This is a genomic window from Kitasatospora sp. NPDC101183, assembly GCF_044767945.1.
In the GTDB taxonomy this organism is placed as follows: Bacteria; Actinomycetota; Actinomycetes; order Streptomycetales; family Streptomycetaceae; genus Kitasatospora.
The window spans coordinates 110020-222820 of record NZ_JBIWOW010000009.1; the positions used below are offsets into that span (position 1 = coordinate 110020).

Below are 112801 nucleotides of genomic sequence, written 5' to 3' on the forward strand. Positions count from 1 at the left end.
AGACGAAGACCCGCGCCCGGGTGGCGTCGAAGGCGTCGGCGAGCAGGTCGGTGCGGACCCCGTCCGCGTCGACGGGGACGGGTACGGGCCGCAGCCCGGCGGCCCGGATCACGGCGAGGATGCCCGCGTACGTCGGCGACTCCACGAGGACGGCGGAGCCGGGCGCGGCCAGGGAGCGCAGGGCGACGGTGAGGCCGCTCTGCCCGCCGGAGGTGATCAGGACGTCCCCGGTGCCGACCGGCCCGCCGTGCCCGCCGATGTCGCGGGCGAACCAGCCGCGCAGCTCCGTCAGGCCGTCGGTGGGCGGCCGGTCCCAGGCGCCGGGGCGGCGGCCGGCGCGGGCGAGGGCGGCGGCGAGGAGGCGTTCGGGCAGCAGGGAGGCGTGCGGGTAGCCGCTGTTGAGGTCGACGACGTCCGGCGGCGGGACCCGGAGGGTGGCGAACACGGGGGCGGCGAGCAGGTCGCGGGGGTCGGCGCCGGTGCTGAGCGCGACCTCCTGCCAGGAGAGGTCGCCGCTGCGGGCCGGGGGAGCGGCGGTGCGGGCGGAGCCGCCCGCGAAGGGCGCGGCCCGGAAGACCCCGGCGCCCGGGCGGGAGACGACGAGCCCCTCGGCGACGAGCACCGCGATCGCCCGGGAGACGGTGACGGGGCTGACCTGGTGGCGTTCGACCAGCGCCCGGCTCGCGGGCAGCTTGCGCCCCTCCGGATAGCGCTCCACCTCGCGGCGCAGGATGTCGGCGAGTTCGGCCACGCTGCTACGCTCGTTCATGACGGCACAAGATAGCGCTACCCTCCCCGCGGCGATAGCACCGCGGCCCCGACCGACCTCCGGCCTCGCCTTCGCGGCCCTCGGGGTGGCCCTCTTCTCGCTCAGCTTCCCGGCCACCGCCTGGTCCCTGACCGGCTTCGGCCCCTGGACGTCCACCGGGCTGCGCGGCGTCCTGGCCGGACTGCTCGCCGCCCTCTACCTGGCGGCCGTCCGCGCCCCGCTCCCGAGGAGGGAGCACCGCGCCGGACTGCTGACGGTCTCGGCCGGCTGCGTGCTGGGCTTCCCGCTGCTGACGACGCTGGCCCTGCGGATCTCCTCCTCGGCCCACTCGGCGGTGGTGATCGGCGTGCTGCCGCTGGCCACGGCGGTGGTGGCGGCGCTGCGCACGGGCCGCAGGCCGTCCCGGGGGTTCTGGGCGGCGGCGCTGGCGGGGGCGGGGGCCGTCCTGGTCTTCACCCTGCTGCAGAGCCACGGCCGCCCGGGCCTGGCCGACCTCTACCTGTTCGTCGGGCTGCTGGTCTGCGCCGCCGGGTACGCGGAGGGCGGGCGGCTGTCGCGGGAGATCCCGGGGGCGCGGGTGATCGCCTGGGCGGTGGTGGCGGCGCTGCCGGTGATGGTGCCGGTCGCGGCGCTGGGGCTGGCGACGGAGCCCGTGCACCCGGGGGCGAAGGCGCTGGCCGGGCTGGCGTACGTCGCGGCGGTCTCCCAGTTCGGCGGCTTCGTGCTCTGGTACCGGGGGATGGCCGGGATCGGGGTGCCGAGGGCGAGCCAACTCCAGCTCGCACAGCCGCTGTTGACGCTGGTCGCGTCGGTGCTGCTGCTGGGCGAGACGCTGCCGGCGGCGGCGCCGGTGACGGCGGTGGTGGTGCTGCTCTGCATCGCGGCCACCCAACGGGCCCGGTCCTGAGGGCAGTCGGACCGGCGAGGTACCGCCTAGGATGAACGCGCGCCCGGTCGGTCCGGGGGCGGCATCCGGAGGGAGTGGGCCGTCATGGCAGACGAGAGGCACGCCCCGGCGGCCGGGGACGCGCCCGCACGTCGGCGTGGCCAGGGCGAGCTGGAGGCGCAGGTCCTGGCGGTGCTCCAACGGGCGCCGGGCCCGGCCACCGCGGGCTGGGTGCAGGAGCGCCTGGAGGGCGACCTCGCCTACACCACGGTGATGACGATCCTCTCCCGCCTGCACGCCAAGAGCGCCGTCTCCCGCACCCGCTCCGGCCGCTCCTACCTCTGGCAGGCCTCCTCCGACGCCGCCGGGCTGGCCGCGCTGCGGATGCGCCGGATGCTCGACGGCGAGGCGGACCGGGACGCCGTCCTGGCGAGCTTCGTCAGCGCCCTGCTCCCGCACGACGAGGACCTGCTCCGGGCGCTGCTCGACTCCGCCTCCGCCGAGCCGGCAGCGTCCGACCCCGAGAGCTGACCGGCGTGGGCTTCTTCGTCTTCCTCCCGCTCATCCTGCCGCTGACGGCCGTGCCGATCGCGCGGCTGACCGAGCAGCACCTGCACCCGCGCGGCGCGGCCCGGCTGCTGACGGTGATCAGCGCGGTGATGGCGGTGTGCAGCGTGCTCTGCCTGGGCCTGATCGGCGTGGTGGGCACCGCCCAGATCCCCGGCAACCCGCTGCCGGACAGCTGGTCGGACCCGGAGGTGCGGCGCGCGCTGCCGTACCACGAGACCGTCGGCACGGCCGCGATGTGGCTGCTCGTCCTGGTCGGCTCCGCCTGCACCCGTACGCTCGTGCGGCACCTGCGGGTGCGCTCCCGGGCCCGGCGGGCGCTGGCCGGGCTGCTGGCCGGTCCCGCCGGGGCCGGGGACCTCGCGGTGCTGCCCGACAGCAGCCCGTACGCGTACGCCCTGCCGGGGTCGCCGGGGCGGGTGGTGGTCTCCACCGGGATGCTGGCCGGGCTGGCCGAGGACGAGCGGGAGGCGCTGCTCGCCCACGAGCGGGCGCACCTGCGCCACCGGCACCACCGGTACCTGCTGACGACCCAACTCGCCGCCTGCGTCAACCCGTTCCTGCGGCCGTTGCAGTACGCGGTGGCGTACAGCGCGGAGCGGTGGGCGGACGAGGACTCGGCCCAGACGGTGGGGGACCGCCGGCTCACCGCGCGGGCCGTCGCCCGGGCCGCCCTGGTGTCGCACGCGGCCCCGGCGCCCGGCTTCGCGGCCTTCGCCGCGCCCGCGCCGACTCCCGGGCCGGTGCCGCGCCGGGTCGCCGCGCTGCTGGGCCCGGTGCCGACCTCCCGCAACTGGCCGCCGGCGAAGACCCCGGCGGGCCTGGCGGCGATGGTCGCGGCGGCCGGTACGGCGGCGTCGGCGCTGTGCGCGCTCAACGCCGCCGTGGCCCTGCTGGTGGTGCTGAAGGCCGTGACGCCCCTCTAGGCCTGGAGCGAGGTCTAGAGCGAGGCCGCCAGCGCGTCGAGCGTCGCCTCGGCCCTCGCCAGGGACTCGACGGCGATGTGCCGCAGGCCGTGCAGCGCCGGGATGTCCTCGGAGCGGGTGAGCTCGGCCGTGACCACGTGCAGGTTCTCCGGCGCGACGCCGGAGCGCTCGAAGTACGCCTTCAGGTACGGGACCTGGAAGTCCCAGTGCTCCAGCGGGGTGCCCGGCCCGTAGCCGCCGCCGCGCACCGCGACCAGGACGACCCGGGTGTTCCGCAGCAGCGCCTCGCCGGTGGCCGCGTCCCGGTACACGCCGGGGAAGGAGACGCGGTCGATCCACGCCTTGAGGCCGGTGGGGATGGTGAGGTTGTACATCGGGGAGCCGATCAACAGGACGTCGGCGGCCCGCAGTTGCTCGATCAGCGGGCGGGAGAGCGCCCACTCCGCCTCCTCCTCCGGGGTCTCGGTCAGGTCGCCGATCTCGTCCAGGGTGAGCACGCCCTTGCGCTCCGTCCGGCGGCCGAGCAGGTCGAAGGCGGAGCGCAGCGGCGGGACGGGCTCGGCGGCCAGGTCCAGGTGGCCGGTACGGGCGGCGGCGCCGTGCCGGGCGCGCCAGGCGGCGGCGAAGCGGGCGGTCAGAGTGCGGCTGACCGAGCCGTCCGGGCTGATGCTGGAGTCCAGATGGAGCAGGGTGGTGGGCAGGGCGGACGTCATGGCGATCTCCTCGTCACCTCGGGGCAGGACGGAACGTCATGGTGGTGACGGACGGGCCCGAGGAAAGGTGACCGATGGACGCGATGGACGGGGACGGTACGGAGACGGTGGAACGCTTCGAGGCGGAGCGCGGTCGGCTGCGGGCGATCGCCCAGCGGATGCTCGGCTCCACCGGCGAGGCCGAGGACGCCGTGCAGGAGGCCTGGCTGCGGCTGGAGCGCGCGGGCACGGCGGAGATCGACAACCTGCCCGGGTGGCTGACCACCGTCGTCTCCCGGATCTGCCTGGACGTGCTGCGCACCCGCGCCGCCCGCCGGGAGGAGCCCACCGACGAGCCCCTGCCCACCGGGGACGGCGAGGACCCGGAGCAGGAGGCCCTGCTGGTCGAGTCCGTCGGCCGGGCGCTGTTGGTGGTGCTGGACCGGCTGGGCCCGGCCGAGCGGGTCGCCTTCGTGCTGCACGACGGCTTCGCGGTGCCCTTCGAGCAGATCGCGCCGATCGTGGACCGCACCCCGGCGGCCGCCAAGAAGCTGGCCAGCCGCGCCCGGCAGCGGGTGCGGGGCACCGCCGCGCTGCCGCCCGGGCCGCTGGCCGGGCACCGGCGGGTGGTGGAGGCCTTCCTCGCGGCCGCCCGGGGCGGGGACCTCGCCGAGCTGCTGGCCGTCCTCGCGCCGGACGTGGTGCGCCGGGCCGATCCGGCCGCCCTGCCGCCGGGCCGCTCGGCGGTGGCGCGCGGCGCGCAGGCCGTCGCCCGGGAGACGACGGTCTTCGGCCGCCGGGCCCGGTACGGCGCGGTGGCGCTGGTGGACGGGCTGCCCGGCCTGCTGATCGCCCCGGGAGGGCGGCTGCGGCTGGTGCTGCGGGTGGCGGTCGAGGACGGCCTGGTGGCGGGCTACGAGGTGGTCGCGGACCCGGCCCGGCTGGCGGCGCTGGAGCTGGCGGCGCTGGAGCCGGCGGTGCTGCCCTCGACGGCCTCCCTCAGCACCCGGAACTCCTCGGCCAGCGCGTCCAGCGTGTAGTGGGCGTTGAGCCCGCTGGGGTTGGGCAGCACCCACACCTCGGTGTCGCCGATGCCCTCCGGCTGGCGCCCGACGACGGCCTTGCGCTTGCCGAAGGCCGTCCGGTACGCGCCGATGCCGAGCACGGCCAGCACGCGCGGGCGCAGCCGCAGGACCCGGGCGGTGAGCGCGGCGCCGCCCTCGCGCAGCTCCTCGGCGGTGAGCTCGTCCGCCTTGGCGGTGGTGCGCGGGGCGACGTTGGTGATGCCGAGGCCGAGGGCGGGCAGCTCGCCCTGCTCGTCCGGGCGGAAGAGGCGCGGGGTGAAGCCCGAGCGGTGCAGGGCGGGCCAGAAGCGGTTGCCGGGGCGGGCGAAGTGGTGGCCGGTGGCGCCGGACCACAGGCCCGGGTTGATGCCGCAGAACAGCACCTTCAGGCCCGGGCCGGTGACGTCCGCGATGGTGGTGTCCTGGGCGGCCTGCAACTGTTCGGGGGTCGGTTTCACCCGGCCAAGTCTGCCGTCGCGTCGCGCGGTTCCGTACGGAGGGTGTGCTCCGTGCTGTCGGCGCGTCGGGTGCTCCGGGCGCGCCGGGTGTGCTCGTCGCTCAGGGTGTGCCGGGTGCGCCGGGTGCGCCGGTTTCGCAGCCACCGCAGGCCGAAGACGACCACGGCCGCGTACGCCCAGCCGACGAAGACGTCCACGATGAAGTGCTCGGCGCCGTACACCAGGGTGAAGGTCATCGCGAGCGGATAGGCGACCAGCAGGGCCCGCAGCCAGGGGCGGGCCGTCGGCCAGAAGAAGAACAGCAGCATCGCCGGGTAGGCGGAGTGCAGCGAGGGCATCGCGGCGACGTCGTTGGCGAACTGGCTGCCGTTCTCCAGCAGGGAGTCGGCCTGCGGGAGCCCGCTGATCGAGATGGTCTCCCAGACCACCCGGGTCAGGTGCGGCATGTTGCCCTCCTGGGCGACGAGCCACGGCGGGTCGGCCGGGTAGAGCAGGTAGGTGGCGAAGCCGGCGAAGGTCAACGTCAGGTAGCAGGCGAGGAGTTGGCGGAAGCGGTGGTGGGCGCGGCGCCACAGGACGGCGAGCAGGACGAAGACGACGAAGAAGTGCGACAGGTAGACGGTGACGGCCGCGTAGTCGTACCAGTGCGGCGAGCCGGGGGTCCAGAGCGCGTGCTGCAGCCGTACCGTCCAGGTCTCACCGAAGCCGAGCCACTCGTCCGCGCGCAGCTGCGGCAGCCAGTGCGGGGCCCAGGGGGTGTGCGCGCCGTAGCCGCGCAGCAGCGAGTACGCCCAGACGACGGCCATCACCGGCACCCAGTCGCGCAGCACCAGCAGGAAGCCGCGGGCGCGGTGGCCGCTGTGCACGGCGGCGGTGAGCAGGGCGCCGATCAGCCAGAGGAACAGCACGTCGTTGGCGGAGGGCAGGCCCTGGCGGCTGAGGAACCAGAAGAAGGCCGCCAGGTACGCCGGCCAGGCGAGCAGGCGCAGTCTCGACAGGCCGGTGCGGGGCCGGCGGATCCGGGTCACGGGTTGCAGTCGCCCGGCCCTCACCGGGGCGGGCGGGGCCGGGCCGAGCAGCTTGGTCATGCTCGGGGAAACTAGCAACGCAAACTTGGAGGACTCTGGGTGAAGCATGACCGGTTCGTAAGAAACCCCTGAACGGGCCAAGGGCGAAGGTCCCGAATCGGGCGCATCCGGTGCATCGGGGGGCTCAGGACACGACGGCCAGCTCGTGCGGGGTGTTGTTGAGGCGGCGCCCACCGGTCGCGGTGACGGTGACGATGTCCTCGATCCGGACGCCGAAGCGGCCGGGCAGGTAGATCCCGGGCTCGATCGAGAAGCACATGCCGGGGACGAGGGGCCGCTCCTCGCCCTCGACCAGGTACGGCGGCTCGTGGGTGGTGAGGCCGATGCCGTGGCCGGTGCGGTGGATGAAGTACTCGCCGTAGCCGGCCTCGGTGATGACGCGTCGGGCGATCCGGTCGATCTCCTGGCAGCTGACGCCGGGTCGGACGGCCTCGAAGGCGGTCTGCTGGGCCAGGCGGACGACGTCGTGCACCCGCTGCACCTCGGCCGGGACCTCCGGGCCGACGTGGACCGTACGGGTGGTGTCGGAGCCGTAGCCGTCCTTGAGGCCGCCGAAGTCGAGCACCACGGTGTCGCCCGGACGGATGACCCGCTCGTCGGCCTCGTGGTGCGGGTCGGCGCCGTTGGGGCCGGAGCCGACGACGGTGAAGTCGACCTGGCTGTGCCCGTACTGGATGAGCAGGGCGCCGAGGTCGGCGGCCACGTCCGTCTCCCGGCGGCCCGCGAACTCGACGTCCAGGATGCGCCGGTAGGCGGCGTCGGCCGCGCCCCCGGCGGCGGCCAGGCGCTCCAGCTCCTCGGTGTCCTTGACGGCGCGCAGCATCGGGAGGGTCTCGGTGAGGGAGGTGAAGCCGATGCCGGGCAGGGCGGCCTGGAGGCCGAGCAGGTGCATGGCCCAGGCGTTGTCGGAGACGCCGTAGCGCCCGGCCGGGTCGAGCAGCGGGGCGGCGGCCGCGTACTGGTCCTCGCCGTCCGTCCAGTCGAGCAGGCGCAGGGCCGGGGCGCCGACGGCCTTCTCGGCGTCGGGGCGCTCCAACTTCGGGACGACCAGGGCGGGTTGGCGTCCGGCGGTGAGGACGAGGGCGGTGAGGCGCTCGGTGACGGCGGTGGGGGTGTAGCCGCACAGGTAGGCGAGGTCCGGGCCGGGGGCGACGACGAGCCCGGCCAGTCCGGCGGCGGTGGCCTCGGCGGTCGCCCGGTCCAGCCGGGCGGTGTAGTCCTCGGTGGTGAAGGGGCGGGGCACTGGTCTTCCTCCTCGGTCGGGGCGCGTGGTCCTCCCCGGCACTCCATCACAGCCGGGCCGGGGCGGGCGGCGGTTCAGCCCCGGGCGGTGGCCGGGTCGGTGGCGGGCCAGGCGGCGCGGTGGAGGGTGCGGTTGAAGGTCACGGGCAGCAGGGCGGCGGTGAACAGGGCGGTGACCACGACCAGCGTGGCGGCGGGGGAGAAGCGGTCGAGCAGCAGGCCGCTGGCGAAGGACCCGGCGGGCATGCCGGCGGTCAGCAGCGCCACGGTCGCGGCGATCACCCGGCCGCGCAGCTCGTCCGGCACCTGGCGGAAGACCAGCAGGTCGAGCATCACCCGCAGCGCCGGGGTGCCCGCGCCGACCACGAACAGGGCGGCGAAGACGGTGAACGTCCCGCCGGGCAGCAGCGGCGCCAGCGAGGCCAGCGCCGAGATCCAGGCGACGGTGAGCAGCAGCCCGCCCGGGCCGGCCGCCCGGTGCAGCCGGGCGACCAGGGTCGTCCCGGCGAGCGCGCCGACGGCCTCCCCGGCCAGCGTCAGGCCGATCCCGGCGCTGCCGGTGCCCTGCTCGCGCAGCATCACGATGACGGGCAGCAGCAGCGCGGCGCCGCACAGGTTGATCAGGAGCAGGACGCCCAGGGCCACCCGCAGCAGCGGGGAGGCGGCGATGACGCGGAACCCGGCCAGGGCGCCGCCGGAGGCCTTCGCCCCCCGGGCGGGCGGGCTCGGGAAGCGGACCACGGCGGCGGAGGTGGCGGAGAGGGCGGTGGCGAGCGCGGCGCCGAGGAAGGGCACCGCGTGGCCCAGCCCGAACAGGAACCCGGCCAGCGGCGGCCCGGCCAGCGCGGCCCCGCTCATCCGGGCCTCGTCCTGGGCCAGGGCCTGGCGCATCTGCTCCGGCGGGACGACCGAGCGCAGGGCGAGCAGCCGGATCGGGCCGCCGTAGGCGGTGGTCGCGCCGACGGCGGCGGCGACGAGCAGCAGGTGGACGAGGGTGAGCCGGTCGAGCCACAGGGCCACGGGGACGCTGGCGAGGGCCGTCAGCCGGGCGAGGTCGGTGACGATCAGGACCGTACGGCGGTCGCGGCGGTCGGCGACCAGGCCGCCGTGGACGCTCAGCAGCAGGGCGACGGTCATCTGCACGGCGCCGAAGGACCCGGCGGCGGAGGGGGAGTCGGTGAGCGCGAGGACCAGCAGGGGGAAGGCGGTCTCGCCGACCATCATGCCGAGGGTGGCGGAGGCCTGGCCGATCCACAGGGCCTGGAACCGCAGGTTGCGGCGCAGGGGGACGGGGGCGGCCTGGGGTTGCTGCTCCGTCACCGTCGTGTGCTCGTTCATGGTCCACCCCGTCGTTTGCGTTTGCCAACACCATTCACGCTTCGATGAATGATGGCGTCTGTATGATTGATTGCGCAAGGGTGATTGCTCATCTGGGCGTGATCGCTCATCTCGACGTGATCGCTCATCCGGACGTCATTGCGATCGGTGTGTCCGATCTGGGAGGGTTGGCCCGTGGTCGAGGACGAACGTGAGCCCGTGGGCGGGGCCGACGGGGCCCCTGGTGCCCCCGGTGTCGCCGGGCAGCCCGAGGGCTGGGTGGACCAGCGGGACGTCACTGACGTCGCCGTGCTCAAGGCACTGGCCGACCCGCTGCGCCTGGCCATCCTCGACGCGCTGCGCCGGGCCGACGGCGGCCCGCTCACCGTCAAGGAACTGGCCGCCGCGCTCGGCGAACCCCAGACCAAGCTCTACCGGCACATCAAGCAGCTGGAGAAGGCCGGGCTGATCCTGGTCGCCGGCACCCGCCTCGTCTCCGGCATCGTCGAGAGCCGCTACAGCCTCGCCCAGCGCTCCATCCGCCTCGCCTCCGACGTGTTCAGCGAGGACTCCCCGGCCCGCGGCGACGCGTACGACGCGATGCTCGCCGGCATGGACCGCGTCCGCGACGAGTTCCGCGCCCGGATCGCCGAGGGGCGGCTCGACTTCAGCCGCCCGCGCGACGGCTCCGAGGGCACCCCCGCCCTGTTCGCGGACGTCCCGCTGCGCCTCTCCCCGGAGCGGCTGATCCGGCTGCGGAACCAACTCGGCGACATCTTCGACGAGTTGAACCGCGAAGGCCCGAGCGAGGCGGAGGACGCCGTCGAGGTCACGGCCTTCGCCCTGCTCTACGGTCTCCGGCCGGGCACGGATTCGTAAACCCGTTCGCGGCTGTCGGTGCCGTGGGCGACGATGTCCGGCATGTCCTACGAACTCCAGGCGCTGATGGGAACGTTGGAGCTGCTGAGGGTGGCGGCCGCCGAGGTCCCGGCCGCCCGGGTCGTCCCGCTGGCGCAGGGCCTCGCCCTGATCCCGCTGACCCCCGCCGTCCTCACCGCCCTCCACGGCGAGGCCGTCGGCCGGCTCGCGGGCGGCTTCGAACTCCGGCTCGCCGCCTGGTCCAAGGCGGGCCCGATCGCCCGCGTCGCGTACGTCGGGGGCGACGCCCGCAGCGCCGTCGTCTGGTCCGACGGCCGGATCCTCCCCGACGGCGGCCCCTCCACCCCGATCGCCCGGGCCCTGCGCCTGCTCGGCGCCCGCGTCGAGCCGGGCCGCGAGGGGGAGTCCGCCCTCGCCGGCCTCACCGCCTGGGCGGGGGCCGGCCGCGTGGGCACCGGCTGAGCGGGCGCCACCGTTCGGCGTACGTGCGGTGGCTGCGTCCGGGCGACGGCCCCACGGTTGTGAATCAGGCGAACACGCCTGAAACACAGTGAGAGGAAGCAGTACCCATGCGTTCCACCCGGATGGCCGTCGTGCTGACCGCAGCAGCGCTCGCGCTGACCCCGGTCGCCACGGCGTCCGCCACCACCACCGACCGTTCCACCGCCTCCACCGTCTCCACCCCGGCCGTGCCGTCGGTGCCCTCCGTCGCGGTGCCCTCGGCGCCGTCCCTCGACGACATCAACAAGCTGGTCACCGGCCTGGTCTCGACGATCGCCACCACGACCCCCGACCTCGGCGCGGTCCAGCAGCTCCTCGCCACCCTCCAGACCACCCTCCAGACCACCCTGCAGGGCATCCTCGGCCAACTCCCGGTCCAGGTCCCCACCGTGCCGACCCTGCCCAAGCCCCCCACCGTCGGCTGACCCGCCCTCCGACACGGCAGCGGCCCCGTCCCCCGGACTCCCCCGGGGAACGGGGCCGCTGCCGTCGCAGGGGCGAGCGCCGTCAGCGGTAGTTCACGTACTGGATGGCGAAGTCCAGGTCCTTGCCCTTGAGCAGCGCCTGCACGGCCTGGAGGTCGTCACGGCTCTTGGAGCTGACGCGCAGCTCGTCGCCCTGGACCTGGGCCTTGACGCCCTTCGGGCCCTCGTCACGGATGATCTTCGCGACCTTCTTGGCATCCTCCGTCGTGATGCCCTCCTTGATGTCCGCGAAGATCTTGTACTCCTTGCCGGAGAGCTGCGGCTCCGCGGCGTCCAGAGCCTTCAGCGACAGGCCGCGCTTCACGAACTTGGTCTGCAGCACGTCCAGGATCGCCCGGACCCGCTCCTCGCCGTTGGCCTTCATCTCGATCTTCTCGCCCGACCGGCTGATCTCGCCGCCCACGCCCTTGAAGTCGAACCGGGTGGCGATCTCACGGGAGGTCTGGTTGATCGCGTTGTCGACCTCCTGCCACTCGACCTTCGAGACGATGTCGAAACTGGAGTCGGCCATGGGTGTTGGTCTCCTTGATGCTCTGGCTTCACTGACACGGCCCGCCCCACCGGACGTCCGCCGCCACAGCCTATCCAGCGCCACCCCGCCCCCGCCTGCGACGACCGCACCCCACACCCCGACCCCCACCCCACCAATCGAGTGGCGAACCACCCCCCGGCATCGGGTATGGTTTACCAAGTCGAACGGGGCGAACACCCTGCAAGACACCAACCCTGGCTGGTTGCCCGAGCGGCCAAAGGGAGCAGACTGTAAATCTGCCGCGTAAGCTACGCAGGTTCGAACCCTGCACCAGCCACAGGATGGAAAAGAGCCCGTGACCTGCGGAAACGCAGGTCACGGGCTCTTTGCTTTGAGCATCCCAGGGAAGATCGAACATTGGTCGAAATGACCAGGTTGTCTCACCCTGTCTCGCCCCCTGACCAGCGCGTGTGGGATATCCGTGGGACGGGTCCAAGCCCATCCCACGGTCAGTCCCACTCGGTCAGGCCCTCGGCGATCCGCTGGTTCGCCGCCTCCATCGCACCGTCGAGGCACTTCGCGTAGACCCGCAGCAGCACCGCGATGCTGTGCCCCGCGCGCCGGGCGCACTCCGCCGGGTCCACGCCGGACCTCAGCCACAGAGAGATCCCCGCATGCCGTAGGTCATACGGGCGTTTGGCGAGCGGCGAAGTGGTCTGCTCGGACGTGAGGGCCTGTTCACGGGCCCGTTGCCAGACGACGCCGTAACCGCTCTCCTGCACCATGCCACCGCGAGAGGTGCGGAACAGTCGACCGTCCGGCGCCAAGCCGTGCGTGGCGATGTGGTCGCGGAGCATCTTCACGTAGACCGGGGGGATGGGGACGGGCCGAGTGTCCTTCTCGGGCCTCCACTTGAGTCCCCGGTCATCGTGGGGCTTGCCGCTGTCCGTCCAGGAGCTGCCGACCCGCGGTCGGGTCCTGCTGAGGGTCAGCATGCCCCACGCTCCGCCGGGCGGGAGGGAGCAGTTGGCGTCGCGCAGGAAGACGGCTTCGGCCGGCCGCATGCCCGCGTGGTAGAGGCCGCCGAAGAACGCTTCGAGGTGCTGGCCCCGGGCTCCCTGGCCACGAACGGCGGCCAGCAGCTCCCGGAGCTGCCGGGGGTTGGCCACGACCGCCGGGTCGACCTCCTCGGTGGTGCTGGGAGCGGACCACTGAACCAGCTTGAGGGGGTTATGGGGGAGACGACGGGACTCGACGGCGTACCCGAGGACGTTGTGGAAGATGTTCTTCTTGCGGACCACGCTCGACGGCGCGGCCTTCGAGCCGTCGAGGTTCTTGCCGAAAGCCGTGAGGACCCTGCGGATCACCATGGGGTCGTCGAGCTGGCTCATCGGCAGGGACTGGCGCTCGACCCACTCCAGGGCCTTCCGAACGTTCTCCGGCGGTTCCTCCGTCCAGCGGTTCATGTTGAAGGCCCAGCTATAGAGGGCCTTCCGCAGCTCCCGCGCGGGCGGCATGCCAACCCTGGACTTCACCAACTGCGGCGTAGCGACGGCCAGCATGTCCGCGTGCGTCGTCCGGGTGCTCCCCGGGGAGTCCGGCCACTTCATCTCGACGTAGTCACGGGCGTGGACGTACCAGCTCACGTCGTCCCGGGCGCGCACCACCGACATCGGCAGGCCCGTGATCTCGTCGAACGGCTCCCCGGCGTTGACGGCGGTCACCAGCTTCGACCGCTCGCCGTCCGCGAGCGTCCTGGTCTTGAAGGTGGCCGAGAACGGCTCATTGCCGACCTTCCACCGCAGCTCGAACGTGTTGGGGCCGGAACGCTGGTTCTCCCGGATGGACCAGATCCGGACCTTGAACGTGGGCTTGGGCAACTGAGATCTCCTCACGAGAGGTGGACGGGCCCCGGCGATCGCCGGGGCCCGGGAAGCGACATCAGGCGGCGGTCTCCTCCAAAGAGGTCAGCCACGCGTCCAAGTCGGCCCTGCGGCACCGGAGCTGACCGTTCGGCAGCTTGATCAGCCGGGGGCCGTAACCCCGGGTGCGCATCCGGTAGAAGGCCGGACGGGACATGCCCAGTTCCCGGAGCACGTCGGAGAGTTTGAGCGTCGCGGGCTCGGCCATGATCTGGCTCCTCGATTCAGTTCTCTGGCTGTTGGGTGGTGGGAACAGGACAGTTGGCGACGGGGTGTCCGGTTGGCTGTCCGGCCTGTTTTCGCTGCTCAGACGATGTGGCGGGACAGCCGGACAGGCCGGACAGATCAGGGGGTGGGCAGGGTGTCCGGTGAGACCGGCACGGCGTACGCGCCGCCGGGTGACCGATGGAGTTGTCCGTCCTTGGCCATCCGGGAGCAGGTCCGGCGGGTCAGCTCGACGTCGACGCCGACGGCGGCGGCGATGTCCATGGGCTTGCTGTCTGGGTGAGTACGGAGGTGGGTGAGGATTTTGGAGCGGGTGTCGCCGATGGTGTGGTCGCTGGCGGGGCCGTCGAGGAGGAGCCAGTTGCCGGTGTCGGGTTGGAATTCGAGGGCGTGTTCGTCTTCGTCGACGTCTCGTCCGGTGATGTGGAGGACGCCGTCGGCTTTGCCGCGTGAGCGTTTGAGGACGAGGGTGGCGTCGGCGGCGCCGGCGAGGCCGTTGGTGCCGGAGACTTCGGCGAGGAAGTCGTCGGAGCCCATCTTGCGGACGTGGTGGACGAGGATCGTCGCGACGGAGTGCCGGTCGGCGACCTGCTTGATGTGGCCGATGGCGGCGTAGTCGGCGTCGTAGGCGGCCACGCCGGGTGCGGAGTGGCCTCGGACCTTGGCGAAGACGTCGACGACGATGAGGCGGGCGCCGGGGTTCTGGGTGAGCCAGCGGTCGAGGGCGTCGGCGCCGCCTTGGGGCAGGGGCGGGAACTCGGTGACGAGGGTGAGGGCCTTGGGGGCGTCGCGTCCGGCGAGGAGTTTGCCCATGCGGGTCTTGAGCCGGCGCGGGGTGTCTTCGAGGGCGAGGTAGAGGACGGGGCCGGGTTCGACCTTGACGCTGCCGAAGGCGGGGCGGCCGGCGGCGACGTCGAGGCCGAGGCCGAGGGAGAGCCAGGACTTGCCGACTTTGGGTGGTCCGGCGAGGAGGCTGACGCCTTCGGCGAAGAATCCGGGGACGGCCCAGCGGGGTTCGGGGAAGTCGGCGGCCATGAGGTCGGCCGCCGTCCATACCGTGCGGGGTCTGGGCGGGGCCGTGGACGGCCCGGCCGGGGCGGGTTGGGGTGTGGGGCCGGGGGCAATCCAGGGGTCGCTGTGTGGGGCGGGTTCGTCGGGCCAGGGTGCTTCGTCGTCGTTGCCGACGATCCGCAGCCGGGGGGTGGGGGGTGTGTCGCGGGGGTCGGCGGGTCGGGTCACGCGGGGCTCCGGCGGGTGGTGGCCGGTGTGGGTCGGAGGGGGGAGCGTGCCACGCGTGTCCCTTTCCGGTCGGTGGGGTGGTTGGCGGGTAGATGGGTGGGGCCCTGTTGGTGTGGGGGCGGAAAAGCGCTTTTCCGCCCCCGCACGGCACGGGAGTCGGTCAGGTGGCGTGCGGTGTGGTTCCGGTGCCGCGGTCGAAGCCGCGCCGGATGGTGCGCTCGCACACGGTGTCGGTCAGTCCGCAGGCGAGGCCGGCGGCCGTCAGGACGTCGTGGGCGAGGGGTTCGGGGACGGTGCCGGTGGCGATGAGCTGGCCGAGGCGGGCGGCGGAGGCGAACAGCCGCTTCTTGCGGCCGGGCTGCTTCTGCGCGCGGACCTTGGCGTCCTCGCCGTCGAGGACGGCCCGCACGTAGGCGCTCTGCACCCGGATTCCGCGACGCAGGGTGTCGCTGTCCGGCACGGGCGTCACGGGCGCGGGTGGGGTGGTGAGGAGGGCGAGCAGGGCAGGGGGAGCGGGTGCGGTGAGGGCGGGGTCGGTGCCCGGGGCGAAGGCGTAGAGGCCGGCGGCGGTGCGGGAGCCGGGGCCGACGAGGTATCCGGCGGTGCCACGTACGTCGATGCCGGGGGCGAGGGTGCCGGCGGAGTTGGTGATCCGGGCGTCGGGCGGGGCGGTGAGCCACAGGTGCCGTCCGCCCGACGGGGTGGCCACGGTCGGGGTCGGCGGGATCCGGAAGCCGTGGTGGGCGGCGAGGGCCCGCAGGTTGTCGGGGCCGTCGGCGCCGTGCTTGACGTCGAGGTCGAGGCCGATGAGGTGGTGCGGGCCCCGGCCGCAGGCGATGCCGTAGGCGGTGGCCCACGGGGCGGCCTCGAACAGCTCGCGGAGCTTGTCGGGGTCGGTGGTGGCGTCGTGGACGCCGTGGCCGAGGTGTCCGCAGGCGCCCTTGCAGTGCGGGTCGTCGGGGTGGGGGCTGGGGACGGCGGGCCGCTTGCTGCGGGCAAGCGGGAAGACGTGCAGGCCGCGTGCGGCGGCGAACAGTGCGGCGCTCAGGGCCAGGTGCCAGTCGGGTGCGGGCATCGGGAGACCTCCCGGTCGAGGCGGGTGACGGGTGACGGGGGCGGGCTGGTGGCACGGCGGTCACGGGCCCGCCCCGGGGGACGGCCGGCTAGTCGTCGATCTCGGTGTACTGCTCGGCCAGGGCCAGCAGTTCGCCGAGACGGCGCCGGGTGATGCGGAACTCCTCGGCGCCCTCCGGCCACTCGATCTCGACGTCGATGACGTCGATGACGTCGTCGCCGTCGAGCCGGTCGGGGTCGAGGTCGGCGAGCAGTTCCCGCACATCGGCGGCCAGCAGCCGCGCGCCGCCCTGCGCGCTGACGACGGGGCAGTCGTCGCCGATCGCGTCGTGGGCGTCCAGGAAGGCGGTCACGGCGCGTTCCTGCGCCTTGGTGGCGCTGGCGTGCATGAGCGTGACCAGGTCGGCGACGGTGAGCGTGTGGTCGCCCTCGCAGGTGGCCAGGCGGCGGACGGTGACCATGAGCGGGTTGGCCGCCAGGAAGGCGCGGATGTTCTCGGCGGGCGTGGCGTTCGTCATCGGGGCTGTTCTCCTCGGTGCGCGGTGAGGTGGCGGGTGGTCAGGTGGTGGTGTCGAGGTCGAGGGGGAGCTGTCCGTCGACCTCGATGGGGGGTTCGGGCGGCATGAGGGCGGCATGAGGGCGTCGATAGCGGCGCGGTGGTGGTCGTCGGTGGCGGGGCAGATGACGTGCTGGTCGGTGGTGACGATCCAGCCGCACTGGCGGGCGTTGTCGGCGGCGATCTGCGGGGTCTCGTAGAGGGGGAGGACGCGGTCGTCGGTGTCCTCGTCGCCGCAGATGTCGCAGGTGACGATGTGGAAGGTGAGGGTGCGGATCGGCACGGCGGGGTCTCCTACGCGGCCTTGAGACGGCGGGTGGGGGCCGGGGCGAGGGTGTCGGCCCAGACGGTGCGCAGGGCGGCGCGGTCCTGGCGCTGGCGGGCGGGGGCGTCGGGCTTGTGGTCGCTGGCGCGTACGGGCATGTGGAGGCCGAGGAAGTCGGGGCCGGCGGCGATGAGCAGGGGCTTGCCGGGTCCGGCGGACCAGGTGGTGAGCGGCTGGTGGCGGTCGGCGGCCTTGGCCCAGCGGGCGAGGAAGTCGGCGTTGTACAGGGCCTCGGTGTCCTGGTGGGGTTCGGCGGCGAGGGCGGTGGCGAACAGGGGGCGCCACTTGGGGAAGCTCCGGGCGAGGGCCGCGTTGGCGGACAGGCTCAGGGAGCGGGTGCCGTCGCCGATGGTGAGCATGCCGTCGGGGGTGCGGGTGCAGCCGCGGTGGTGGGTGAGGGTGAGGTCGGCGGGGCGGCGGCGGGTGGGGAAGAGGGCGCGCAGGGCGGTGAGGTCGGGGCGGGTGACGAGGGCCGTCCACGGCTCGGTTTCGGCGGTCTCGCGGCGGGTGAGGGCGAAGGTGTAGCGGTCGGTGGCGGCGGCGTACAGGTGGGTGCCGTCGGCTTCCAGGTAGATGCCGCACAGGGACGGCAGGGTGTCGGCGGTGCTGATGTGCGGGGTGAGCTGGCGGACGATGCGCGGCAGGTCGGTGAGCGTGACGGACATCCGGGTCTTCCTTCCGGGCGGGTCAGAACAGGGCGTCGGGTTCGGCGGGCGGCGCCGCCACCTGGCGGGCCTTGCGGACGGCGCGGGTGGTGGCGTCGAGGCAGGCCGGGCACCAGGCGGCGAGCGCGCGTTTGGGCAGGGCGGCGGCCTGGTGCGCGGGCAGGAGCAGGCTGGTCGGGTCGGCGGGGGCGGCGAGGAGGCGGATGGGGCCGGTGCCGTGGCGGTGGCCGTAGCCGCCGTGGACGGCGGGGCAGCGCCCGCCGTCCTTGTCGTGGTTTTTGCCGCAGGTGCCCCGGCACTGGCAGCGGCCGGCAGCGGCCGCGAGGACGGCCTGCCACAGGCCCTGCTGGTCGCCGAGCGGCGCGGTGCGCTCGTTCACGTCATGCACCACCCGGAGTCGCACAGCCCGCCGTCGAGGTCGTCGAGGCTGAAGAGCGGGTCGACGCCGTCCGGGATCGCGTGGCGCAGGGGGCGGGCGAACCGGGTGAGGAAGACGTGGTCCTTGCCGAGTTCGTCCCTGCGGCGGTTGAGCAGTTCTTCGAGCCGGCATGCCTTCTCGAAGAGGTCCGGTTCGGCGCGGCGCATCTCGTGCCAGCTCTCCGGGCGCTTGAACGGGCAGAACCAGCACGACGACTTGGGCGGCACCGGCAGTCCCGCGTCGCGGATGACGCGCATGCAGTCCGTGCGGCGCAGGCCGAGGGTCAGCAGCGGGTAGTCGATGACCTCGTGCGCCTCGCAGCGGCGGTTGTTGGCGCGGGTGATCTCGTCGACGCTGATGCCGATGCCGACTGTCGCCGGGTTCTCGGCGGTGGCTCCGCGCCGCTTGAGTTCCCGGCCGATCACCTTGATCTTGTAGTCGGCGGTGCAGGAGCGGGTGCCCGGGGCCCCGTTGGACATCCGCACCGGGATTTTCAGGGACTTCGATCCCTCGCGGGTCAGCTCTCCGTAGAGGGTGCGGGTCTCCTTCGATCGGACCATGACCCGCTCAAGGGTCGTCAGCTCGATGCCGTGTCGGGCGGCGTACGGCCGGGCGACGGTGTCGACGTAGGTGATGGTGGCCGGGTTCTCGGAGTCGTCGCCGACGTTGGAGAACAGGAACGTGCGGTAGTCGATGCGGCCCTGTGCGGCGAGGACCAGGGCGGCCATCGACTGGACGCCGCCGCCGAACGAGAACGACCTCAGCGGCCCCGGGGCCGGGGTGGTCGGCGCGGTCACGCTCGGCCTCCGGGTTCGAGGTCGTGGCCGGTGATGGCCTCGACCAGGGCGGAGACGAGGAGTTCGGCGACGTTGGAGGTCACGGCGTTGCCGAACTGGCGGACCTTCTCCCGCTTGTTGCCGATGACCACGTAGTCGGGGGCGAAGGCCATGGCGGCGCCGATCTCGTGCGGCTCCAGCATCCGGAACAGCACCTCGTCCACGTCCGTCCCGCCGTGGCGGCCGCCCGCGGCGAGGCCGTAGCGGTCGCGGGTGGTCAGGGTGCCGACCGGTTCGCCGACGGGGCGGGCGGTGCCGTTGCCGTAGTACGGCGTCAGCAGCGCCGACCAGTCGACCGCGCCGGAGGCGGGCGGCAGGCTCAGGCCGTGGTGGTTGCCGGAGGCGGTGACGGTGGCGAGCGCGTCCAGGACCGGGCGGGCGTCGGAGCCGCCGCCGCGCAGTTCGGCGATGAACGGCAGCCAGGCAAGTCCGGTTTCGTTGCGGGCGGTCTGGGTGCGCATCGGTTCCCCGACCTGCCCGGCGGCCTTGCCGTCGCGGCCCTCGGTGGGCACGAGCAGCGGCGGGACGGCCAGGCCGTCGTTCTCGCGGGTGGTGCGGGTCGGCGCGGGGACGGTGACCGGGGTCGCCTCGGTGCGCCAGGTGCCGCCGGCCGGGGCGAGAAGCGGGGCGCCGTACTTGCGGATGCCGGCGCGGATGCGCTCGCGGGTCGCCGCCGCGTAGGGCGTGAACTTCCGTCCGGGCTTGCCGTCGCCGATCCGGCGGCCGGTCAGCGACCAGTCGATGATGCTGGCGGCCGGGACGACGGGGGGTTCGACGACGGCGTTGCGGCAGGTGACGTGCGGGCAGCGGTAGACGTACTGCTGGCGGTAGCGGCCCATGTCCGCGCCGGGCCGCTTGAACGCCTGTACCGCCCGCACCGCCCGGTCGCAGCCCCCGCACCAGGTGAGCGGGCGCAGCCACTTGTCCCAGTCGGGGTCGCGGCCCAAGTCGGCGCGCCAGTAGGCGAGGTAGAGGCGGTCGCGGGACTGCGGGGCGACGGCGATCGTCGACGGGCGGGCGTGCATGGAGTTGAGGGCGATCAGGCGGGTGCGGTAGCCGGGGCCGACCTGGCGGACCTCCTGGTTGAAGGCCGACCAGAGGTCCCAGGCGCGCACGTCGACGACGTTCTCGATGACGCCGGCGAGGACGGGCTTGCCGCGTGCGGCCATGGCCTCCAGGTAGCGGGGGACGTCCCACATGAGGGCGCGGGAGCGGTCGGTGGCCGCGTCGGGGAGGGTCTCGCCGAACAGGTCGGGCTGGCGGTCGAAGTCCCGCCGCACGCCTCGGGCGTTGGACCATTTCGGGCACTCGGGGGAGGCCCAGAACAGGTCGGCGGCGGGGAAGGTGGCGACGTCGGCGTCGTGGAGGTCGCCGAGGAAGTGGTCGGCGGCGGGGAAGTTCGCGGCGTGGGAGGCGATGGCCTTGTCCCAGTGGTTCGCGGCGAGGACTGGGGTGACGCCGGGGACGGCGGCGGCGCCGGTGCTGCTGCCGCCGGCGCCGCAGAAGAAGTCGATGTAGGTCAGGCCCACGATTCCTCCGTCCAGTCGGTGAGGTGGAACAGGGCGAGGACGTCGAGGGGCAGGGCCTCGACGGTGCCGTGCTCGTCCTGGGCGAGCAGGGCGGGGGGCTGGGCGGTGCGGGCGAGGATGCCGAGCGCGCACGCCGGGGCGTCGTCCTCGTCGACGTCCTCGCGAAGCGTCCAGATCTGGCCGGGGGCGGCGAGGGCGAGCGGGTCGCCCGCCTCGACGCGCTCGCGGGCCAGCCGCAGCGCGACCTCCGGGCCCAGGCGGTCCAACTTGCGGATCTGCTGGGCGAGTTGGATGACGTGGGCGGTGGCCCGGTCGGGGCCGACCACGCGCAGCAGCGCGGTCACCGGACGCCCTCGGTCAGGTCGTTGACGAGGTGGGCGTGGGCGTTGGCCCAGACGGTCAGTTCCTGGACCACCGACTTGGCCTCGATCGTCATGATCCGGCCGGGCTCGGCGCTGCCGGGTTCGATCAGCAGGTGGTCGGGCACGGGCAGGAGCAGGGTGGCGGTGGCCAGGAGCAGGGCCTTGTCCGTGTAGGGCTCGATGAGGCGCCGGAAGTCGTCGTCGTTGCTCCACGGGTCGGGCTGCCAGTCGCCGAGGCGGTGGTCGGGCCGGTGGGCGAGGGCGTGGTGGCGCAGGGGCACCTCGATGCGCAGGGCCACCTCGTTGTCCTCGGCGGGGACGACGGTGACGGCGTGCAGGTCGGGGCGGACGCGCACGTAGCCGGGGGACATGACGGGGCTGGTGGCGATCTGCCAGGCGGCGCGGGCGAACTCGGCGGCGGTCAGCGGCTGTCCGTCCTCGTGCAGCAGGCGGGCCTTGCGGGCGAGGTAGGCGCCGTAGCGGGAGCCGCCGTCGGAGGCGTACTCACGGTCGTACTTGTCGTCGACGACGGCGAGCGTGCCGAGGGTGAACTGGGGCATGCTGGGGTCCTCTGGTCTCTGGGAACGGGATCGGGCGGGCCCCGCGGCAACCGGCTCTTCTGCCAGGATTCGACGGTTGCTGCGGGGCTTTGTGCTGTGCGGGGCCGGTCCGGTCAGAACGGCGGCTCTTCGGTGTAGCCGGTCGGGGCGCCGCCCTGCTCGGCGGCGGGCGCGGCCGGGGCGGCGGTAGTCCACGGGTCGTCCTGCTGGGCGGCCGGTGCGCCGCCGGTGCGCTGGGTCTTGGTGACCTTGGCGGTGGCGAAGCGCAGGCTGGGGCCGACCTCGTCGACGTCGAGGCCGAGCATGGAGCGGTTCTCGCCCTCCTTGGTCTTCCAGTTGTGCTGGACGAGGCGGCCGGTGACCACGACGCGCATGCCACGGGTCAGGGACTCGGCGGCGTGCTCGGCCGTCTCGCGCCAGGCGGTGGCGCGCAGGAACAGCGCGGTGCCGTCGCGCCACTGGCCGGTGGCCTTGTCGTAGGTACGGGGGGTGGAGGCGACGGTGAAGCGGGCCATCGCCGCGCCGCCGGGCGTGAAGCGGAGTTCGGGGTCGTCGGTGAGGTTGCCGACGACGGTGATCGGGGTTTCTCCCACGGACACGGGTGCCTCCCAGGGCATCGGTGCGTCGGGATCGGGTCTGCCCGTCCCCCGCACCGTCCGGGCCCCGGCCGCCGGCTGCGGCGCGGGTCCGGGCGGCACGGCGGTCGGCACAGGCCGGTCAGAGCCCGTCGGGGTTCTGGGCGAACTCGCAGGTGCCGTCGCAGTCGTAGTAGCCGCAGCCCCCGCACTCGGGGCAGTGCTCGTAGTCGATGGGGACGTAGTCCTGAGCCTCGTCGTCCCACGCCTCGTCCTCGTAGCCGCCGCCGCTGCCTCGGCAGCCTTCGCACATCTCGATGTGGCCGGGGAGGGGGTTGGCCGCTTCCTCCTCGGCGTGGCGCTGCTCGTCAGCGATGTCGTGGGCGATCTCGGCGGCCTTCTCCTCCTCGCGGGTCGGGTGGTCGTAGTCGTCGTACACGGCGGTCCTTTCTGGTCCTCGTCGCGGACGGCCGGGATGTTGAGCAGGACCAGGACGTGGTGGTCGTGGGTGGGGACGGTGAGGCCGGTGGCGATGTGGGCGGTGCGGCGCAGGTGCTCGGTCTCGCGCAGGGAGCGCCACCAGGTGGGGTTGCCGCCGGTGGCCTGGATGACGGCGGGTCCGAACTGGCCGGGGTGGGCCAGGCGTACGAGGGTGGGCGGCATGGGCTCGCGCATGTGGGCGGTGACGAGGGCGGCGGCCTCGGGTAGCAGGCGGGCGGTCTTGCGGCGCAGGAAGTAGGGGCCGCTGATGTCGAGTTCGGCGGGGATGGTCATGGCTGGTCGGTCCTTCCTGGTCAGCGGCGGTGGGTGGCGTGGGAGTGGGCGATGTCGAGCTGGCGGTGGACCTGGGCCGGGGTGCGGCCGGGGGTGTCGTTCCACTGGTCGACGCAGCGCACGGTGTGGTCGAGGGCGGTGAACTGCTCCATGAGGTGGCGGCGGGCGTCCATGGCGGTGGCCTGGGTGCCGTATCCGGTGGCGAGGACGGCGAGTTGGGCGCCGAGGACGCAGGCGCGTCCGGCTTCGTCGAACAGGCGGCCCTGGCACCAGCCGTGGACGGTGAGGTAGCGGGAGACGAGGCGCAGGTGGGTGGCGGTGTCGATGGGGACGGGGGCGGGTGCGCGGCGGCGGGCGCGGTCGATCAGGGTGGGGCGGGGGCGACTCTGGCCGAGGTCCCAGGCGACGGGAGCTTGGCCGAGCGCGCAGATCTGCGGGACCGGGAAGCGCGCCGGGGCGGGGGCGGGGAGAGTGGCGAGGTAGCGCTCGATCTCGCGGACGAGTTCGCCGCCGTCGGCGACGAAGGACAGGTCCGGGAGCAGCGCGGCGAGGGCGGTGGTCATCGCGGGCCCCGGGTCAGTGCGCGCCGGGAAGGGCGTGGAGGAGGTTGGTGACGGCGTCGTTGACGGCGGGGGCGGCGCCGGTGCTGGCGAGGTAGAAGCCGAACAGCGCGGCGACGATCGCGCCGCCGAGGGGCACGGCCTTCTGGCGCAGCATCACGGCCAGGACGATGCCGAAGAAGACGGCGGCGGAGAAGGTGAACAGCACGGGCGGACTCCCTTCCCGGGAGGGTGGTTTGAGGTGGTTCGAGGGGCGCGTGGAGCCCTGACGGACCCCTGCCGGGCACGCGAAAGCGCAGGTCACGGGGGTGCCGGTTGGCGGCGCACCCCTGCCGGGACCCGCCCGCGAGGGCGTGCGGGTGGCGGGCGCGGGCAGGGGTTCGGCGAGGGTCTTGCGGGGCTGTGACCTGGGGTTTTCCCGGTGGCGGCAGGGGTGCGTCAGGGGTGTGAAGCGGGGCGAATCGGGCGCCGGGGTCAGGCGGCGGTGTCGAGGCCGGCGGCGGCCCTGCGCAGGGCGGCCAGTTCGAATCCGGAGGGGCGGGAGCCGTCCGGCAGGGTGATGCGGGAGGCTTCGACGGGGACGCCGAGGTCGGCGAGGTGGGCCTTGAGGGCCTTCCCTGCGCGGGAGAGGTAGGCGGCGTCGGCCTCGGCGGGGCCGCGTCCGTAGCGGGCGGGGTCGACGGCGGCGAGGTGGGCGAACAGGTCGGAGCTGGCGATCGAGCCGTGGCCGGTGGCCTCGGCGGCGGTGATCATGTGGTCGAGGACGGTGCGGCGGATCACGCTGCCGAGGCCGTCCTCGCTGCCGGCGGCGGCGCTGACGCCGGTGAGGACGGTCATGGCGGCTTCGACGGGGTCCTCGTAGTGGCCGGGCAGGCACCCGGCCTCCCGTCGTAGTTCGATCCCGCGCTCGATCAGGGGCAGGATCTCCCCGGCCTCCTCGTCGATGAACAGGGAGCGGGTCTCGATGACGCCGGTGTCGGGGGTGGTCAGCCAGGCGCGGCCCCGGCTGGTCTTCTCGATCGGGATCTTGGAGGCGTCGTAGCCCTGGCCGACCATGCCGTCGCCGAGGACGATGTTGGAGGCGCCGGGGGACTCCACGCGCATGGCCATGCGGGCGGCGAGGTTGCCGCGCAGGCGCGGGGTGACGATCTCGGCGTCCGGGTACTGGGTGGCGAGGGCCAGCACGATGCCGACGGAGGCGCCGATCGCGCCGAGCTGGGCGAGGAGTTCGGTGATCTCCTCGGCGTACTGGCCCGACGGGCCGCTCTTGGCGGTGTAGCGGGCGAGTTCGTCGATGATGATCAGCTCGATCCCGCCGAGCTTTTCGACCAGCTTCTCGTTGGCCTTGGACAGGCCAGCCTCGACGAGGATCTCGGTGCGGCGGTTCATCTCCTCGACCATGAGGCGCAGGAACTGCACGAGGCGCTTGGGGTTGCGGCGCACGAAGGTGGACAGCACGCGGGCGTGGGGGACGTACTCGCCTGCGCCTTTGCCGTCGAAGAGGCGGATCCGGACCCGGGGGTCGAGCAGGGCGGCGGCGAGGAGGTTGGCGATGCCCATGCCCTTGCCGGAGCGGGTGGCGCCAGCGAACAGGAACGAGTAGTCGGACAGGGTCGGCTTGATGATGGTGCCGCGCTTGTCGAAGGCGAGGGGGAAGCCGTCGCGCCAGATGTTCACCTGCTTGGCCTGCCCGGCCACGAGCGGGTTGCGGCGGGTGGCCAGGAACGGGTCCTGTCCGCACGCCCACACCGCCACGCGGCGCCCGTTGGATCCGACTTGGCGGATGTCGAGGTTGGTGCGGTCGATGCCCATCGCGGCGGCGATCTCGTCGACCTTGTCGCGGGCCTTCTTCACGGTGACGTCGGGCAGGTCGAACACGGCGTGCCAGGCGTTGGGCACGGCCGGGTCGATCGCGCACGGGGTGACCATGGACAGGCGCTGGTTCTCGCCGATCACGCGGGCGGCCTTGAACGCCCGATCCAGCATCGATTCGGTCATGGGGTCGCCGTCGGAGAGGGCGCGCACGTCGGCGTCCCATTCGGTCTCGCGGTCCGGGTGGCGGCCGAGGAACGCCTCGACGGTGAAGACGGTCAGCGCGCCGAGCGCGAGGCCGGTGGTGCCGAGGGCGATGTAGGCGGTCAGGACCGTGAGCAGCGGGAGGCCGTAGGCGACCAGGGAGCGCAGGAAGCGCACGCGGCGCCGGTTGGACTTGGCCTTCTTGTGGGCGGCGACCGCCGCGGCGGCGACCGCGAACGCGGCCTCGCTGTTCTTCTGCGCGAGCGCCCGGTCGCCGGGCAGCAGGGTGAAGCGGGCGCGGCGGGCAAGGTCGCGGGCCTCCCGGGTGGCGATGTGGGCCTGGTGGGCGGCGGCCTGGACGTGGGCGCCCTCGAACCCGGCCGTCCACTGGTGTGAGCGCCGGATGCCGCGACCGGCCTGGGCGAGGTGCCCGCGCGTGGTCGACTGCCGCCCCGTCCAGCGGCGGGCCGCGCGGCGCATTTGTGTGGCGCGGGCGCGGGCCATGGTGCGACGGCCCTCGGGGCTGCGGATCCACGCGGGGATCAGCGGCCGGTCCCCGGCCAGATCCGTACGGGCGGCGGCCGCGACCACCGCAGGGGTCTCGTCCGGGGCGTCCTCGGGCAGGTACACCGACTCGTCCGCCCCGTCTGCGGGCGGCGGGGGCGGCGCGTCGGCCGGGGCGGGGGTGGTCTTGGCGAGGCGGTCGAAGGGCAGGATCTTCGCCTCGGCGCCGCCCTGGTCGGCGGGGTCGGGCAGGGCGGTGGGGTCGTGTTCTGCGTGGTTCACTGAGGGACCTTCCTCGCGGCTTGGGCTGCGGGACGAGGGAGCCCGGGGCGGCCGGTCGGCTGCCAGGCGGAAGCGGCCGCCCCGGGGTTGCGCCGGGCGTCAGAGGCCGAGCAGGGCCTCGACGGGGAACTCGTAGACGAAGGCGACGTGGTCGACGGTGTGCCAGGGGCCCGGGGCGGTGCGGACGTAGGCGACGAGCACCTCGGCGCCGTCGCGGTCGGTGGTGCGGTAGGTGTGGACGCTCTCGCCGTTGCGGCGCTGTCCCCGCACGTCGTTGCGGGCCTGCCAGACGGACAGGCGACGGGGCGAGCAGGGCCGGCCGTCGAGGATGACGGTGCGGCGGCAGTCACGGACGACGGGCAGGCGCTTCGAGCGGGTGGCGATGCTCACTGCTCCTCCAAAGGGGCTGTGGTGTAGGCGAGTTGAGGTGACGGTTCAGGCGGTGTCGGCATCGAAGGCGGGGTGCGACACCAGGTCAGCCGGCGGCGCGCTGGCGAGCGGCGGCGGACATGGCGCGGCGGGCGATGGGTGAGTAGCCGATGGTGTCGCCGGCGCGGCGCAGGGGCGGGGTGCCGCCGTTGCTGCGGCGCCCGTCCGTGGTCCGCACACGCGTGCCCTTGTCGGGGGTGGGCACCTGGGATTCGACCTGCGGCTTTTCAGCCTTTTCGCCCTGGTTTGGCTGGTCTTTGGCGGCGTCCTTGACGGCGGCTTTGGCGGCCACGCGGGCGGCGATGACGTCGGCGGTGTCGCCGAGGGCGGCGCCCTGGACGTCGTCCCACGCGCGCTTCCACGTCGGGTCGCTCGGGTGGAGTTCGCCGAGGGCGGCGGCGAGGGCGACGGCGCGCTCCCACACCTGCGGCCACTGCTGCGAGCGGATGGTCTCGCGGGCGGCGAGGTCGTCGGCCTCGCGCTGCTCGGCGGCCGTCTTCTCGGCGGCCTCGGCGGCCAGGCGGCGGGCTTCCTCGCGGCGCTCGCGCCGGGACGTTCGGCCCTCGCGCTTGAGGATACGGCCGTGCTCGTGCAGATCCCACACCATTGGGCCGGCCAGCGAGCAGAACGCCCCGCCCAGCCCCGTGCCGAGGCCGAACTCGGCAGAGCCGTGCAGGTAGTTGACGGCGGCGGCGAACAGCGCGACCGCACCGGCGAGCGCCCGGTAGTGCCAGGATGGACGGGCCTCGTCGATCGCGGCCTCGGCGCCCTTGAGCAGCGCCCACGCGAGTCCTTCGAGAACGAGCGGGGCAGCCAGCAGGAACGGTGCACCGGGCGACCAGAACGCCATCATCTGCAAGGGCAGCGACACGATCACGCAGGTGATCGCGATGGCCTTCGCGGACTTGCGCCACTGGTCGGCCGAGCGGGCGGCCTTGTTCCGCGCGGCCTCGCTCTCGCCCCGCAGGCGGGCGGCCTCGGCCCGCCGGTCGGCGGACTGCTGGCGGATCTCGTCGGCCTTCGCCTCGCCCTCGGCGATCTCGGCGGCGGCCTTGGCGGCCTTGACCTGGTTGGCGATGTCGGCAGCGGCCCTGGCCGTTTCGGTCTTGGCCCGCAGAGCCTCGGCCTCGGCAACCTCCTTCGAGACGCCCTTGACCGGGGCGCGGGTGCGACCGGTGGGCCGCAACTCGGTGACGCTCACCGGGCACCCCCGATCCCGACCGGGGTGAACCCGGCGGCCTCGGCCGCCTGTTCGTGGGTGAGGCGGCCGTTTCGCTCCAGCGCTTCTGCCAGTGTCAGCACCCTGTCCCACACGGCGTCGACGGCCTCGTCGGCCCGCTGGTGCAGGGCGGCCAGGTCGCGCGTCCAGTCGGTGCTGGTGCCGTAGGTCAGTCCGGTGCCGTGGACCGTCCGCACGGCGGTATCAATCGCGCGACGGTCCCCGCAGGCCCCGATCTCGACGGCGAAGGCGCGCTGCGGCGACCACAGCCCAACTTCGCGCATCCATCGGTCCTCGGCGCGCTCGCCAGCGGCCAGCTCCACGATCACGTGCTCGAACGGCGCGGTGCCGGAGATAGCGACACGTCCGCCGGACCCGGAGCCCTTGCCGAGGTCGGCGGCGATCTCGACGAACTCGAAGGGGATTCCCCAGAAGAGCAGGAGCGTGGCGTGTCCGGCCTCATGGACGGCGATGTCACGTCGCAACTGGTCGTCATCCAGGCCGAGGATGCGGTAGCGGGTGGTCGGGCGGGCGACGTCCGGGAGCGGGTGGCGGGTGCGGATCCCGGTGTTGTACTCGAAGTGCCAGCCCGTACCGGGCTCGGTGGTGGCGGTGTTCATCGGGCCCCTCCTGCGAGGTCGAGGCGGATCGTGGACATCAGGCCGCGCATTTCACGGCGGCGGCGGGCGCGGACGGTGCGGCGGCGCAGGGCGGGCAGCATGCTCATCAGCAGCAGCCCGGCGCCCACGGCGCACGTGCCGGCCGGGTGGGCCAGCAGCAGCGTGACCAGCGCGGCGGTGAAGGCGAGGACGGTCTTGGCGGCGGTGGGGAAGGCCAGGGCGAGCAGCCCCGCCGCCCAGCCCAGGCGCTTGGCGTGGGCCATCACGCGGCCCTCCCGTCCCGGCCGGCCGCGCGGCGCTGCTGGCGGGTCAGGGCCCGGCGCTCGGTGGCATCGAGGCCGCCGAAGATGCCGTGCCCCTCGCCGCGCTTGATGGCCAGCGCCAGGCACATCTCCCGCACCGGGCATCCGGCGCAGATCCGCTTCGCGCGGCGCTCGCCGACCTCGTCCTCGTCGTCCGGGAAGAACCAGTCCGGGTCCACGTCGGGACGGGTGCAGGCGGCGCCGTGCAGGTCGCCGTCCTGCTGCGGGACGATCTCGACGAACGGCCTCGCGGGGCGTCCGGCCGGGTTCGGGACGGTGGTACCGCGAACGCTGCGGCGAATGATGCGTACGGTCATCACGCGGCCGCCTTCCAGTCCAGCGACTGGAAGCGCTCTGGGCGGCGCAGCGCCTTGGCGGTGCGGGCCGGGGCCGGGGCCAGGTCCCGCAGGCCCTCCCGGGCCACCGCGAGACGCACCGCCCGGTCGGCGGTCGACTCGCGGACGCCGTCGGCGGGCGGGTCCGTGTTCACGCCGAGCGCGAGCTCGGCGAACTCCGAGGCCGAATGGGCCTCCTGTCCTGCGACAATCAGTCGCACGGGATCACCTCTTTCTTGGTTGACGGTGGGCCCGAGGGCCGCCGCACGCTTCCTTGGCCGGAGCGCGGCGGCCCGACTTGTGGGGCCCGGCAACTCGATGGGTCACGAGCAGCCGCGGCACCCGACGCGCGCCAACCGCCGTGAGGGCGGCCGGGTCGCGCCGGGCACCGTGATCGCTGGTGAGCGACCGAAGCAGTGAGCCCCGCCCGCCGTCAGCGGCGGGGCCGGATATAGCTCTGGGGCATGCCCATGGGCGCGCCCTCCTTAGGTCAAGGCCCGTGGCGGGGCGGGTGGTTGGGGTTGCCCGTCCTACGGGCGTCAGGTCTTACGGGCCTGGGGTCGGCGCCTCGCTCTGCTCAACATCGGCAGGGCAAGGGCGCTGGGCTTCACCGGGCCGTCGTTGCCACTCCAGCCGGTCCCGAGCCCGTGAACGGGTGCGCCATGGTCACTGCTCTGGCGTCAGCAGGGCGACGCGCACCAGGTGGCACCTCGCGAACGAGGTGTTCTCCAGAGCCGGTGCGACGAGAAGTGGTCGCCGAAGGGGCGGACATCTCCCGGTCCGCAGCGGGGACAAGGGAAGACCCCTTGTCGCGATAGTCACTCTGTGGAGTTTTGAAGGAACTGCGCTTCCTTGGCAGGCCCTCGCGAGCCAACTTCCGGGCGCATTTGTCCAGCTCAGAGCAGCCCAAAGAAGGGCTCTCAGTTCGCCCGCCTCGCCATGCGAGACATGTTGAACATGTCTCTTACGATGCCGAGAAGCAGACGCTTCGTCAAGTCCTTCGCTTGTTTTGGTCGGTGAGCCCCGACCGCGCATCAATAGATTCGGCTCTCCGGCGCTGTCGGAACACGGCGCATCTGGACGACTACGATCCGACTTCGCTACGGTCGAGTCGTCCCAGATCGTCCAAGCGCCACAACTTCGTCCAGGGGAGGGCGAGATGGCCAATGAGAGGCTGCGAGGGGCGATCCTCGCAAGCAATCTGACCGTCGAGAAGATCGCGGAGCGGCTCGGCGTAAGCCCACGGACCGTCGAACGATGGGTGGAGGCCAAGGACGAGCGCCGGCCGTACCGTCGATTCCAGTACGCGCTCGCGAACCTGTTGCAGCGAGACCTGTCGGACCTATGGTCGGACGAGCAGACCAGCAGCGCGACCGCCGAGGCCGGACGGGCGGAGTTGGTCAAGCTGTACCCACACCGGGCGGTCGTGCCGAAGGATTTGTGGACGTCCCTCTACGCGAGCGCCGAGCAGCACTTCGACCTGGTGGTGTACGCCGGGTTTTGGCTCTCGGAGGACCCGCTGTTCTTCCGGCTCATCCGGGAGAAGGCCCAGGCTGGCGTGCCAGTACGGCTCATGCTGGGCGACCCCGACTGCGCGGGCGTGGCACAGCGCGGAGAGGACGAGGGGATCGGCCCTGCGATGGCGGGCAAGATCCGAAACGCACTCGCCAACTACGCGCCTCTGTTCGGCCTTCCTGGAGTCGAGTTTCGGTTGCACACGACGACGCTCTACAACTCGCTCTATCGCGCCGACGACGACATGCTCGTCAACGGGCACGTCTACGGCGTCGGCGCCTATCTGGCGCCGGTAATGCACCTCTCCCAGGTGCCCGGAGGGGAACTGTTCAGCACCTATGCGGCGAGCATCGAACGGATCTGGGAGGGCTCCCGGATCATCACCTCGCCCCAGCTCGAAAGCGAGGCAGCATGAGCCGCATCGACTACTTCCATGATCCAGCGGCCCCGCCAGCGAACTCGGTCGTGCCGTCCGTCACTGCCGTCGTGACGGACGCCGAGGGGCAGTTGCTGCTGATCCATAAGACGGACAACGACCTGTGGGCCCTCCCAGGTGGTGGGCACGACATCGGGGAGTCCGTGGCGGACACCGTCGTCCGCGAGGTGCGGGAGGAGACGGGGATCGACGTCGAGGTCTCGTCGGTCGTCGGCCTCTACACGGACCCGGCCCACGTCATGGCATACGACGACGGCGAGGTCCGGCAGCAGTTCAGCATCTGCTTCAAGGCGCGTCCTGTTGGCGGCATCCTGCGAACCAGCTCGGAGTCGAAGGAGGTTCGTTGGGTGAGCCCGGCAGACCTCGACGACCTCGACATCCACCCGTCGATGCGGCTGCGGATCGCGCACGGTTTGGAGCCGGGCCGCATCGAGCCGTACATCGGCTAGGCAGTGGTACCGATCCTGAGCAGCCGACTTTCTACTCGGCGTGCAGCCGCATCGATCTCAGGCTCGGCGCGGCGGATGAACCGGCCGACGATGCTGTCCGACCCGTACCGACCGACGATCTCCGAGATTCGGTCGGGCGTTGTCGTCGGCGTACCGTCCGGCGTGGTGGTCATGTCGCAGTAGATCAGTGCGTCGACCAGGTGAGGCTCCTCCAGCGGGAACTCAGCCTCCAACTCGTGCCGAAGCCCGCGCTCCTCCGCTTCAAGCAGCGCGCACGAGTGATGGGCGACCAGCCGTACGACCCGCTCGTCCACACCCTCCACCCGGAGGAACCGGGCGCCGTCAAGGGGGTGGAAGCCGGTCCCGATGCTGGCGATTCGAGGCGAGTACCCGACATCGTGAAGAACGGCGGCGGACTCCAGTAGCTTGGCATCCGGGCCGAGGGTGCTGGCCAGGGTCCGGGCCTTGCCAGCCACCCCAAGGGAGTGGGACCAGCGACGCGGCAGGTCGGACGACAGAAGGGACTCGGCAAGCTCGTAGGCCCACACGGGCATCTGCTCCTTGATTGCTGTGGTTAGGACGAACTCTTGGGCAAAGCGCGGACGTGTCGGCCCTTACCGTGGCGTACTTCGAGAACGCCGGCTCCCTCTAGCTTCGCCAACGCCCGGCGTACGGTGCCTCTTGAGGCGCCAGTGGACTCGGTCAGTTCGGCCTCTGATGGGAAGTTGGCCCCGATGCTGAGCGTCCGAACCAGCGCGGTGAGCTGGTCGAGCACTGGGAGCTTGGGCTCCGTGCCTACAACGACCCACCCAGCTCCGGGCTCTGATCGGACCAGTCCTTCGGCCGCAAGGACGCCGAGGGCGCGACGTACCGTGGTGCGACCCGCTCCATGGGTTTGCATGAGCTGGGCCTCGGATGGAAGGGACGTGGCGGTGAAGTCCCCGCTGATCTCGGCGCGGATGGCATCTGCGATCCGCAGGTAGGTACCTCGCGGGCTCCGCTCAGGCACTGGCCGTTCCCTTCTCTAGGTAGATGCCTAGTCAGGATGAACGATTGCGAGGGGTGGGTACCAGAGTCTCGGACGATCACCTATCGTCGAGAGCCAACCCGTGACGCCAGGCGGGCAAGTCGCCGTTCCTTGGTGCGTGTGGGCGAGAACACGAATAGGGCCGGGACCGGACAGCGATTCACTGTCCGGTCCCGGCCCTTGGGGTTGCGGGTGTGGGTTCTGTCAGGTGCTGTGGACCGACCGGACAGCCTCGACGGGGGAAGTGTCCGGGCTGTCCGGGTGTCCTGGGAGGTGCGTTGACCTGGGGTGATTGTCCGGACAGGGCCCGGACAGCGCAGCGTCCGCTGTCCGGAGCGGCTCGCTGCGGAGAAGAAGCTGAAACACCCGCGAGGCGGTGTTTCAGCTTCTTCTTCAACGACTGCGCTGTACTCGATTGAATGGTCTTCATGGGGGCCAGGGGCTGTGAGGCTCGGTGGGGCATGCGTGGGGTGGGTGACGTTGGCCACGGCTGCGCCGCAGGTCAGAAGCGGTCGTGCGCGTGGTCTGTAAATCTGCCGCGTAAGCTACGCAGGTTCGAACCCTGCACCAGCCACAGGGATACGAAAGAGCCCCTGATCAGCGGAAACGCTGATCAGGGGCTCTTTCGTCGTATTCGAACGCGCGGCTACGGCAGGTGGTCGTTATGGGTGGCTTGTCTCACTTCATTCCGCCCGAATACCGCCCCTGACCAGCAGTTCCGGACCAGGGGCGGACCAAAGATCACGGTTCTTGAACGCCGGCGGGGATGGCTCGCCCCCGCCGTATCAGCAGGTCGGAAGCATCCTGTGGGCCTCGAGTTGGTGAAGCACTTCGGCGTGGTGCGCGGAACGGTGGACAAGGCGCTCGACCTGCTCCGCACCGAGGGCCTGATGGTCACCCGCCAGGGGAGCGGCTCCTTCGTCCGCGACCGCACCTCCCGCCCGGTCGGGGCTCCGGCCGCACCTGGAGGCCGCCTTCGAGTAGCAGCACGTGCCGCTGGGCAAGGTCCGCTCCGGCCGCCGCGCGCCGGAGTCCATCACGGTCCGGCTGCTGCTGCCCGACACGACGGCACCGATGGCCGTGCCCGTCCTCGTCTACGGCCTCCAGGACGAAGCCGCCCTCCAGCAGCGCGCCCGCAACATCGCCCACTCGGTCGAGACGCTCCCCGAACTGGGCCTCGTCCAGAAGGCCAGCGTCCAGGTCAAGGTCCACCGGGCATCCAGCCTGTTCAAGCTGTACATCCTGAACGGGACGGAGGCGTTCTCCGGCTTCCACCCGCTCCGCGAGCGCACCGTCACGATCGACGACACCGCCCACACCTTCTTCGGCGTGACCGGCAAGGACACCACGTCGCTGGCCCGGACGACGCCTCGCTCGGCTCCCAATACGTCCAGCAGGCCCAGATGTGGTTCGACAGCGTGTGGAGCACCATCGCCTACGAGCGGCAGCCATGATCGCCACCCCCGAGCAACTCGCCGCCGTCCTGCGGCCGGTGAAGCACATCCTCCTCGACTTCGACGGCCCGGCCTGCTCGGTTTTCGCCGGCTGCCCCGCCTCAGAGGTCGCCCGCCGACTCCGCGAGGGCCTGCTCGCCACCGGCGGGCAGGACCCGGCCGGGGCGGCCGCCGGAGCCCCGACGATCGGCTACGCCAACAAGCTGGGGAAGGGCGCCAAGTTGGCTGCCGCCGGGGCGGTGGTGATCGTGGACTCGATGAAGCTCATGGCCGACGCCCTAGCCTGAATGTTTCGCACAGGTCGTGCGAAAGGGGCCTTGCGTGGATCGGTCCACAGGCCAGGGCTGGTGCGAACTGAGCGATGGGCTGGTGAACTTCCAAATTCTCTGGATGGAACCCTCGAGTCTCGGCATGCTCTACCTATGGCGATTGACACAGATTGGGCCCTCGGTGAGCTGAAACACTTCATCGGTCTGGCCTCGAGGCCCCGGGTGAAGACTGCTTTCCGAACCAAAGGTGACGATGCTGAGCTCATCGCCAGCGCTCAGGTTGTTGAGCAGATCCTTGATCGGGTGTTCCCCCGATGGCATCACAGGGTAGTAGGACTCGGGTCCCTCTCGGACTACTGGGCGCGTCACCGCGAGGCTGCTCAACGAGCTGTTGTGACCCTTGAGCGCGAAGCTGAGATCCGAGAGAAGCTCGGAGACAATGCGCCGCAGATCAGCGCCTCCACGTTCCACCCGTGGGCTTGGGAGGGGGCTAGTTCGCTGTGGCAGAGCGGCCATTTCCGGGAGGCTGTCACTGCAGCTGCCCGCAAGATCAATGCGGAGGCGCAGAACAAGCTCGAACGCCGAGACCTGTCCGAGATCAAGCTCTTCCAAGAGGCTCTCAGCGCTAATGCTCCAGCCGTGGGCAGGCCTCGGCTCCGGATCGTCCCAGATGATGGCTCTGACACGTATAAGAGCACTCAACGAGGAGTGATGGCCTTTGCTGAGGGTTGCTTTGCAGCCATCCGCAATCCCAACAGCCATGAGGACAGCCTGCCCGAGCTTCCCGAGGCGGAAGCCCTGGAGCAGCTTGCCGCGCTGAGCCTTCTGGCCCGGTGGATTGATAGCGCGGCAGTTGAGAGCACGTCGTGAGGGAGCAGGGTGCGGCTGCGAGGCCATCGGAGTGTCCGATGGCCTCGTGCTGGTCGACTGCTCAACGCCTACTCCTCGCAGGCCTGGCCCGACCTTGGCGTCGGCGGGGTATGAGCTGAAACACAGAAGGGCCGCGTGGGCAGCGGAGATCGCTGCCCGACGTGGCCCTTTGGGTGCTTGGGGGAGTGAGTCCAGGGGAGGTCGTCGAGACCATGATCCGGACCGGTGGCGGACCAGATCCAGTCCGCGTAGAAGAGTTGGCTGGTCAGGGCGGGTGCAGCCAGCGGCCTGTGGGTGTGCCGCGCAAGCTGCGCAGGTTCGAGCCCCGCAGCAGCCACCGGGTGGAGAAACGGCCCCCGATCTGCGGAAACGCGGAGCGGGGGCCGTTTCGTGTGCCCGGGGTGGGGTGGTGGCGTTATTGCGCATGGCTTGCAATTACGGGGGTGGGGCAGCAGAGTGGGGGCTGGGGGTGGGAGTCCTTCGATCGAGCTGGTCGTCTTCCCAACCGGCGTCCGCCGGGACAGCGGCTCGGCCCACCCCCACCATGGCTTCTGGGGCGGGGGCGTCAAGAGGGCGTCAAAGGGGTTCGTGGGGGCGTCAGGAACGCGTAGGGGCGGGGGAGCGGGCGGGGTGCGGGGACGCAGGATCTGAGCACCAGCTCACTGCGGAGGTCCCGTCCGATGTCCAGCGCCATCAGTACCCCGGCCGTGACGGCCGAGCCCGAAGAGCCGCCGGATACCGGCCACGGGGACGAGCGGCACCGGCTGTCCGCGGTGGGCGGCCTGGCGGCGCTGTCGCTGGACGCGATGGCCTCGGTGGCGTACGGCCCGGAGTCGATCGTGCTGGTGCTGGCAGCCGCCGGTGCGTACGGGCTCGGGTTCACGCTGCCGGTGACGGTGGCGATCGCCGTGCTGCTCGCCGTGCTGGTGGCCTCCTACCGGCAGGTGATCGCGGCGTTCCCGGACGGCGGCGGATCGTACGCGGTGGCCAAGGCGCACCTGGGCCGGCGGACGGCGCTGACGGCGGCGGCCTCGCTGGTGATCGACTACGTCCTGAACGTCGCGGTCTCGGTGACGGCCGGCGTGGCCGCGCTCACCTCCGCCTACCCCGGCCTGTACGGGGACCGTGTCTGGCTCTGCCTCGGCGTCCTCGCCCTGGTCACGGCCGTGAACCTGCGCGGCATAGCCGAGTCGGCCCGCTGGTTCATGGTGCCGACGGCGGTGTTCGTGCTGTCGATCCTGGCGATCGTCGTCGTCGGCCTGTTCAGGGACGCCCCCGCCAGCACGGCGGCCGCCGCCGGACACGCCTCGGTGCTCGCCGAGAACGCGACGAGCGTGGGCGCGCTGCTGCTGCTCAAGGCGTTCGCGGCCGGCTGCTCCGCCTTGACGGGCGTCGAAGCCGTGGCCAACGCCGTCCCCTCCTTCCGCACCCCGCGGGCCAAGCGCGCCCAGCGCACCGAGGTCATGCTCGGCGCCCTGCTCGGTGTGATGCTGATCGGACTGGCCGTGCTGATCGGCCGCTTCCACCTCCAGCCCGTCGAGGGCGTCACCGTGCTCGCCCAGCTCGCCGACGCCTCGCTCGGCCACGGGATCGGCTTCTACGTCGTCCAGTTCGCCACCGTGATCCTGCTCGGCCTCGCCGCGAACACCTCCTTCGGCGGCCTGCCGGTGCTGATGGACCTGCTCGCCCGGGACAACCACCTTCCGCACGTGTTCGCCCTGCGCGCCGACCGCCAGGTGTACCGCTACGGCGTGCTGTTCCTGGCCGCCGTCTCGGCGGCGCTGCTGGTCGGCTCCGGCGGCGACGTCAACGACCTGGTGCCGCTGTTCTCGATCGGCGTCTTCGTCGGCTTCACCATCTGCCAGGTCGGCATGGTCCGGCACTGGTACCTGCTGCGCCCGCCCGGCTGGCGGGGCAAGGCGGCGCTCAACGGCTTCGGGGCCGTCCTCACCGGCGTCGCGACCCTCGTGGTCACCGGCACCAAGTTCACCGAGGGCGCCTGGGGCATCGTCGTGGCCCTGCCGCTGCTGGTGGTGCTGTTCGAGGCCGTCCACCGCAGTTACGCCCGCATCGGCGAGCGGCTGGAGCTCGGCCGGGTGCCCGGTGCGGTGACCCGCCAGCGCAGCCTGGTCGTCGTCCCGGTGACGGCGATCACCAGGCTCACCCGGGACGGCCTCTCGGCGGCGCTCTCGCTCGGCGACGAGGTGATGGCGGTGACGGTCGTGTACGAGCCCGCGCAGGCCGAAGCGCTGCGCAGGGACTGGGAGTTGTGGCAGCCGGGGGTGCCCCTGGTGGAGATCCCGGACGGGCACCGCAGGCTCGGCCAGCCGATCGCGGAGTTCGTCAACGAGCTCGGGCGCGAGCACGCGTACGACCGGCTGACCGTCCTGATCCCCGAGGTGGAGCCCGCGCACTGGTGGCAGCGGGCGCTGCAGAACCGTCGCGGCGCGGTGATCGACCGCGCCCTGCGCCGGCACACCGACGCGGTGGTCTGCCGCCTGCGGATGCGGATGTAGCGGAGACGAGAGAAGGAAAGGGCCCGGGACGGCGAACGCGCTGTTCCGGGCCCTTCCGCGTCCTTCCGCGTCCACGGAACCGGCCAGGGGCCCCGGCCCGACGGTCTCGGCCGGATCACGGCGGTCTCGGCCCGGTGAAGGAGGCGTCAAAGTCGCGTCAACGCGGCGCTATCACCCGTATGGAGGGCGTCAGGGCCCCCTGACGCGCCCCGACTGGCTGGTTTGCTGCATCTGCCGGTCGTCCTCCGGCGCCGCGCGAGGCCCGAAACCCGCACGCGGCAGTCTCCCGAACCGCTCTGGTGGAGCCCATGTCCGATCTCATCTACGTCGGTGTCACGGTCGCCGTGTTCGCCGTCATCGCCCTGATCGCGCGGGGGGTGGAGAAGCTGTGAGCGCGGAAAACATCGCTGGTCTGATCGTGGCCGTCGCGCTCGTCGGCTATCTCGTCGTGGCGCTGATCTTCCCGGAGAAGTTCTGACATGGGAAACACTCTCGCGGGCTGGCTGCAGGCCCTCGCCCTCGTCGGCGCGCTGGCCCTGTGCTACCGCCCCCTCGGCGACTACATCGCCAGGATCCTCACCACCTCCAAGCACCTCAGAGTCGAGCGCGGCATCTACAAGGTGATCGGCGTCGACGGTGACGCCGATCAGCGCTGGCCGGTGTACCTGCGCTCGGTGATCGCCTTCTCGGCCGTCTCGGTGCTCTTCCTGTACGGCCTGATCCGCCTCCAGGGCTACCTGCTGCTGAGCCTGGGCGTCCCGCAGATGGACGGCCACCAGGCCTGGAACACCGCGATCTCGTTCGTCGCGAACACCAACTGGCAGTCCTACGCCGGTGAGTCGGCGATGGGCCACCTGGCGCAGATGGCCGGTCTGGCCGTCCAGAACTTCGTCTCCGCGGCCGTCGGCATCGCCGTCGTCGCCGCGCTGATCCGGGGCTTCACCCGCAACCGTACGGACCGCCTGGGCAACTTCTGGGTGGACCTGATCCGGATCAACCTGCGCCTGCTGCTGCCGATCTCGATCCTGTTCGCCCTGGTCCTGGCCGGCGCCGGCGTCGTCCAGAACTTCCACGGCTTCACCGACGTGACCACCCTCGGCAACGAGGTGCAGAGGATCCCGGGCGGCCCGGTGGCCTCCCAGGAGGTCATCAAGCTGCTGGGCACCAACGGCGGCGGCTTCTTCAACGCCAACTCGGCGCACCCGTTCGAGAACCCGACCGGCTTCTCCAACCTGGTCGAGATCTTCCTGATCCTGCTGATCCCGTTCGCCCTGCCGCGGACCTTCGGCCGGATGGTCGGCGACAACCGCCAGGGCTACGCCATCCTCTCCGTGATGGGCCTGTTCTGGATCGCCTCCACGGCCCTGCTCACCGTCGCCGAGCTCCAGCACCACGGCTCCGCCCTGCAGGCCGCGGGCGCCGCGATGGAGGGCAAGGAGCAGCGCTTCGGCATCGCCGCGAGCACCCTGTTCGCCTCCTCGACCACGCTGACCTCGACCGGTGCGGTGAACTCGTTCCACGACTCGTTCACCCCGTTCGGCGGCGGCCTGACGGTCTTCAACATGATGCTGGGCGAGATCGCGCCCGGCGGCGTCGGCTCCGGCCTGTACGGCATGCTCGTGCTCGCGGTGGTCGCGGTGTTCGTCGCCGGCCTGATGGTCGGCCGCACCCCCGAGTACCTGGGCAAGAAGCTCGGCGGCCGCGAGATGAAGTTCGCCTCGCTGTACATCCTCACCACCCCGACCCTCGTACTGGTCGGCACGGGCGTGGCGATGGCCCTGCCCGGTGAGCGGGCCGGGATGCTCAACTCGGGCGCCCACGGCTTCTCCGAGGTGCTGTACGCCTTCACCTCCGCCGCGAACAACAACGGCTCGGCCTTCGGCGGCCTGACCGTCAACACCGACTGGTACGACACGGCGCTCGGTCTGGCGATGATCTTCGGCCGTCTGCTGCCGATCGTCTTCGTCCTGGCGCTGGCCGGCTCGCTCGCCCAGCAGCAGCCGGTTCCGGCCACCCCGGGCACCCTGCCCACCCACAAGCCGCTGTTCGTGGGCCTGCTCTCGGGCGTGATCCTGATCGTCGTCGGCCTCACCTACTTCCCGGCCCTGGCTCTCGGGCCGATCGCGGAAGGTCTCTCCTGATGTCCACCCCTACGCTCAACCCCGCACCGGCCGACAAGGCCGAGCCCGCCGCGCCGCACAGAGTGCAGAGCGGCCTCCTCGACCCGAAGCTGATCCTCGCCTCCCTGCCGGACGCGGTGAAGAAGCTCGACCCCCGGGTGATGGTCAAGAACCCGGTGATGTTCGTGGTCGAGGTGGGCTCGGTGGTCACCACCGTCTCCGCGATCGCCGACCCGTCCGTCTTCGCCTGGGCGATCACCGTCTGGCTCTGGCTCACGACGGTCTTCGCCAACCTGGCGGAGGCCGTGGCCGAGGGCCGCGGCAAGGCCCAGGCCGACACCCTGCGCAAGACCAAGACCGAGTCCGTCGCCCGCCGCCTCACCAACTGGCCCGCGAGCCAGGCCGAGGAGGAGGTGCCCGGCACCGCGCTGCAGCTCGGCGACCACGTGGTGGTCGAGGCCGGCCAGGTCATCCCCGGCGACGGCGACGTCGTCGAGGGCGTCGCGAGCGTCGACGAGTCGGCGATCACCGGCGAGTCCGCGCCCGTCATCCGCGAGTCCGGCGGCGACCGCAGCGCCGTCACCGGCGGCACCAAGGTGCTGTCCGACCGGATCGTGGTGAAGATCGCCTCGGAGCCCGGCAAGTCCTTCATCGACCGGATGATCGCCCTGGTCGAGGGCGCCGCCCGGCAGAAGACGCCGAACGAGATCGCGCTCAACATCCTGCTGGCCTCGCTGACCATCGTCTTCCTGGTCGCGGTCGTCACGCTCCAGCCGATGGCCACCTTCGCGGGCGCCCCGCAGTCGATGATCGTCCTGGTCGCCCTGATCGTGGCGCTCATCCCGACCACCATCGGCGCGCTGCTCTCCGCGATCGGCATCGCCGGCATGGACCGCCTCGTCCAGCGCAACGTGCTGGCGATGTCCGGCCGCGCCGTCGAGGCCGCCGGCGACGTCAACACCCTGCTGCTCGACAAGACCGGCACCATCACCCTGGGCAACCGCCAGGCCGCCGAGTTCCTCTCCGCCCCGGGCGTCGGGACGGACGAACTGGCCGGCGCCGCCCAGCTCTCCTCCCTCGCGGACGAGACCCCCGAGGGCCGCTCGATCGTGGTGCTCGCCAAGACCGAGTACGGCCTGCGGGCCCGCGCCCAGGGCGAGCTGACCCACGCCACCTGGGTGCCGTTCACCGCCCAGACCCGCATGTCGGGCGTGGACCTGGACGAGCCCGAGGGCCTCCACCAGGTCCGCAAGGGCGCGGCCGGTTCCGTCTCCAACTGGGTGACGGAGAACGGTGGTTCGGTCGGCGCCGAGGTCGCCACGCTGGTCGACGGGATCTCCGCCGCCGGTGGCACCCCGCTGGTCGTCGCCTCGAAGCTCGGCAGCGAGCCCGCCCGCGTCCTCGGGGTCATCCACCTCAAGGACGTGGTCAAGGAGGGCATGCGGGAGCGCTTCGACGAGCTGCGCCGCATGGGCATCAAGACCATCATGATCACGGGCGACAACCCGCTGACCGCCAAGGCGATCGCGGAGGAGGCCGGCGTCGACGACTTCCTGGCCGAGGCCACGCCCGAGGACAAGATGGCCCTGATCAAGAAGGAGCAGGAGGGCGGCAAGCTGGTCGCGATGACCGGCGACGGCACCAACGACGCCCCCGCGCTCGCCCAGGCCGACGTCGGCGTCGCGATGAACACCGGGACCATGGCGGCCAAGGAGGCCGGCAACATGGTCGACCTGGACTCCAACCCGACCAAGCTCATCGAGATCGTGGAGATCGGCAAGCAGCTGCTGATCACCCGGGGCGCGCTGACCACCTTCTCGATCGCCAACGACGTGGCCAAGTACTTCGCGATCATCCCCGCGATGTTCGCCGGGGTCTACCCGGGCCTGAGCCACCTCAACATCATGGGCCTGCACAGCCCCCAGTCCGCGATCACCTCGGCGATCATCTTCAACGCCCTGGTCATCGTCGGCCTGATCCCGCTCGCCCTGCGCGGCGTGAAGTACCGCCCGTCCGACGCCAGCTCGCTGCTGCGCCGCAACATCGGGGTCTACGGTTTCGGCGGTCTGGTGGTGCCGTTCGTCGGCATCAAGCTGATCGACCTGATCGTCCAGTTCATTCCCGGCCTCAGCTGACGCGGGGAGAGGAGAAACCACCATGTCCAAGCCCCTGCCGACGACCGTCCGCACCCACTTCACCGCTCTGCGCGCCCTCCTGGTGCTCACGGTGATCCTGGGGATCGCGTACCCGCTGCTGATCACCGGCATCAGCCAGGTCGCGTTCAGCGACAAGGCCAACGGGTCGCTGGTCTCCGCCGACGGCAAGAACGTCGGCTCCAGCCTCCTCGGCCAGAACTACAACCTGCCGAAGAAGGACCCGAACGACAAGAACGAGGAGGCCCAGCCGGACCCGCAGTGGTTCCAGCCCCGGCCCTCCGCCAATAGCTACGCCGGCGACAACTCCGGTGCCAGCAACCTCGGCCCGAACAGCGAGGACCTGCTCAAGGCCGTCAACGACCGCCGCAAGGCCGTCGCCGAGTTCGACGGCGTCGACCCGGCGAGCGTCCCGGCCGACGCGCTGACCGCCTCCGGCTCCGGCCTCGACCCGCACATCTCGGTGGCCTACGCCCAGGAGCAGGTCAAGCGGGTCGCCGACAAGCGCGGCCTGTCCCAGGACACCGTCGCCAAGCTCGTCGGGAAGTACACCGAAGGGCGCTCGCTCGGCTTCCTCGGCAACGAGGGCGTCAACGTCGTCCTGCTCAACAAGGCGCTCAGCGAGCAGAAGTGACATCACGTCGGAGGATGTGGTGACGGACCGACCCGGGCCGGAGCATGGCTCCCGGCCCGGGTCGGTCGGCCGCATGTCCGGCCCGCTCCACCGAACACCCCGCCACATCCCGACCGCCCAGCGATGACGAAAGAGCAGCGCCCATGGCCCGCGACCTCACCCACGGCACCGGCACCCGCGGCGGCCGGCTGAGGGTGTACCTCGGATCCGCCCCGGGGGTCGGCAAGACCTACCGGATGCTGGACGAGGCCCGGCGCAGACAGGAGCGCGGGGCCGACGTCGTGGTCGGGTACATCGAGTGCCACGGCCGCCGCCACACCGAGGGCATGCTCGCCGGCCTGGAGGTCCTCCCGCGCGCCCACCGCTCGTACCGGGACGCCGAGTTCGACGAGATGGACCTCGACGGGCTCCTCGCGCGCCGCCCGTCCGTCGTGCTGGTGGACGAGCTGGCGCACACCAACATCCCCGGCGGCCGCCACGCCAAGCGCTGGCAGGACGTCGAGGAGATCCTCGCCGCCGGGATCGACGTCATCACCACCGTCAACATCCAGCACCTGGAATCGCTCAACGACGTCGTCCAGAAGATCACCGGCATCCCCCAGCGCGAGACCGTCCCGGACGAGGTGGTCCGCCGGGCCGACCAGATCGAACTCGTCGACATGGCCCCGCAGGCACTGCGCCGCCGGATGGCCCACGGCAACGTCTACAAGGCGGAGAAGGTGGACGCGGCGCTCTCCAACTACTTCCGGGTCGGCAACCTCACCGCCCTGCGCGAACTCGCCCTGCTCTGGGTCGCCGGACGCGTGGACGAGGGGCTGCGCGACTACCGCGCCAGCCACAACATCGACCGCGTCTGGGAGACCCGCGAACGGGTCGTCGTCGCCCTCACCGGCGGCCCCGAGGGCGAGACCCTGATCCGCCGCGCCGCCCGGATCGCCGACCGCACGGCCGGCGGGGACCTCATCGCCGTCCACGTCTCCCGCAGCGACGGCCTGGCCGGCGCCTCCTCCGGCGCCCTCGCCCAGCAGCGGCTGCTCGTCGAGACCCTCGGCGGCAGCTACCACGTGGTGGTCGGCGACGACATCCCCACCGCGCTGCTCGCCTTCGCCCGCGCCCACGACGCCACCCAGCTGGTGCTCGGCACCAGCCGCCGCGGCCGGATCAACCGCTTCCTCACCGGCCCCGGCATCGGCGAGACCACCGTGGACGCCTCCGAGGACATCGACGTCCACATGGTCACCCACGAGTTCACCGGCCGGGGCCGGCTGCCCTCCCTGGGCCGGCGCCACTCCCGGCGCCGCACGATCCTCGGCTACCTGTCCGGCCTGGCGGTGCCCTGGCTGCTCACCGTCGTGCTCTCCCAGGCGCACGACACCATCAACCTCACCACCGACGCCCTGATCTTCCAGCTCGGCGTGGTCATCGTCGCCCTGCTCGGCGGCGCCGTCTCCGCCCTGCTGGCCGCGCTGTTCGCCTCGGTGCTGCTGAACTACTACTTCATCCCGCCCGTCCACAGTCTGACCATCGGCGAGACCAACAACATCGTCGCCCTGGTGGTCTTCGCCGCCATCGCCCTCGCCGTCTCCACCGTCGTCGACCACGCCGGCCGCCTCACCAGCCGCGCCGCCCGCGCCACCGCCGAGGCCGAGACCCTCTCCACCCTGGCCGGCAGCGTGCTGCGCGGAGCCGACGCCCTGCCCGCCCTGCTGGAGAAGTCCCGGACGGCCTTCGGCATGCGGACCGTCGCCCTGCTCACCCGTACGGGCGAGGTGCTCGCCCACTCCGAGGCCGAGCTCCCGGACGACTCCGCCGGGCCGGTCGAGACCACCGAGGTCCCGGTCGGCGCCGACGCGGTGCTGGTGCTCACCGGCCGCCGGCTGCCCGCCGCCGACCAGCGGGTGCTCACCGCCTTCGCCGCCCACGTCGGCGCCGCGCTGGAGCGCGACCGCCTCGCCGTGGTCGCCGCCGAGGTCGAGCCGATCAAGGCCGCCGACCGGATGCGCACCGCCCTGCTCGCCGCCGTCAGCCACGACCTGCGCACCCCGCTGGCCGCCGCGCTCGCCTCCGTCGGCTCGCTGCGCAGCCCCGACGTCGAGTTCTCGCCCGAGGACCAGGCCGAACTCCTCGCCACCGCCGACGAGTCGCTGGTCAAACTCACCCGTCTGGTGGACAACCTGCTCGACATGAGCCGCCTCCAGGCCGGCGCCCTCACCCTGCACCTCACCGAGACCCACCTCGACGAGATCCTGCCCCGGGCGCTCGACAGCCTCCCCGACCCGTACGCGCCGATCCAGCCGCTCGACCTGGACACCGCCCCGCCCGTGCTCGCCGACCCGCCGCTGCTGGAGCGCGTCCTCGCCAACGTGATCACCAACGCGCTGCGCCACAACGCCCCCGGCGCGCCCGTCCTGGTCACCGCCAGCCACCACGCCGACCTGGTCGAGGTCCGGGTGATCGACCGGGGCCCCGGCATCGCCCCGGAGGACCGCGACAGCGTCTTCCTGCCCTTCCAGCGCCTCGGCGACACCGACAACACCACCGGCGTCGGCCTCGGGCTCGCCCTCTCCCGCGGCCTCGCCGAGGCCATGGGCGGCAGCCTGGAGGTCGAGGACACCCCCGGCGGCGGCACCACCATGCTGCTGACCCTGCCCGCCGCCGTCCCGCCCGCCACCACCAGCGATTTCGGGGAGGAGCTCCAAGCGTGAGTGAGATCCTGATCGTCGACGACGAACCCGCCCTACTGCGGACCCTGCGGATCAACCTGAGCGCCCGCCAGTACGCCGTCCGCACCGCCGCCACCGGCGGCGAGGCCCTGGACCGCGCCGCGCACGCGCTCCCCGACGCCGTCCTGCTCGACCTCGGCCTGCCCGACCTCGACGGCATGGACGTGCTGCGCGGCCTGCGCACCCGCAGCGCGATGCCGATCATCGTGCTCTCCGGCCGGTCCGGCTCCACCGACAAGATCGGCGCCCTCGACGCCGGCGCCGACGACTACCTCACCAAGCCCTTCCTGATGGACGAACTCCTCGCCCGGCTGCGGGCGGTGCTGCGCCGCCCGCTCGGCGGCCCCGCGCCCGGCCGGCCCGTCATCGGCGAGCACACCGTCGACCTCACGGCCACCACCGTCACCGGCCCCGACGGCCCGGTGCGGCTCACCCCGACGGAGTGGCGCATCCTCGCCCTGCTGCTCGCCAACCCCGGCCGCCTGGTGCCCGGGCGGCAGATCCTGCGCGAGGTGTGGGGCCCGGCGCAGGAGGCGCGCGGCAACTACCTGCGGGTCTACCTGGCGGGGCTGCGCCGCAAGCTGGAGCCGGACCCGGCCCGGCCGCGCCACCTGATCACCGAGCCCGGGATCGGCTACCGGTACGAGCCGTAGCGGGCCCCGAACGGACCCCGGGCGGGTCGCACGTCAACACCGCGTCAAGAGCGGCTCCCGGGGCGACAGGAGGACGTCAAGGCCGACCGGTGGCGGTGCCGCGCGGGCGTAACGTCAGTACCGGAACGAGCGGCCGCGGCGCGACCGTGGGGGAAGCCCGGGGCCGTTCCGAAGCCGCCGAATCAGGCGGCCAGCAGGTGGGGGAGGGGCGCGCGACATCGATCGCGCGCCCCTTTTTTCACACCCGAAAGACTCCCCGAACTAGCCGTCCGCCCCGCCCGACTGCCTCGGCAGCGCCAGCGCCACCGTGTCCGCGAACTCCCGTACGGCGCTGGTCCGGCTGACCACCCGGCCACTGTGCACCACCAGCCGGCTGTGCCCGCCCGCCAGCGCCCCGGCGAGGCTGTCCCCGCGCACCGCCAGCAGCTCCGCCGGGAACCCGGCGTCCACCCGCACCGGCGCCAGCCCGAGCACCGCCCGCGCCTGGTTCGCCACCGCGTCGTACGCCGCCTCGACGCCCAACTCCCCGCCCGCGGCGAGCAGATGGGCCGCCTCCAGCGGATCCGCCCGGCCGACGGGGTTGGACGGGTCGCGCAGCGCCCCGCTGCCCGCCGCCAGCGGCACCCGCGCCTCGGCCAACTCCCGTACCAAGCCCGGGCGCAGGCCCGGCACCGGCCCCTCCAGGCCGGTGCAGCAGCCGTTCTGCGGCAGGCAGACCACCCGCACCCCGCCGCTGGCCAGCACGGTGGAGGCACCCCGGGCGAGCAGTCCGCAGGGCCCGAGTGTCACCCTCGGCCGCAGCGGCGCCAACGCGCCCACCAGGCGCGCCAGTTGGGGGGCGTCGGCGGCGGTGGTGTGCAGGTCCACCGGGCAGTCCGCCTCCCGGGCGGCCTCCAGCAGCAGCTGCACGTACCCGGCCGGGTCCGGGTCCAGCTCCGGGCAGCCGCCGGCCGCCGTGGCGCCCAGCTTGAGCGCCTCGCGCAGCTGCGTCCGCCCGTCCGCCCCGGCGCGGCCGGTGAGCAGCCGGGGCATCGCCACCGCCTGGAGGTCGGCCAGCCCGCGCAGCGCCTGCCGGGCGGTGAGCACGGCCTCCAGCCGGCGCAGCCCGTGCACGTCGCCGATCCGGACGTGGGTGCGCTGGGCGGTGGCGCCGTAGCCGAGCGAGGTGAGCGCGGCCTCGGTGACCCTGCGGGTGAGGTCCTCCCGGGTCTCCGGCGGCGGGGCGGTCAGCGCGGCGGAGAAGGCGGCGTCGTAGTGGGCGTGCGGCTCGGCGGGGGCCGGCAGCAGCAGGTAGCCCTTGAGGTCGATCCGGGCGCCGGTGGTGACGGTGGGGGCGCCGGGCAGGGCGGGCAGCGGGCCGAGGCTGCCGACCGTGCCGACGGCCTGGATGCGGTCGCCGCTGATCCGGACGTCCACCACGCGCCCGTCCATCAGCCGGGCGCCGGTGAGCAGCAGGACGGGGCCGTGTCCGAGCGGGTTGGCCGACGGGCCGGGCCCGGAGTGCGCCCCGTCCGCGGCTGCGCTGTCCATCGCCGGCTCCCTCGTCGCCCCGTGCGGCCGCCCCCGTTGCGGTGCGGTCGGCCTCCCGATCAATGAGGGTCGAGCCTATGGGCCACGGGGGCGGGCCGCCGGGAGGCGGGCAATAGTCGTATCGGTCCGGGCCGTCGGTTCACGGGGGGGTCGAACGCCAGACCTCGGATCGCCCGCCCGTGCAGGGCGTGGACCTGCGGTCTTCGGCCTCGGATACGGATTTCACCTCTGGGCGCGGAACGTGTAATCTCTTCCTCGTTCGCCCCTATAGCTCAGTCGGTAGAGCGTCTCCATGGTAAGGAGAAGGTCTGCGGTTCGATTCCGCATGGGGGCTCTGGTGAGAAACGGTCAGCTCCGGCTGTGCCGCAGATCACCGTGGCGGTGTAGCTCAGTTGGTAGAGCAAGCGGCTCATAATCGCTGTGTCACCGGTTCAAGTCCGGTCACCGCTACCCCGCGTAGTCGGTCGGGAGATCGCACTCCCGGTCGGCTACTCTTGTTGTGTTCTTATTCGTTGTCCAAGGAAGGCACTCCCGTGGCTGCCACCGATGTCCGCCCGAAGATCACGCTGGCCTGCGTGGAGTGCAAGGAGCGGAACTACATCACCAAGAAGAACCGGCGTAACGACCCGGACCGTCTTGAGATGAAGAAGCACTGCCCCCGCTGCAACTCGCACACCGCGCACCGCGAGACCCGCTGACCCCTTCGCAGGGCATCGGGCCTGTGTGAATTCAGGTCTTCGACTCCGGGCCGTATCCCTCACGAGGGGTGCGGCCCGGAGTCATTTCCGTATCCGCTCCCTCTCAGTCCCCATTCCGTTTCCCAGCGCTACGAGGAGCTGCCATGGCGCTCGACCCCTCCTTCATCGGGCGTGGTTACCCGCCCACCGAGCCGTACGAGGTCGGCCGGGAGAAGATCCGCGAGTTCGCCGTCGCGATCGGGGACGCCAATCCCGCGTACACCGACGCGGAGGCGGCCAAGGCGCTCGGCCACCCGGACGTGATCGCCCCCCCGACCTTCCCGTTCGTGATCACCTACGGCGCGGCCGGCCAGGTCGTGGAGGACCCGGAGCTGGGTCTGGACTACAGCCGGGTGGTGCACGGGGACCAGAAGTTCTCGTACACCCGCCCGGTGCGGGCCGGCGACCGGCTCTCGGTGGAGATCGTCATCGACAACATCAAGTCGCTGGCGGGCAACGACGTGCTCACCGTGCGCGGTGAGGTGACGGACGCCACGGGCGAGCACGTGGTGACGTCGGTCATGACGCTGGTGGCCCGGGCCGCCGACGAGGCGGGGGAGTGAGCGCGATGACGGTTGGCTACGACGAGGTCGAGGTCGGCACGGAGCTGCCGGCGCAGTCCTTCCCGGTGACGCGCGCCACCCTGGTGCGGTACGCGGGCGCCTCGGGGGACTTCAACCCGATCCACTGGAACGAGAAGTTCGCGGTCGAGGTCGGCCTGCCGGACGTCATCGCGCACGGCATGTTCACCATGGCCGAGGCGATCCGCGTGGTCACCGACTGGGTGGGCGACCCGGCCGCGGTGGTCGAGTACGGCGTGCGCTTCACCCGGCCGGTGCCGGTGCCGAACGACGGGGTCGGCGCGGTGATCGAGGTCTCGGCCAAGGTCGCCAAGAAGCTGGACGACCACAAGGTGCAGGTCGACCTGCTCGCCACAACGGGCGGCCAGAAGGTGCTCGGGATGTCCCGGGCGATCGTCCGGCTGGCCTGATCCGCGGCGCCGTCGCGGCGGGGGCCCGGTCGGCGGGCGCCCGCCGCGGTTTTCGTCCTTGCGAAGATAGTGATTAGCCACTAACTTATGACTCATGGCGAAGTCGAGCATCCGGATGAGTGCGGAGGAGCGGCGCGAGAGCGTCGTCCGGGCCGCGATGATCGAGTTCGCCCGCAGCGGTTACAAGGGGACGTCCACCGAGTCGATCGCCCGCCGCGTCGGGGTGTCGCAGCCGTACCTGTTCCGGCTCTTCCCCGGCAAGCAGGCGATCTTCACGGCCGCCGCCGAGCGCTGCATCGAGGAGACCTGGAACGTCTTCGACGAGGCCTCGGCCGACATGACGGGCGCGGACGCGGCGAGGGCGATGTCCGAGGCGTACATGGGCCTGGTCGAGGACCGCGAGCGGCTCATGATGCAGATGCAGCTGTACGTCTCGGTGTTCGCCGCCAGGACGGCCGGCGAGGAGGAGATCGGGGAGACGGCCCGGCTGCTCTGGGAAGGGCTGTTCAACCGGGTCAAGGACCGGATCGGCGGGGATGCGAAGAACGCCACGGAGTTCTTCGCGCACGGGATGCTGATCAACACCCTGGTGGCGCTGGGCTACCCCCAGGACCACTGGGTCTGGGACGGCTTCGAGGAAGCCGAGGACTGCACGACCGAAGTCGCCGAGTAGGCGGGTCGCGCGAGGGTGATCGCGCGGCCCTTTTTTTCGGCCCTTCAAAGTTATTGATCGATAACTACCTGAGAGGTACCCGGGGGTCATCATGACCGAGAGCAAGGAAAACGAGGAGCAGGGGGGCTCTGCCTCCTTCGGCCCGACCGGCGCCTGGACGCTGGTGATCACCAGCATCGCGGGCTTCATGGCCAGCCTGGACAACCTGGTCGTCACCACCGCCCTGCCCTCCATCCGGGAGGAGCTCGGCGGCGGCCTCTCCGACCTGGAGTGGACGGTCAGCGCCTACACCCTGTCCTTCGCCGTGCTGCTGATGTTCGGCGCGGCACTCGGCGACCGCTTCGGCCGCCGCAAGATCTTCCTGATCGGCGTCTCGCTCTTCACGATCGGCTCGGCCGCCGCCGCGCTCTCGCCCGGCATCGGCGCGCTGATCGCCGCCCGCGCCGTCCAGGGCGCCGGCGCCGCGGTGTCGATGCCGCTCACCCTCACGCTGCTGACGGCCGCCATCCCCGCGGCCAAGCGCGGTGTGGCGTTCGGCATCTGGTCCGGCGTCAACGGCCTGGCCATCGCCACCGGCCCGCTGGTCGGCGGCACCCTGACCGAGCACTTCTCCTGGCAGTGGATCTTCTGGATCAACGTCCCGGTCGGCCTCGTCCTCGTCCCGCTCGCCGCCCTGCGGCTGCGCGAGAGCCGCGGCGTCAGCCCGTCCCTGGACGTCGTCGGCACCCTGCTCGTCAGCGGCGGCATGTTCGGCGTCGTCCTCGGCCTGATCCGCGGCAACCCGGACGGCTGGACCAGCCCGCTGGTGCTGACCTCGCTGATCGCCGGCGGTCTGGTGCTGACCGGCTTCGTCCTGTACGAGCAGTACGGCGCCGCGCACCCGATGCTGCCGATGCGGCTCTTCCGCAGCCGGTCGTTCTCGATGATCAACGCCGCCGGCCTGCTGATGTTCCTCGGCATGTTCGGCTCGATCTTCCTGATCAGCCAGCACCTCCAGACCGTCGGCGGCTACTCCCCGCAGGACGCCGGCATCCGGATGCTCCCCTGGACGGGCATGCCGCTGCTGATCGCCCCGATCGCGGGCATGATGTCCGACAAGATCGGCGGCCGGCGGATCGTCGTGGCCGGCCTGGTCATCCAGAGCCTGGGCCTCGGCCTCTACGCGGTGATCAACGACTCCCTGGACCACTTCGAGTACGGCCCGATGGTGCCGGCCGTGGTGCTCTGCGGCATCGGGATGTCGCTGTACTTCGCGCCGATGGCCACCCTGGTGATGGACAGCGTCCTCCCGCACGAGCAGGGCATCGCCTCCGGCGCCAACAACGCCCTGCGCGAGGTCGGCGGAGCGCTCGGCGTGGCCGTGCTCTCGGCGGTGTTCTCCTCCCAGGGCGGGTTCGGCACCGAGCAGTCCTACCTCGACGGCATGATCCCGGCGCTGTACGTCGGCGCCGCCGTCGTGATGGTCGCGGCGGTCTGCTCCTTCCTCATGCCGCGCCGGGCCCAGCCCGCGCCGGCCGGGCCGGTGGCGGCGGGCGGGACCGCGCCCGCCGACGCGGAGCCCGTACGGATCTGATCCCCGCGACGGCGGGGCGCGGCGGGTGCGGGGGCGTGGCCACGGGGCCGCGCCCCCGCACCCGTACGCTGGTGGGCGTGCTGGTAGAAAACGACGCCCCCCTCGCCCCGCTGACCACGCTGCGGCTCGGCGGCCCGGCCCGCCGCCTCGTCACCGCCCACACCGACGACGAGGTGGTCGCCGCCGTCCGCGAGGCCGACGCGGCGGGCGAGCCCCTGCTGGTCATCGGCGGCGGCTCCAACCTGGTGATCGGCGACGCGGGCTTCCCCGGCACCGTGCTGCGGATCGCCACCACCGGCTTCGCCCTGGAGGGCACCGCGCTGGAGCTGGCGGCGGGCGAGGTCTGGGCCGAGGCCGTGGCCGCCACCGTGTTGGAGCACGGCCTGGCCGGCATCGAGTTCCTGGCCGGCGTCCCCGGATCGGCCGGCGCCACCCCGGTGCAGAACGTGGGCGCCTACGGCCAGGAGGTGGCGCAGTCGATCACCGAGGTGGTCGCCTACGACCGCCGGGCCGGCGAGGTCGTCACCCTCACCAACGCCGAGTGCGGGTTCTCCTACCGCCACAGCCGCTTCAAGGCCGACCCGGAGCGCTACGTCGTCCTGCGGGTGCGCTTCGCGCTGGAGGACGCGGACGGGCTCTCCACCCCGGTCGCCTACGCCGAGACGGCCCGGCACCTGGGCGTCGAGCAGGGCGCGCGGGTGGACGTGCGCGCCGCCTGGAAGGCCGTGCTGCTGCTGCGCGCGGGCAAGGGCATGGTGCTGGACGCGGGGGACCACGACACCTGGTCGGCCGGCTCCTTCTTCACCAACCCGGTGCTCACCGCCGCGCAGTACGAGTCCTTCCGCACCCGCCCGGGCGCCGAGAACGCCCCGGCCTACCCGGCGCCGGAGGGCTGCACCAAGACCTCGGCGGCCTGGCTGATCGACCGGGCCGGCTTCGGCAAGGGCTACGGCAGCGGCCCGGCGACGCTCTCCACCAAGCACACCCTGGCGCTCACCAACCGCGGCGCGGCCACCGCCGAGGACCTGCTGGCACTGGCCCGGGAGATCCGGGACGGCGTCCGCGAGGCCTTCGGGGTCGAGCTGGTCAACGAGCCGGTCATGGTCGGGGTCAAGCTCTAGGCTGCCACCGGCTGGGCGGCCAGCCAGGCGTCGACGTCCGCCAGCAGCTCCTTGCGGACGGCCTCCGGTGCGCAGGAGCCGCGCACCGACTGCCGTGCCAGCTCGGCGAGTTCGGGGTCGGAGAAGCCCAGCACCGCGCGCGCCAGCTCGTACTGCGAGGCCAGCCGGCTGCCGAACAGCAGCGGGTCGTCCGCGCCCAGCGCCAGCGGCACCCCGGCGTCGAACAGCCGCCGCAGCGGGACGTCCTCGGGCCGCTCGTAGACGCCGAGCGAGACGTTGGAGGAGGGGCAGACCTCGCAGGTGATCTGCCGGGCGGCGAGGCGCTCCATCAGCCGCGGGTCCTCGGCGGCCCGCACGCCGTGGCCGATCCGGCCGGCGTCCAGGTCGTCGAGGCAGTCCCGGACGGACTCGGGGCCGGCCAGCTCGCCGCCGTGCGGGGCCGCCAGCAGCCCGCCCTTGCGGGCGATCTCGAAGGCCCGGTCGAAGTCGCGGGCGAGGCCCCGGCGCTCGTCGTTGGAGAGGCCGAAGCCGACCACGCCGCGGTCGGCGTACCGGACGGCCAGGCGGGCCAGCGTCCGGGCGTCCATCGGGGACTTCATCCGGTTCGCGGCGACCAGCACCCGGATGCCCACCCCGGTGGCGGCCGCGGCCTGCTCCACCGCGTCGAGGATCAGCTCCAGCGCGGGGATGAGCCCGCCGAGCCGGGGGGCGTAGGAGGTCGGGTCGACCTGGATCTCCAGCCAGCGGGAGCCGTCGCGCCGCTCGTCCTCGGCGGTCTCCAGGACGAGCCGGCGGATGTCCTCCTCGTCCCGCAGGACGGAGCGGGCGGTGTCGTACAGGCGCTGGAAGCGGAACCAGCCGCGCTCGTCGGTGGCGCGGAGCTTCGGCGGCTCGCCGGAGCTGAGGGCCTCCGGCAGCCGGACGCCGTGCTTGTCGGCCAGTTCCAGCAGGGTGGCCGGACGCATCGAGCCGGTGAAGTGCAGGTGCAGATGGGCCTTCGGGAGGCCCCTCACGTCTCGCGGGTTCAACAGGCGTTCCATTCGCGAATACTGCCGCATCCGGCCCTCAAACGGGAACCGCCCTCTTCCCGTCCCCCGAAGGGGTGAAAGAGGGCGGTTCAGCGGGTGAATCCCGCACGTCGGGTTGACGTCGGACGTCAGTCGCGGGCCTCGCCCAGCAGCTTCTGGACGCGGCCGACGCCCTCGACCAGGTCGGCGTCGCCGAGCGCGTACGAGAGCCGCAGGTAGCCGGGGGTGCCGAAGGCCTCGCCCGGGACGACGGCGACCTCGGCCTCGTCCAGAATCAGCGCGGCCAGCTCCGCGGAGGTCTGCGGACGCTTGCCGCGGATCTCCTTGCCCAGCAGGCCCTTGACCGAGGGGTAGGCGTAGAACGCGCCCTCGGGCTCGGGGCACAGGACGCCCTCGATCTCGTTGAGCATCCGCACGATGGTCTTGCGGCGGCGGTCGAAGGCCTCGCGCATCTCGGCGACGGCGTCCAGGTCCCCGGCCACGGCGGCCAGGGCGGCGCGCTGGGAGACGTTGGAGACGTTGGAGGTGGCGTGCGACTGCAGGTTGGCCGCGGCCTTGATCACGTCCTTGGGGCCGATCACCCAGCCCACCCGCCAGCCCGTCATCGCGTAGGTCTTGGCGACGCCGTTGACCACGACGCACTTGTCGGCCAGCTCGGGCAGCAGGGCCGGGAGCGAGGTGAAGGTCGCGTCGCCGTAGACCAGGTGCTCGTAGATCTCGTCGGTGAGCACCCACAGGCCGTGCTCCAGCGCCCAGCGGCCGATCGCCTCGGCCTCGGCCTCGGTGTACACCGCGCCGGTCGGGTTGGACGGGGAGACGAAGAGGACGACCTTGGTGTTCTCGGTGCGGGCGGCCTCCAGCTGCTCGACCGAGACCTTGTACCCGGTGGTCTCGTCGGAGACGACCTCCACCGGGACGCCGCCGGCCAGCTGCACCGACTCCGGGTAGGTGGTCCAGTACGGCGCCGGGATGATGACCTCGTCGCCCGGGTCCAGGATCGCGGCGAAGGCCTCGTAGATGGCCTGCTTGCCACCGTTGGTGACGAGCACCTGCGAGGCGTCCACCTCGTAGCCGGAGTCGCGCAGCGTCTTCGCGGCGATCGCGGCCTTGAGCTCGGGCAGCCCGCCCGCCGGGGTGTAGCGGTGGTTCTTCGGGTCGCGGCAGGCCTCGACGGCCGCCTCGACGATGTAGTCCGGGGTCGGGAAGTCGGGCTCGCCGGCGCCGAAGCCGATCACCGGACGGCCGGCCGCCTTGAGGGCCTTGGCCTTGGCGTCCACGGCGAGGGTCGCGGACTCGGCGATCGCGCCGATCCGGGCGGAGACCCGGCGGTCGGCGGGGCGGATGGACTGGTCGGGCTGCGGGGTGGAAGCGCTCATGCCTGCATCGTCGCAGAACCGGGACGGACCGGTCATCGTGGTTCCAGTATCCGTACGGGCCCGTCCGCATCGCGGCCCCCGGCGATCCGCCGGTGATCGACGGGCCCCGCAGGACGATCGCCGCCGGGCCCCCGTTCGCGGAAGAAGAGGTTCGACCAAACGCCCCTCGACCACGTACACTCGCTGCTCGACGGCCCGCCGAAAAAGACCGCAGCTTTCACCGTCTGTACAGACAACGTGGTCGGATGCGGTAGGTTGGTCGCCACGGCGCCGCGAGGTTCCGTAGGGCAATAGCTCAATTGGTAGAGCACCGGTCTCCAAAACCGGCGGTTGGGGGTTCGAGTCCCTCTTGCCCTGCTGTTCGATCCTCATCTCAGCCCGTTCGCTCCGCAGAGCGAGCGGGCTTGATGCGGAGAGGGCACCATCAGCACCGCTAAGCCGGCCGTACGTGCCCCTCACCGGGTGCGCAGGGGTTCCGGCAGGACCCGGATTCAGGTGAGGACGAGTGACGGAGACCACGGGCTCCACCGCAACGCCTGAGAGCGGCAACCCCGAGGGGGCCGACGGCGCTGCCGAGACCACGCCCGTCGACGGCGAGGAGAAGGCGCTCTCGCGCCGCGACCGCAAGCGGGCCAACCGCTCCGGCGAGAAGAAGGCCGGCAAGCGGGCCAAGAAGGGCCCGTTCGCGCGGATGGCCCTCTTCTACCGGCAGATCATCGCCGAGCTGCGCAAGGTCGTGTGGCCCAGCAAGGGCGAGCTCACCAGCTACACCGCCGTCGTGGTCACGTTCGTCGTGGTCGTGATGGCCTTCGTGGCCGGCCTCGACTACGGCTTCTCGAAGCTGAGCCTCTGGGTCTTCGGCTGACCCTTCCGCACCGCCTCCGAAACACCTCCCGACCCGGGCCGATCCTTCGGTCCGGGTCGAGCTGTCGGCGCCGGACGTACGCGCGGCTACCGTGGACTCGGTACTGTTGAAGTCTCCGAGACCACGTCCGACGCCCGCGCGAGCGCTCGCGCACCGGTCCGGCTTCGGAGCGCGCCACCTTCACCATCTCCAGGAAAGAAGCAGCCACCGTGTCTGAGTCCCCCCTGTACGACGCCGACGAGACCGTCCGCGAGGCGGATGTCGCCGCCGAGCTGGACGCGGCCGAGCTGGCTGAGGAAGCCGAGTCGGCCGAGCAGATCGTCGACGCCGTGGACGGCGACGAGGACGAGGTCGAGGCGTTCGACGAGGCGGAGGCGGGCGAGCCGGCCGAGGAGGCCGCGCTGCACGTGGAGACCGAGGAGGAGCCCGCCGGGGACGAGGAGACCGACGAGGTCGCCGAGGCCGCGGAGTCCGTCGAGGACGAGGTCGAAGAGGCCGAGGAGGCCGAGGAGGACGTCGACCCGGTCGCCAAGTTCCGCGAGGACCTGCGCTTCATGCCCGGCGAGTGGTACGTGATCCACACCTACGCCGGCTACGAGAACCGCGTGAAGCAGAACCTGGAGCAGCGCGCCGTCTCGCTGAACGTCGAGGAGTACATCTTCCAGGCCGAGGTGCCGCAGGAGGAGGTCGTCCAGATCAAGAACGGCGACCGCAAGACCATCCGCCAGAACAAGCTCCCCGGCTACGTCCTGGTGCGCATGGACCTCACCCCCGAGTCCTGGGGCGTCGTGCGCAACACCCCCGGCGTCACCGGCTTCGTGGGCAACGCCTACGACCCGTACCCGCTGACCCTGGACGAGGTCGTCAAGATGCTCGCCCCCGACGTCGAGCGCCAGGCCGCCAAGGAGGCCGGCAAGCCGTCGCCGGTCAAGCCGAGCGAGATCCAGGTCCTGGACTTCGAGGTCGGCGACTCGGTCACCGTCACCGACGGTCCGTTCGCGACCCTCCAGGCCACGATCAACGAGATCAACCCGGACTCGAAGAAGGTCAAGGGCCTCGTGGAGATCTTCGGCCGCGAGACCCCGGTCGAGCTGTCCTTCGACCAGATCCAGAAGAACTAGCCGTACGGTCTTCGGAGTTCGGGGCGGGGCCGGTGGCTCCGCCCCGAACCCGTTTTGGTCCAGGGGCGCATACGCGTTAGCCTGGTCCGATGTGTGTGCTGGCGGCCGGGTGTCGCCCCGGTTCCGCACGCACCAGCAATCACCTCTCGGAAGGACCCGGAGAGACATGCCTCCCAAGAAGAAGAAGGTCACGGGGCTTATCAAGCTCCAGATCAACGCCGGTGCGGCCAACCCGGCGCCGCCGGTCGGCCCCGCGCTGGGCCAGCACGGCGTCAACATCATGGAGTTCTGCAAGGCCTACAACGCTGCGACCGAGTCGCAGCGCGGCATGATCGTGCCGGTGGAGATCACGGTCTACGAGGACCGTTCCTTCACCTTCATCACGAAGACGCCGCCGGCCGCGCGCCTCATCCTGAAGGCCGCCGGTATCGAGAAGGGCTCCAGCGAGCCGCACAAGACCAAGGTCGCGAAGCTCACCAGCGCCCAGGTCCGCGACATCGCCACCGCGAAGATGCCCGACCTGAACGCCAACGACCTGGACGCGGCGGAGAAGATCATCGCCGGCACCGCCCGGTCGATGGGCATCACCGTCGAGGGCTGATTCCCCCTCTCGTTCCTGTGGTAGGGCCTGCGCAGGCCCGTGACACCACAACTCCATTCACCATTCAGGAGCAGCTATGAAGCGCAGCAAGGCCCTGAAGGCCGCGGACGCCCAGGTCGACCGCGAGCGCCTTTACGCCCCCCTCGAGGCCGTCCGCCTCGCCAAGGCGACCAGCACCACCAAGTTCGACGGCACCGTCGAGGTCGCCATGCGTCTGGGCGTCGACCCGCGCAAGGCCGACCAGATGGTCCGCAGCACCGTGATCCTCCCGCACGGCACCGGTAAGACCGCTCGGGTCCTGGTCTTCGCGACCGGCGAGCGTGCCGAGGCCGCGCGTGCTGCTGGCGCCGACATCGTCGGCTCCGACGAGCTCATCGACGAGGTCGCCAAGGGCCGTCTGGACTTCGACGCCGTCGTCGCCACCCCGGACCTCATGGGCAAGGTCGGCCGCCTCGGCCGCGTGCTCGGTCCCCGTGGTCTGATGCCGAACCCGAAGACCGGCACCGTGACCCCGGACGTCGCCAAGGCCGTCAACGAGATCAAGGGCGGCAAGATCGAGTTCCGCGTCGACAAGCACTCGAACCTGCACTTCATCATCGGTAAGGCCTCCTTCACCGACGAGCAGCTGGTCGAGAACTACGCCGCCGCGCTGGACGAGGTGCTCCGCGCCAAGCCGTCCGCCGCCAAGGGCCGCTACATCAAGAAGACCGCCGTTTCGACCACCATGGGCCCCGGCATCCAGGTGGACCCGAACCGCACCCGCAACCTCCTCACCGAGGAGGACCCGGCCGCGGTCTGAGCCCCAGCGCTCTAGAGCAGTCCGCACGGCGGGCCCGTACCCCCTTCACGGGGGTGCGGGCCCGCCGTCGTTCCCGGGCCGTGCGGGCCTCCCCGGGCCTCCCCGGACATCCCGGGAACGGTGCGGACCTGCGGGGATGGGAACGGGTGCCCGAGTCGTCGTACGCTCTGCCGGTCAGATCATGTGGAGAACCCGTGACCGCCGGAGTGAACCGTGCCGCCCGCCCCTCGCCCCGCCGTCCTCAAGGCGGCAGCGGCCCTGCTGCTGCTCGGCGCCGTCACCGGCTGCAGCCTCCTGGCCGCCCCGGGCACCGCGACCCCCGGCGGGCCCGCGCCGCTGCCGCCCCGGCAGGTGGTGCTGACCGCCGCCCAGGCGCTGGACGACTCCGGCGGCGCCCGGATCTCGGTGCTCCAGGAGGGCCCGTCCGGCCGGCGCACGGCGGGCGGCACACTCACCTGGGGTGCCCGGGACGAGGGCGCGCTGACCGTCACCGATGAGCTGGGCACCGGGCAGTTGACCGTCCGGGACGGCACGCTCGACCTCGCGTACCAGGGCGGCGCGGCCAAGCACGGGGACCGGGCCGACGCCGAGTCCCTCGACCCGGCCGCGGGCGCCGCCCCGGGCCCCTGGGCCGGCGGCTGGATGACCACCCTGGTCACCAACCCCGGCAGCCGCGCGTACGCCGTCGGGCAGACCGCCAAGCTCTCCTCGCTGGGCGGCGAGCAACTGGGCGGCGAGACCGTCGCGCACTACCGGGGCACGGCCAAGGTGGACGAACTCTTCGGAGCGGGCGGCGAGTTGACCCCGGAGCAACTGGCGGCCACGGTCGGCTGGTACCGGGGGCGCGGGGTCGCCGCGATCGGGTACGACCTCTGGGTCGGGCCGGGGGACCGGCTGTTGAGGATGCGCGAGACGGTCACCGGCACCGCCGGGACGACGGTCACCACCACGGACATCGCGACCGTCGAGGAGAGCGGCGCCCCGGCCGTCGGCTGACGCGGGCAACCGTTCCGGTGTGATCGGGCGTCGGTGATCGGTAGAGTCCGCACGGGAATCGGCCCGGTGCGGGCCGTCGAGGTCTCTGGGGGAACTCCATGCGCGCTCTGCGCCTCGCTTCGGCCGTCGCGGCCACCGCCGTCCTGATCGGTGGGGCCACCGCCTGCTCCAGCAGCAGCAAGGGCGGTGACCAGAAGGCCGGTTCGACCGGTGACGCGGCCGCTCCGGCGGCCAAGCCCGACGCGGACCCGAAGGCCGCCCTGGTGGCGAGCACGCTGGTGATGCAGAAGTTCGGCAACGGCAAGGTCCAGATCAAGGCGGTCAGCGACAACGCCCCGGCGACCGGGGACGACCACTGGGACAACCCGGCCAAGACGGCGGTCGACGTCACCAGCAACGAGGGCGGCAAGCCCTTCCACGTCCGCATCGTCGGCACCGAGGCGTACCTGGGCGCCGATGCGTTCGGCGACAAGGCCCCGGCGGGCAAGAGCTGGGTCAAGCTGTCCGCCTCGAACCCGCTCGGCGCCGGCCTCCAGACCGCGGCCCTGATGGTCAACCCGGTCGTCCAGCTGACCGTCGCCGCCCAGAGCGGAAAGCTGACCGTCGTCGGCCAGGAGGACGTGGACGGCGGCAAGGCCACCCACATCCGCGCGGTCGAGGACACCGCCGTGCTGCTCGCGGGCATGAAGGGCCTCTCGCCGGAGCAGCACGCGGCCATCCAGAAGGAGTTGGAGAACGAGGGCAAGACCCTCACCGTCGACTTCTGGATCAACGACAAGCACGAGCTGGTCAAGCTCCAGGAGCACGGCGACGCCAAGGCGGCCGAGGAGACCACGGTCACGTACTCCGGCCTGGGCAAGGCCGCGCCGATCCAGGCCCCGGCCGCCAAGGACGTCGGCGAGGCCGACCTGAGCAAGCTGCTGGGCTGACCGGCGGGGGCCGGTACGGACCGGCCCGGCGCGCAGTGGCAAGGTGGCCCCGTGAGGGAGGAACGGACGATGGCGGCACGGCAGCGGTTGGCGGCCCTGTCCGTCGTCGTGCTGCTCGCGGGCGGGGCGCTGACCGGCTGCGACGGGGGAGGGGGCACCGGCTCCGGGTCGAGCACCAGCCCGAGCCCCACCACCGCCCCGGCGACCAGCGCCACCCCGACCGGCCCGGCCAAGCCGACCGACCGCTCGCCGCACGGCGTCCTGCTCTCCGCGGAGCTGGCCATGCAGACCGCCCGCCGGGCCAAGGTCAGCTACCGGCTGGGCTCCGACGCCGGCTCCGGGCCGCTGTTCTGGGCCCCCAAGACGGCGCTGCAGATCAAGCGCTCCACGGCGGGCGGCTCCGAGGAGCTGATCGTCGTGGACACCGTCGCCTACCGGGGCGGCGACGCGGCCACCGCGGCCCGCCAGGGCGGGAAGCACTGGGAGCGCTTCACCGTCCCGCCCGCCCCGGACGGCCACAAGGAGGTCCCGTACGCCGGGCTGTTCGACCTGCTCAACCCGGTCGAGGCCCTGGCCGCCGCCACCGCGGACGGCGTCGAGGCGACCCTCCTCGGCGAGGAGAAGCTGGACGACTCGACCGTCGAGCACTACCGGGTCACCACCACCGCCGAGAAGTACGCGGCCGCCCAGACCCAGCTGCCCCAGTCCCGCCGGGACGGCCTGCGGGCGGCGCTCGCCCCCGGCGGCTCCCACTCGCTCACCCTGGACCTCTGGCTCAACGACAAGGACCAGCTGGTCAAGCTCCAGCGCACCGGCAGCGGGGACTCCGGCCGGGCGGACGACTCGGTGCTCTACTCGGACCACGCCGGCGCCCTGCTCTCGGCCCAGGCCCCGCCCGAGACGGACACCGTCGACACCGGTGTGCGAACGGTCCCGCCCACGGCCCGCTGAGCCGCCCCGCACTGCTCCGTCCGAGGGCGATTTGCGTCGTCCGGGCGAGTCCGTCTACTCTGGCGGAAGCCAAAGACCGCTGGTTGTCACCACGCGCCCGACAGGGAGCCGGTGGCCGAAGGATCTGTGATTCGTCGCAGGCAGCCCGCGCAGGTGTGTCTGGAGCTTTCGACTTCCGGGTGCCGCGTCCGCGTGGAGCCCGTCGAGGTCACTGCGAGCCCCGTGCGCCCTGCGCACCGGGGCTCATTGCTTTTCCGCAGGAGCTTTCCTTCCCTCCGCCGGTCCGAGGCACGAATGGTCGACTTTCACGGTCGGCCGGACTTCGACATCACGGAAGGAGGCGTAAGCCTATGGCCAGGCCCGACAAGGCTGCCGCCGTCGCCGAGATCACGGACAAGTTCCGTGGCTCCTCCGCGGCGCTGCTGACCGAGTACCGCGGTCTCTCGGTGAAGCAGGTCAAGACCCTGCGTCGCTCGCTCGGCGACAACGCCGAGTACGCCGTGGTGAAGAACACGCTGACCAAGATCGCTGCCAATGAGGCCGGGATCTCCGAGCTCGACGACCTGTTCAACGGTCCGACGGCTGTCGCCTTCGTCACCGGTGACCCGGTGGAGTCGGCGAAGGCTCTGCGTGACTTCGCCAAGGACAACCCCGCTCTCATCATCAAGGGCGGTGTCCTTGACGGTAAGGCGCTGTCCGCCGATGAGATCAAGAAGCTCGCGGACCTCGAGTCCCGCGAGGTGCTGCTCGCCAAGCTGGCGGGTGCCCTGAAGGCCAAGCAGTCCCAGGCTGCCGCGCTCTTCCAGGCCCTGCCGTCGAAGCTCGTCCGCACTGTGGACGCGCTGCGCGACAAGGTCGAGCAGGGCGGTGCCGGTACGCCGGCTCCCGCCGCCGAGGACGCCGCCGCCGAGTAGTAACACCATGCCCCTCCGGGGGCGTGGCGGCAGGCTAACGCCTCGCTGCGGGCCCGTGCCCGCCCAACCCGTACATACGGCACCACCTGCCGATTTAGTGGAAGGACGCCATCATGGCGAAGCTGTCCCAGGACGAGCTGCTCGCGCAGTTCGAGGAGCTCACCCTCATCGAGCTGGCCGCGTTCGTGAAGGCCTTCGAGGAGAAGTTCGACGTCACCGCCGCCGCCCCGGTCGCCGTTGCCGCCGCCGTCGCCGGCCCGGGTGCCGAGCCCGAGGCCGAGCAGGACGAGTTCGACGTCATCCTCGACGGCCCGGGCGACAAGAAGATCCAGGTCATCAAGGAGGTGCGCACCCTGACCTCCCTCGGCCTGAAGGAGGCCAAGGACCTCGTTGACACCGCTGGTGCCAAGGTCCTGGAGAAGGTTGCCAAGGACGTTGCCGAGAAGGCCAAGGCCGCCCTCGAGGGTGCCGGCGCCAAGGTCACCGTCAAGTGACTTCTCGCTCTCTCTGAGAGAGCCTGAGGCCGGGCCGATCACCCTTGCGGGTGGTCGGCCCGGCCTTTTCGCGTCCACACCCCGGATCGCCCGTTCGGATCAGCGGGTCCACCGGTGTGGCCCATGGCTCACTCGGCACTGTCGGTGGCGAGGAGTAAGGTGATCACCGTCGTCGATCGCGGCCCCCACCACGGCTTCTGTAACGCCGAGGGGCCCCGGAGCGATGGTGGAGGCAGTGCCCGCGCCGTCGGCGGGCCCTTGACGAACCTGACGCGGCGCGCGATTCTCAAGGCGCGAGTCCACCGGGTTGGTCCGCCGCTGGATGCATAACCAGTGGCTCCGGCGGGAAATGACTCGTCGTGAGTTAGAGCAGTACCCGGTGGGCCCCCGCGCCCGCCGGCTACCGGGAGGAGTCTCCGATTCGGTTTCCGAATCAGAGCTGGACAGCAGTGCAGCCTTTGGCTACACTGTCCCTTTGCGCTGCCTGTTAGCTGCTCCGTGACTCGTCGCCCGGAGTTTGCGTTGCCCTGATGGGGTCTGGCACCGCCTCCGCAAAGCGGCTCTGACCTGGGGTTTCGACCCCGGCGGAGGCCGACGGCGAGGGAGGCGGCACCAAGCCCGACCAGGCCCGGCCGGTACGCGCGTAGTGAGCTCCGAGCCCTCGGAAGGACCCCCCTCTTGGCCGCGCCGCGCAACGCCTCGAACAATTCCGCCGCATCCACCGCCCCGCTCCGCGTCTCGTTCGCGAAGATCAAGGAGCCCCTTGAGGTCCCGAACCTCCTGGCCCTGCAGACCGAGAGCTTTGACTGGCTGCTCGGCAACGCGGCCTGGAAGTCCCGGGTCGAGGCGGCCCTGGAGAGTGGTCAGGACGTCCCCACGAAGTCCGGTCTGGAGGAGATCTTCGAGGAGATCTCCCCGATCGAGGACTTCAGCGGGTCGATGTCGCTGACCTTCCGCGACCACCGTTTCGAGCCGCCGAAGAACTCCATTGACGAGTGCAAGGACCGCGACTTCACGTACGCGGCCCCGCTCTTCGTCACGGCCGAGTTCACCAACAACGAGACCGGTGAGATCAAGTCTCAGACGGTCTTCATGGGCGACTTCCCGCTCATGACCCACAAGGGCACGTTCGTGATCAACGGCACCGAGCGTGTCGTCGTCTCGCAGCTGGTCCGCTCCCCGGGTGTGTACTTCGACTCCACCCTGGACAAGGTGTCCGACAAGGACATCTACTCCTGCAAGGTCATCCCCTCGCGTGGTGCCTGGCTGGAGATGGAGATCGACAAGCGCGACATGGTCGGCGTCCGCATCGACCGCAAGCGCAAGCAGTCCGTCACCGTGCTGCTGAAGGCCCTCGGCTGGACCAACGAGATGATTCTCGAGGAGTTCGGCGAGTACGAGTCCATGCGCAACACCCTGGAGAAGGACCACACCCAGGGCCAGGACGACGCGCTGCTCGACATCTACCGCAAGCTGCGCCCGGGCGAGCCGCCCACGCGTGAGGCCGCGCAGACGCTGTTGGAGAACCTCTACTTCAACCCGAAGCGCTACGACCTCGCGAAGGTCGGCCGGTACAAGCTCAACCGCAAGCTGGGCAACGCCGAGGCGCTGGACTCCGGCGTGCTCACCGAGCCCGACATCATCGGTGCGATCAAGTACCTGGTGAAGCTGCACGCGGGCGAGACCGAGTGGCGTGACGAGACCGGCCGCGACATCGTGGTCGAGGTCGACGACATCGACCACTTCGGCAACCGCCGCCTGCGCAACGTCGGCGAGCTCATCCAGAACCAGGTCCGTACGGGTCTCGCCCGTATGGAGCGCGTCGTGCGCGAGCGCATGACCACCCAGGACGTCGAGGCGATCACGCCGCAGACCCTGATCAACATCCGGCCGGTCGTCGCCTCCATCAAGGAGTTCTTCGGCACCAGCCAGCTGTCGCAGTTCATGGACCAGACGAACCCGCTGTCGGGCCTGACCCACAAGCGCCGTCTGTCCGCCCTCGGCCCCGGCGGTCTCTCCCGTGAGCGCGCCGGCTTCGAGGTCCGTGACGTGCACCCCTCGCACTACGGCCGCATGTGTCCGATCGAGACCCCCGAAGGCCCGAACATCGGTCTGATCGGGTCGCTGGCCTCGTACGGCCGGGTCAACGCGTTCGGCTTCATCGAGACCCCGTACCGCAAGGTCATCGAGGGTGTCGTCACCGAGCAGGTCGACTACCTGACGGCCGACGAGGAGGACCGCTACGTCATCGCGCAGGCCAACGCCCCGCTGACGGCGGAGCTGACCTTCGCGGAGCCGCGTGTCCTGGTCCGCCGCCGTGGCGGCGAGATCGACTACATCCCGGGCACCGAGATCGACTACATGGACGTCTCGCCGCGCCAGATGGTGTCCGTCGCGACCGCCATGATCCCGTTCCTCGAGCACGACGACGCCAACCGCGCGCTCATGGGCTCGAACATGATGCGCCAGGCGGTGCCGCTGCTGAAGAGCGAGGCCCCGCTGGTCGGCACCGGCATGGAGTACCGCTGCGCCGTCGACGCCGCCGACGTGATCACCGCCGAGAAGTCGGGCGTGGTCCAGGAGGTCTCGGCCGACTACGTCACCGTGGCGAACGACGACGGCACGTACACCACGTACCGCGCCGCCAAGTTCACCCGCTCCAACCAGGGCACCGCCTTCAACCAGAAGGTGCTCGTGGACGAGGGCGCCCGGGTCGAGGTCAACCAGGTGCTGGCCGACGGCCCCTGCACCGACGAGGGCGAGATGGCCCTCGGCAAGAACCTGCTCGTGGCGTTCATGTCGTGGGAGGGTCACAACTACGAGGACGCGATCATCCTGTCGCAGCGCCTCGTGCAGGACGACGTCCTCTCCTCGATCCACATCGAGGAGCACGAGGTCGACGCCCGTGACACCAAGCTCGGCCCCGAGGAGATCACCCGGGACATCCCGAACGTCTCCGAGGAGGTCCTCGCGGACCTCGACGAGCGCGGCATCATCCGCATCGGCGCCGACGTCGTCACCGGCGACATCCTCGTCGGCAAGGTCACCCCGAAGGGTGAGACCGAGCTGACCCCCGAGGAGCGCCTGCTCCGCGCGATCTTCGGCGAGAAGGCCCGTGAGGTCCGCGACACCTCGCTGAAGGTGCCGCACGGTGAGTCCGGCAAGGTCATCGGCGTGCGCGTCTTCGACCGCGAGGAGGGGGACGAGCTTCCCCCGGGCGTGAACCAGCTGGTCCGCGTCTACGTCGCCCAGAAGCGCAAGATCACCAACGGTGACAAGCTCGCCGGCCGTCACGGCAACAAGGGCGTCATCTCGAAGATCCTGCCGGTCGAGGACATGCCGTTCCTGGAGGACGGCACCCCGGTCGACATCATCCTCAACCCGCTGGGTGTCCCGTCCCGAATGAACCCGGGACAGGTCCTGGAGATCCACCTCGGGTGGCTCGCCAAGCAGGGCTGGGACGTCTCCGGCCTCGCCGACGAGTGGGCCCAGCGCCTCCAGGCGATCGGCGCCGACCAGGTCGAGGGCGGCACCAACCTCGCCACCCCGGTCTTCGACGGCGCCCGCGAGGACGAGATCACCGGTCTGCTGGACAACACCACCCTCACCCGTGACGGTGAGCGCCTGGTGAACTCCACCGGCAAGGCCCGGCTGTTCGACGGCCGCTCCGGCGAGCCGTTCCCGATGCCGGTCTCGGTCGGCTACATGTACATCCTCAAGCTGCACCACCTGGTCGACGACAAGCTGCACGCCCGCTCGACCGGCCCGTACTCGATGATCACCCAGCAGCCGCTCGGTGGTAAGGCGCAGTTCGGTGGTCAGCGCTTCGGTGAGATGGAGGTGTGGGCCCTCGAGGCGTACGGCGCCGCGTACGCGCTGCAGGAGCTCCTCACCATCAAGTCCGACGACGTCCTCGGCCGCGTGAAGGTCTACGAGGCCATCGTCAAGGGCGAGAACATCCCCGAGCCCGGCATTCCCGAGTCCTTCAAGGTCCTCATCAAGGAAATGCAGTCGCTCTGCCTCAACGTGGAGGTGCTGTCCTCGGACGGCTCCAACATCGAGCTGCGGGACTCCGACGAGGACGTGTTCCGCGCCGCCGAAGAGCTCGGCATCGACCTGTCCCGGCGCGAGCCGAGCAGCGTCGAAGAGGTCTGACGGAGGCCGGGCCGGCCGCCCCGTGCGGCCGGCCCGACCCCCAGGCCCCCCTCAGACCACAGACAATCCTCTCGAATCACGAAAGAGGGCTTGACGACCAGTGCTTGACGTCAACTTCTTCGACGAGCTCCGCATCGGCCTGGCCACCGCCGACGACATCCGCCAGTGGTCCCACGGCGAGGTCAAGAAGCCGGAGACCATCAACTACCGCACCCTGAAGCCGGAAAAGGACGGGCTCTTCTGCGAGAAGATCTTCGGCCCCACCCGGGACTGGGAGTGCTACTGCGGCAAGTACAAGCGCGTCCGCTTCAAGGGCATCATCTGTGAGCGCTGCGGTGTCGAGGTGACCCGCGCCAAGGTGCGTCGTGAGCGGATGGGCCACATCGAGCTGGCCGCCCCCGTCACCCACATCTGGTACTTCAAGGGCGTGCCGTCCCGCCTGGGCTACCTGCTGGACCTGGCGCCGAAGGACCTCGAGAAGGTCATCTACTTCGCCGCCTACATGATCACCTGGGTCGACGACGAGCGCCGTCAGCGCGACCTGCCGTCGCTGGAGGCGCACGTCTCCGTCGAGCGCCAGCAGATCGAGAACCGCCGCGACTCCGACCTCGAGGCGCGCGCGAAGAAGGCCGAGACCGACCTCGCCGAGCTGGAGGCCGAGGGCGCCAAGGCCGACGTGCGCCGCAAGGTGCGCGAGGGTGCCGAGCGCGAGATGAAGCAGCTGCGCGACCGCGCGCAGCGCGAGCTGGACCGCCTCGACGAGGTGTGGGCCCGCTTCAAGAACCTCAAGGTCCAGGACCTCGAGGGCGACGAGCTGCTCTACCGCGAGCTGCGCGACCGCTTCGGCACCTACTTCTCCGGCTCGATGGGCGCCGCGGCGCTCAAGGACCGCCTGGAGAGCTTCGACCTCGCCGCCGAGGCCGAGCGCCTGCGCGAGATCATCCGCACCGGCAAGGGCCAGAAGAAGACCCGCGCGCTCAAGCGCCTCAAGGTCGTCTCCGCGTTCCTGCAGACCAGCAACAAGCCCAACGGCATGGTGCTCGACTGCGTCCCGGTCATCCCGCCGGACCTGCGTCCGATGGTGCAGCTGGACGGTGGCCGCTTCGCGACCTCCGACCTGAACGACCTGTACCGCCGCGTCATCAACCGCAACAACCGCCTGAAGCGCCTCCTCGACCTCGGTGCCCCCGAGATCATCGTGAACAACGAGAAGCGCATGCTCCAGGAGGCCGTCGACGCGCTGTTCGACAACGGCCGCCGCGGCCGTCCGGTCACCGGCCCGGGCAACCGCCCGCTGAAGTCCCTGAGCGACATGCTCAAGGGCAAGCAGGGTCGTTTCCGTCAGAACCTGCTCGGCAAGCGAGTCGACTACTCGGCCCGTTCGGTCATCGTCGTCGGCCCGCAGCTCAAGCTGCACCAGTGCGGTCTGCCGAAGGCCATGGCGCTGGAGCTCTTCAAGCCGTTCGTGATGAAGCGCCTGGTCGACCTGAACCACGCGCAGAACATCAAGTCGGCCAAGCGCATGGTCGAGCGCGCCCGTCCGGTCGTGTGGGACGTCCTCGAAGAGGTCATCGCCGAGCACCCGGTCCTGCTGAACCGTGCGCCCACCCTGCACCGCCTCGGCATCCAGGCCTTCGAGCCCCAGCTGGTCGAGGGCAAGGCCATCCAGATCCACCCGCTCGTCTGCACCGCGTTCAACGCGGACTTCGACGGTGACCAGATGGCCGTCCACCTGCCGCTCTCCGCGGAGGCGCAGGCCGAGGCCCGCATCCTGATGCTGTCCTCGAACAACATCCTGAAGCCGGCCGACGGTCGCCCCGTCACCATGCCGACCCAGGACATGGTGCTCGGTCTGTTCTTCCTCACCTCGGACCGCGACAACGTGAAGGGCGCCGGCCGCTCCTTCTCGTCGACCGCCGAGGCGATCATGGCCTTCGACGCCCGCGAGCTGGACGTCCAGGCCCCGATCCACCTGCGCCTCGGCGCCGGTGTCGTCCCGCCGCGCGGCTGGACCGCCCCGGTGGACGAGGAGGGTCAGCAGACCTGGTTCGACGGCGAGCCCTTCCGCCTGACCACCACCCTGGGCCGCGCGCTCTTCAACGAGCTGCTGCCCGAGGACTACCCGTTCGTCGACTACGAGGTGGGCAAGAAGCAGCTCTCCGCGATCGTCAATGACCTGGCGGAGCGCTACCCCAAGGTCGTCGTCGCGGCGACCCTGGACAACCTGAAGGCGTCCGGTTTCCACTGGTCGACCCGCTCGGGCGTCACCGTCTCGATCTCCGACGTCGTCGTCCCGCCGAACAAGCCCCAGATCCTGGAGGGCTACGAGGCGAAGGCGGAGAAGGTCCAGCGTCAGTACGAGCGCGGCCTGATCACCAACGACGAGCGCAAGCAGGAGCTCATCGGCATCTGGACCCAGGCGACCAACGAGGTCGCCGAGGCCATGAACGAGAACTTCCCGAAGACGAACCCCATCTTCATGATGGTCGACTCGGGTGCTCGTGGAAACATGATGCAGATGCGCCAGATCGCCGGTATGCGTGGTCTGGTGTCCAACGCCAAGAACGAGACCATCCCGCGACCCATCAAGGCGTCGTTCCGTGAGGGTCTCACCGTGCTGGAGTACTTCATCTCCACCCACGGTGCCCGTAAGGGTCTGGCCGACACCGCCCTCCGTACCGCCGACTCCGGCTACCTCACCCGTCGTCTGGTCGACGTCTCCCAGGACGTCATCATTCGCGAGGAGGACTGCGGCACCGAGCGCGGCCTGAAGCTGTCGATCGGCTCCGTGGGCGCCGACGGCGTGCTGCGCAAGGCCGACGACGTCGAGACCAGCGTCTACGCCCGCATGCTCGCCGAGGACATCACCGTCGACGGCAAGCTGCTGGCCACCGCCAACACGGACCTCGGCGACGTCCTGATCGACGAGCTGATCCGTCACGGCATCGGCGAGGTCAAGACCCGCTCGATCCTCACCTGTGAGTCGGCGGTCGGCACCTGTGCCATGTGCTACGGCCGTTCTCTGGCCACCGGCAAGCTGGTCGACATCGGTGAGGCGGTCGGCATCATCGCCGCCCAGTCCATCGGTGAGCCCGGCACCCAGCTGACGATGCGTACCTTCCACACCGGTGGTGTGGCCGGTGACGACATCACCCAGGGTCTGCCGCGTGTCGTCGAGCTCTTCGAGGCCCGTACCCCGAAGGGTGTGGCCCCGATCTCCGAGGCCACCGGCCGGGCGCGGATCGAGGACACCGAGAAGACCCGCAAGATCGTCATCACGCCGGACGACGGCACCGACGAGATCGCCTACCCGGTCTCGAAGCGTGTGAAGCTGCTCGTCAGCGAGGGCGAGGCGGTCGAGGTCGGCCAGAAGCTGACCATGGGTGCCACCAACCCGCACGACGTCCTGCGCATCATGGGCCAGCGCGCCGTCCAGATCCACCTGGTCGCCGAGGTCCAGAAGGTCTACAACTCGCAGGGTGTGTCGATCCACGACAAGCACATCGAGATCATCATCCGGCAGATGCTCCGCCGCGTGACGATCATCGAGTCGGGCGACGCCGAGCTGCTCCCGGGCGAGCTCGTCGAGCGCGGCCGCTTCGAGACCGAGAACCGTCGCGTGGTCGCCGAGGGCGGTCACCCCGCCTCCGGCCGTCCGCAGCTGATGGGTATCACCAAGGCCTCGCTGGCCACCGAGTCCTGGCTGTCGGCCGCCTCCTTCCAGGAGACGACCCGGGTCCTCACCGACGCGGCGATCCACGCCAAGTCGGACCCGCTGCTGGGCCTCAAGGAGAACGTCATCCTCGGTAAGCTCATCCCGGCCGGTACGGGTCTGCCCCGCTACCGCAACATCCGGGTCGAGCCGACCGAGGAGGCCAAGGCCGCGATGTACTCGGCCGTCGGCTACGACGACTACGACCTGTCGCCCTTCGGCGCCGGCTCCGGCCAGGCTGTTCCGCTGGACGACTACGACTACGGCCCGTACACCGGCTGAGTCGAGCGTCACTGATCGCAGGGCGGTCACCCCGAACGGGGTGGCCGCCCTGCGGCGTTTCCCGCGTCGGAGGGCGGCCGGGCTCCGACGTGCGGGCTCCGTCGTGCGGGGGAGGGGGAGGGACCGGTCGGAGGAGGGATGTGGGGGAGGGGGCGGGGGAGGGACGCTTCTCGGTGTCGGGACGACGGGGCCGAGGGAGGCCGGGATGAAGCGGGTGCTGGGGGCGGTGGCGATCACCGCCGGGGTGGTGCTGGGGATGCAGGGGTGCCTGCCCTTCGGAGGGGACGAGTCGGAGCGCACGGTCGACTACGGGGTCTCCGAGCAGGTGAAGGAGCTGGTCGTCGAGACGGAGAACGGCGGGGCGGCGATCACCGGGGGCGGGGACGCCGTGCAGGTGAGCGAGAAGCGGAAGTGGCGGGGGAGCGAGCCGAAGACCGTCCACGAGGTGAAGGACGGCGTGCTCACCCTGCGGTACTCCTGCGACTCCTGCGGGATCGGGTACACGGTGAAGGTGCCCTCCTCCGTCACGGTGCGGGTGAGGACCGAGAACGGTGGGGTGCGGCTGGTCGGACTGTCCGGCGAGGTGGACGCCACAACGGAGAACGGCGGCATCGAGGCGCGCGGGATGACCGGCTCCAAGGCCCGGATGCACGCCGACAACGGCGGGGTGAAGGCCGACTTCGCGGCGGCGCCGGCCGAGGTGGAGGCGACCGTCGGCAACGGCGGGGTGGCGGTCGGGGTACCGCGCGGGGAGGCGTACGCGGTGGACGCCCGCGCCGGGTCCGGGGGGACGGACGTGGGCATCCCCTCGACGCCGGGGGCGGCGCACCGGATCACGGCGCGGGCGGACACCGGCGGCGTGAGCGTCCGCGGTGTCTGACCGAGCGGTGCCGGAGGTACTGCCGGTAGGGCATGATCTTCTCCGCGGGGGCGCCTTCCCCGCGTACGGGGGAGGTACGAGGGTGGAGCGCGCGGCGCGGTGGCGGGCGTGGACGGCCGGGCTGAGCCCGTTCGTGCTGGACGTCTTCCTGGCGGTCTGCTCGGTGGCGGTGTCGGTCTGGGCGGTCTGGAACGACGACACGAGCTGGCCGTGGTGGGTGTACCTGCTGGCCGCGTCGACCTCGCTGTTCCTGCCGTGGCGGCGCCGGGCCCCGCTCTCCCTCCTGATCGTGGGCGCGCTGCCCTCCGTGGCGCTCTCGGCGGTCGCGCACTCGGCGTCCCCGCAGGTGCCGCTGTACGCGGTGATCGGGATGTACACCATCGCGGAGCGCTTCCCCGACCGGCAGCGCTGGACGGTCCTGGCGGTGGTGGTGGCCGCCAACGTGGTCGGCACCAACACGCCGAACGGCGCGCTGTTCAGCATCCTCACCTCCGGCGGCTCCTTCGTCTTCGGCGCGCTGGTGCGCACCCAGCGGGACCTGGCGCGGGCGCAGGCGGAGCGGGCGCGGGAGGCCGGGGAGCGGTCGGCGAGCGAGGCGGCGCGGGCGGTGGCGGAGGAGCGGTCCAGGATCGCCCGGGAGATGCACGACATCCTGGCGCACGCCGTCTCGCTGATGGTGATCCAGGCCGAGGCCGGCCCGGTGGTGGTGCGCAGCGATCCGGACCGGGCCGTCCGGGCCTTCGACACGATCGCCGACGCGGGCCGCGATGCCATGGTCCAACTGCGGCGCGTGCTCGGGGTGTTGAAGGAGGAGGGCGCCGGTCAGGTGCTGGCCCCGCAGCCCCGGCTGGCCGAACTCGCCGAGGTGGCCGAGCGGGTGCGCGGCGCCGGGCTGCGGGTGGACCTCGAACTCGTGGAGGCGCCGCCCGGGTTGACGGCGGACGTGGAGGCGGCGGCGTACCGGATCGTGCAGGAGGCGCTGACCAACACCGTCAAGCACTCCGGGGCGGACCGGGTCGCGATCCGGGTGCGCCGCGCGGAGGAGGAGCTGGAGGTCGTGGTCTCCGACAACGGGCGCGGCGTGCCGATGGCCGTCGACCGTACGGTGGCCGGCTGGTCCGGCGGCCGGGGGCTGGTCGGCATCCGGGAGCGGGCGGCGGCCTGCGGCGGGAGGGCCGAGGCCGGTCCGGGGCCGAAGGGCAGGGGTTTCGTGGTCAGCGTCCGGCTGCCGCTGGGGGCGGGCGCGGTGAGGGAGAGGGTGGGCGGATGACGCCGATTCGAGTGGTCGTCGCGGACGACCAGGAGCTGGTGCGGGCCGGGTTCGGGATGATCCTGGACGCCCAGCCGGACATCGAGGTCGTCGCGGAGGCCAGCGACGGCGCGGAGGCGGTCGAGGCGGTGCGCGAGCACGAGCCGGACGTGCTGCTGCTGGACGTCCGGATGCCGGTGATGGACGGGCTGGAGGCGGCCCGGCGGGTGTGCGCGGAGTTCCCGGCGACCAAGGTGATCATGCTGACCACCTTCGACATCGACGACTACGTCTTCGACGCGCTGTACGCGGGCGCGAGCGGCTTCCTGCTGAAGGACGTCCGGCGGGACGACCTGGCGCACGGCGTGCGGATGGTCGCCTCCGGGGAGGCGCTGCTGGCGCCGTCCGTCACCAGGCGGCTGATCGGCGAGTTCGCCGCCCGGCGGCCGGGCTCGCCGGACCGGGCGGTGCGCCCGCCGTCCAAGCTGCTGGAGCAGCTGACGCTGCGCGAGCACGAGACGCTGCGGCTTCTCGCGCGGGGGCTGTCGAACGCGGAGATCGCGGCGGAGCTGGTGGTCAGCGAGCACACCGTGAAGACGCACGTCAGCAATGTGCTGAGCAAGCTGGGGCTGCGGGACCGGGTGCACGCGGTGGTGTTCGCGTACGAGGCCGGGGCGGTCGTGGCGGGGGAGGGCTGAGCGGCTCCGTCGCGGGCTCTCCGTCGCGCGGGGGAGGGGCGGGGTTCGCCGGTGCGGGCGATCCGTGACGAGGGCCCCGGCGGCGAAGCTCTGGGGTGTCGGAACGGACACCACCGGAGGTCATGAGATGAACGCCAACCGCACCACGCGCCTTACGTCCTACGCCGTCGTCGGCGCACCCGCGCTGATGGCCCTCTACGGGGCGATCCGCCTGGTGCCGGGCTCCCGCGAGCCGGGCCTCGGCTGGACGGCCGGGCACACCGCGATGTTCGCGGGCCTGCTGCTGTTCGCCCCGGCCCTGATGGCCCTGCGCCGGGTGCTCGCCCCGCGTGGGACGGCCGCCGGGCGGCTGGCGGCGAACGCCGCGCTGTGGGCGGCGTTCACGGGCCTGGCGGCCTCGCTGGTGCAGATCGGGATCGACCTGGTGGTCGGGCTGGCGGCCGAGGACAAGGCGGACCAGACGCGGATGTTCGAGCGCGTGCAGGACGTTCCCGGGGTGCTGCCGGTCGTGTACCAGGTCGTGCCGCTGCTGTTCTACGTCGGCCTGCTGGCGATGCTGGCCGCCGCCTCGGTGGGCGCGGGCCGGGCGCTGCGCTGGTGGAGCCCGGTGCTGATGCTGGTCGGCACGGTGGCCTCGGGGGCGGACCTGGCCTTCATCCCGCTCGCCGCCGCCTGCTACCTGGGGGCCCTGCTCCCGCTGGCCCGCTTCGGCGCCCGGCCCGCCGCCGTCGCCGTCGCCTAACTGACGCGGAAGACCGGCCCGCGCGGGGTGAAGGGCAGTCCCGCGCCGCGCGGCAGGAGGTAGGCGTGCTCGCGGCGCACCCGCAGCACGTCGCACTCCCCGTCGGTGATGAGCAGGACCGGGGCCCCGGGCGGGAAGTCCTCGGCCCGCTCCAGCAGCTCGATCCCGGGCTGGAGGACGGTGCCGCCGCGCCCGTGCACCCGGACGCGCCCGGCGATCTCCTCGACGGCCACGTACCCGACGTCGTGCGGGGCGGCGTCGCAGTGCACCACCCGGGCGGCGGGGACGTCCCGGGCGGCGGCGTAGGAGGCGATCGCGCCGAGCGCCTTGCCGAGCAGCGTCCGGTCCATCGAGCCCGAGGTGTCCAGTACCACCCCGAAGGTGCAGCGCGGCACCTCCTCCTCGGGGTGGTGGCGCCCGGCCCGGGGGATGTCCGGGGTGGCGGACTGCCGGCGGGCCGGGCGGGAGTAGCTGCGGACGGGCACCGGGCTCGGCACGAACTCGTCGAACCAGCGGGCCAGTTGCGCGTCCCAGGACAGCGGCGGGTGGGCGAGCGCCCGGATCTCCTCGACCAGCCCGGCGGGGAGCAGGCCGCGTTCGCGCCCGTGCAGCTCGAAGCCCTGCTGGAGGCCGCGCCGGTAGAAGTCGTCGAGGTCGACGTAGTCGCGCGGGCCCCGGTCGAGCGGGGCGTCCAGGACGTCGGGGCGGTTCTTGCCGGCCAGGGTGGCGAGCCGGCGGATGCGGCGCTGGTCGCGGACGATGCGGTCGTACACCTCCTCGGCCGACATGCCCTTCAGCTGCGGGTCGTGCAGCAGGCCGTCGGGCATGTCGCCGACGCCCATCTCCAGGAGCCAGCCGTTGATGACGTAGTCGGCGGCGACGTTGAAGAGGAACGGGTCGCGCCCGCCCCGGCGTTCGCCGTGCCGCAGGGCGGCGTGCAGCATCTCGTGGCCGAGGATGAACCGCCACTCCTCGTCGGTGTGGCGGCGCAGCGGGTTGACGTAGATCTCGCCGGCGGAGGCGTCGACGGCGGCGACGGAGATGTCGTGGGCGCGGGCGAGTTCGGCGTCGGCGACGATCGTGAGGCCGGCCGCGATCCCGCCGAGCAGGGGGTAGGAGGAGACGAACCAGTTGAGCGCCCTGGTCCAGGGCCGTTCGGGCAGGCGGACCCCGGCCTCGTCGACCCGGCCGCCGGCCTGGTCCATCGCGGCGGACATGGCGCGGGTGAGCGCGGCGGCGAAGACCGTCTCCCACTCCTCCGGCTGGTCCTGGTCGAACCAGGGGACCAGCACCTGGTCGCAGGCACCGGCGCCCGCGGTGCCGGCGGTGCCCGCCTCCTCGGCGGGCGGCAGCCCGTCGCGGCGCCAGCGGGCGGCCAGCTCCTCCTCGTCCCCGCCGGGGATCTGCTGGGGGAGGACGACCGGGGCCCGGCCGACGGGGAAGGTGGCGAGGAAGCGGTTGACCACCGCGCAGCGGGCGGCGGCCAGGTGGGCGTCCGGCTGCGTCCGGGTACCGCGGACGGCCGGGACGTGGCCGAAGCCCAGGTGCAGCAGGCAGTGCGCCAGCGCCCAGGCCCACTCCTGGGGCTCGGCCCGGCGGTGCGGGTTGACGTGCAGGGTGCCGTTGGAGTCGACGGACACCCAGCCGTTGGGCGGGAAGCGGGTGCAGTCCGCGTGCCGGCAGTGGTGCGCCCCCAGCAGCACGGCCAGGGCCGCGTTGCCGCGCAGCAGCCGGACGCCCTCGGCGAAGGCCTCCAGGTTGTGGTCCTTGACGGGCTGGTTCTTGGCGGACTCCTTGGCGGGGCGCTTCACCGGCGGGCCTCGACCAGCCGGGGCATGTCCCGGGCGGCCTCGATCAGGAACCAGGAGGGCAGCAGCGGGTTGCCGTCCGGCCCGTCCGCGATCACCGTCTGGGCGACCTCCACCGAGATCTCGGCCAACTGCACCAGCAGCGACTTCGCCCGGAAGGCCGTCTGCCGCTGCGCCCCGGAGGCGTGCTCCTTGCGGGCGGGCAGCTCCTTGACGAGGCGGCCGCGGAAGGCGTCGGCCAGGTAGTAGAGCAGGTCGCGGTCCTCCAGCCGGTGCGGCCAGCGGGCGTCGCCCTTGATGATCGCCTCCAGGCCGTAGGAGTTGCGGACGATCTTGGCGTAGCCGCAGAACGCCACCGCGTGCTGCGGGGAGAGCAGGCCGTGGGTGACCACCTTGAGGGTGGCCTCGTCGAGGGTCGGCCCGAAGGAGTGCAGCGCGTCGGAGAGCATGTGCCAGGCGCGCGGGGTGGAGAACGGCTCCTCGGACTTCGGCGGGGGCGACCACAGGTGGTCGGGCCGGTCGGTGAGGTGGTCGACGATCCACGGGTGGATGCCCGCCCCGGCCGCCCACAGCAGCCAGTCCTGGGCGCTGGCCCGCAGATGGACGTGGACCAGCCGGTTGACCAGCGCGGACGCCATCGGGCGGGCGAGCGCGCCGTCGGTGGCGCGGTTCCCGGCGCCGATGACGATCGAGCCGGGCGGCAGCTCGTACGAGCCGATCCGGCGGTCCAGGATCAGCGAGTAGAACGCCTTCTGGACGTCGGGCGAGGCCGCGTTGAGCTCGTCCAGGAACAGGCAGTACGGCTCGTCGCGGGCGATCTGCTCGGGCGGGCAGAAGCGGGAGCGGCCCTCGGGGGTGAGCTGTGGGACGCCGATCAGGTCCTCCGGGGCCAGCTGGGTGCCGACCAGGCTCACGCACTCCAGGCCGAGCGAGTCGGCGAACGCCCTGACCAGGGAGGACTTGCCGATACCGGGCGCTCCCCACAGGAACACCGGACGTACGGTGGCGAGCCCGAGCAGCAGCTCGGGGATCTGGGCGGGCGAGACGCTGACTGCACCCTGCACGGGGCTCCTTCGGGTTCTTCGTCGAGTGACCGGCCCAGTGTGCGGCGGGAGTTGACGCGGCGCACCCGGATTTCCGCGCGGCGAATTACGGTGGCCGGGCGGCGCCCGGGGCCGTACCGTCCGGGGTATGAACGCGAAGCGCCCGCTGATCGCCGTCCTGACCGGCGCAGGCATCTCCACCGACTCCGGCATCCCCGACTACCGCGGCCCGCAAGGGGTTTGGCGCAAGGACCCGGGCGCCGAGGAGCTCGTCACCATCGGCCCGTACCTCGACGACCCGAAGGTGCGCGAGCGGGCCTGGCGGATGCGGCTGGAGATGGGCGCGCTGGAGGCGCGGCCGAACGCGGGGCACCGGGCCCTGGTCGATCTGGAGCGCTCCGGGCTGCCGCTGCGGGTGCTCACCCAGAACATCGACGGGCTGCACCAGCAGGCGGGCTCCTCCGCGCGCAAGGTCCTCGAACTGCACGGCAACGTCCGCGAGACGCAGTGCCTGCGCTGCCGGGCGGTCGGCCCGATGGCCGAGGCGCTGGGGCGGGTCGAGGCCGGCGAGGCGGACCCGGCCTGCCGGGCCTGCGGGGGCGTCCTCAAGCCGCGGATCGTCATGTTCGGCGAGAACCTCGACCCGGAGGTCCTCGGCAAGGCCGACGAGATCGCCCGGGCCTGCAACGTGTTCATCGCGATCGGCACCAGCCTCCAGGTGTTCCCGGTGGCCGGGCTGCCGTACAACGCGGTGCGCACGGGGGCGAAGCTGATCATCGTCAACGCCGAGGAGACGCCGTACGACGCGGCCGCCTCCGAGGTGATCCGGGAGCCGATCTCCACGGCGCTGCCCGCGCTGGTGCGGCGGCTGGTCATGGAGGGGGCGTGAACCCGGCGGGGGAAGGGGCTTAAAGAGGGACGTACCGTCTGCGTACGATGATCCTCCCGGCTACCCCCCTCTCGGCCTGGAGTGACACCGATGACGACGACGGCGAAGTTCGACCCCTGGTCGGCGGCGTTCGTGGCCCACCCGTACGACGCGTACGCCGACCTGCGCGCCGCCGCGCCGGTGACGTACTTCGAGCCGACGAACCAGTGGCTCGTCCCGCGCTTCGAGGACGTCAGCGCGCTGCTGCGCGACCGCCGCCTCGGGCGCACGTACACCCACCGGTTCAGCCACGAGGAGTTCGGCCGGCCCGAGCCCGACCCGGCGCACGAGCCCTTCCACACCCTCAACGACAACGGCCTGCTCGACCTGGAGGCCCCCGACCACACCCGCATCCGCCGGCTGGTCTCCAAGGCCTTCACCCCGCGCATGGTCGAGGGCCTGCGGCCGACCGTCCGGCGCCTCGCGGGCGAACTGGTCGACGGGCTGCTCGCGGACGGCGGCGGCGACCTCATCGCCGCCGTCGCCGAGCCGCTGCCCGTCGCCGTGATCGCCGAGATGCTCGGCGTGCCCGAGGCCGACCGGCACCTGCTGCGGCCCTGGTCCGCCGACATCACCGGCATGTTCGAGCTCAACCCGAGCGAGGAGACCGCCCGCCGGGCCGTCACCGCGAGCACCGAGTTCTCCGACTACCTGCGCGCCCTCATCCGCGAGCGCCGCGCCGCCCCCGGCGAGGACCTGATCAGCGCGCTGATCCAGGCCCAGGAGGGCTCCGACGCGCTCAGCGAGCAGGAGATGGTCTCCACCTGCGTGCTGCTGCTCAACGCCGGCCACGAGGCGACCGTCAACACCACCGGCAACGGCTGGTGGGCCCTGTTCCGCCACCCCGAGGAGCTGGCCCGGCTGCGCGCCGACGTCGAGGGGCTGCTGCCCACCGCCGTCGAGGAGCTGATGCGCTGGGACACCCCGCTGCAGATGTTCGAACGGTGGGTGCTGGAGGACGTCGAGATCGGCGGCGTCACCGTGCCGCGCGGCGCCGAGATCGCCCTGCTCTTCGGCTCCGCCAACCGCGACCCGGAGCGCTTCGCCGACCCGGACCGGCTCGACCTCGGCCGCGCCGACAACCCGCACATCACCTTCGGCGCCGGAATCCACTTCTGCCTGGGCGCGCCGCTTGCGAGACTGGAACTCACCGAGTCCTACGGCACGCTGCTGCGCCGGGCCCCGGGCCTGCGGCTCGTCCGCGAGCCCGAGTGGAACCCGGGGTACGTGATCCGGGGGCTCAAGGAACTGCTGGTCGAGGTGTAGCGGAAGCGGGGGGGTAGGGCCGTGGGCAAGGCGACGGGGGCGCTGCTGGGGCTGGCGATGGGCGACGCCCTGGGCAAGCAGACGGAGTTCCAGGAGATCGAGCAGATCGCCTGGGAGCATCCGGACTGGCGTCAACTCCCGCTGCCCAGGAGGGCGCTGGTCACCGACGACACCCAGATGACGCTCGCCCTCGCCCGCGGCCTGCGCACCGCCCTGGAGCGCGGGCCGCTCACCCCGCTGCGGCTGGAGCGGCCCGTCCGCGAGGAGTTCGTCGAGTGGTGGCGCTCCCCGGAGAACAACCGCGCCCCCGGCATGACCTGCATGCGCTCCTGCTGGAAGCTCAGCATCCCCGAGAAGCACTGGCAGGACGCCACCGACGCCAACTCCAAGGGCTGCGGCGCCAACATGCGCGTCGCCCCGATCGGGCTGGTCCCCGGCCTGGACGCCCGCCAGCTCTCCGGCGCCGCCCAGCTGCAGTCCGCGCTCACCCACGGCCACCCCACCGCCCTGGCCGCCAGCGACCTCACCGCGTACGCCGTGCGCCGCCTCGCCGAGGGCGTCGCCCCGTCCGCGCTGCCCGCCGTGCTGCGCTCGTACGCCCTGGCGAGCCGGCACCGGTACGACGAGTTCTGGCTCGGCGACCTCGCCGCGCGCTGGCAGGACCCGTCCCCGCTGGAGGGCATCGCGCGGGGTTGGGACGAGTGCCTCGCCGTCCTCGACCGGTTGGACGCCGCCCTCGCCGCGCCCGACGTCGAGGCCGACCCCTGCCGGGTCACCGGCGAGGGCTGGATCGCCGAGGAGGCCTTCGGCACCGGCCTGCTCTGCTTCCTGCTGCTGCCCGAGGACCCGGTCGCCGCCGTCCGCCGGGCCGCTTACTCCAGCGGCGACTCCGACTCGCTCGCCTGCCTGACCGGCGCCTTCGCCGGCGCCCACCACGGGGAGTCGGCCTGGCCGGCCGACTGGGTCGAGCGGATCGAGCACCGGGACGAACTGCTCGCGCTCGGAGCGCTCTGGGACTGAGGCGTTCGCAGGGAACCCGTCGGCGGGCCGCCGCGTCGAAGCGCCATGACGAACAGCAGCACCGGAACCCGCCGCGCCGCCGCCCTGCTCCTGGCCACCGCCTCCCTCGTCGCGCTCGCCGGCTGCGGCAGCAAGGGCGGGGAGACGGCCCCACTGCTGCGCGCCGCCGCGCCGGCCACCCGGCCCGCCGTGGACCCGGCCCGGCTCTCCGCCACCGCCAAGGCCACCGACGCCTTCGGCCTGGACCTCCTGCACACCCTGACCGCGAAGCCGGAGGCCGCCGGGGGCAACCTGGTGGTCTCCCCGTCCGGACTGGCCACCGTGCTCGCCATGCTGCTCCCCGGCGCCCGGGGCGCGACCGCAGACGAACTCTCCAAGGCCCTGCACACCGATCTCGACCCGAAGCAGTACGCCCTCGCGACCGGCGCGCTGAACCGACCCGTCCCGAGCACGGACGGGGTCACCCTGCGCCAGAGCGACGAGGTGTGGACGCAGCAAGGCCTCGCGGTCGAGCCCGACTACCTGGCCGCGCTCGCCACCGCCTTCGACGCCGGAGTGCACACCACCGACTTCAAGAAGGACGCCGAGGGCAGCCGCAAGGCGGTCAACACGGCCGTGGAGAAGGCCACCGAGGGGCGGATCAAGGACCTCTTCGCGCCGAACACGATCCACCCGGACACCCGGGCGGTCCTCACCGACGCGCTCTACCTCAAGGCGAAGTGGGCCTCCGAGTTCAAGCCCGGGCACACCACCGACCGCCCGTTCCACAAGCTCGACGCCTCGGCCCCGTCCGTCCCCACCATGGGGCAGACCGGCGAGTTCAAGTACGCCGACGGCTCCGGCGGGATCGTCGGCGAACCCTGGCAGGCCGTCGAACTCCCTTACGCGGGCGGCACGCTGGCGATGGACCTCATCGTCCCCGCGCAGGGCGGCTTCGCCGCGTTCACCAAGGGGCTGGACCAGCCGCAGCTCGACCGGATCCTCGGAGCCCTCTCCCCGAAGTCCGTGGACCTGCAACTGCCGCGCTTCCACTTCGACACCGCCAACGAGCTCACCCCGGCGCTGCGCGCGCTCGGCGTGCGCGCGGCCTTCGACGACGCGGACCTGAGCGGCATCGCCAAGGATCCGCTCAAGGTCGACACGGTGGTGCAGAAGGCCACCGTCGAGGTCGACGAGGCGGGGACGGTCGCGGCCGCCGGCAGCGGCGTCGGGATCGGGGTCGCCGCGGCGCCCGCACCGCAGCAGGGTGTCCAGCTGCACATCGACCGGCCGTTCCTGTTCCTGGTCCGGGACACCACCACCGGCCGCCCGCTGTTCCTCGGTCAGGTCACCGACCCCGGGGCGAAGTAGGGGTCACCAGGCGGGGTAGCGACCGCCCAGCGCCGGATGGCCCGGGTCGCGGCTGCCGAACAGCACCAGCAGGTCGTCCGCGACCGTCAGCAGCTCGGCCCGGCCCTCGATCGCCCCGACCCACTCGGCGGGCAGCGCCGAGGCGCCGTACGCGGCCCCGACCAGGTTGCCGCAGACGGCGCCGGCCGAGTCGCTGTCCCCCGAGTGGTTGACCGACAGCAGCAGCGCGGTGCGCACCGGGTCCGGGTCCAGGGTGGCCGCCAGCAGCGCGTACACCGCGATCGCCAGGCACTCCTCGGCGACCCAGCCGAGCCCGACCCGCTCCACCGCGTCCGCCGAGGGCTCGGACTCCTGCGCGATCCGCACCGCCCGGGCCAGTGCCTGCACCGTCTCCTTGGAGGCGGGCAGCTCCCGGATCTGCTCCACCGTCTCGCCGACCGCCGCCCAGGGCTCGACGCCCTCCGCCAGCCGCTCGACCAGCGCCGCGAAGGCCCCCGCCGCCAGGTACCCGGTCGGGTGCCCGTGGGTCAGCTGCGCGCACTGCACGGCCAGCCCGAAGGACTGCTCGGCGCCCAGCCGGGCCAGCCCGAACGGCGCCGAACGCATCACCGTGCCGCAGCCCTTGGAGCCCGGGTTGACCGGGCCCGGCCGCCCGATCGCGGCCGGCGCCTCGAACGCCGGGTGCTCGGACACCCCGCTCAGGCAGGCGTTGCCCGGCGCCCGGCGCGCGTACAGGAACGGCCGGCTCAACAGCCAGCCGTCGTACGGGCGTTGCTGCGGCTCGGTGTCCGGTGCCGGCTGGTACTGCGTCCGCAGCCAGCGCCGGTACGCGCCGTGGACGGCCTCCGGCACCGAGCCGCCGCCGCCCGACCAGCCGCGGACGAAGCCGCGGATCAGGCCCTCGGCGGTGAACAGCGTCATCTGGGTGTCGTCGGTGACCTCCACCGGGCCGGGCCCCTGCGGCAGCGAGGTCACGCCCTCGGGGCCGAACCTGTCCTGGATCTGGTGCAGTTGGAGGAACTCCACCGGCCAGCCCAGGGCGTCGCCGATCGCGCCGCCGAGCAGCGCCCCGCGCACCCTGTCCCGGTAGCTCGAATCCTGATCGGCCGAATCCTGGTCGGCCGAATCCTGATTGGCCGACCCCGCGCCCTGCTCCGTCACGTCGAATCCCCCTTGGTCAGTGGCGGTGTACGTTCTACCAGGTTCAGCGCCCGATCCGCCCGGCGCGCCCGTGCAGGGCGGCCCGGTCCGCGGCAGCCCGTCCGGCCGCCCAGCCCACACCGTCGCTCACCCGCACCCGCTGCGAGACCAGCTTCGGGAACAGCCGGCCGACCTCCTCGTCCACCGCCTGCGAACGGGCCGCCAGCGCGGGCAACAGCCGCGCGTCCGGCAGCAGTTGCTCCTCGGTGCCGTCCTCGCGCAGGTGCCGCCCGGCCGCCGCCGCGCTCGTCGCCCGCTCGGTCGCGGCGGTCAGCCGCTCGCGGATGCGGGCCGCGTAGGCGACCAGGAAGGACTGGCGGAACGCCTTGCTGCGCGAGTCCTTGCGCGAGCCGGCCTTGTTGAGCGCGTGCGTGGCCTGCACCAGCAGGGAGGTGTAGAGCAGCTCGACGCCGTCCAGATCCCCGTCGAAGCCGATCACGGTGCAGAAGCCGAACTCCTTCGCCCACACCACCCGGCAGCGGTTCGCCGCCGCGACGGCGTCCAGCAGCATCGTCTTGGGGCCCTCGTACGGGTTGTCCACGCCGATGCGCACGGCCGCCGGGGCGTCCCGGTCGGCGCCGGAGGCGGCGAGCAGCGCGTCGTCGATGCTGTGCTGGGCCATCAGCTGCTGCGCCTTCGCGGTCAGCGCCTCGGCCTCGTCCGGGAACTCGGTGGACTCGGCCTTCGCCAGCAGCGCCCGGATGCGGGCCAGCATCCGGGGCTCGCCCGTCACCGGCTCGGAGGAGCGCCGCGGGCCCGCCGCGGCCCGGCCCGGCGCGGGGCCGACGGGGGCGATCGGGGGCAGCCGGCCCCAGGTGCGCAGCAGTTCCAGGGCGGCGGTGGCGAGCGCGAAGCGGTCCAGCCGGTGCCGTACGGCGAACTCGGCGAGGAACCGCTCGTCCCCGGGCCACCACACCTCGGCGGACACCTCGCGCAGCTGCTCCAGCCAGCGCCGGTCCAGGCCCGCCGCGGAGTGGCGGCGGCCCTCGGCGGCGATCAGGTCCACGGCCAGCGCCAGGTGGACGGGCCCCAGCCCGCGCCGCACCACCCGCACCAGGTCCGCCGGCCGCCAGCCGGCCGACCAGCAGCGGCCCACGGCGGTGTCCGCGTACCCGAGCAGCGCCCGGCTGACCTCCGGCCACCGCTCGGCCGAGGCCGCCAGCGAGGAGGCCCCGGTGTCCAGCGCCACGTCCAGCACCTCGTCGTGCGCCGTCAGCACCGCCCGCACCGCCCCGTCCAGCAGCGCCCCGGCCCCCTCCCCGCCCTGCTCCGTCCGCCTGCCCACGACCTGCCTCGCCTCTCCTCGACCACCACGATGTCCTCCCGCCCATGATGCCGGAGCGCCGCGCGGAACCCCCGGGACGCGGGAACGCCCGGCCCCCGGGTGAGGGGCCGGGCGTTCCGTGCGGCCGGTCAGCGCTCGATGGCCTTGGCGAGGATCTCCGGGGTGCGCCGGAGCAACCGGGTGGCCGCGTAGCGGATGCCGAGGGTCGCGATCAGGGCGCCGTACAGCGGCCCGGCGAGCAGGAGCGGCCAAGTCGGGACGTCGGACGCCAGGGCGAACCCCAGGTAGCCGATGCCCGGCAGGGCCAGCAGGGCGACGCCGAGCATCGAGCCGAACTGGTTGAGCAGGATCAGCCCGCCCTGCCCCGGGGCGGCGTTGCGCATCGGGTTGCTGTCGGCCGGCATCGTGTACGGCGCCATCACGCTGAACACCGAGCCGAGGGCGATCCCGCAGCCCAGCAGGCACAGCGCCAGGCCGATCGCGGAGGGCAGGCCCGCCCAGTCGCCGGTGACGGCGGCCAGGACGAGCCCGAGCACCACCGTGACGGGCAGGGCGTACGAGAGCACGGCGTACGCGCGGCCGCGCAGCTCGTCCCGGGCGTCGGCCGGGGTGCGCAGGGTCGCGGCGACCATCCAGAACGCGGAGCCGTCCATGCCGAACAGGTTGAGCATCTGGAGCCCGAGGAACACCCCGGTCATCGCCAGCAGGTAGACGCTCTGCCAGCCCTGGACCACCGACATCACGCAGATCACCAGCGTCATGCCGACGCTCATGAAGACGGCGGCCTTCGCCCGGGGCTCGCGCCAGGCGTACCGGAGGTGGCGCTGCATCACCGCGCCGACCCGGCCCTCGGGCAGGAAGCGCCAGCCGCGCGACTGCTGCACGCCGCGGGCGACGTCGAGGGTGGAGGAGTCGGCGGTGACCATCAGCTCCGTCAGGCTGCTGCGCCACCAGCGCAGCAGCAGGTACAGGAGGGCGGCGGAGGAGGCGAGCTGCAGCAGCGCGAGCCCGTACCGGCCCTCGCCGGCGGTGCGCCCGGCGTCGGTGGCGCTGATCGGCGGTATCCAGCGCAGCACCGAGCCGATCGGCTGCAGCGGGCTGAGGTCGAGGGTCCCGTCCTTGCCCGGGCGGCCGAAGACGGTCTGCGAGCCGAGGTTGGCGACCTGGACGAGCAGGGCGAAGAGGAGCCCGCCGAAGATCGCGAAGTCCTTGCCGCGCCGGCTGGAGAGCATCCGGGCGTTCCCGGCCGCGACGGCCCGGGAGAGCGTGACCAGGCACAGCAGCGTGAGCGGCACCCCGACGACCGCGAACGGCACCGAGGCGCCGCCGCCGACACCGGACAGCGCCGCGCCGACCACCAGCACCAGGTTGATCACCGGCCCGGGCCCGACCAGCGAGGCCAGCAGCGACCCGCGCAGCAGCGGGCCAGGGCGCAGCGGCAGCATGGTGAGCCGGGTCGGGTCGGAGCTCTCGTCGCTGGAGAAGAGGAACAGCGGCAGCGCGGCCCAGCCCAGGGTCATGGTGCCGAGCAGCATCACCCCGGCGTCGCCGGAGCCGTCGAACTTGCCGTTCATCAGGGCCATCGCGAGGGCGATGGCCGAGGCGAAGGCCAGGCCGAGGAGGCCGCCGATGACGAAGACGGCGGTACGGCCGGGGCTGCGCCGCAGCCCGTTGCGCACCAGCCGCAGCTTGAGCGCGACGAGCGCGCGGACCACGGTCGGCCCGTCCGGCACCTGGTGGCGGACGGCGGCGGCGGGGGCGGTCACTGCCCGCCCCCGAGCCAGCCGAGGGACTGCCCGTCGTCCTCGCGCACGCCGATCAGGCCGAGGAACGCCTCGTGCAGGCTGCTCCCGCCGCGGACGGCGTCCAGCGGCCCCTGGGCGATGACCCGGCCGGCGTTGACGACGGCGACCCAGTCGCAGAGCTGCTCGACCAGCTCCATGACGTGGCTGGAGAAGACGACGGTGGAGCCGGCGGCCGCGTACCGCTTGAGCACGCCGCGGATGGTCTGCGCGGAGACGGGGTCGACGCCCTCGAAGGGCTCGTCGAGGAACAGCACGTCGGGGTTGTGCAGCAGCGCGGAGGCCAGGCCGATCTTCTTGCGCATGCCGGTGGAGTAGTCGGCGACGAGCTTGTCGGCGTCGCGCCCGAGGTCGAGGACGGCCAGCAGCTCCTCGGCCCGGCGGTCCACCTCGGCGCCGGGCAGGCCGCGCAGCCGGCCGACGTACTGGAGGAGTTCGCGCCCGCTGAGCCGCTCGAACATCCGCAGGCCCTCGGGCAGGATGCCGATCCGGGCCTTGACGCTCACCGGGTCGGCCCAGACGTCCGTGCCGTGGATGAGCACGGTGCCCTGGTCGGGCCGGAGCAGCCCGGTGACCATGGACAGCGTGGTGGTCTTGCCCGCGCCGTTCGGGCCGACCAGCCCGATGAACGCCCCGGCCGGCAGCTCCAGGCTGAGCCCGGCCACGGCGGCCTGGCTGCCGAAGTGCTTCCACAGTCCCTGGATGCTGACGGCGGACGGGGTGCCCGGCCCGGGCGGGTTCGACGACTGCGGCGCTGACGCCTGCATGGCTGCCTTCTATTCTTCTTGCTTCGTGGGCTTCGTTCCTGACCTGGTGTGACCGTATCCGCCCTGTTGAGCGGCTGTCCCGTGAGTTGAGCGTCATCGGAGCTTGACGGACCGGGGGAGTCGGCGATACGGAAGACACATCTCCGTTTGTTCGGTGCCGAATTGGCAACTACTCAGGCGGGTCGTTCGTCCTGCACTATGAAACTCAGCGAGAAACACGACCGCGTCTGCGGTGCCGGAGGTGGCGGATGTCCGTTCAATCGTGGGGAGATCCCGGTTCCCAGCAGTCCGGGGGCCAGAACGGCATGCGCGCCGGGCACGCGGACCGGGACCGCACGGTGGACGTGCTGAAGGCCGCCTTCGCCGAGGGCCGGCTCTCCGTCCAGGAGTACGAGCACCGCCACGAGGCGGCGGCCGCCGCTCAGACGTACGGCCAGCTGGCCTCGCTGATCGCCGACCTTCCCTCCGGCCCGGTGCCGGCCCCCGCGCCCGCGCCCGCCGAGGCGCGGATCCCGGCGACGTTCATGCCGCCCCCGCCGATGCCCATGCCCATGCCGATGCCGCGCTCCACGAACGGGCTGGCGGTCTCCTCCTTCGTCTTCGGACTCTTCGGCCTCTCCCCGGTCGCCGTGATCACCGGCCACATCGCCCGCAGCCAGATCCGCCAGCGGCAGCAGGAGGGGGACTGGGCGGCGATCACCGGGCTGATCCTCGGCTACCTGGGCCTGGCGTTCTGGGGGCTGATCATCCTGGCGGGCATCGTCGCCGTCGCGTCCAGCGGTCAGCACCCGGGCCCGGGCTACTAGGAGGCCGTCCTCCCGGGTGGCGACCGCCACCCGGCTGTGGTAGAGCGGGTGGAGGGCGGCCCGACACCGCCCCGTCGCGTGGGGGACACCCCCGTGACACCCGGCCGAGGGCCGCGACCTGCGGCGTTGCATTTGTTTTGACCGCGCCCCATGCGCTAGGTACGCTCTGACCTTGTGCCTGGGGTGTCCCCGGGTCCTTGTGCGTGCATGCACACCGGTCGCCGCGCCGAGCCGGAGCGCCTCAAAACGCCCCGCGCGTAGAGCGCCGTCGCTGTACATCAGCTCATGGGATTCCGTGCCGGAATGAACCCAACACACCCGACCGCGTGGGTCGACCACGGGGTCGTGTGCGAGGGAGTCGTCCGGATCACCGCAGGTTAGTTCCACCAAGCCTTGGCACACAGAAAACGGAGAAACGGTGCCTACGATCCAGCAGCTGGTCCGAAAGGGCCGGCAGGACAAGGTCGAGAAGAACAAGACTCCCGCGCTGAAGGGCTCCCCGCAGCGCCGTGGGGTCTGCACGCGTGTGTACACGACCACCCCGAAGAAGCCGAACTCGGCGCTTCGCAAGGTCGCCCGTGTGCGCCTCACCAGCGGGATCGAGGTCACCGCTTACATCCCGGGCGAGGGCCACAACCTGCAGGAGCACTCCATCGTGCTGGTGCGCGGTGGTCGTGTGAAGGACCTTCCTGGTGTCCGCTACAAGATCATCCGCGGTTCCCTCGACACCCAGGGTGTCAAGAACCGCAAGCAGGCTCGCAGCCGCTACGGCGCCAAGAAGGAGAAGTAAGAATGCCTCGTAAGGGCCCCGCCCCGAAGCGCCCGGTCATCATCGACCCGGTCTACGGCTCCCCGGTCGTCACGCAGCTGGTCAACAAGATCCTGCTGCACGGCAAGCGCTCCACCGCCGAGCGGATCGTCTACGGCGCCCTCGAGGGCGTCCGTGAGAAGACCGGTTCCGACCCGGTCGTCACGCTCAAGCGCGCGCTGGAGAACGTCAAGCCGGCCCTCGAGGTCAAGTCCCGCCGTGTCGGTGGCGCGACCTACCAGGTTCCGGTCGAGGTCCGTCCGGGCCGCGCCAGCACCCTGGCGCTGCGCTGGATGGTCGGTTACTCCCGCGCCCGTCGCGAGAAGACCATGACCGAGCGCCTCATGAACGAGATCCTCGACGCCAGCAACGGCCTGGGCGCTTCCGTGAAGCGTCGCGAGGACACCCACAAGATGGCCGAGTCCAACAAGGCCTTCGCGCACTACCGCTGGTAGTCCCTACCCCGTCACTAGACAGAGAGAGAACGAGCCACCATGGCTGCAACCTCCCTTGACCTCGCCAAGGTCCGCAACATCGGGATCATGGCGCACATCGACGCGGGCAAGACCACCACCACCGAGCGGATCCTGTTCTACACCGGTGTGTCGTACAAGATCGGTGAGGTCCACGATGGCGCTGCCACCATGGACTGGATGGAGCAGGAGCAGGAGCGCGGCATCACGATCACGTCGGCCGCGACGACCTGTCACTGGACGGTCGACGGCGCCGACAACACCATCAACATCATCGACACCCCGGGTCACGTCGACTTCACCGTCGAGGTGGAGCGCTCGCTGCGCGTCCTCGACGGTGCCGTGACGGTGTTCGACGGTGTCGCCGGTGTCGAGCCCCAGTCCGAGACGGTGTGGCGTCAGGCCGACCGCTACGGCGTCCCGCGCATCTGCTTCATCAACAAGCTGGACCGCACGGGCGCGAACTTCTTCTTCTGCGTCGACACCATCGTGGAGCGCCTCGGCGCCACCCCGCTGGTGATGCAGCTCCCGATCGGTGCCGAGGCGGACTTCCAGGGCGTTGTCGACCTGGTCCGCATGAAGGCGCTGGTCTGGTCCGCCGAGGCCGCCAAGGGCGAGATGTACGACATCGTCGACATCCCGGCCGACCTGCAGGAGCAGGCCGAGGAGTACCGCGAGCAGCTGATCGACACCGTCTCGACCATCAGCGACGAGATCGCCGAGCTCTTCCTCGAGGGCGAGGAGATCCCGGTCGAGCTGCTGCAGGACGTGATCCGCAAGGGCACCCTGAACTCGGACTTCACCCCGATCTTCTGTGGTACCGCCTTCAAGAACAAGGGCGTTCAGCCCCTGCTCGACGCGGTCGTCAAGTACCTGCCGTCCCCGCTGGACATCGAGTCCGTCGAGGGCACGAAGCCGAACGACCCGGAGACCAAGATCTCCCGCAAGGCTTCGGACGACGAGCCGCTGGCCGCGCTGGCGTTCAAGATCATGTCCGACCCGCACCTGGGCAAGCTCACCTTCGTCCGGATCTACTCCGGCCGCCTGGAGTCCGGCACCTCGGTGCTGAACGCCGTGAAGGGCAAGAAGGAGCGCATCGGCAAGATCTACCGCATGCACGCGAACAAGCGTGAGGAGATCGAGTCGGTGGGCGCCGGCGACATCGTCGCCGTCATGGGCCTGAAGCAGACCACCACCGGTGAGACGCTGTCCGACGAGAAGAGCCCGGTCATCCTGGAGTCCATGGACTTCCCGGCCCCGGTCATCCGCGTCGCGATCGAGCCCAAGTCCAAGGGTGACCAGGAGAAGCTGGGTGTCGCCATCCAGCGTCTCGCCGAGGAGGACCCGTCCTTCCAGGTCAACACGGACGAGGAGACCGGCCAGACCATCATCGCGGGTATGGGCGAGCTGCACCTCGAGGTGCTGGTCGACCGTATGAAGCGTGAGTTCAAGGTCGAGGCCAACGTCGGCAAGCCGCAGGTCGCGTACCGCGAGACGATCCGTCAGGCCGTCGAGCGCATCGACTACACCCACAAGAAGCAGACCGGTGGTTCCGGTCAGTTCGCCAAGGTGCAGATCGCGATCGAGCCGCTCGAGCAGGCCGAGGGCTACGAGTTCGTCAACAAGGTCACCGGTGGCCGCGTCCCCCGGGAGTACATCCCGTCGGTCGACGCCGGCTGCCAGGAGGCCATGGAGTTCGGTATCCTCGCCGGCTACCCGCTCCAGGGTGTCCGCGTGAGCCTGCTGGACGGTGCGGCGCACGACGTCGACTCCTCCGAGCTCGCGTTCAAGATCGCCGGTTCGATGGCCTTCAAGGAAGGCGCGAGGAAGGCCAAGCCGGTTCTCCTCGAGCCGATGATGGCCGTCGAGGTCACCACGCCCGAGGACTACATGGGCGACGTGATCGGTGACATCAACTCTCGCCGTGGCCAGATCCGGTCCATGGACGAGCGTCACGGTGCCCGCGTCGTCACGGCGCTGGTGCCCCTCTCCGAGATGTTCGGCTATGTCGGTGACCTGCGCAGCAAGACCTCTGGTCGCGCGAGCTACTCGATGCAGTTCGACTCGTACGCCGAGGTCCCCAAGGCCGTGGCTGAGGAGATCATCGCCAAGTCCAAGGGTGAGTGAGTCCGGCTTCGCCGGCTCTGGATCAGCCCGACAATCGGGATGATTCCGACCCCTTAGGCTATTAGGAGGCGACCCGGGGGAATCCCGACAGGATTCCCCCGGGGCCTCCGGCCCCCACCCGCGGGACGGTGCGAGGTGCTTCCGGCACCCCGGACCAAGCCCGATCAAAGACCAACTGACGTCAGCACGGCGTACAGGAACTGTCCTCAGGAGGACTGCAGTGGCGAAGGCGAAGTTCGAGCGGACGAAGCCCCACGTCAACATCGGCACCATCGGTCACATCGACCACGGTAAGACGACCCTTACCGCGGCGATCACCAAGGTGCTGCACGACGCTCACCCGGACATCAACCCCTTCACGCCGTTCGACCAGATCGACAAGGCGCCGGAGGAGCGGCAGCGCGGTATCACCATCTCGATCGCGCACGTCGAGTACCAGACCGAGGCGCGTCACTACGCCCACGTCGACTGCCCGGGTCACGCGGACTACATCAAGAACATGATCACCGGTGCGGCCCAGATGGACGGTGCGATCCTCGTCGTCGCCGCCACCGACGGCCCGATGCCGCAGACCAAGGAGCACGTCCTCCTGGCCCGCCAGGTCGGCGTCCCCTACATCGTCGTCGCCCTGAACAAGGCCGACATGGTGGACGACGAGGAGATCCTGGAGCTCGTCGAGCTCGAGGTCCGTGAGCTCCTCTCCGAGTACGAGTTCCCGGGCGACGACCTGCCGGTCGTCCGCGTCTCCGCGCTGAAGGCGCTGGAGGGCGACAAGGAGTGGGGCGAGAAGCTCCTCGGCCTCATGGCCGCGGTCGACGAGGCCATCCCGACCCCGGCCCGCGCCGTGGACCAGCCGTTCCTGATGCCGATCGAGGACGTCTTCACGATCACCGGTCGTGGCACCGTCGTCACCGGCCGCATCGAGCGTGGCATCCTCAAGGTCAACGAGACTGTCGACATCATCGGCATCAAGGAGACCAAGACCACCACCACGGTCACCGGCATCGAGATGTTCCGCAAGCTGCTCGACGAGGGCCAGGCCGGTGAGAACGTCGGTCTGCTCCTCCGTGGCATCAAGCGCGAGGACGTCGAGCGCGGCCAGGTCATCATCAAGCCGGGTTCGGTCACGCCGCACACCGACTTCGAGGCCCAGTCCTACATCCTGTCGAAGGACGAGGGTGGCCGCCACACCCCGTTCTTCAACAACTACCGCCCGCAGTTCTACTTCCGTACCACGGACGTGACCGGCGTCGTGACCCTCCCCGAGGGCACCGAGATGGTCATGCCGGGCGACAACACCGCCATGACGGTCGCGCTGATCCAGCCGATCGCCATGGAGGAGGGCCTGAAGTTCGCCATCCGTGAGGGTGGCCGCACCGTCGGCGCCGGCCAGGTCACCAAGATCCTCAAGTAATTGACGATCTGACCTGCCTGCCCGTACAGGCTGACGAAGGGCCCCGCGCACCCCAGGGTGTGCGGGGCCCTTCGGCGTGTCGGGTTGACCCCGGGGCACCCGAAGGTAGGGGCCGCGCACGCCGGATACACTGAGGCACCCGCCGCCGTCGCAGAGCGAGGCCGGCCGTGGTTCATCTCCGCCCCACTCGCCGAAAGCGCTCCGGAATGACCTCTGCCCCACCGCTGACCAAGCCCTCCCTGCTCCGGCGCCGCTCGGCCAAGCGCACCGAACAGGACGGCCTCCCGGCCAAGCGCCCGCGGCTCTACGCGCTGGACGGCATGCGACTGCTCGCCGCGCTCTGCGTACTCTCCTTCCACTGGACGGCGTACGTCGGCATCGGCGGCATCTGGACCGCGGGGAACACCCCGAAGGAGGTCCTGCCGCTGCTGAACAAGGCGGCGGCGTACGGCTGGCTGGGCGTCGAGCTGTTCTTCGTCATCAGCGGCTTCGTGATCTGCATGAGCTGCTGGGGCAAGAGGTCCGGCGAGTTCTTCGTCTCCCGCGTGGTCCGGCTCTACCCGGGCTACTGGGCGGGCATCGCGCTGACCAGCTTCGTGGTGCTGACCTTCACCCGGTTCGCCCGCACGGGCGCGGACGAGGGCCTGAACCTGCGCACGATCCTCGGCAACCTGACGATGATGCAGACCCCGATGGGCATGCGCCACGTGGACGGCGTCTACTGGACCCTCTGGGTCGAGATGCGCTTCTACCTGCTGTTCGCCGTGGTCGTGGCGATGGGGCTCACCTACCGCCGGGTGGTCGCCTTCTGCGGGATCTGGACGATCCTCGCGCTCCTGGCCCCGCAGGCCGGCATACCGCTGCTGACCACGATGGTCATGCCGAACGAATCGCCGTTCTTCATCGCCGGCGTCGGCATGTTCCTCATGTACCGCTTCGGACAGAACCTGCTGCTCTGGGGGATCGTCGGCTTCTCCTGGATCCTGGCGCTCAGCCGGCTCAACGACATCAAGGGCATGTACGTCAACGTGCTGGGCCACCAGCTGTCCTGGAGCGTGATGGCGGCCGCCGTCACCCTGGCGTTCGCGATGGTCCTGGGCGCCGCGCTGGGGCTGTTCAACCGGGTGCAGTGGAAGTGGCTCACCGTCGCCGGCGCGCTCACCTACCCGCTCTACCTGATCCACCAGGAGGCCGGATGGACGTTCATCCACTTCCTGCTCACCAAGCACTTCAGCGTCCAGGCGGCGCTCGCCACGGCGCTCGCCGCGGCCCTGCTGACCGCCTGGCTGATCCACCGCCTGGTGGAGCGGCCGGTGTCGAAGGTGCTCAAGACGGCGCTCGACCGCTCCATCGCGACCATGCGCAAGACCTCGGACGAATCCGCCCCCGCGAAGCCCTGACGGCGGCGGGGCCTTCGGTGAACGAACTTCTCAAGATCCGCTCATCGAATGGTAAAGACCTGCTGCTAGCCTGACTGCCACCCGGCCCGGAGCTCCTCCGCGGCGCGTCCCCCGCACCCCTCCAGGTCGTTCGGCCGCGGCGCCCACCGCCGTCCCCCCGGCACCGATCGATCCTTCTCATCCACAAGGAAACAGGCGACAACTGATGTACACCGCAGCTGTATCGGCAGAGCCGGAGGCCAACGTCCCGGCGCCGCTGTTGTCGGTCGTCATGCCGATCTACAACGAGCAGGAGGCGCTGCCCCTGACCGTCGAGCGGCTGCGTCCGATCCTCGACGAGCTGGGGATCTCCTACGAGGTCGTCGGCATCGACGACGGCAGCACGGACGCGACCCCGGCGCTGATGCAGAAGATCCACCAGGACTGGCCGGAGTTCCGGATCGTCCGCTTCGCGCGCAACTCCGGGCACCAGGCCGCGCTGACCGCCGGCATCCACCGGGCCTTCGGCGACTACGTCGTGTCGATCGACGCCGACCTCCAGGACCCGCCGGAGAAGATCCCGGAGATGCTGGAGCTCGCCCGTCAGAAGAACCTGGACATCGTCTACGGCGTCCGCGGCGACCGCGGCACCGACACGGTGTTCAAGCGCCGCACGGCCGGCGCGTACTACTGGCTGATGCGCAAGCTCGTCGGCAAGAAGATGCCCAACCAGGCCGGCGACTTCCGCCTGCTGAGCCGGGCCGCCGTCGAGGCGCTCAAGGCGATGCCCGAGCACCAGCCGGTCTACCGCCTGCTCGTGCCGTGGCTGGGCTTCCCCAGCGGCGAGGTCGTCTACGTCCGCGAGGAGCGCGTCGCCGGCAGCACGCACTACCCGCTGTCGAAGATGCTCCGCCTGGCCATCGACAGCATCACCAACTTCTCCGCCGCCCCGCTGCGGCTGGCGACGTACCTGGGCCTGCTGAGCTTCGTGCTCTGCTTCGCCCTGGGCGTCTACACCACGGTCGAGTACGCCCTGGGCAAGACCGTTCCGGGCTGGTCCTCGTTGTTCATCGGGATGCTGTTCCTCGGCGCCGTCCAGCTGGTCTGCATGGGCCTGCTCGGCGAGTACGTCGGCAGGATCTACTCGGCGGCCCAGGCCCGCCCGGCCTACTTCGTGGGCTACGACTCGGCCGAGGGTCGCGGCGCGGGAACCCGGAAGGTCTCCGAGTACGTGGCATGAGACGGGCCGGTCCCGCACCGGGACCGGACCGTGCCACCGGCCTCCACGACCGGACGCAGAGCTCGCAGGAGAAACACACACATGGGCACCACCGACAGCACCGCATCCTCCCTCGGGACACCCACGGAGGCGGGGAGACGGCTCGGAGCACCGGTGCCGGAGGCCGGCGGCGCCCCCTCGGGGGCAGCCGCCCGGCTGGCGCGGTTCCTACCGGCCCTGGCGGCGTACGGCCTGCTGGTCGCCCTGCTGCTCGCGTCCGACACCTCGCCCGGTGACGTCGCCCGGTACACCTTCTACGCGGCCTGGGGCGTCGTGCTCCCGGGCACGCTGGTGTTCCGGGCGCTGCGGCGGCGCCCGCACACGCTGATCGAGGACCTCGCCTTCGGCGCGGTGGTCGGCCTCGTGCTGGAGCTGGCGGCCTGGGCGGTGCTGGTCGGCCTCGGCCTCCAGTCCGCGGCGACGGCCTGGCCGCTGGCGGTGGTCGTCCCGTTCGCGGCCGTGCCCCGGCTGCGGCGGCACTGGCTGCCGCGCGGCTACCGCAGGACCTCGACGGCCTGGAACTGGTCCGTGGCCGGCATCGTCGGCGGCACGAGCGCCTACCTGTACGCCGTGGCGCTGAGCCGCAACCCGATCCTGCCGGACGCCGAGTCCACCCGGCAGTACATCGACCTGCCCTACCTGCTCTCGCTGGCGGGCAACGCCAAGCACAACGTCCCGCTGACCTTCCCGCAGGCCGCGGGCGAGCCGCTGCACTACCACTGGTTCACCTTCGTCCACATGGCGATGACCGACATGGTCGGCCACATCGACCTGCCGGTCGTCCAGATGCGGCTGATGGTGCCGGCCCTGGTGGCCCTCGCCATGGTGGTCACGGCGGTGGTCGGCCACCGGCTGTCCGGCCGGGCCTGGGTGGGGCCGGTCGCGGCGCTGCTGGTGTTCGCGGTGGGCGAGTTCAACGCCGTCTACCCGCTCAACACCCAGGGCTGGCCGTTCGGCGCCCCGCTGGTGCCGCTGATGGCCTGGACGAGCCTGTCGCTCACCTACAGCCAGCCGCTGCTGATGGCGCTGATCGGCGTGGTCGCGGACGCGCTGCGGCGCGACGGGACCGACTCGGGCGACGAGGCGGTGCCCCGGCTCGGGCGCGGCGGCTACGTGCTCGTCGCGATGTTCGCGCTCGCCTCCAGCGCCGCCAAGGCCAGCCTGCTGCCGGTCACCCTCGCGGGGCTGGCCGTCGCCGGCCTGATGGTGCTCATCGGCACCCGGCGCATCCCCTGGACGATCGTGCGCCTCGGCGCGATCGTCGGCGGCGCCCAACTGTTCGCCACGGCCGTGCTCTTCCGGTTCGAGAGCTACGGCCTGGAGGTGCTGCCGTTCGGCAACATCGAGCGGTACTGGGCCGATCCGCAGCACACCCGGGGCACCGCCGTCCAGGCGCTGGTCGTCGCGGCGACGCTGGTCGCCTTCCTCCTCAACCACCAGCTCCGGCTGGTGGGCATGCTGCCGCTGATGTGGCGGCGCCGGCTGCGGCTCGATCCGGTGCAGTGGTTCCTGCTGGGCGGCGCGGTGGCCGGTCCGGCCGCCTACCTGGTGGTCAACGGCTTCAACGCGAGCTACTTCACCCTGGCCGGCCTGCCCTTCGGCGTGCTCCTGTCGGCCTGGGGCTACTGCGAGGTGTTCGAACGGGCGGCGCTGCCGGCGCGGGGCAAGGCCGCGCTGGCCGCCGGGACGCTCGCCTTCGTCGGCCTGCTGACCTACGGCGTCCACGAGTACTCGGGCGACTGGGCCCGGTTCGCGCTGGACGCGATCGGCGACTCCGCGGGCGCCCAGTCGTACACCCTCCTGGTGCCGCTCCTGGCGGCCGCCGCGGCCCTGGCCGGTGCGGCACTGGTCTGCGGCCTGCTCTGGTGGGCCGCCGGACGGGCACTGCCCGCGCTGCGGCGCCGGGGCGGACTGGTGCTGCTGACGGCCGCGCTGGTGGCCGGAGCGCCGTCCCTGCTGCTCGACGTCGCGCAGGCCCGGCAGGTGACCTGGGACGGCGCCTGGCCGATGCCGGCCAGCCAGGTCGAGGCGGCCCGCTGGGTGCGGGCGCACAGCAAGCCGTCCGACATCCTGGTCACCAACGACCACTACCGCTCCAACGCCGAGTACGGGGCCGTGGGCGAGGCGGGCTGGAACCCGCTCTCGTTCTGGCTCAGCGGCTACTCGGAGCGCTCGGTCCTGGTCGAGGGCTGGGCGTACTCGCCGCGGCTGATGTCGCAGAAGACCGCCGTCTTCTGGGACCAGCCGCTGCTGAAGCTGAACGACGACGCGATCTACAACCCGACCGCCGACATCCTGCGGGAGCTGCACGACCGGTACCACGTCCGCTACCTGGTGGCGGACCGGAAGCCGGTGCCGGAGTCCCCGCTGCTGAAGACCCTCGCCACCCCCGTCTTCGACAACGGCCGGATGGCCGTCTACGAACTCTCCTGACCCGACAAGCAGATCGCATGGGTTCCCACATGGCTTCCACGAACGAGACGACCGGCATGCTGAGCGCCGCCGAGCAGACGCCTTCCGGCCCCGGTACGACCGCTGGTACGACCAAGCGCCAGCTCCCGGCGTTCGCGATCATCGGCGTCCTGAGCACGCTCTTCTACCTCGGGCTGTACGTGGCGGCGCGGTGGGTCGTCGACCCGCAGGTGGCCAACCTGATCGCGCTCGCGGTCAGCGCCGTCGCCAACACGGCCGCCAACCGGCGCTTCACCTTCGGCATCAAGGGCAGCGAGGGCGCGCTGCGGCACCAGCTCCAGGGCCTGGTCGCCTTCGTGATAGGCCTCGCCCTGAGCGCGGGCGTCCTCGCCCTGCTCGACTACGCGGCGCCGCACGCCTCCAAGGCCGTCGAGGTCGGCGGTCTGATCGTCGCGAACGGCCTGGCCACGATCGTCCGCTTCCTGCTGATGAAGGTCTGGGTCTTCAAGAAGTGACGCCCGGCCGGGCGTCCTCCGTCCGGCTCCCGCGCCACGGCGGGAGCCGGGGCGTCCGGTTGCGCAGCCGCATCGCGGGCTCCTCCACCACGTACCAGGAGAGCGCGCCGAGCGCGGCCGTCACCGCCAACGCGCAGGCGAAGAAGCCGAGTTGGCCGTACGCGGCGAACCCCCGCAGGGCCAGGGCCTGCTCGACGGGGAAGCCGTAGACGTACACGCCGTACGAGAAGTCGCCGACCGCGTCGACGGCCCGGCACCACCGGGGCAGCCGGGCGGCCGCCCAGAACAGCAGGTACACCAGGGCCGGCTGGCCGAACGCCGCGAAGCCGCCCCAGCGGAGCGTGCCCAGCAGCGCGAGCGCGGCGGCCGCCGCCGCCCGGTCGTCGAGCGGGACGCGGCGGGCGTGCAGGCGGCAGGCGGCGCCGAGCAGGAAGGTGAAGCCCAGCCCGGTGAGCAGGTGCCAGGTGAGCCGCCCCGCGCCGGGCAGGGTGACGCCGGGCCCGCCCGCCGGGGGGACACCGGCGGGGAGGTCGACGGCGCCGGAGACGATCAGCAGCCACAGCGCCGCCGCCAGCGCGGGGACGGCCGCCCGCCGGCGCAGCAGGCCGACGGCGGCCAGCAGCGCCGCCAGCAGGTAGCAGAGCAGCTCGTACTTGAGCGACCAGAGCGCGCCGTTGAAGCTGGGGTCGAAGTTGGTCCCCGCCCGGATGCCGGAGGAGATCACGCCCGAGACGTCCCAGCCGGCCAGCGGGCTGTTGCTGCCGAGGCTGGTCACGTAGCCGAGCGGCCCGTCGGGACGGGTCCAGAAGTGCTTCAGGGTGCCGTGCTGCCACAGGTACAGCAGGGGGGCCAGGACGGTCGCGCAGAACAGCAGCGAGGCCAGGAGCCCGGGGACGATCCGCAGCATCCGGTGCCAGACGAAGCGCGCGGGGCTCAGCCGCAGGGCGCTGCCGGTGATGACGAAGCCGGAGATCGCGAAGAAGCCGACGACGGCGCTCTTGCCCAGGTCGGTCTGCTGCCCGCTCCAGTCCCAGAGCGGATCCGGGTGCCCCCAGCCGATCGGGTAGACGTGCGAGGCGACGACGGCGACGGCCAGGAGCAGGCGCAGCGCGCCGAAGGCGTTGGCCCGGCCCACCGTGAGGTCGGCGAGGGTGCGGCGCTGAGCGGGTGGCGCGGTCTGTCCGATGGCTCTTCCCCGATGCGGCGGAACCGGTACTGCTGCTGGGGCCGGTCGTGGACGGACCGGCGCTGGAAAACCGTACGGCGCCCGGAGCGGTGCTCCGGACGCCGCGACACGACGGGGGAGGCGCCTACGCGACCTGGGCGAGCCAGAGTTCGCGGACGGCCTCGCGCAGGGTGCGGCGGGGGGTCCAGCCGAGGCTCTCGCGGGCGACGGTGACGTCGAGCTGCTGCCACTCGGTCTCCGGGCCGGTGCCCGCGGGCGCCGGGACCTCGGTGATCTCGGTGGGGACGCCGCTCTCCTCGATGAGCAGCTCCACCAGCCGGCGGGCGGTCGAGGCGCTGCCGGTGCCGACGTTGACGACGGCCGGGGCCGAGCGGTCGGCGGCGGCCAGCAGGACGGCGTCGAGGGTGTCGGTGAGGTCGACGAAGTCGCGCAGGGCGGTCAGCGGCTGGAGGGACAGCTGCGCGGTCTCGCCGGCGAGGCGGGCCTCGTCGAGCTTGGAGGCCATCACGCCGAGCAGGCTGTGGCCGGGCTGGCCGGCGCCGACGACGTTGCCCAGGCGCAGCACGACGCCGCTGATCCGGCCGGCCTCGACGGCGCGGACGACGGCCTCGGTGGCGGCGAGCTTGAGCTTGCCGTACTCCATGACCGGCGCGGCCCGGTCGCTCTCGTGCTGGCTGGTGCCGACCGGGGCCATGCCGTACTCGTGGACGGTGCCCAGGTGGACGAGCCGGGCGGGCGTCGCCATCGCGGCGACGGCCTCGATCAGCCGCTCGGTGAGGACGACGTTGGCCTGGTACATCTGCTCGTCGTTGAGCCCCCACATGCCGCCGGCCGCGTTGACGACGGTGTCGACGCCCTCCCGCTCCAGCAGCGCGGTGAGCTCGGCCGGGTCCCCGGTGGAGAGGTCGAAGGCGACGAACCGGCCGGGCGCGGGCTCCGCGGGGGCCTTGCGGGCGAGGCTGACCACCTCGGCGCCCTGCGCGAGCAGGCGGGCGCCGAGCACCCGGCCGATGAAGCCGGTGCCACCGAGGACGGCCACCCGGGCCGGGGCCGTGTGCGGTGCGCTCATTGCGGGGACTCCAGGGGTTCTCAGGGGTTCTCGGAGGGTCTCGAAGGTTCTCGAAGAGGGGTCAGCGGGGCCGGCGGGCCGTGCTGGTGGCGTTGCGCAGCAGCGCCTTGGCGCCCTGCCACTGGCCGGCGCGCATCGCGCCCGGCACCAGGGTGAGGGCGTGGATGCGGGCGGACAGGTGCACCCGGGAGGCGCGCGCGGCCCGCGACCAGCCCTGGGCGTCGAGGCGGTCGGCGGCGTCGAGGAAGTAGCGGCGGGCCTCGGTGAAGCGGGTGCCGCTGAACGCCGAGGAGGAGGAGATGCTGACGGCGTGCCGGCGGTACTGGAAGACCCGGTGGTCGTCCACCACCATCTGCTCGCCGGCCTGGAGGAGGTCGACGACCAGGGCGAGGTCCTGGATGATCTCCAGGTTGTCGCGGAAGCCGGTGGTCCTCACGGCCTCGGTGCGCCAGCAGATCGACGGGAAGTACAGCCAGTTGCCCTTGAGCAGGCTGACGGCGAGGTCCTCGCCGCCCATCAGCACGCGGCCGCGCTGCTTGGGCGCGTAGATGCGGCGCTTGGACTCGTCGGCCAGGGAGGTGCTCGGCCGGCCCTCGCCGTCGATGACCTGGACGCCGGGCTGGATCATCGCGACGCCCGGGTGCTCGGTGAGGATCGAGCGGATCGTGGCGACGTACTCGGGGAGCATCACGTCGTCGGTGCCCATGAACACCATGTGCTCGTGCTCGGCCAGGCCCAGGCACTTGCGGTAGTTGCCGGTGACGCCGAGGTTCTGCTCGTTGCGGAAGTACCGCACCCGCGGGTCGTCGATCTCGGCGAACCACTCCGGGACCCCGGGCTCCTTGCCGTCGTCCACGACGGTCAGGCGCCAGTCCGGGTCGGTCTGGGCCAGCACGCTGCGGACGGCTTCCTGCATCAGTGCGACGTCACCGTAGTACGGCAGCAGGATTTCCAGGGTGGTCATGGTGGAGGCACATCCGGTGGTCGGTTCGGGGCCGGCGGGCGGGGCGGGGCCCCGCGGCGCGCCCATCATACTGAGCCGCGCGCGGGGCCCCGTCGCCGTCGGTCCGGCCGGGTTCAGCCGAGGCGCAGGCCCTCGGTGTACGCGCGGCACTTCTCGTAGTCCGGCAGCAGGCCGCTCTCGATCGCCTCGGCGAGCGTGGGGGCCGCGGCGTCGCGGGCGGACAGCTGCGGGGCGTCGGTCGGCCACTCGATGCCCAGGTCCGGGTCGAGCGGGTGCACCGCGTGCTCGCCGGTCGGGTTGTAGGTCTCCGAGCAGACGTACGACAGCGTGGCGTCGTCCGAGAGCGCGCAGAAGCCGTGGCCGAGGCCCTCGGCGATGTACACCGACCTGCGGTCGACATCGTCGAGGCGGACGAACTCCCACGTCCCGAAGGTGGGGGAGCCGACCCGCAGGTCGACGATCACGTCGAGCACGGCGCCGCGCACGCAGCTGACGTACTTGGCCTGGCCGGGCGGGACGTCGGCGAAGTGGATGCCGCGCACGACGTCCTTGGCGGACACCGACAGGTTGCCCTGGGCCAGGCGCAGCGGGTGGCCGACGGCCTCCTGGAGGTGGTCGAAGCGGTACCACTCCATGAACAGGCCGCGCGGGTCGCCGTGCTGCTGCGGGGTGACCTCGACGGCGCCCTCGATGGACAGCTCGCGGAACTTCACTTGGCCGCCTCCTCGTCGAGCAGCGCGATCAGGTAGTCGCCGTAGCCGCTCTTGCACAGGGGCTCGGCCAGCTCGCGCAGCTGCGCGTCGTCGATCAGGCCGGCCCGCCAGGCGGCCTCCTCGATGCAGCCGATCTTGAAGCCCTGGCGCTCCTCGATGACGCGGACGAACTCGGAGGCCTGGACCATCGAGACGAACGTGCCGGTGTCCAGCCAGGCGGTGCCGCGGTCGAGGACGGTGACGTGCAGCTCGCCGAGCTTGAGGTACTCCTCGTTGACGGCGGTGATCTCCAGCTCGCCGCGGGCGCTCGGCGTGAGGTCGCGGGCGATCTCCACCACGCGGTTGTCGTAGAAGTAGAGGCCCGGCACCGCGTAGCGGGACTTGGGGGCGGTGGGCTTCTCCTCGATGGAGATGACCTGGCCCTCGGGGTCGAACTCGACGACGCCGTAGGCGGTCGGGTCGGCGACGGGGTAGGCGAACACCATGCCGCCCTGCGGGTCGGTGCGCTGGGCGAGCCGGGTGCCCAGGCCGCTGCCGTGGAAGATGTTGTCGCCCAGGATGAGCGCGACGGGCTCGTCGCCGATGAAGTCGGCGCCGAGGACGAAGGCCTGGGCGATGCCCTCGGGCTTCTCCTGGACGGCGTACTCCAGCTTCAGCCCGAACTGGGAGCCGTCGCCGAGCAGGCGCTGGAACTGCTCCTGGTCCTGGGGGGTCGTGATGATGAGGATCTCGCTGATCCCGGCCATCACCAGGGTCGACAGCGGGTAGTAGATCATCGGCTTGTCGAAGACCGGGAGGAGCTGCTTCGAGACAGCCCGGGTCAGCGGCCAGAGTCGGGAGCCGGTGCCGCCGGCCAGAAGGATTCCACGCATACCACGCAGCTTATGTGAGGCCGGGAAGCCCACGCCGACCCGGGGCGGAGGGTTCACGCCACCCCGGTAGACTGCCCGCACTATGCGCATCCTCGTCACCGGCGGCGCCGGGTTCATCGGTTCAGAGTTCGTCCGCCAGCTGCTCGGCGCCGGCGCGACCGACCAGATCACCGTCTTCGACAAGCTCACCTACTCCGGTGTCGAGGCCAACCTGGCCCCCGTCGCCGACCACAGCGGCTACGCCTTCGTGCGCGGCGACATCTGCGACGCCGAGGCCGTCGACCAGGTGATGCCCGGTCACGACGTCGTCGTCCACTTCGCCGCCGAGTCGCACGTCGACCGCTCGATCGAGGGCGCCGGCCCGTTCGTCGTGACGAACGTCCTGGGCACCCAGGTCCTGCTGGACGCGGCCCGCAAGCACGGCGTCGGCCGCTTCGTCCACGTCTCCACCGACGAGGTGTACGGCTCGATCTCCGAGGGCTCCTGGACGGAGGAGTGGCCGCTGGCCCCCAACTCCCCGTACTCCGCCTCCAAGGCCGGCTCCGACCTGCTGGCGCTGGCGTACCACCGCACCCACGGCATGGACGTGGTGGTCACCCGCTGCTCCAACAACTACGGGCACTACCAGTTCCCGGAGAAGGTCATCCCGCTGTTCACCACGAACCTGCTGGACGGCAGGAAGGTGCCGCTGTACGGCACCGGCGGCAACATCCGCGACTGGCTGCACGTCTCCGACCACTGCCGCGGCATCGAGCTGGCGATGCGCAAGGGCCGCTCCGGCGAGGTCTACAACATCGGCGGCGGCACCGAGCTGACCAACAAGGAGCTCACCGAGCTGCTGCTCCAGGCCGCCGGCGCGGACTGGTCCTCGGTCGAGCCGGTCGCCGACCGCAAGGGCCACGACCTGCGCTACTCCCTCGACATCACCAAGATCAGCGAGGAGCTGGGCTACACCCCGCAGGTCCGCTTCGAGGACGGCCTCGCGGCCACCATCGCCTGGTACCGCGAGAACCGCGCCTGGTGGGAGCCGCTGAAGGCCAAGGCCGCCCTGCGATGACGAACCCGGTGGCCAGGCTGCTGGGGGCGCTGCCCCCCGGCGTGCGGCTCGTCGCGGGGGGCACCGTCGTCCTCGGCGCCTCCTCGTACATCTTCCTGGCGCTCGCCGGGCACGGCCTGGACACCACCCAGGTGGCCGGGGTCTCGATGCTGTGGACCCTGGTCATGTCGGTCGGATACGGCCTGTTCTCGCCGGTGGAGCTGGAGCTCAACCGGCTCGTGGCCGCGCGCGACGTGGCCGGCCAGGGCCCCGGGCCGGCCATCCGGCGGGTGCTGCTGGCCACCGTCGTGGTGCTCGCCCTGGTGCTGGCCGCCGTCGCGGCCGCGGCCCGTCCGATCGCCGACCGGTTCTTCTCCGGCGACATCGGCCTGGTCGCCGGCATGGCCGGCGCCCTGGTCGGCCTGGCGGTCAGCTCGGTGGCCCGCGGCGCGCTGGCAGGCCTCGGCCGGTTCGGCGCGTACGGCCTCCAGCTGGGCGTGGACGGCGGCCTGCGGATCGGCCTGGCCGCGCTGATCCCGCTCTTCGGCGTGCACTCGGCGTTCGCGTTCAGCCTGATCCTGGTCGTCTCGCCGCTCGCCGCCTCGGTGATCGGGATGCGCTCGGTGCTCGCCGACCGCCGCGGCGGCCCGGCCCCGGCCTGGCGCGACGTCGTCACCGGGCTCGGCCTGTTGACCGGCTCGACGCTGCTGGCGCAGCTGATGGTCAACGCCGCGGTCGTCAGCGTCGGCGTGCTGTCGCCCTCCTCCAAGGCGCTGATCGCGGCGCTGCTCAACGCCGTGGTGCTCGCCCGCGTGCCGCTCTTCGCGTACGCCGCCATCCAGGCCTCGCTGGTCTCCTCGCTGTCCGGCGCCGCGGCGGCCGGCAACCACGGGGAGTTCCGCAAGGTGCTGCTGCGCACCGGCGGCATCGTGGTGCTGATGTGCACCGTCGCGGGGCTGCCCACCGTGGTCCTCGGCCCGTGGGCGATCCGGATCTTCTTCAAGGCCCAGGACGTGCTCGGCCCGCTGGACTTCCTGTGGCTCTCGCTCGGCACGCTCTGCTACATGCTGGCCACCGTCTTCGGCCAGGCGCTGCTCTCGCTGGGCCGCCACCAGCGTCAGCTGTTCTCCTGGCTGGCCGGCACCGCGGTGCTGGTCGCGGTCACCCTGGTACCGGGGGCGATCGCCACCCGCGTCGAACTCGCCTACCTGGCTGGTGCCGCGGTGAGCGCGGCTGCCATGCTATGGGCGCTGAGCCGCTCCCTGACCGCTCCGGCCGGGGTCGTGACGGACCAGCGCGCACCTCTGGCGGCGTCCCGGTCGTCCGAGGCCTGAGTCTTCGAGCCTGAGGTCCCGTCACCCGGGGCCCTAGCACAACCGGCGGCGGCAAGCGCGTTACGCCACGCCTTTTACACTGTGATTACCCGGCCACGCCACTGTCGCTGAAAGGCGCCCCCAGTCGTGCATCTCACCATCATCACCTCGATCACCGGCGTGCTGGTGCTCGTCTACATCCTGGAGCTGCTGCGCCGACAGCAACTCCGGGAGAAGTACGCGGCGATCTGGCTCGCGATCGGTGTCGTCGTCGCACCGCTCGGGTTCTTCCCCACGATCCTGGACTCCACCGCCCGCAAGCTCGGCATCGCCTCCGGCGTCAGCCTGGTCCTCTTCGCGGGCTTCGTCCTCCTGCTGCTGGTCTCGCTGCACCTCAGCTGGGAGGCCTCCCGGCTGGAGGCCGAGACCCGCACCCTGGCCGAGGACGTCGCGATGATGCGCGCCTACCTGGCCGAGCACCACGACTACCCGATCGCGCGCAGCAACAACGACGCCACGAAGGCGACCGACCCCGGGGTGACGGCATGATCGACGGCAAGCGGGTACTGATCATCCTCCCGGCCTGGAACGAGGCCGAGGGTCTGCCCAAGATCCTCCGTGAGATCCAGCAGAAGCTGCCCGGCGTGGACACCCTCGTCGTCGACGACGGCTCGGTGGACAACACCGCCGCCGTCGCCGCCGCGTACGGCTCCAAGGTCGCGCAGCTGCCGTACAACCTGGGCGTCGGCGGGGCCATGCGCTTCGGCTACCGGTACGCGCACCTGCACGACTACGACATCGCCCTGCAGTGCGACGCGGACGGCCAGCACGACCCGAGTTACGTCCCCTCGCTGATCGCCAAGCTCGACGAGGCCGACCTCGTCATCGGCGCCCGCTTCGCCGGCGAGGGCTCCTACAAGGTGCGCGGCCCGCGCTCCTGGGCCATGAAGCTGCTCTCGGTGGTGCTCTCCCGCGTCGCCCGCACCAAGCTCACCGACACCACGTCGGGCTTCAAGGCCTGCAACAAGCCGATGATCGAGTTCTTCTCGCAGTGGTACCCGGTGGAGTACCTGGGCGACACGATCGAGAGCATGGTCGGCGCGGCCCGCTGCGGCTTCGTGATCCGCCAGGTCCCCGTCGCGATGCGCGAGCGCACCACCGGCACCCCGAGCGCCTCCCCGATCAAGGCGACCATCTACCTCGCCAGGGCCGGCCTCGTCCTGCTGCTCGCGATGATCCGCCGGATGCCCAAGCACATCAAGGAGATCAAGCCCGCCACCAGGACGGCCGCCGCGCCGAGCCGGGAGCTGGCCGGCCGCCGCTGAACCACGGGTCGCCGCCGGTGCGTGAACGGAGTAGAACCCGTCGTTCTCACGGGTTCTGTGCAACTTGCTAGCGTGAACTCCACGAACCGGCCGAAGCCGGCGGCGCCCAGGGCCCGCCCCGGCCGTGATCCGGGCCGGACGGCCTGCCGGGTCTCGCGTAGAGCCGGCCTATCCACGGGAAGAGTCGGACTTCAGTGCAGACATCAGCAGAGATCGTCGAGGAGCATCGCGATGATGCCCCGGCGAGAACGTCACCGGCGGACGGTGATCGGGCGCCGGAGTGGTTCCTCCGGGCGGCGGTGAGGTTCGACGAGCTGAGGACCCGCCGCTGGTTCTGGCCCGCCGCCCTGGCCGTCGGGTACGTGCTGGAGGTCCTCTTCCGGCTGTCGCTCGTCAAGGGGCTCAGCTTCCCGACGGTTCACCCGGACGAGGACTCCTACCTCGTCCTCTCCCGGGCCCTGGCCGGGCGTGCCACCACCGAGATCCCGGTCGGCGAGGTCATCCCCGGCGGGTACCCGCTGCTGATCTCCCCGGCGCTGCGGCTCACCACCGACCCGGTGCTGGCCTACCAGCTGGTCCTGGGCCTCAACGCCCTGCTGAACGCGCTGGTCTTCCCGCTGGCCTACGTGGCGCTGCGCCGCCTGGGCGTGCGCCGGCTGCTGGCGTACGTCTTCGGCGGCGTCACCGCGCTGCTGCCGCCGGTGATCTTCTACTCGCAGTTCGCGATGTCCGACGTCGTCCTGCCGGTGCTGATCCTCTCCTGGCTGCTCTGCATGCACGGCTGGCTGTCCGAGGGCCCGCTGAAGCGGCGCTCCTGGTACGCCGCCGGGATGGGCGCGGCGGCCGGCTACTCGATGGCCACCCACGACCGCGGCGGCGTCGTGGTCGCCCTGACGGCCGTGGTGCTCCTCGGCGTGCTGGCGCTGCGCTGGGCGCCCTGGCGGACGACGGTGCTGGGCCTGGTCGTGCTCGGCGGCGGCGTGGGCTTCGCCAAGGGCCTCAACTGGTGGCTGACCCAGCACTACACGGCCGGCAAGAGCAAGGTCAGCGACCACCTGATCGAGGGCCTGACCAACGGCGACATCCTCCAGCGCACCCTGACCCGCACCATCGGTCAGATCTGGTACTTCATCGTCTCCACCTGGGGGATCTCGGGCCTGGCCGTCGTGGTCTGCACCGTCGCGGTGTTCAGCGGCCGCTTCAGGCGCCAGGACCGCATCGTCGGCGGCGTCATGGTGGCGCTGCTGGTCGGCACCGCCTTCGCCGCCGCGGCGACGCTGCCGGACGACGGCCGCATCGACGACTGGGTGTACGCCCGGTACACCTCGTACCTGATCCCCTCGCTCTTCCTGGCGGGCGTCGCGGTGTTCGTCCGGTTCACCCGCAAGCGCGTGGTCTACACGACGCTCGCGACGGCGGCCCTCGTCCTGGTGCTCGCCCAGGGCGTGATCCTCTCGGCCGGCTCGAAGCTGCGCACCCAGGTGTTCGTGCTGTGGGGCATGCCGGACATCACGTTCCTGGCGGGGGACTGGACCAAGCTCAACATGATGCGGACGACGGCCGCCGCCTTCGTGATCCTGGCCGGCCTCGTGCTGCTGCTGGTCTCCGGCGGCCGCAAGGTGCTGTGGGCGCTCGGCGTCTCGCTGGCGCTGTTCGCCTGCTTCGCGAACGTCACCATCACCGAGCACGTCACCACGCCGTTCGCGAAGTGGCGCAAGTCCACGGCGACGGGCTTCACCAAGGACGCCGGCATCAAGCCGGGGGACAACGTGGCGATCTCCTGGAACGTGGACTGGGGCCTGCGGGCGACGCAGACCTACATGATCTACCCGGGCCGGGTCTGGTACCGCGACCCGCTCTGGCAGGAGATCCCGGACAAGGCCAACGTGATCATCACCCCGGCCCCGGCCGAGGGCGCCACCCCCGAGTCGTACTGGCCGAACCACCCGCTCAAGTGGCAGGTGGACCGTGTGGACACGAAGGCCGGCTGGATGATCTGGCGCAAGCACTGACGCACTGAACGCGGCGAAGTCGACCCGATCGGGGCCGGTGAGGTACGTCTCACCGGCCCCGATTGGTGTTTGGGCTGCTCCATGTGGCAGTATGTCCAAGTTGCTCGGTTGAGTGCCGATGCTGCGCGCCTCCCGCCGGGAGGACCGGAAGCGAGTCCCATGTACTCGTCGTTCCCGTGATGGCCGTCAAGCGTGAGTTCTACGCCACGGCAGCTGCGGGGCGGACGTACGGGAATCTTCCGGGAAGCGTACGCGGGGCTTCGATCCGGCTCACCCCACCCCAAAGTTCGAAACCGACGGATTACTTCGCCGGTTTTTTGCAAGCGCGAGGGCGACACGCCCGAGCGCGGGGGTCGGCGGAGGAGTCGTGCAGCGACTAAGGACAAAGGACTACTGAGTAGCCATGGCGGGACAGAAGATCCGCATCCGGCTCAAGGCCTACGACCACGAGGTCATCGACTCCTCGGCGAAGAAGATCGTCGAGACGGTGATTCGTACTGGTGCGCAGGTCGCGGGCCCGGTGCCGCTGCCCACTGAGAAGAACGTGTACTGCGTCATCCGCTCGCCGCACAAGTACAAGGACTCGCGCGAGCACTTCGAGATGCGTACTCACAAGCGTCTGATCGACATCCTCGACCCCACGCCGAAGACGGTTGACTCGCTCATGCGTCTCGACCTGCCGGCGGGCGTCGACATCGAGATCAAGCTCTGAGAGGCGCACCGAAGATGGCTAAGCAGATTAAGGGCATCCTGGGCGAGAAGCTCGGCATGACCCAGGTCTGGGACGAGAACAACCGGGTCGTTCCGGTGACCGTCGTCAAGGCTGGGCCCAATGTCGTGACCCAGGTCCACACCGCCGACAGCCCGTCCGGCTACGACGCCGTGCAGATCGGCTTCGGCGAGATCGACCCCCGCAAGGTGAACAAGCCCCTCGCGGGCCACTTCGCCAAGGCCGGTGTCACCCCGCGCCGCCACCTGGTCGAGCTCCGTACCTCGGACGCGTCCGAGTACACCCTGGGCCAGGAGATCACCGCCGAGCTGTTCGAGGCGGGTGTCAAGGTCGACGTGACCGGCACCTCCAAGGGCAAGGGCTTCGCCGGTGTCATGAAGCGTCACAACTTCAAGGGCCTCGGCGCCGGTCACGGCACCCAGCGCAAGCACCGCTCGCCCGGCTCCATCGGTGGCTGCGCCACCCCGGGCCGCGTGTTCAAGGGCATGCGCATGGCTGGTCGGATGGGCCACGAGCGTGTGACCACCCAGAACCTGACCGTGCACGCGGTCGACGCGGAGAAGGGCCTGCTGCTCATCAAGGGCGCTATCCCGGGCCCGAACGGCGGCCTCGTCCTCGTCCGCACCGCGGCGAAGGGGCTGTGAAGGATATGAGCACCATTGACATCCTGTCGCCGGCTGGCGACAAGACCGGCAGCATCGAGCTGCCGGCCGAGATCTTCGACGCGAAGGTCAGCGTTCCGCTGATGCACCAGGTCGTCGTGGCGCAGCTCGCTGCGGCCCGTCAGGGCACCCACAAGACCAAGACTCGTGGCGAGGTCCGCGGTGGCGGCAAGAAGCCGTACCGCCAGAAGGGCACCGGCCGCGCCCGTCAGGGCTCGACCCGTGCGCCGCAGTTCGCCGGCGGTGGCGTCGTGCACGGTCCCGTGCCGCGCGACTACTCGCAGCGGACCCCGAAGAAGATGATCGCCGCCGCCCTGCGCGGTGCGCTCACCGACCGGGCCCGCCACAACCGCATTCACGTCGTCACCGACGTGACCGCGACCGAGGCGCCGTCGACCAAGGCCGCCAAGAGCCTGTTCGGCAAGATCACCGAGCGCAAGAACGTCCTCCTGGTCGTCGAGCGCGAGGACGAGCTGGGCCTGAAGTCCGCTCGCAACCTGCCGCACGTGCACATCCTGGACGCCGGTCAGCTGAACACCTACGACGTGCTCGTCTCCGACGATGTGGTCTTCACCCAGGCCGCCTTCGAGCGTTTCGTGGCCGGTCCGGCCGCGTCCGCCAAGGCCGTTGCCGCTGAGGGCGAGCTCGAAGGGAGCGCCGCCTGATGAGCGACGTTACGAGCAAGACGTTCACGGACCCCCGTGACGTCCTGGTGAAGCCGGTCATCTCGGAGAAGAGCTACTCGCTCCTCGACGAGAACAAGTACACGTTCATCGTGTCGCCGGGCGCCAACAAGACCCAGATCAAGCAGGCCGTCGAGGCGGTCTTCTCGGTCAAGGTCGAGGCTGTCAACACGATCAACCGTCAGGGCAAGCGCAAGCGCTCCAAGACGGGCTTTGGCAAGCGCAAGGACACCAAGCGCGCCATCGTGACGCTGGCCGAAGGCAACCGCATCGACATCTTCGGTGGTCCGGTCTCCTGAATAGGGAGATCGTGATCGTCGATTAGGACGAGGACGAGAGAGCCAAATGGGCATCCGCAAGTACAAGCCGACTACGCCGGGCCGTCGTGGCTCCAGCGTGGCCGACTTCGTAGAAATCACGCGGTCCACGCCGGAGAAGTCGCTGGTTCGCCCCCTGCACAGCAAGGGCGGCCGTAACAACGCCGGTCGGATCACCGTTCGCCACCAGGGTGGCGGTCACAAGCGCGCCTACCGCGTGATCGACTTCCGTCGTCACGACAAGGACGGCGTGCCGGCCAAGGTCGCGCACATCGAGTACGACCCGAACCGCACTGCGCGCATCGCGCTCCTGCACTACGCGGACGGCGAGAAGCGCTACATCATCGCGCCGCGCGGCATCGCGCAGGGTGACCGGATCGAGAACGGCGCTGGCGCCGACATCAAGCCGGGCAACAACCTGCCGCTGCGCAACATCCCGGTCGGTACCACCATCCACGCGGTGGAGCTGCGTCCCGGTGGCGGTGCCAAGATGGCCCGCTCCGCCGGTGCGGGCATCCAGCTGCTGGCTCGTGAGGGCAAGATGGCGCACCTGCGCATGCCCTCCGGTGAGATCCGCCTGGTGGACGCGCGCTGCCGCGCGACCGTCGGCGAGGTCGGCAACGCCGAGCAGTCGAACATCAACTGGGGCAAGGCCGGCCGTATGCGCTGGAAGGGCGTTCGCCCGACCGTGCGTGGTGTCGCCATGAACCCGATCGACCACCCGCACGGTGGTGGTGAGGGTAAGACCTCCGGTGGTCGCCACCCGGTCTCGCCGTGGGGCCAGAAGGAGGGTCGCACCCGTCGCCCGAAGAAGGCGTCGGACGCTCTCATCGTGCGCCGCCGCAAGACCAACAAGAAGCGCTAGGAGCAGGTCAGATGCCGCGCAGTCTCAAGAAGGGCCCCTTCATTGACGGCCACCTTCTCAAGAAGGTGGACGCGCAGAACGAGGCGGGTACCCAGAACGTCATCAAGACCTGGTCCCGTCGTTCCGTGATCTTCCCGGCCATGCTCGGCCACACGATCGCGGTTCACGATGGCCGTAAGCACGTCCCGGTGTTCGTCACCGAGTCGATGGTCGGCCACAAGCTCGGCGAGTTCGCTCCGACCCGCACCTTCCGTGGCCACGTGAAGGATGACCGGAAGTCGAAGCGCCGCTAGGAAGCCCGTCAGTGGCCCCGCGCCACTGGGCTGAGCTTGCGCGCCAAGAAGACTCAATGACTTACTCCATTAAGGGGACAACCATGGAAGCCAGGGCACAGGCGCGGTACATCCGCGTGACGCCCATGAAGGCCCGCCGCGTGGTGGACCTCATCCGTGGCATGAATGCCACGGAGGCCCAGGCCGTCCTGCGTTTCGCTCCGCAGGCTGCCACCGTGCCGGTCGGCAAGGTGCTCGACAGCGCCATTGCCAACGCCGCGCACAACTACAACCACTCCAACGTGGACGACCTCTTCATTTCCGAGGCGTACGTTGACGAGGGCCCGACCCTGAAGCGGTTCCGTCCGCGTGCCCAGGGCCGTGCCTACCGGATTCGCAAGCGGACCAGCCACATCACCGTGGTCGTCAGCAGCAAGGAAGGAACCCGGTAATGGGCCAGAAGGTTAACCCGCACGGGTTCCGGCTCGGCATCAGCACGGACTTCAAGTCCCGCTGGTACGCCGACAAGCTGTACAAGGACTACGTCAAGGAAGACGTCGCCATTCGTCGCATGATGACGAAGGGCATGGAGCGCGCCGGCATCTCGAAGGTTGAGATCGAGCGCACCCGCGACCGCGTCCGCGTCGACATCCACACCGCTCGTCCGGGCATCGTCATCGGTCGCCGCGGCGCGGAGGCCGACAAGATCCGGGGCAACCTGGAGAAGCTGACCGGCAAGCAGGTCCAGCTGAACATCCTCGAGGTCAAGAACCCCGAGCTGGACGCCCAGCTCGTGGCTCAGGGCGTCGCGGAGCAGCTGTCCTCCCGCGTGTCCTTCCGCCGTGCCATGCGCAAGTCGATGCAGGGCACCATGAAGTCCGGCGCCAAGGGCATCAAGGTCCAGTGCTCCGGTCGTCTCGGCGGCGCCGAGATGAGCCGTTCGGAGTTCTACCGCGAGGGCCGTGTGCCGCTGCACACCCTCCGCGCGAACGTCGACTACGGCTTCTTCGAGGCCAAGACGACCTTCGGCCGCATCGGCGTGAAGGTCTGGATCTACAAGGGCGACGTCAAGAACATCGCCGAGGTCCGCGCTGAGAACGCCGCTGCCCGCTCGGGCAACCGCCCGGCCCGTCCCGAGGGTGGTCGTCCCGCCCGCGGTGGCGAGCGCCGTGGTGGCGAGCGCGGTGGCCG

At 71.5% G+C, this 112801-nt stretch carries 110 protein-coding genes, 4 tRNA genes and 1 pseudogene (2 of these 115 running past the window's edge); 70 read left to right on the forward strand and 45 right to left on the reverse strand.

The window, feature by feature from the left end; translation table 11 throughout:
- Nucleotides 1–769, reverse strand: the 5' portion of a protein-coding gene (locus ACIRRS_RS14730) for a PLP-dependent aminotransferase family protein (protein WP_402969980.1). Its footprint begins 686 nt before the window's first position; the window shows 769 of its 1455 coding nt (coding positions 1–769); the start codon lies at nt 767–769; the stop codon falls past the left edge of the window.
- Here ACIRRS_RS14730 and ACIRRS_RS14735 point away from each other — a divergent pair.
- The 3 genes from ACIRRS_RS14735 (at nt 768) to ACIRRS_RS14745 (ending at nt 3148) form a co-directional block, all read left to right on the forward strand.
- Nucleotides 768–1676, forward strand: coding sequence for a DMT family transporter (locus tag ACIRRS_RS14735; RefSeq protein WP_402969983.1), 909 nt, complete (start codon nt 768–770; stop codon nt 1674–1676). The genes ACIRRS_RS14730 and ACIRRS_RS14735 overlap by 2 nt on opposite strands.
- A gap of 84 nt (nt 1677–1760) precedes the next feature.
- Nucleotides 1761–2186: a BlaI/MecI/CopY family transcriptional regulator gene (locus tag ACIRRS_RS14740; RefSeq protein ID WP_402969985.1), complete on the forward strand. Its 426-nt coding sequence runs from the start codon at nt 1761–1763 to the stop codon at nt 2184–2186.
- A 5-nt stretch (nt 2187–2191) separates the two neighbouring features.
- Complete coding sequence (locus ACIRRS_RS14745) at nt 2192–3148, forward strand: M48 family metalloprotease (RefSeq protein WP_402969988.1); 957 nt, start codon at nt 2192–2194, stop codon at nt 3146–3148.
- A gap of 14 nt (nt 3149–3162) precedes the next feature.
- Here ACIRRS_RS14745 and ACIRRS_RS14750 read toward each other — a convergent pair whose 3' ends face one another.
- Nucleotides 3163–3861: an FMN-dependent NADH-azoreductase gene (locus tag ACIRRS_RS14750; RefSeq protein ID WP_402969991.1), complete on the reverse strand. Its 699-nt coding sequence runs from the start codon at nt 3859–3861 to the stop codon at nt 3163–3165.
- Nucleotides 3862–3935: 74 nt separating this feature from the next.
- Here ACIRRS_RS14750 and ACIRRS_RS14755 point away from each other — a divergent pair.
- Nucleotides 3936–4811, forward strand: a pseudogene (locus tag ACIRRS_RS14755) (sigma-70 family RNA polymerase sigma factor); the annotation flags it as partial.
- On the opposite strand, the gene mug reads toward ACIRRS_RS14755, so the two are convergent.
- The 4 genes from mug to ACIRRS_RS14775 form a co-directional block, all read right to left on the reverse strand.
- A complete protein-coding gene (gene mug, locus ACIRRS_RS14760; RefSeq protein WP_402969993.1) occupies nt 4754–5362 on the reverse strand; it encodes a G/U mismatch-specific DNA glycosylase in 609 nt (202 codons plus the stop codon). The pseudogene ACIRRS_RS14755 and the gene mug overlap by 58 nt on opposite strands.
- Nucleotides 5359–6450 (reverse strand): phosphatase PAP2 family protein, encoded by a 1092-nt coding sequence (locus ACIRRS_RS14765; protein WP_402969996.1) that lies wholly within the window; start codon nt 6448–6450, stop codon nt 5359–5361. The genes mug and ACIRRS_RS14765 overlap by 4 nt, the downstream gene beginning before the upstream one ends.
- Nucleotides 6451–6574: 124 nt before the next feature.
- Entirely contained in the window at nt 6575–7693 is a 1119-nt protein-coding gene (locus ACIRRS_RS14770) for a M24 family metallopeptidase (protein WP_402969999.1), read from the reverse strand.
- A gap of 74 nt (nt 7694–7767) precedes the next feature.
- Nucleotides 7768–9030, reverse strand: coding sequence for an MFS transporter (locus ACIRRS_RS14775; protein ID WP_402970002.1), 1263 nt, complete (start codon nt 9028–9030; stop codon nt 7768–7770).
- A 174-nt stretch (nt 9031–9204) separates the two neighbouring features.
- On the opposite strand from ACIRRS_RS14775, the gene ACIRRS_RS14780 reads away from it, so the two are divergent.
- From ACIRRS_RS14780 to ACIRRS_RS14790, 3 genes are all read left to right on the forward strand, one after another.
- Complete coding sequence (locus ACIRRS_RS14780; RefSeq protein WP_402970005.1) at nt 9205–9888, forward strand: ArsR/SmtB family transcription factor; 684 nt, start codon at nt 9205–9207, stop codon at nt 9886–9888.
- Nucleotides 9889–9930: 42 nt separating this feature from the next.
- Nucleotides 9931–10350 (forward strand): hypothetical protein, encoded by a 420-nt coding sequence (locus tag ACIRRS_RS14785; RefSeq protein WP_402970008.1) that lies wholly within the window; start codon nt 9931–9933, stop codon nt 10348–10350.
- 107 nt (nt 10351–10457) lie between these two features.
- The gene (locus ACIRRS_RS14790; protein WP_402970011.1) at nt 10458–10814 is read left to right on the forward strand and encodes a hypothetical protein; all 357 of its coding nucleotides are present in this window, start codon (nt 10458–10460) and stop codon (nt 10812–10814) included.
- Between the two features lie 82 nt (nt 10815–10896).
- Here ACIRRS_RS14790 and ACIRRS_RS14795 read toward each other — a convergent pair whose 3' ends face one another.
- Nucleotides 10897–11385: a YajQ family cyclic di-GMP-binding protein gene (locus ACIRRS_RS14795; protein WP_402970014.1), complete on the reverse strand. Its 489-nt coding sequence runs from the start codon at nt 11383–11385 to the stop codon at nt 10897–10899.
- Between the two features lie 217 nt (nt 11386–11602).
- Between ACIRRS_RS14795 and ACIRRS_RS14800 the strand changes: the two genes are divergently transcribed.
- Nucleotides 11603–11683, forward strand: a tRNA-Tyr gene (locus ACIRRS_RS14800).
- A gap of 172 nt (nt 11684–11855) precedes the next feature.
- Here the strand turns inward: ACIRRS_RS14800 and ACIRRS_RS14805 are convergent.
- The 22 genes from ACIRRS_RS14805 to ACIRRS_RS14910 form a co-directional block, all read right to left on the reverse strand.
- On the reverse strand, nt 11856–13226 hold the full coding sequence (locus ACIRRS_RS14805; RefSeq protein ID WP_402970017.1) for a tyrosine-type recombinase/integrase: 1371 nt from the start codon (nt 13224–13226) through the stop codon (nt 11856–11858).
- Nucleotides 13227–13287: 61 nt separating this feature from the next.
- On the reverse strand, nt 13288–13476 hold the full coding sequence (locus ACIRRS_RS14810; protein WP_402970020.1) for a helix-turn-helix transcriptional regulator: 189 nt from the start codon (nt 13474–13476) through the stop codon (nt 13288–13290).
- Between the two features lie 137 nt (nt 13477–13613).
- On the reverse strand, nt 13614–14732 hold the full coding sequence (locus ACIRRS_RS14815; protein WP_402970023.1) for an AAA family ATPase: 1119 nt from the start codon (nt 14730–14732) through the stop codon (nt 13614–13616).
- A 160-nt stretch (nt 14733–14892) separates the two neighbouring features.
- Nucleotides 14893–15807 (reverse strand): bifunctional DNA primase/polymerase, encoded by a 915-nt coding sequence (locus ACIRRS_RS14820; RefSeq protein ID WP_402970025.1) that lies wholly within the window; start codon nt 15805–15807, stop codon nt 14893–14895.
- A gap of 88 nt (nt 15808–15895) precedes the next feature.
- Nucleotides 15896–16645, reverse strand: coding sequence for a hypothetical protein (locus tag ACIRRS_RS14825; RefSeq protein WP_402970028.1), 750 nt, complete (start codon nt 16643–16645; stop codon nt 15896–15898).
- Between the two features lie 11 nt (nt 16646–16656).
- On the reverse strand, nt 16657–17352 hold the full coding sequence (locus ACIRRS_RS14830) for a hypothetical protein (protein ID WP_402970031.1): 696 nt from the start codon (nt 17350–17352) through the stop codon (nt 16657–16659).
- 22 nt (nt 17353–17374) lie between these two features.
- The gene (locus tag ACIRRS_RS14835) at nt 17375–17731 is read right to left on the reverse strand and encodes a hypothetical protein (protein ID WP_402970034.1); all 357 of its coding nucleotides are present in this window, start codon (nt 17729–17731) and stop codon (nt 17375–17377) included.
- Complete coding sequence (locus tag ACIRRS_RS14840) at nt 17728–18567, reverse strand: phosphoadenosine phosphosulfate reductase (protein WP_402970036.1); 840 nt, start codon at nt 18565–18567, stop codon at nt 17728–17730. The genes ACIRRS_RS14835 and ACIRRS_RS14840 overlap by 4 nt, the downstream gene beginning before the upstream one ends.
- A complete protein-coding gene (locus ACIRRS_RS14845) occupies nt 18564–20135 on the reverse strand; it encodes a DNA cytosine methyltransferase (RefSeq protein WP_402970039.1) in 1572 nt (523 codons plus the stop codon). The genes ACIRRS_RS14840 and ACIRRS_RS14845 overlap by 4 nt, the downstream gene beginning before the upstream one ends.
- Nucleotides 20126–20479, reverse strand: a complete 354-nt coding sequence (locus ACIRRS_RS14850) for a hypothetical protein (RefSeq protein ID WP_402970042.1) — start codon at nt 20477–20479, stop codon at nt 20126–20128. Before ACIRRS_RS14850 ends, ACIRRS_RS14845 begins: the two co-directional genes overlap by 10 nt.
- Complete coding sequence (locus ACIRRS_RS14855) at nt 20476–21057, reverse strand: hypothetical protein (RefSeq protein ID WP_402970045.1); 582 nt, start codon at nt 21055–21057, stop codon at nt 20476–20478. Before ACIRRS_RS14855 ends, ACIRRS_RS14850 begins: the two co-directional genes overlap by 4 nt.
- Before the next feature lie 113 nt (nt 21058–21170).
- Nucleotides 21171–21656, reverse strand: coding sequence for a single-stranded DNA-binding protein (locus tag ACIRRS_RS14860; RefSeq protein WP_402970048.1), 486 nt, complete (start codon nt 21654–21656; stop codon nt 21171–21173).
- A 118-nt stretch (nt 21657–21774) separates the two neighbouring features.
- Nucleotides 21775–22071 carry a hypothetical protein gene (locus ACIRRS_RS14865; protein ID WP_402970051.1) on the reverse strand — a complete coding sequence of 99 codons (297 nt, stop codon included), beginning with the start codon at nt 22069–22071 and terminating at the stop codon, nt 21775–21777.
- A gap of 355 nt (nt 22072–22426) precedes the next feature.
- A complete protein-coding gene (locus tag ACIRRS_RS14870) occupies nt 22427–22969 on the reverse strand; it encodes a hypothetical protein (protein WP_402970053.1) in 543 nt (180 codons plus the stop codon).
- Nucleotides 22970–22982: 13 nt separating this feature from the next.
- Nucleotides 22983–23174 carry a hypothetical protein gene (locus tag ACIRRS_RS14875; RefSeq protein ID WP_402970056.1) on the reverse strand — a complete coding sequence of 64 codons (192 nt, stop codon included), beginning with the start codon at nt 23172–23174 and terminating at the stop codon, nt 22983–22985.
- A 266-nt stretch (nt 23175–23440) separates the two neighbouring features.
- Nucleotides 23441–25768 (reverse strand): FtsK/SpoIIIE domain-containing protein, encoded by a 2328-nt coding sequence (locus ACIRRS_RS14880; RefSeq protein WP_402970059.1) that lies wholly within the window; start codon nt 25766–25768, stop codon nt 23441–23443.
- Nucleotides 25769–25867: 99 nt separating this feature from the next.
- Entirely contained in the window at nt 25868–26158 is a 291-nt protein-coding gene (locus tag ACIRRS_RS14885) for a hypothetical protein (RefSeq protein WP_402970062.1), read from the reverse strand.
- 85 nt (nt 26159–26243) lie between these two features.
- Nucleotides 26244–27398 (reverse strand): hypothetical protein, encoded by a 1155-nt coding sequence (locus tag ACIRRS_RS14890; RefSeq protein WP_402970065.1) that lies wholly within the window; start codon nt 27396–27398, stop codon nt 26244–26246.
- Nucleotides 27395–28036 carry a hypothetical protein gene (locus tag ACIRRS_RS14895; RefSeq protein WP_402970067.1) on the reverse strand — a complete coding sequence of 214 codons (642 nt, stop codon included), beginning with the start codon at nt 28034–28036 and terminating at the stop codon, nt 27395–27397. Before ACIRRS_RS14895 ends, ACIRRS_RS14890 begins: the two co-directional genes overlap by 4 nt.
- Nucleotides 28033–28299, reverse strand: a complete 267-nt coding sequence (locus ACIRRS_RS14900; protein ID WP_402970070.1) for a hypothetical protein — start codon at nt 28297–28299, stop codon at nt 28033–28035. Before ACIRRS_RS14900 ends, ACIRRS_RS14895 begins: the two co-directional genes overlap by 4 nt.
- Nucleotides 28299–28655: a WhiB family transcriptional regulator gene (locus tag ACIRRS_RS14905; RefSeq protein ID WP_402970072.1), complete on the reverse strand. Its 357-nt coding sequence runs from the start codon at nt 28653–28655 to the stop codon at nt 28299–28301. Before ACIRRS_RS14905 ends, ACIRRS_RS14900 begins: the two co-directional genes overlap by 1 nt.
- A complete protein-coding gene (locus ACIRRS_RS14910; RefSeq protein WP_402970075.1) occupies nt 28655–28894 on the reverse strand; it encodes a hypothetical protein in 240 nt (79 codons plus the stop codon). Before ACIRRS_RS14910 ends, ACIRRS_RS14905 begins: the two co-directional genes overlap by 1 nt.
- Nucleotides 28895–29832: 938 nt before the next feature.
- Here ACIRRS_RS14910 and ACIRRS_RS14915 point away from each other — a divergent pair.
- Both ACIRRS_RS14915 and ACIRRS_RS14920 read left to right on the forward strand, forming a co-directional pair.
- The gene (locus tag ACIRRS_RS14915; protein WP_402970078.1) at nt 29833–30603 is read left to right on the forward strand and encodes a helix-turn-helix domain-containing protein; all 771 of its coding nucleotides are present in this window, start codon (nt 29833–29835) and stop codon (nt 30601–30603) included.
- Complete coding sequence (locus tag ACIRRS_RS14920) at nt 30600–31073, forward strand: NUDIX hydrolase (protein WP_402970080.1); 474 nt, start codon at nt 30600–30602, stop codon at nt 31071–31073. The genes ACIRRS_RS14915 and ACIRRS_RS14920 overlap by 4 nt, the downstream gene beginning before the upstream one ends.
- Here the strand turns inward: ACIRRS_RS14920 and ACIRRS_RS14925 are convergent.
- Both ACIRRS_RS14925 and ACIRRS_RS14930 read right to left on the reverse strand, forming a co-directional pair.
- On the reverse strand, nt 31070–31627 hold the full coding sequence (locus ACIRRS_RS14925; protein WP_402970083.1) for an HD domain-containing protein: 558 nt from the start codon (nt 31625–31627) through the stop codon (nt 31070–31072). The genes ACIRRS_RS14920 and ACIRRS_RS14925 overlap by 4 nt on opposite strands.
- Before the next feature lie 20 nt (nt 31628–31647).
- Nucleotides 31648–32082, reverse strand: a complete 435-nt coding sequence (locus tag ACIRRS_RS14930) for a GntR family transcriptional regulator (protein ID WP_402970086.1) — start codon at nt 32080–32082, stop codon at nt 31648–31650.
- A 479-nt stretch (nt 32083–32561) separates the two neighbouring features.
- Between ACIRRS_RS14930 and ACIRRS_RS14935 the strand changes: the two genes are divergently transcribed.
- The 10 genes from ACIRRS_RS14935 to ACIRRS_RS14980 all read left to right on the forward strand — a co-directional run bounded on the left by ACIRRS_RS14935 (nt 32562) and on the right by ACIRRS_RS14980 (nt 45492).
- A complete protein-coding gene (locus tag ACIRRS_RS14935; protein ID WP_402970089.1) occupies nt 32562–33554 on the forward strand; it encodes a GntR family transcriptional regulator in 993 nt (330 codons plus the stop codon).
- Nucleotides 33551–33841, forward strand: a complete 291-nt coding sequence (locus ACIRRS_RS14940) for a hypothetical protein (RefSeq protein WP_402970092.1) — start codon at nt 33551–33553, stop codon at nt 33839–33841. The genes ACIRRS_RS14935 and ACIRRS_RS14940 overlap by 4 nt, the downstream gene beginning before the upstream one ends.
- A 135-nt stretch (nt 33842–33976) precedes the next feature.
- Entirely contained in the window at nt 33977–34693 is a 717-nt protein-coding gene (locus ACIRRS_RS14945; protein WP_402970095.1) for a TIGR02391 family protein, read from the forward strand.
- A gap of 680 nt (nt 34694–35373) precedes the next feature.
- A complete protein-coding gene (locus ACIRRS_RS14950) occupies nt 35374–37209 on the forward strand; it encodes an APC family permease (RefSeq protein ID WP_402970097.1) in 1836 nt (611 codons plus the stop codon).
- A 388-nt stretch (nt 37210–37597) separates the two neighbouring features.
- Nucleotides 37598–37687, forward strand: a complete 90-nt coding sequence (gene kdpF, locus ACIRRS_RS14955; protein ID WP_037971201.1) for a K(+)-transporting ATPase subunit F — start codon at nt 37598–37600, stop codon at nt 37685–37687.
- A 1-nt stretch (nt 37688) separates the two neighbouring features.
- Nucleotides 37689–39350 carry a potassium-transporting ATPase subunit KdpA gene (gene kdpA / locus ACIRRS_RS14960; protein ID WP_402970100.1) on the forward strand — a complete coding sequence of 554 codons (1662 nt, stop codon included), beginning with the start codon at nt 37689–37691 and terminating at the stop codon, nt 39348–39350.
- On the forward strand, nt 39350–41464 hold the full coding sequence (gene kdpB, locus ACIRRS_RS14965; RefSeq protein WP_402970103.1) for a potassium-transporting ATPase subunit KdpB: 2115 nt from the start codon (nt 39350–39352) through the stop codon (nt 41462–41464). Before kdpA ends, kdpB begins: the two co-directional genes overlap by 1 nt.
- Before the next feature lie 22 nt (nt 41465–41486).
- The gene (gene kdpC / locus ACIRRS_RS14970) at nt 41487–42116 is read left to right on the forward strand and encodes a potassium-transporting ATPase subunit KdpC (protein ID WP_402970106.1); all 630 of its coding nucleotides are present in this window, start codon (nt 41487–41489) and stop codon (nt 42114–42116) included.
- A 143-nt stretch (nt 42117–42259) separates the two neighbouring features.
- Nucleotides 42260–44821: an ATP-binding protein gene (locus ACIRRS_RS14975; RefSeq protein WP_402970109.1), complete on the forward strand. Its 2562-nt coding sequence runs from the start codon at nt 42260–42262 to the stop codon at nt 44819–44821.
- Nucleotides 44818–45492 (forward strand): response regulator, encoded by a 675-nt coding sequence (locus ACIRRS_RS14980; RefSeq protein WP_402970111.1) that lies wholly within the window; start codon nt 44818–44820, stop codon nt 45490–45492. The genes ACIRRS_RS14975 and ACIRRS_RS14980 overlap by 4 nt, the downstream gene beginning before the upstream one ends.
- A 261-nt stretch (nt 45493–45753) precedes the next feature.
- Here ACIRRS_RS14980 and ACIRRS_RS14985 read toward each other — a convergent pair whose 3' ends face one another.
- Complete coding sequence (locus ACIRRS_RS14985) at nt 45754–47022, reverse strand: hydrolase (RefSeq protein WP_402970114.1); 1269 nt, start codon at nt 47020–47022, stop codon at nt 45754–45756.
- 261 nt (nt 47023–47283) lie between these two features.
- Here ACIRRS_RS14985 and ACIRRS_RS14990 point away from each other — a divergent pair.
- The 8 genes from ACIRRS_RS14990 to ACIRRS_RS15025 all read left to right on the forward strand — a co-directional run bounded on the left by ACIRRS_RS14990 (nt 47284) and on the right by ACIRRS_RS15025 (nt 52117).
- A tRNA-Thr gene (locus tag ACIRRS_RS14990) sits at nt 47284–47356 on the forward strand.
- Between the two features lie 43 nt (nt 47357–47399).
- Nucleotides 47400–47472 (forward strand) — tRNA-Met (locus ACIRRS_RS14995).
- An 83-nt stretch (nt 47473–47555) separates the two neighbouring features.
- Nucleotides 47556–47720 carry a 50S ribosomal protein L33 gene (gene rpmG / locus ACIRRS_RS15000; RefSeq protein ID WP_006604855.1) on the forward strand — a complete coding sequence of 55 codons (165 nt, stop codon included), beginning with the start codon at nt 47556–47558 and terminating at the stop codon, nt 47718–47720.
- 143 nt (nt 47721–47863) lie between these two features.
- A complete protein-coding gene (locus tag ACIRRS_RS15005) occupies nt 47864–48322 on the forward strand; it encodes a MaoC family dehydratase N-terminal domain-containing protein (protein ID WP_402970117.1) in 459 nt (152 codons plus the stop codon).
- A gap of 5 nt (nt 48323–48327) precedes the next feature.
- Entirely contained in the window at nt 48328–48750 is a 423-nt protein-coding gene (locus tag ACIRRS_RS15010; RefSeq protein WP_402970120.1) for a MaoC family dehydratase, read from the forward strand.
- A 94-nt stretch (nt 48751–48844) separates the two neighbouring features.
- Nucleotides 48845–49423, forward strand: a complete 579-nt coding sequence (locus tag ACIRRS_RS15015; RefSeq protein ID WP_402970123.1) for a TetR/AcrR family transcriptional regulator — start codon at nt 48845–48847, stop codon at nt 49421–49423.
- Nucleotides 49424–49514: 91 nt separating this feature from the next.
- Nucleotides 49515–50996 carry an MFS transporter gene (locus tag ACIRRS_RS15020; protein ID WP_402970126.1) on the forward strand — a complete coding sequence of 494 codons (1482 nt, stop codon included), beginning with the start codon at nt 49515–49517 and terminating at the stop codon, nt 50994–50996.
- A 77-nt stretch (nt 50997–51073) separates the two neighbouring features.
- Complete coding sequence (locus ACIRRS_RS15025) at nt 51074–52117, forward strand: UDP-N-acetylmuramate dehydrogenase (protein ID WP_402970129.1); 1044 nt, start codon at nt 51074–51076, stop codon at nt 52115–52117.
- Here ACIRRS_RS15025 and ACIRRS_RS15030 read toward each other — a convergent pair.
- Together ACIRRS_RS15030 and ACIRRS_RS15035 are read right to left on the reverse strand one after the other, a co-directional pair.
- On the reverse strand, nt 52114–53157 hold the full coding sequence (locus ACIRRS_RS15030; protein WP_402970132.1) for an adenosine deaminase: 1044 nt from the start codon (nt 53155–53157) through the stop codon (nt 52114–52116). The genes ACIRRS_RS15025 and ACIRRS_RS15030 overlap by 4 nt on opposite strands.
- A gap of 116 nt (nt 53158–53273) precedes the next feature.
- On the reverse strand, nt 53274–54521 hold the full coding sequence (locus ACIRRS_RS15035) for a pyridoxal phosphate-dependent aminotransferase (RefSeq protein ID WP_402970135.1): 1248 nt from the start codon (nt 54519–54521) through the stop codon (nt 53274–53276).
- Nucleotides 54522–54805: 284 nt separating this feature from the next.
- On the opposite strand from ACIRRS_RS15035, the gene ACIRRS_RS15040 reads away from it, so the two are divergent.
- The 16 genes from ACIRRS_RS15040 (at nt 54806) to ACIRRS_RS15115 (ending at nt 73909) form a co-directional block, all read left to right on the forward strand.
- Nucleotides 54806–54878, forward strand: a tRNA-Trp gene (locus ACIRRS_RS15040).
- A gap of 148 nt (nt 54879–55026) precedes the next feature.
- Nucleotides 55027–55386, forward strand: a complete 360-nt coding sequence (gene secE, locus ACIRRS_RS15045; protein ID WP_402970138.1) for a preprotein translocase subunit SecE — start codon at nt 55027–55029, stop codon at nt 55384–55386.
- A gap of 209 nt (nt 55387–55595) precedes the next feature.
- Nucleotides 55596–56507, forward strand: coding sequence for a transcription termination/antitermination protein NusG (nusG, locus tag ACIRRS_RS15050; RefSeq protein WP_402970141.1), 912 nt, complete (start codon nt 55596–55598; stop codon nt 56505–56507).
- Nucleotides 56508–56673: 166 nt separating this feature from the next.
- The gene (gene rplK / locus ACIRRS_RS15055; RefSeq protein WP_350519874.1) at nt 56674–57108 is read left to right on the forward strand and encodes a 50S ribosomal protein L11; all 435 of its coding nucleotides are present in this window, start codon (nt 56674–56676) and stop codon (nt 57106–57108) included.
- 76 nt (nt 57109–57184) lie between these two features.
- Nucleotides 57185–57907 carry a 50S ribosomal protein L1 gene (gene rplA, locus ACIRRS_RS15060; RefSeq protein WP_402970144.1) on the forward strand — a complete coding sequence of 241 codons (723 nt, stop codon included), beginning with the start codon at nt 57185–57187 and terminating at the stop codon, nt 57905–57907.
- Nucleotides 57908–58120: 213 nt separating this feature from the next.
- Nucleotides 58121–58903, forward strand: a complete 783-nt coding sequence (locus ACIRRS_RS15065) for a hypothetical protein (RefSeq protein ID WP_402970147.1) — start codon at nt 58121–58123, stop codon at nt 58901–58903.
- A 98-nt stretch (nt 58904–59001) separates the two neighbouring features.
- The gene (locus tag ACIRRS_RS15070; protein WP_402970150.1) at nt 59002–59832 is read left to right on the forward strand and encodes a hypothetical protein; all 831 of its coding nucleotides are present in this window, start codon (nt 59002–59004) and stop codon (nt 59830–59832) included.
- 69 nt (nt 59833–59901) lie between these two features.
- Nucleotides 59902–60783, forward strand: a complete 882-nt coding sequence (locus ACIRRS_RS15075; protein WP_402970153.1) for a hypothetical protein — start codon at nt 59902–59904, stop codon at nt 60781–60783.
- A 350-nt stretch (nt 60784–61133) separates the two neighbouring features.
- Complete coding sequence (gene rplJ / locus ACIRRS_RS15080) at nt 61134–61697, forward strand: 50S ribosomal protein L10 (RefSeq protein ID WP_196951782.1); 564 nt, start codon at nt 61134–61136, stop codon at nt 61695–61697.
- 113 nt (nt 61698–61810) lie between these two features.
- On the forward strand, nt 61811–62191 hold the full coding sequence (rplL, locus tag ACIRRS_RS15085; RefSeq protein ID WP_402970156.1) for a 50S ribosomal protein L7/L12: 381 nt from the start codon (nt 61811–61813) through the stop codon (nt 62189–62191).
- Between the two features lie 678 nt (nt 62192–62869).
- Nucleotides 62870–66346, forward strand: a complete 3477-nt coding sequence (gene rpoB, locus ACIRRS_RS15090) for a DNA-directed RNA polymerase subunit beta (RefSeq protein WP_402970158.1) — start codon at nt 62870–62872, stop codon at nt 66344–66346.
- A 100-nt stretch (nt 66347–66446) separates the two neighbouring features.
- Nucleotides 66447–70340 carry a DNA-directed RNA polymerase subunit beta' gene (locus tag ACIRRS_RS15095; protein WP_402970161.1) on the forward strand — a complete coding sequence of 1298 codons (3894 nt, stop codon included), beginning with the start codon at nt 66447–66449 and terminating at the stop codon, nt 70338–70340.
- A gap of 205 nt (nt 70341–70545) precedes the next feature.
- Nucleotides 70546–71220 carry a hypothetical protein gene (locus ACIRRS_RS15100; RefSeq protein ID WP_402970164.1) on the forward strand — a complete coding sequence of 225 codons (675 nt, stop codon included), beginning with the start codon at nt 70546–70548 and terminating at the stop codon, nt 71218–71220.
- 82 nt (nt 71221–71302) lie between these two features.
- The gene (locus ACIRRS_RS15105; protein ID WP_402970167.1) at nt 71303–72490 is read left to right on the forward strand and encodes a sensor histidine kinase; all 1188 of its coding nucleotides are present in this window, start codon (nt 71303–71305) and stop codon (nt 72488–72490) included.
- Nucleotides 72487–73167 carry a response regulator gene (locus tag ACIRRS_RS15110; RefSeq protein WP_402970170.1) on the forward strand — a complete coding sequence of 227 codons (681 nt, stop codon included), beginning with the start codon at nt 72487–72489 and terminating at the stop codon, nt 73165–73167. The genes ACIRRS_RS15105 and ACIRRS_RS15110 overlap by 4 nt, the downstream gene beginning before the upstream one ends.
- 127 nt (nt 73168–73294) lie before the next feature.
- Nucleotides 73295–73909: a hypothetical protein gene (locus ACIRRS_RS15115; protein ID WP_402970172.1), complete on the forward strand. Its 615-nt coding sequence runs from the start codon at nt 73295–73297 to the stop codon at nt 73907–73909.
- On the opposite strand, the gene ACIRRS_RS15120 is transcribed toward ACIRRS_RS15115, so the two are convergent.
- Nucleotides 73906–75720: a hypothetical protein gene (locus ACIRRS_RS15120; RefSeq protein WP_402970175.1), complete on the reverse strand. Its 1815-nt coding sequence runs from the start codon at nt 75718–75720 to the stop codon at nt 73906–73908. The genes ACIRRS_RS15115 and ACIRRS_RS15120 overlap by 4 nt on opposite strands.
- On the reverse strand, nt 75717–76781 hold the full coding sequence (locus ACIRRS_RS15125) for an ATP-binding protein (protein WP_402970178.1): 1065 nt from the start codon (nt 76779–76781) through the stop codon (nt 75717–75719). The genes ACIRRS_RS15120 and ACIRRS_RS15125 overlap by 4 nt, the downstream gene beginning before the upstream one ends.
- A 127-nt stretch (nt 76782–76908) precedes the next feature.
- Here ACIRRS_RS15125 and ACIRRS_RS15130 point away from each other — a divergent pair, with 127 nt between their 5' ends.
- From ACIRRS_RS15130 to ACIRRS_RS15145, 4 genes are all read left to right on the forward strand, one after another.
- Nucleotides 76909–77649, forward strand: a complete 741-nt coding sequence (locus ACIRRS_RS15130) for an SIR2 family NAD-dependent protein deacylase (RefSeq protein WP_402970181.1) — start codon at nt 76909–76911, stop codon at nt 77647–77649.
- Between the two features lie 90 nt (nt 77650–77739).
- Nucleotides 77740–78954 carry a cytochrome P450 gene (locus tag ACIRRS_RS15135; protein WP_402970184.1) on the forward strand — a complete coding sequence of 405 codons (1215 nt, stop codon included), beginning with the start codon at nt 77740–77742 and terminating at the stop codon, nt 78952–78954.
- Between the two features lie 21 nt (nt 78955–78975).
- Nucleotides 78976–79974 (forward strand): ADP-ribosylglycohydrolase family protein, encoded by a 999-nt coding sequence (locus ACIRRS_RS15140; protein WP_402970187.1) that lies wholly within the window; start codon nt 78976–78978, stop codon nt 79972–79974.
- Nucleotides 79975–80019: 45 nt separating this feature from the next.
- Entirely contained in the window at nt 80020–81324 is a 1305-nt protein-coding gene (locus ACIRRS_RS15145) for a serpin family protein (RefSeq protein ID WP_402970190.1), read from the forward strand.
- A gap of 3 nt (nt 81325–81327) precedes the next feature.
- Here ACIRRS_RS15145 and ACIRRS_RS15150 read toward each other — a convergent pair whose 3' ends face one another.
- The 4 genes from ACIRRS_RS15150 to ACIRRS_RS15165 all read right to left on the reverse strand — a co-directional run bounded on the left by ACIRRS_RS15150 (nt 81328) and on the right by ACIRRS_RS15165 (nt 86378).
- Nucleotides 81328–82485: an ADP-ribosylglycohydrolase family protein gene (locus ACIRRS_RS15150; RefSeq protein ID WP_402970193.1), complete on the reverse strand. Its 1158-nt coding sequence runs from the start codon at nt 82483–82485 to the stop codon at nt 81328–81330.
- Between the two features lie 43 nt (nt 82486–82528).
- On the reverse strand, nt 82529–83809 hold the full coding sequence (locus ACIRRS_RS15155) for a DUF2786 domain-containing protein (protein WP_402970196.1): 1281 nt from the start codon (nt 83807–83809) through the stop codon (nt 82529–82531).
- Nucleotides 83810–83937: 128 nt separating this feature from the next.
- A complete protein-coding gene (locus ACIRRS_RS15160; protein WP_402970199.1) occupies nt 83938–85575 on the reverse strand; it encodes a transporter in 1638 nt (545 codons plus the stop codon).
- Nucleotides 85572–86378, reverse strand: a complete 807-nt coding sequence (locus tag ACIRRS_RS15165; RefSeq protein WP_402970202.1) for an ABC transporter ATP-binding protein — start codon at nt 86376–86378, stop codon at nt 85572–85574. Before ACIRRS_RS15165 ends, ACIRRS_RS15160 begins: the two co-directional genes overlap by 4 nt.
- Before the next feature lie 248 nt (nt 86379–86626).
- Between ACIRRS_RS15165 and ACIRRS_RS15170 the strand changes: the two genes are divergently transcribed.
- The 9 genes from ACIRRS_RS15170 (at nt 86627) to ACIRRS_RS15210 (ending at nt 97591) form a co-directional block, all read left to right on the forward strand.
- On the forward strand, nt 86627–87184 hold the full coding sequence (locus tag ACIRRS_RS15170; RefSeq protein ID WP_402970205.1) for a DUF1707 and DUF4190 domain-containing protein: 558 nt from the start codon (nt 86627–86629) through the stop codon (nt 87182–87184).
- Between the two features lie 418 nt (nt 87185–87602).
- Entirely contained in the window at nt 87603–87974 is a 372-nt protein-coding gene (gene rpsL, locus ACIRRS_RS15175) for a 30S ribosomal protein S12 (protein WP_014144289.1), read from the forward strand.
- 2 nt (nt 87975–87976) lie between these two features.
- Nucleotides 87977–88447 (forward strand): 30S ribosomal protein S7, encoded by a 471-nt coding sequence (rpsG, locus tag ACIRRS_RS15180; RefSeq protein ID WP_030055803.1) that lies wholly within the window; start codon nt 87977–87979, stop codon nt 88445–88447.
- 39 nt (nt 88448–88486) lie between these two features.
- Nucleotides 88487–90592, forward strand: a complete 2106-nt coding sequence (gene fusA / locus ACIRRS_RS15185) for an elongation factor G (RefSeq protein WP_402970208.1) — start codon at nt 88487–88489, stop codon at nt 90590–90592.
- 220 nt (nt 90593–90812) lie between these two features.
- Complete coding sequence (gene tuf, locus ACIRRS_RS15190; RefSeq protein WP_402970211.1) at nt 90813–92006, forward strand: elongation factor Tu; 1194 nt, start codon at nt 90813–90815, stop codon at nt 92004–92006.
- A 206-nt stretch (nt 92007–92212) separates the two neighbouring features.
- A complete protein-coding gene (locus tag ACIRRS_RS15195; RefSeq protein ID WP_402970214.1) occupies nt 92213–93406 on the forward strand; it encodes an acyltransferase family protein in 1194 nt (397 codons plus the stop codon).
- Nucleotides 93407–93611: 205 nt separating this feature from the next.
- The gene (locus tag ACIRRS_RS15200) at nt 93612–94625 is read left to right on the forward strand and encodes a glycosyltransferase family 2 protein (protein ID WP_402970217.1); all 1014 of its coding nucleotides are present in this window, start codon (nt 93612–93614) and stop codon (nt 94623–94625) included.
- A gap of 81 nt (nt 94626–94706) precedes the next feature.
- Nucleotides 94707–97097, forward strand: a complete 2391-nt coding sequence (locus tag ACIRRS_RS15205) for a hypothetical protein (RefSeq protein WP_402970220.1) — start codon at nt 94707–94709, stop codon at nt 97095–97097.
- Nucleotides 97098–97126: 29 nt separating this feature from the next.
- Entirely contained in the window at nt 97127–97591 is a 465-nt protein-coding gene (locus ACIRRS_RS15210) for a GtrA family protein (RefSeq protein ID WP_402970223.1), read from the forward strand.
- On the opposite strand, the gene ACIRRS_RS15215 is transcribed toward ACIRRS_RS15210, so the two are convergent.
- From ACIRRS_RS15215 to rfbA, 5 genes are all read right to left on the reverse strand, one after another.
- Nucleotides 97581–98726, reverse strand: coding sequence for an acyltransferase family protein (locus ACIRRS_RS15215; protein ID WP_402970226.1), 1146 nt, complete (start codon nt 98724–98726; stop codon nt 97581–97583). The two genes, ACIRRS_RS15210 and ACIRRS_RS15215, sit on opposite strands and share 11 nt — an antisense overlap.
- Before the next feature lie 175 nt (nt 98727–98901).
- The gene (locus tag ACIRRS_RS15220; protein WP_402970229.1) at nt 98902–99846 is read right to left on the reverse strand and encodes an NAD-dependent epimerase/dehydratase family protein; all 945 of its coding nucleotides are present in this window, start codon (nt 99844–99846) and stop codon (nt 98902–98904) included.
- Nucleotides 99847–99907: 61 nt separating this feature from the next.
- A complete protein-coding gene (locus tag ACIRRS_RS15225; protein ID WP_402970232.1) occupies nt 99908–100810 on the reverse strand; it encodes a glycosyltransferase family 2 protein in 903 nt (300 codons plus the stop codon).
- Nucleotides 100811–100923: 113 nt separating this feature from the next.
- Nucleotides 100924–101523, reverse strand: coding sequence for a dTDP-4-dehydrorhamnose 3,5-epimerase (gene rfbC, locus ACIRRS_RS15230; RefSeq protein WP_402970234.1), 600 nt, complete (start codon nt 101521–101523; stop codon nt 100924–100926).
- On the reverse strand, nt 101520–102395 hold the full coding sequence (gene rfbA, locus ACIRRS_RS15235) for a glucose-1-phosphate thymidylyltransferase RfbA (RefSeq protein WP_402970237.1): 876 nt from the start codon (nt 102393–102395) through the stop codon (nt 101520–101522). The genes rfbC and rfbA overlap by 4 nt, the downstream gene beginning before the upstream one ends.
- A gap of 82 nt (nt 102396–102477) precedes the next feature.
- Here rfbA and rfbB point away from each other — a divergent pair, with 82 nt between their 5' ends.
- The 13 genes from rfbB to rpsC form a co-directional block, all read left to right on the forward strand.
- Nucleotides 102478–103452, forward strand: a complete 975-nt coding sequence (gene rfbB / locus ACIRRS_RS15240) for a dTDP-glucose 4,6-dehydratase (protein ID WP_402970240.1) — start codon at nt 102478–102480, stop codon at nt 103450–103452.
- Nucleotides 103449–104765, forward strand: a complete 1317-nt coding sequence (locus ACIRRS_RS15245) for a hypothetical protein (RefSeq protein ID WP_402970243.1) — start codon at nt 103449–103451, stop codon at nt 104763–104765. The genes rfbB and ACIRRS_RS15245 overlap by 4 nt, the downstream gene beginning before the upstream one ends.
- Before the next feature lie 126 nt (nt 104766–104891).
- Nucleotides 104892–105293, forward strand: coding sequence for a DUF2304 domain-containing protein (locus tag ACIRRS_RS15250; RefSeq protein ID WP_396282725.1), 402 nt, complete (start codon nt 104892–104894; stop codon nt 105291–105293).
- Nucleotides 105290–106069, forward strand: a complete 780-nt coding sequence (locus ACIRRS_RS15255; RefSeq protein WP_402970246.1) for a glycosyltransferase family 2 protein — start codon at nt 105290–105292, stop codon at nt 106067–106069. Before ACIRRS_RS15250 ends, ACIRRS_RS15255 begins: the two co-directional genes overlap by 4 nt.
- 299 nt (nt 106070–106368) lie before the next feature.
- On the forward strand, nt 106369–108081 hold the full coding sequence (locus ACIRRS_RS15260) for a phospholipid carrier-dependent glycosyltransferase (protein ID WP_402970248.1): 1713 nt from the start codon (nt 106369–106371) through the stop codon (nt 108079–108081).
- A 403-nt stretch (nt 108082–108484) separates the two neighbouring features.
- A complete protein-coding gene (rpsJ, locus tag ACIRRS_RS15265; RefSeq protein WP_012785157.1) occupies nt 108485–108793 on the forward strand; it encodes a 30S ribosomal protein S10 in 309 nt (102 codons plus the stop codon).
- A 14-nt stretch (nt 108794–108807) separates the two neighbouring features.
- Nucleotides 108808–109455 (forward strand): 50S ribosomal protein L3, encoded by a 648-nt coding sequence (gene rplC / locus ACIRRS_RS15270; RefSeq protein WP_402970251.1) that lies wholly within the window; start codon nt 108808–108810, stop codon nt 109453–109455.
- Nucleotides 109456–109460: 5 nt separating this feature from the next.
- Complete coding sequence (gene rplD / locus ACIRRS_RS15275) at nt 109461–110138, forward strand: 50S ribosomal protein L4 (protein ID WP_402970253.1); 678 nt, start codon at nt 109461–109463, stop codon at nt 110136–110138.
- The gene (rplW, locus tag ACIRRS_RS15280; protein WP_030280768.1) at nt 110138–110455 is read left to right on the forward strand and encodes a 50S ribosomal protein L23; all 318 of its coding nucleotides are present in this window, start codon (nt 110138–110140) and stop codon (nt 110453–110455) included. The genes rplD and rplW overlap by 1 nt, the downstream gene beginning before the upstream one ends.
- A gap of 46 nt (nt 110456–110501) precedes the next feature.
- Nucleotides 110502–111338: a 50S ribosomal protein L2 gene (rplB, locus tag ACIRRS_RS15285; protein ID WP_218198386.1), complete on the forward strand. Its 837-nt coding sequence runs from the start codon at nt 110502–110504 to the stop codon at nt 111336–111338.
- A gap of 11 nt (nt 111339–111349) precedes the next feature.
- Nucleotides 111350–111631 (forward strand): 30S ribosomal protein S19, encoded by a 282-nt coding sequence (rpsS, locus tag ACIRRS_RS15290; RefSeq protein WP_030055821.1) that lies wholly within the window; start codon nt 111350–111352, stop codon nt 111629–111631.
- A gap of 83 nt (nt 111632–111714) precedes the next feature.
- Complete coding sequence (gene rplV / locus ACIRRS_RS15295) at nt 111715–112062, forward strand: 50S ribosomal protein L22 (RefSeq protein ID WP_402970256.1); 348 nt, start codon at nt 111715–111717, stop codon at nt 112060–112062.
- Nucleotides 112062–112801, forward strand: the 5' portion of a protein-coding gene (rpsC, locus tag ACIRRS_RS15300) for a 30S ribosomal protein S3 (protein WP_031063045.1). It continues 85 nt past the right edge of the window; the window shows 740 of its 825 coding nt (coding positions 1–740); it begins with the start codon at nt 112062–112064; its stop codon lies beyond the right edge, outside the window. Before rplV ends, rpsC begins: the two co-directional genes overlap by 1 nt.

Bases quoted from the DNA above. Each gene is read 5' to 3' on its own strand.
- rplC (WP_402970251.1), top strand. From the start codon at position 108,808: ATGGCTAAGCAGATTAAGGGCATCCTGGGCGAGAAGCTCGGCATGACC.
- ACIRRS_RS15035 (WP_402970135.1), bottom strand. From the start codon at position 54,521: ATGAGCGCTTCCACCCCGCAGCCCGACCAGTCCATCCGCCCCGCCGAC.
- rplW (WP_030280768.1), top strand. From the start codon at position 110,138: ATGAGCGACGTTACGAGCAAGACGTTCACGGACCCCCGTGACGTCCTG.
- rfbA (WP_402970237.1), bottom strand. From the start codon at position 102,395: ATGCGTGGAATCCTTCTGGCCGGCGGCACCGGCTCCCGACTCTGGCCG.
- ACIRRS_RS15205 (WP_402970220.1), top strand. From the start codon at position 94,707: ATGGGCACCACCGACAGCACCGCATCCTCCCTCGGGACACCCACGGAG.
- ACIRRS_RS14985 (WP_402970114.1), bottom strand. From the start codon at position 47,022: ATGGACAGCGCAGCCGCGGACGGGGCGCACTCCGGGCCCGGCCCGTCG.
- ACIRRS_RS14740 (WP_402969985.1), top strand. From the start codon at position 1,761: ATGGCAGACGAGAGGCACGCCCCGGCGGCCGGGGACGCGCCCGCACGT.
- rplL (WP_402970156.1), top strand. From the start codon at position 61,811: ATGGCGAAGCTGTCCCAGGACGAGCTGCTCGCGCAGTTCGAGGAGCTC.
- ACIRRS_RS15130 (WP_402970181.1), top strand. From the start codon at position 76,909: ATGAACGCGAAGCGCCCGCTGATCGCCGTCCTGACCGGCGCAGGCATC.
- ACIRRS_RS14795 (WP_402970014.1), bottom strand. From the start codon at position 11,385: ATGGCCGACTCCAGTTTCGACATCGTCTCGAAGGTCGAGTGGCAGGAG.
- ACIRRS_RS14830 (WP_402970031.1), bottom strand. From the start codon at position 17,352: ATGTCCGTCACGCTCACCGACCTGCCGCGCATCGTCCGCCAGCTCACC.
- kdpB (WP_402970103.1), top strand. From the start codon at position 39,350: ATGTCCACCCCTACGCTCAACCCCGCACCGGCCGACAAGGCCGAGCCC.
- ACIRRS_RS15110 (WP_402970170.1), top strand. From the start codon at position 72,487: ATGACGCCGATTCGAGTGGTCGTCGCGGACGACCAGGAGCTGGTGCGG.
- ACIRRS_RS15075 (WP_402970153.1), top strand. From the start codon at position 59,902: ATGGCGGCACGGCAGCGGTTGGCGGCCCTGTCCGTCGTCGTGCTGCTC.
- ACIRRS_RS15020 (WP_402970126.1), top strand. From the start codon at position 49,515: ATGACCGAGAGCAAGGAAAACGAGGAGCAGGGGGGCTCTGCCTCCTTC.
- ACIRRS_RS15170 (WP_402970205.1), top strand. From the start codon at position 86,627: ATGTCCGTTCAATCGTGGGGAGATCCCGGTTCCCAGCAGTCCGGGGGC.
- ACIRRS_RS14940 (WP_402970092.1), top strand. From the start codon at position 33,551: ATGATCGCCACCCCCGAGCAACTCGCCGCCGTCCTGCGGCCGGTGAAG.
- ACIRRS_RS15225 (WP_402970232.1), bottom strand. From the start codon at position 100,810: ATGACCACCCTGGAAATCCTGCTGCCGTACTACGGTGACGTCGCACTG.
- ACIRRS_RS15030 (WP_402970132.1), bottom strand. From the start codon at position 53,157: ATGGAACGCCTGTTGAACCCGCGAGACGTGAGGGGCCTCCCGAAGGCC.
- ACIRRS_RS14920 (WP_402970080.1), top strand. From the start codon at position 30,600: ATGAGCCGCATCGACTACTTCCATGATCCAGCGGCCCCGCCAGCGAAC.
- fusA (WP_402970208.1), top strand. From the start codon at position 88,487: ATGGCTGCAACCTCCCTTGACCTCGCCAAGGTCCGCAACATCGGGATC.
- kdpC (WP_402970106.1), top strand. From the start codon at position 41,487: ATGTCCAAGCCCCTGCCGACGACCGTCCGCACCCACTTCACCGCTCTG.
- ACIRRS_RS14935 (WP_402970089.1), top strand. From the start codon at position 32,562: ATGCGTGGGGTGGGTGACGTTGGCCACGGCTGCGCCGCAGGTCAGAAG.
- rpsJ (WP_012785157.1), top strand. From the start codon at position 108,485: ATGGCGGGACAGAAGATCCGCATCCGGCTCAAGGCCTACGACCACGAG.
- ACIRRS_RS14950 (WP_402970097.1), top strand. From the start codon at position 35,374: ATGTCCAGCGCCATCAGTACCCCGGCCGTGACGGCCGAGCCCGAAGAG.
- ACIRRS_RS14945 (WP_402970095.1), top strand. From the start codon at position 33,977: ATGGCGATTGACACAGATTGGGCCCTCGGTGAGCTGAAACACTTCATC.
- ACIRRS_RS15255 (WP_402970246.1), top strand. From the start codon at position 105,290: ATGATCGACGGCAAGCGGGTACTGATCATCCTCCCGGCCTGGAACGAG.
- rfbB (WP_402970240.1), top strand. From the start codon at position 102,478: ATGCGCATCCTCGTCACCGGCGGCGCCGGGTTCATCGGTTCAGAGTTC.
- ACIRRS_RS14775 (WP_402970002.1), bottom strand. From the start codon at position 9,030: ATGAACGAGCACACGACGGTGACGGAGCAGCAACCCCAGGCCGCCCCC.
- rpsS (WP_030055821.1), top strand. From the start codon at position 111,350: ATGCCGCGCAGTCTCAAGAAGGGCCCCTTCATTGACGGCCACCTTCTC.
- rplK (WP_350519874.1), top strand. From the start codon at position 56,674: ATGCCTCCCAAGAAGAAGAAGGTCACGGGGCTTATCAAGCTCCAGATC.
- ACIRRS_RS14915 (WP_402970078.1), top strand. From the start codon at position 29,833: ATGGCCAATGAGAGGCTGCGAGGGGCGATCCTCGCAAGCAATCTGACC.
- ACIRRS_RS14855 (WP_402970045.1), bottom strand. From the start codon at position 21,057: ATGCCCCAGTTCACCCTCGGCACGCTCGCCGTCGTCGACGACAAGTAC.
- ACIRRS_RS14750 (WP_402969991.1), bottom strand. From the start codon at position 3,861: ATGACGTCCGCCCTGCCCACCACCCTGCTCCATCTGGACTCCAGCATC.
- rplJ (WP_196951782.1), top strand. From the start codon at position 61,134: ATGGCCAGGCCCGACAAGGCTGCCGCCGTCGCCGAGATCACGGACAAG.
- ACIRRS_RS14820 (WP_402970025.1), bottom strand. From the start codon at position 15,807: ATGCCCGCACCCGACTGGCACCTGGCCCTGAGCGCCGCACTGTTCGCC.
- ACIRRS_RS15070 (WP_402970150.1), top strand. From the start codon at position 59,002: ATGCGCGCTCTGCGCCTCGCTTCGGCCGTCGCGGCCACCGCCGTCCTG.
- kdpA (WP_402970100.1), top strand. From the start codon at position 37,689: ATGGGAAACACTCTCGCGGGCTGGCTGCAGGCCCTCGCCCTCGTCGGC.
- ACIRRS_RS15115 (WP_402970172.1), top strand. From the start codon at position 73,295: ATGAACGCCAACCGCACCACGCGCCTTACGTCCTACGCCGTCGTCGGC.
- ACIRRS_RS14810 (WP_402970020.1), bottom strand. From the start codon at position 13,476: ATGGCCGAGCCCGCGACGCTCAAACTCTCCGACGTGCTCCGGGAACTG.
- ACIRRS_RS14785 (WP_402970008.1), top strand. From the start codon at position 9,931: ATGTCCTACGAACTCCAGGCGCTGATGGGAACGTTGGAGCTGCTGAGG.
- ACIRRS_RS15005 (WP_402970117.1), top strand. From the start codon at position 47,864: ATGGCGCTCGACCCCTCCTTCATCGGGCGTGGTTACCCGCCCACCGAG.
- rplB (WP_218198386.1), top strand. From the start codon at position 110,502: ATGGGCATCCGCAAGTACAAGCCGACTACGCCGGGCCGTCGTGGCTCC.
- ACIRRS_RS14790 (WP_402970011.1), top strand. From the start codon at position 10,458: ATGCGTTCCACCCGGATGGCCGTCGTGCTGACCGCAGCAGCGCTCGCG.
- ACIRRS_RS15135 (WP_402970184.1), top strand. From the start codon at position 77,740: ATGACGACGACGGCGAAGTTCGACCCCTGGTCGGCGGCGTTCGTGGCC.
- rplA (WP_402970144.1), top strand. From the start codon at position 57,185: ATGAAGCGCAGCAAGGCCCTGAAGGCCGCGGACGCCCAGGTCGACCGC.
- ACIRRS_RS15015 (WP_402970123.1), top strand. From the start codon at position 48,845: ATGGCGAAGTCGAGCATCCGGATGAGTGCGGAGGAGCGGCGCGAGAGC.
- ACIRRS_RS15210 (WP_402970223.1), top strand. From the start codon at position 97,127: ATGGCTTCCACGAACGAGACGACCGGCATGCTGAGCGCCGCCGAGCAG.
- ACIRRS_RS14905 (WP_402970072.1), bottom strand. From the start codon at position 28,655: ATGACCGTACGCATCATTCGCCGCAGCGTTCGCGGTACCACCGTCCCG.
- rplV (WP_402970256.1), top strand. From the start codon at position 111,715: ATGGAAGCCAGGGCACAGGCGCGGTACATCCGCGTGACGCCCATGAAG.
- ACIRRS_RS14870 (WP_402970053.1), bottom strand. From the start codon at position 22,969: ATGACCACCGCCCTCGCCGCGCTGCTCCCGGACCTGTCCTTCGTCGCC.
- rplD (WP_402970253.1), top strand. From the start codon at position 109,461: ATGAGCACCATTGACATCCTGTCGCCGGCTGGCGACAAGACCGGCAGC.
- ACIRRS_RS14735 (WP_402969983.1), top strand. From the start codon at position 768: ATGACGGCACAAGATAGCGCTACCCTCCCCGCGGCGATAGCACCGCGG.
- ACIRRS_RS15245 (WP_402970243.1), top strand. From the start codon at position 103,449: ATGACGAACCCGGTGGCCAGGCTGCTGGGGGCGCTGCCCCCCGGCGTG.
- ACIRRS_RS15195 (WP_402970214.1), top strand. From the start codon at position 92,213: ATGACCTCTGCCCCACCGCTGACCAAGCCCTCCCTGCTCCGGCGCCGC.
- rpsG (WP_030055803.1), top strand. From the start codon at position 87,977: ATGCCTCGTAAGGGCCCCGCCCCGAAGCGCCCGGTCATCATCGACCCG.
- ACIRRS_RS15010 (WP_402970120.1), top strand. From the start codon at position 48,328: ATGACGGTTGGCTACGACGAGGTCGAGGTCGGCACGGAGCTGCCGGCG.
- ACIRRS_RS14925 (WP_402970083.1), bottom strand. From the start codon at position 31,627: ATGCCCGTGTGGGCCTACGAGCTTGCCGAGTCCCTTCTGTCGTCCGAC.
- ACIRRS_RS14895 (WP_402970067.1), bottom strand. From the start codon at position 28,036: ATGAACACCGCCACCACCGAGCCCGGTACGGGCTGGCACTTCGAGTAC.
- ACIRRS_RS15165 (WP_402970202.1), bottom strand. From the start codon at position 86,378: ATGCAGGCGTCAGCGCCGCAGTCGTCGAACCCGCCCGGGCCGGGCACC.
- ACIRRS_RS15145 (WP_402970190.1), top strand. From the start codon at position 80,020: ATGACGAACAGCAGCACCGGAACCCGCCGCGCCGCCGCCCTGCTCCTG.
- ACIRRS_RS14900 (WP_402970070.1), bottom strand. From the start codon at position 28,299: ATGGCCCACGCCAAGCGCCTGGGCTGGGCGGCGGGGCTGCTCGCCCTG.
- ACIRRS_RS14975 (WP_402970109.1), top strand. From the start codon at position 42,260: ATGGCCCGCGACCTCACCCACGGCACCGGCACCCGCGGCGGCCGGCTG.
- ACIRRS_RS14765 (WP_402969996.1), bottom strand. From the start codon at position 6,450: ATGACCAAGCTGCTCGGCCCGGCCCCGCCCGCCCCGGTGAGGGCCGGG.
- ACIRRS_RS15220 (WP_402970229.1), bottom strand. From the start codon at position 99,846: ATGAGCGCACCGCACACGGCCCCGGCCCGGGTGGCCGTCCTCGGTGGC.
- ACIRRS_RS15100 (WP_402970164.1), top strand. From the start codon at position 70,546: ATGAAGCGGGTGCTGGGGGCGGTGGCGATCACCGCCGGGGTGGTGCTG.
- ACIRRS_RS15200 (WP_402970217.1), top strand. From the start codon at position 93,612: ATGTACACCGCAGCTGTATCGGCAGAGCCGGAGGCCAACGTCCCGGCG.